The 109860-nt window shown below is 70.2% G+C and carries 113 protein-coding genes, 3 tRNA genes and 1 pseudogene (1 of these 117 running past the window's edge); 66 read left to right on the plus strand and 51 right to left on the minus strand.

The annotated features are described in order from the left end of the window. From QTI33_RS11165 to QTI33_RS11215, 11 genes are all read left to right on the plus strand, one after another. Positions 1 to 55 carry the 3' portion of a hydroxyquinol 1,2-dioxygenase gene (locus QTI33_RS11165; RefSeq protein WP_286505981.1) on the plus strand. The gene continues 953 nt to the left of window position 1, outside the view, so 55 of the gene's 1008 nt are visible here — the last part of the coding sequence; its start codon lies beyond the left edge, outside the window; it ends in the stop codon at positions 53 to 55. A 121-nt stretch (positions 56 to 176) separates the two neighbouring features. Continuing rightward, positions 177 to 638 carry a nuclear transport factor 2 family protein gene (locus QTI33_RS11170; RefSeq protein WP_286505982.1) on the plus strand — a complete coding sequence of 154 codons (462 nt, stop codon included), beginning with the start codon at positions 177 to 179 and terminating at the stop codon, positions 636 to 638. 53 nt (positions 639 to 691) lie between these two features. Continuing rightward, complete coding sequence (locus tag QTI33_RS11175; protein WP_286506328.1) at positions 692 to 2155, plus strand: aldehyde dehydrogenase family protein; 1464 nt, start codon at positions 692 to 694, stop codon at positions 2153 to 2155. Positions 2156 to 2229: 74 nt separating this feature from the next. After that, positions 2230 to 3489 carry an ABC transporter substrate-binding protein gene (locus QTI33_RS11180; RefSeq protein WP_286505983.1) on the plus strand — a complete coding sequence of 420 codons (1260 nt, stop codon included), beginning with the start codon at positions 2230 to 2232 and terminating at the stop codon, positions 3487 to 3489. Positions 3490 to 3494: 5 nt separating this feature from the next. After that, positions 3495 to 4214 (plus strand): ABC transporter ATP-binding protein, encoded by a 720-nt coding sequence (locus tag QTI33_RS11185; RefSeq protein ID WP_286505985.1) that lies wholly within the window; start codon positions 3495 to 3497, stop codon positions 4212 to 4214. After that, positions 4211 to 4942, plus strand: a complete 732-nt coding sequence (locus QTI33_RS11190) for an ABC transporter ATP-binding protein (protein ID WP_286505986.1) — start codon at positions 4211 to 4213, stop codon at positions 4940 to 4942. The genes QTI33_RS11185 and QTI33_RS11190 overlap by 4 nt, the downstream gene beginning before the upstream one ends. Continuing rightward, entirely contained in the window at positions 4939 to 5799 is an 861-nt protein-coding gene (locus QTI33_RS11195; RefSeq protein WP_286505988.1) for a branched-chain amino acid ABC transporter permease, read from the plus strand. The genes QTI33_RS11190 and QTI33_RS11195 overlap by 4 nt, the downstream gene beginning before the upstream one ends. A 23-nt stretch (positions 5800 to 5822) precedes the next feature. Beyond that, on the plus strand, positions 5823 to 6896 hold the full coding sequence (locus QTI33_RS11200; protein ID WP_286505989.1) for a branched-chain amino acid ABC transporter permease: 1074 nt from the start codon (positions 5823 to 5825) through the stop codon (positions 6894 to 6896). After that, a complete protein-coding gene (locus QTI33_RS11205; protein WP_286505991.1) occupies positions 6880 to 7752 on the plus strand; it encodes an intradiol ring-cleavage dioxygenase in 873 nt (290 codons plus the stop codon). Before QTI33_RS11200 ends, QTI33_RS11205 begins: the two co-directional genes overlap by 17 nt. Positions 7753 to 7769: 17 nt before the next feature. Continuing rightward, positions 7770 to 8537 carry a class I SAM-dependent methyltransferase gene (locus QTI33_RS11210; RefSeq protein ID WP_286505992.1) on the plus strand — a complete coding sequence of 256 codons (768 nt, stop codon included), beginning with the start codon at positions 7770 to 7772 and terminating at the stop codon, positions 8535 to 8537. A 173-nt stretch (positions 8538 to 8710) separates the two neighbouring features. Beyond that, positions 8711 to 11281 (plus strand): ATP-binding protein, encoded by a 2571-nt coding sequence (locus QTI33_RS11215; RefSeq protein ID WP_286505993.1) that lies wholly within the window; start codon positions 8711 to 8713, stop codon positions 11279 to 11281. Here QTI33_RS11215 and QTI33_RS11220 read toward each other — a convergent pair. Together QTI33_RS11220 and QTI33_RS11225 are read right to left on the minus strand one after the other, a co-directional pair. After that, positions 11262 to 14942, minus strand: a complete 3681-nt coding sequence (locus QTI33_RS11220; RefSeq protein WP_286505995.1) for an alpha/beta fold hydrolase — start codon at positions 14940 to 14942, stop codon at positions 11262 to 11264. The genes QTI33_RS11215 and QTI33_RS11220 overlap by 20 nt on opposite strands. After that, complete coding sequence (locus QTI33_RS11225; RefSeq protein ID WP_286505996.1) at positions 14939 to 16414, minus strand: metallophosphoesterase; 1476 nt, start codon at positions 16412 to 16414, stop codon at positions 14939 to 14941. Before QTI33_RS11225 ends, QTI33_RS11220 begins: the two co-directional genes overlap by 4 nt. 190 nt (positions 16415 to 16604) lie before the next feature. On the opposite strand from QTI33_RS11225, the gene QTI33_RS11230 reads away from it, so the two are divergent. Further along, positions 16605 to 17252 carry a GNAT family N-acetyltransferase gene (locus QTI33_RS11230; protein WP_286505997.1) on the plus strand — a complete coding sequence of 216 codons (648 nt, stop codon included), beginning with the start codon at positions 16605 to 16607 and terminating at the stop codon, positions 17250 to 17252. Between the two features lie 2 nt (positions 17253 to 17254). Here QTI33_RS11230 and QTI33_RS11235 read toward each other — a convergent pair whose 3' ends face one another. After that, positions 17255 to 18481 carry an ABC transporter substrate-binding protein gene (locus QTI33_RS11235; RefSeq protein WP_286505998.1) on the minus strand — a complete coding sequence of 409 codons (1227 nt, stop codon included), beginning with the start codon at positions 18479 to 18481 and terminating at the stop codon, positions 17255 to 17257. Positions 18482 to 18651: 170 nt separating this feature from the next. On the opposite strand from QTI33_RS11235, the gene QTI33_RS11240 reads away from it, so the two are divergent. Together QTI33_RS11240 and QTI33_RS11245 are read left to right on the plus strand one after the other, a co-directional pair. Beyond that, on the plus strand, positions 18652 to 20001 hold the full coding sequence (locus tag QTI33_RS11240; RefSeq protein ID WP_286505999.1) for a TAXI family TRAP transporter solute-binding subunit: 1350 nt from the start codon (positions 18652 to 18654) through the stop codon (positions 19999 to 20001). 130 nt (positions 20002 to 20131) lie between these two features. After that, entirely contained in the window at positions 20132 to 21016 is an 885-nt protein-coding gene (locus QTI33_RS11245; RefSeq protein WP_444814833.1) for a CsgG/HfaB family protein, read from the plus strand. Between the two features lie 9 nt (positions 21017 to 21025). On the opposite strand, the gene QTI33_RS11250 is transcribed toward QTI33_RS11245, so the two are convergent. After that, positions 21026 to 21811 carry an IclR family transcriptional regulator gene (locus tag QTI33_RS11250; RefSeq protein WP_286506002.1) on the minus strand — a complete coding sequence of 262 codons (786 nt, stop codon included), beginning with the start codon at positions 21809 to 21811 and terminating at the stop codon, positions 21026 to 21028. A gap of 119 nt (positions 21812 to 21930) precedes the next feature. Here QTI33_RS11250 and QTI33_RS11255 point away from each other — a divergent pair, with 119 nt between their 5' ends. The 5 genes from QTI33_RS11255 to QTI33_RS11275 are packed head-to-tail and all read left to right on the plus strand — an operon-like array spanning position 21931 to position 26342. Beyond that, positions 21931 to 22632, plus strand: coding sequence for a 3-oxoacid CoA-transferase subunit A (locus QTI33_RS11255; RefSeq protein ID WP_286506003.1), 702 nt, complete (start codon positions 21931 to 21933; stop codon positions 22630 to 22632). Beyond that, complete coding sequence (locus tag QTI33_RS11260) at positions 22629 to 23273, plus strand: 3-oxoacid CoA-transferase subunit B (protein WP_286506005.1); 645 nt, start codon at positions 22629 to 22631, stop codon at positions 23271 to 23273. The genes QTI33_RS11255 and QTI33_RS11260 overlap by 4 nt, the downstream gene beginning before the upstream one ends. Before the next feature lie 21 nt (positions 23274 to 23294). Next, a complete protein-coding gene (gene pcaF, locus QTI33_RS11265; RefSeq protein ID WP_286506006.1) occupies positions 23295 to 24500 on the plus strand; it encodes a 3-oxoadipyl-CoA thiolase in 1206 nt (401 codons plus the stop codon). A 58-nt stretch (positions 24501 to 24558) separates the two neighbouring features. Then, positions 24559 to 25287: an SDR family NAD(P)-dependent oxidoreductase gene (locus QTI33_RS11270; RefSeq protein WP_286506007.1), complete on the plus strand. Its 729-nt coding sequence runs from the start codon at positions 24559 to 24561 to the stop codon at positions 25285 to 25287. A gap of 44 nt (positions 25288 to 25331) precedes the next feature. Continuing rightward, the gene (locus QTI33_RS11275) at positions 25332 to 26342 is read left to right on the plus strand and encodes a tripartite tricarboxylate transporter substrate binding protein (RefSeq protein WP_286506009.1); all 1011 of its coding nucleotides are present in this window, start codon (positions 25332 to 25334) and stop codon (positions 26340 to 26342) included. A gap of 9 nt (positions 26343 to 26351) precedes the next feature. Here the strand turns inward: QTI33_RS11275 and lhpI are convergent, their stop codons facing one another. Then, on the minus strand, positions 26352 to 27287 hold the full coding sequence (gene lhpI, locus QTI33_RS11280) for a bifunctional Delta(1)-pyrroline-2-carboxylate/Delta(1)-piperideine-2-carboxylate reductase (RefSeq protein ID WP_286506010.1): 936 nt from the start codon (positions 27285 to 27287) through the stop codon (positions 26352 to 26354). Positions 27288 to 27351: 64 nt separating this feature from the next. Between lhpI and QTI33_RS11285 the strand changes: the two genes are divergently transcribed. Next, the gene (locus QTI33_RS11285) at positions 27352 to 28110 is read left to right on the plus strand and encodes a sulfite exporter TauE/SafE family protein (RefSeq protein WP_286506012.1); all 759 of its coding nucleotides are present in this window, start codon (positions 27352 to 27354) and stop codon (positions 28108 to 28110) included. A gap of 55 nt (positions 28111 to 28165) precedes the next feature. Continuing rightward, positions 28166 to 28384, plus strand: coding sequence for a hypothetical protein (locus tag QTI33_RS11290; RefSeq protein ID WP_286506013.1), 219 nt, complete (start codon positions 28166 to 28168; stop codon positions 28382 to 28384). Between the two features lie 24 nt (positions 28385 to 28408). Here QTI33_RS11290 and QTI33_RS11295 read toward each other — a convergent pair whose 3' ends face one another. From QTI33_RS11295 to QTI33_RS11340, 10 genes are read right to left on the minus strand one after another with little or no spacing between them, the layout of a single operon-like run. Further along, the gene (locus tag QTI33_RS11295; protein ID WP_286506014.1) at positions 28409 to 28891 is read right to left on the minus strand and encodes a MarR family winged helix-turn-helix transcriptional regulator; all 483 of its coding nucleotides are present in this window, start codon (positions 28889 to 28891) and stop codon (positions 28409 to 28411) included. 40 nt (positions 28892 to 28931) lie between these two features. After that, the gene (locus QTI33_RS11300; RefSeq protein WP_286506015.1) at positions 28932 to 30653 is read right to left on the minus strand and encodes an acyl-CoA dehydrogenase family protein; all 1722 of its coding nucleotides are present in this window, start codon (positions 30651 to 30653) and stop codon (positions 28932 to 28934) included. A gap of 10 nt (positions 30654 to 30663) precedes the next feature. Then, positions 30664 to 32391 carry a tannase/feruloyl esterase family alpha/beta hydrolase gene (locus QTI33_RS11305; RefSeq protein ID WP_286506016.1) on the minus strand — a complete coding sequence of 576 codons (1728 nt, stop codon included), beginning with the start codon at positions 32389 to 32391 and terminating at the stop codon, positions 30664 to 30666. A 25-nt stretch (positions 32392 to 32416) separates the two neighbouring features. Then, on the minus strand, positions 32417 to 33145 hold the full coding sequence (locus QTI33_RS11310; protein ID WP_286506017.1) for an ABC transporter ATP-binding protein: 729 nt from the start codon (positions 33143 to 33145) through the stop codon (positions 32417 to 32419). A 1-nt stretch (position 33146) separates the two neighbouring features. After that, on the minus strand, positions 33147 to 34958 hold the full coding sequence (locus QTI33_RS11315; RefSeq protein WP_286506018.1) for a branched-chain amino acid ABC transporter ATP-binding protein/permease: 1812 nt from the start codon (positions 34956 to 34958) through the stop codon (positions 33147 to 33149). Between the two features lies 1 nt (position 34959). Next, positions 34960 to 36000, minus strand: coding sequence for a branched-chain amino acid ABC transporter permease (locus QTI33_RS11320; protein WP_286506019.1), 1041 nt, complete (start codon positions 35998 to 36000; stop codon positions 34960 to 34962). A gap of 27 nt (positions 36001 to 36027) precedes the next feature. Next, on the minus strand, positions 36028 to 37170 hold the full coding sequence (locus tag QTI33_RS11325; protein ID WP_286506021.1) for an ABC transporter substrate-binding protein: 1143 nt from the start codon (positions 37168 to 37170) through the stop codon (positions 36028 to 36030). Between the two features lie 50 nt (positions 37171 to 37220). Then, on the minus strand, positions 37221 to 37985 hold the full coding sequence (locus QTI33_RS11330) for an SDR family NAD(P)-dependent oxidoreductase (RefSeq protein WP_286506022.1): 765 nt from the start codon (positions 37983 to 37985) through the stop codon (positions 37221 to 37223). Positions 37986 to 38011: 26 nt separating this feature from the next. Continuing rightward, on the minus strand, positions 38012 to 39922 hold the full coding sequence (locus tag QTI33_RS11335) for a feruloyl-CoA synthase (protein WP_286506023.1): 1911 nt from the start codon (positions 39920 to 39922) through the stop codon (positions 38012 to 38014). A 19-nt stretch (positions 39923 to 39941) separates the two neighbouring features. After that, positions 39942 to 40715, minus strand: a complete 774-nt coding sequence (locus QTI33_RS11340; protein WP_286506025.1) for a crotonase/enoyl-CoA hydratase family protein — start codon at positions 40713 to 40715, stop codon at positions 39942 to 39944. 105 nt (positions 40716 to 40820) lie between these two features. On the opposite strand from QTI33_RS11340, the gene QTI33_RS11345 reads away from it, so the two are divergent. Then, complete coding sequence (locus QTI33_RS11345) at positions 40821 to 41687, plus strand: amidohydrolase family protein (protein WP_286506026.1); 867 nt, start codon at positions 40821 to 40823, stop codon at positions 41685 to 41687. A 9-nt stretch (positions 41688 to 41696) separates the two neighbouring features. On the opposite strand, the gene kefC is transcribed toward QTI33_RS11345, so the two are convergent. Together kefC and kefF are read right to left on the minus strand one after the other, a co-directional pair. After that, complete coding sequence (gene kefC, locus QTI33_RS11350) at positions 41697 to 43550, minus strand: glutathione-regulated potassium-efflux system protein KefC (protein ID WP_286506027.1); 1854 nt, start codon at positions 43548 to 43550, stop codon at positions 41697 to 41699. A 2-nt stretch (positions 43551 to 43552) separates the two neighbouring features. Further along, a complete protein-coding gene (gene kefF / locus QTI33_RS11355) occupies positions 43553 to 44191 on the minus strand; it encodes a glutathione-regulated potassium-efflux system oxidoreductase KefF (RefSeq protein ID WP_286506028.1) in 639 nt (212 codons plus the stop codon). 78 nt (positions 44192 to 44269) lie between these two features. On the opposite strand from kefF, the gene QTI33_RS11360 reads away from it, so the two are divergent. Together QTI33_RS11360 and QTI33_RS11365 are read left to right on the plus strand one after the other, a co-directional pair. Next, on the plus strand, positions 44270 to 44911 hold the full coding sequence (locus tag QTI33_RS11360) for a ParA family protein (RefSeq protein WP_286506029.1): 642 nt from the start codon (positions 44270 to 44272) through the stop codon (positions 44909 to 44911). 73 nt (positions 44912 to 44984) lie between these two features. Beyond that, positions 44985 to 45443, plus strand: coding sequence for a MaoC family dehydratase (locus QTI33_RS11365; protein ID WP_286506030.1), 459 nt, complete (start codon positions 44985 to 44987; stop codon positions 45441 to 45443). Between the two features lies 1 nt (position 45444). On the opposite strand, the gene QTI33_RS11370 is transcribed toward QTI33_RS11365, so the two are convergent. Next, positions 45445 to 45906: a tRNA (cytidine(34)-2'-O)-methyltransferase gene (locus QTI33_RS11370; RefSeq protein ID WP_286506031.1), complete on the minus strand. Its 462-nt coding sequence runs from the start codon at positions 45904 to 45906 to the stop codon at positions 45445 to 45447. Between the two features lie 26 nt (positions 45907 to 45932). Continuing rightward, entirely contained in the window at positions 45933 to 46649 is a 717-nt protein-coding gene (locus QTI33_RS11375; protein ID WP_286506032.1) for a ComF family protein, read from the minus strand. A gap of 22 nt (positions 46650 to 46671) precedes the next feature. Here QTI33_RS11375 and QTI33_RS11380 point away from each other — a divergent pair, with 22 nt between their 5' ends. The 8 genes from QTI33_RS11380 (at position 46672) to QTI33_RS11415 (ending at position 53022) form a co-directional block, all read left to right on the plus strand. Continuing rightward, positions 46672 to 47586: a methyltransferase domain-containing protein gene (locus QTI33_RS11380; RefSeq protein WP_286506033.1), complete on the plus strand. Its 915-nt coding sequence runs from the start codon at positions 46672 to 46674 to the stop codon at positions 47584 to 47586. 123 nt (positions 47587 to 47709) lie between these two features. Next, positions 47710 to 48186, plus strand: coding sequence for a DUF2244 domain-containing protein (locus QTI33_RS11385; protein ID WP_286506034.1), 477 nt, complete (start codon positions 47710 to 47712; stop codon positions 48184 to 48186). Between the two features lie 67 nt (positions 48187 to 48253). Beyond that, positions 48254 to 49438, plus strand: a complete 1185-nt coding sequence (gene coxB, locus QTI33_RS11390) for a cytochrome c oxidase subunit II (protein ID WP_286506035.1) — start codon at positions 48254 to 48256, stop codon at positions 49436 to 49438. A gap of 36 nt (positions 49439 to 49474) precedes the next feature. After that, positions 49475 to 51112 carry a cytochrome c oxidase subunit I gene (gene ctaD, locus QTI33_RS11395; protein WP_286506036.1) on the plus strand — a complete coding sequence of 546 codons (1638 nt, stop codon included), beginning with the start codon at positions 49475 to 49477 and terminating at the stop codon, positions 51110 to 51112. Positions 51113 to 51125: 13 nt separating this feature from the next. Next, a complete protein-coding gene (locus tag QTI33_RS11400) occupies positions 51126 to 51236 on the plus strand; it encodes a cytochrome oxidase small assembly protein (protein WP_286506037.1) in 111 nt (36 codons plus the stop codon). A gap of 17 nt (positions 51237 to 51253) precedes the next feature. After that, positions 51254 to 51886: a cytochrome c oxidase assembly protein gene (locus QTI33_RS11405; protein ID WP_286506038.1), complete on the plus strand. Its 633-nt coding sequence runs from the start codon at positions 51254 to 51256 to the stop codon at positions 51884 to 51886. Next, positions 51883 to 52092, plus strand: coding sequence for a DUF2970 domain-containing protein (locus tag QTI33_RS11410; RefSeq protein ID WP_286506040.1), 210 nt, complete (start codon positions 51883 to 51885; stop codon positions 52090 to 52092). Before QTI33_RS11405 ends, QTI33_RS11410 begins: the two co-directional genes overlap by 4 nt. 48 nt (positions 52093 to 52140) lie before the next feature. Further along, on the plus strand, positions 52141 to 53022 hold the full coding sequence (locus tag QTI33_RS11415; protein ID WP_286506041.1) for a cytochrome c oxidase subunit 3: 882 nt from the start codon (positions 52141 to 52143) through the stop codon (positions 53020 to 53022). A 71-nt stretch (positions 53023 to 53093) separates the two neighbouring features. On the opposite strand, the gene QTI33_RS11420 is transcribed toward QTI33_RS11415, so the two are convergent. After that, positions 53094 to 53315, minus strand: a complete 222-nt coding sequence (locus tag QTI33_RS11420) for a twin transmembrane helix small protein (RefSeq protein ID WP_286506042.1) — start codon at positions 53313 to 53315, stop codon at positions 53094 to 53096. Positions 53316 to 53351: 36 nt separating this feature from the next. On the opposite strand from QTI33_RS11420, the gene QTI33_RS11425 reads away from it, so the two are divergent. From QTI33_RS11425 to QTI33_RS11450, 6 genes are read left to right on the plus strand one after another with little or no spacing between them, the layout of a single operon-like run. Beyond that, on the plus strand, positions 53352 to 54191 hold the full coding sequence (locus QTI33_RS11425) for an SURF1 family protein (protein WP_286506044.1): 840 nt from the start codon (positions 53352 to 53354) through the stop codon (positions 54189 to 54191). Further along, the gene (locus tag QTI33_RS11430) at positions 54133 to 54858 is read left to right on the plus strand and encodes a redox-active disulfide-containing membrane protein (RefSeq protein ID WP_286506045.1); all 726 of its coding nucleotides are present in this window, start codon (positions 54133 to 54135) and stop codon (positions 54856 to 54858) included. Before QTI33_RS11425 ends, QTI33_RS11430 begins: the two co-directional genes overlap by 59 nt. A 7-nt stretch (positions 54859 to 54865) precedes the next feature. Further along, the gene (locus tag QTI33_RS11435; RefSeq protein WP_286506047.1) at positions 54866 to 56047 is read left to right on the plus strand and encodes a COX15/CtaA family protein; all 1182 of its coding nucleotides are present in this window, start codon (positions 54866 to 54868) and stop codon (positions 56045 to 56047) included. Next, positions 56044 to 56949, plus strand: coding sequence for a heme o synthase (gene cyoE / locus QTI33_RS11440; RefSeq protein WP_286506048.1), 906 nt, complete (start codon positions 56044 to 56046; stop codon positions 56947 to 56949). Before QTI33_RS11435 ends, cyoE begins: the two co-directional genes overlap by 4 nt. 8 nt (positions 56950 to 56957) lie before the next feature. Then, positions 56958 to 57563 carry an SCO family protein gene (locus QTI33_RS11445; protein WP_286506049.1) on the plus strand — a complete coding sequence of 202 codons (606 nt, stop codon included), beginning with the start codon at positions 56958 to 56960 and terminating at the stop codon, positions 57561 to 57563. Positions 57564 to 57568: 5 nt separating this feature from the next. After that, a complete protein-coding gene (locus QTI33_RS11450; protein ID WP_286506050.1) occupies positions 57569 to 58402 on the plus strand; it encodes a DNA alkylation repair protein in 834 nt (277 codons plus the stop codon). A gap of 48 nt (positions 58403 to 58450) precedes the next feature. Here QTI33_RS11450 and rpoH read toward each other — a convergent pair whose 3' ends face one another. The 3 genes and pseudogenes from rpoH to ftsY form a co-directional block, all read right to left on the minus strand. Continuing rightward, positions 58451 to 59392 (minus strand): RNA polymerase sigma factor RpoH, encoded by a 942-nt coding sequence (gene rpoH, locus QTI33_RS11455; protein ID WP_286506051.1) that lies wholly within the window; start codon positions 59390 to 59392, stop codon positions 58451 to 58453. Positions 59393 to 59443: 51 nt separating this feature from the next. After that, a pseudogene (locus tag QTI33_RS11460) lies at positions 59444 to 59671 on the minus strand (Mpo1-like protein); the annotation flags it as partial. Between the two features lie 15 nt (positions 59672 to 59686). Beyond that, positions 59687 to 60907 (minus strand): signal recognition particle-docking protein FtsY, encoded by a 1221-nt coding sequence (gene ftsY / locus QTI33_RS11465; protein WP_286506052.1) that lies wholly within the window; start codon positions 60905 to 60907, stop codon positions 59687 to 59689. A 29-nt stretch (positions 60908 to 60936) separates the two neighbouring features. Here ftsY and QTI33_RS11470 point away from each other — a divergent pair, with 29 nt between their 5' ends. From QTI33_RS11470 to pcp, 8 genes are all read left to right on the plus strand, one after another. Continuing rightward, positions 60937 to 62400, plus strand: a complete 1464-nt coding sequence (locus QTI33_RS11470) for a M16 family metallopeptidase (RefSeq protein WP_286506053.1) — start codon at positions 60937 to 60939, stop codon at positions 62398 to 62400. Positions 62401 to 62417: 17 nt separating this feature from the next. After that, positions 62418 to 63761 (plus strand): M16 family metallopeptidase, encoded by a 1344-nt coding sequence (locus QTI33_RS11475; protein WP_286506054.1) that lies wholly within the window; start codon positions 62418 to 62420, stop codon positions 63759 to 63761. A gap of 24 nt (positions 63762 to 63785) precedes the next feature. After that, the gene (locus tag QTI33_RS11480) at positions 63786 to 64439 is read left to right on the plus strand and encodes an RsmD family RNA methyltransferase (protein ID WP_286506055.1); all 654 of its coding nucleotides are present in this window, start codon (positions 63786 to 63788) and stop codon (positions 64437 to 64439) included. Between the two features lie 45 nt (positions 64440 to 64484). Continuing rightward, positions 64485 to 64988, plus strand: coding sequence for a pantetheine-phosphate adenylyltransferase (coaD, locus tag QTI33_RS11485; protein WP_286506056.1), 504 nt, complete (start codon positions 64485 to 64487; stop codon positions 64986 to 64988). A 61-nt stretch (positions 64989 to 65049) separates the two neighbouring features. Beyond that, positions 65050 to 65709, plus strand: coding sequence for a 5-oxoprolinase subunit PxpB (pxpB, locus tag QTI33_RS11490; protein ID WP_286506057.1), 660 nt, complete (start codon positions 65050 to 65052; stop codon positions 65707 to 65709). Beyond that, positions 65709 to 66749 carry a 5-oxoprolinase subunit C family protein gene (locus QTI33_RS11495; RefSeq protein ID WP_286506059.1) on the plus strand — a complete coding sequence of 347 codons (1041 nt, stop codon included), beginning with the start codon at positions 65709 to 65711 and terminating at the stop codon, positions 66747 to 66749. The genes pxpB and QTI33_RS11495 overlap by 1 nt, the downstream gene beginning before the upstream one ends. Beyond that, the gene (gene pxpA / locus QTI33_RS11500; RefSeq protein ID WP_286506060.1) at positions 66739 to 67476 is read left to right on the plus strand and encodes a 5-oxoprolinase subunit PxpA; all 738 of its coding nucleotides are present in this window, start codon (positions 66739 to 66741) and stop codon (positions 67474 to 67476) included. Before QTI33_RS11495 ends, pxpA begins: the two co-directional genes overlap by 11 nt. Further along, positions 67473 to 68120 carry a pyroglutamyl-peptidase I gene (pcp, locus tag QTI33_RS11505; protein WP_286506061.1) on the plus strand — a complete coding sequence of 216 codons (648 nt, stop codon included), beginning with the start codon at positions 67473 to 67475 and terminating at the stop codon, positions 68118 to 68120. Before pxpA ends, pcp begins: the two co-directional genes overlap by 4 nt. Before the next feature lie 2 nt (positions 68121 to 68122). Here pcp and QTI33_RS11510 read toward each other — a convergent pair whose 3' ends face one another. Next, on the minus strand, positions 68123 to 68833 hold the full coding sequence (locus QTI33_RS11510) for an alpha/beta fold hydrolase (RefSeq protein WP_286506062.1): 711 nt from the start codon (positions 68831 to 68833) through the stop codon (positions 68123 to 68125). Between the two features lie 70 nt (positions 68834 to 68903). Between QTI33_RS11510 and QTI33_RS11515 the strand changes: the two genes are divergently transcribed. From QTI33_RS11515 to QTI33_RS11550, 8 genes are all read left to right on the plus strand, one after another. Continuing rightward, a complete protein-coding gene (locus QTI33_RS11515; RefSeq protein WP_286506063.1) occupies positions 68904 to 69578 on the plus strand; it encodes a histidine phosphatase family protein in 675 nt (224 codons plus the stop codon). A gap of 121 nt (positions 69579 to 69699) precedes the next feature. Continuing rightward, positions 69700 to 71082, plus strand: coding sequence for an amidase family protein (locus QTI33_RS11520; RefSeq protein ID WP_286506064.1), 1383 nt, complete (start codon positions 69700 to 69702; stop codon positions 71080 to 71082). Between the two features lie 35 nt (positions 71083 to 71117). Continuing rightward, positions 71118 to 71936, plus strand: coding sequence for a phytanoyl-CoA dioxygenase family protein (locus QTI33_RS11525; RefSeq protein ID WP_286506065.1), 819 nt, complete (start codon positions 71118 to 71120; stop codon positions 71934 to 71936). A 27-nt stretch (positions 71937 to 71963) separates the two neighbouring features. Next, the gene (locus QTI33_RS11530; protein WP_286506067.1) at positions 71964 to 72995 is read left to right on the plus strand and encodes a LacI family DNA-binding transcriptional regulator; all 1032 of its coding nucleotides are present in this window, start codon (positions 71964 to 71966) and stop codon (positions 72993 to 72995) included. A gap of 97 nt (positions 72996 to 73092) precedes the next feature. Continuing rightward, a complete protein-coding gene (locus tag QTI33_RS11535) occupies positions 73093 to 74052 on the plus strand; it encodes a Bug family tripartite tricarboxylate transporter substrate binding protein (protein WP_286506068.1) in 960 nt (319 codons plus the stop codon). 10 nt (positions 74053 to 74062) lie between these two features. Continuing rightward, complete coding sequence (gene gudD / locus QTI33_RS11540; RefSeq protein WP_286506069.1) at positions 74063 to 75394, plus strand: glucarate dehydratase; 1332 nt, start codon at positions 74063 to 74065, stop codon at positions 75392 to 75394. Between the two features lie 16 nt (positions 75395 to 75410). Continuing rightward, positions 75411 to 76199 carry an HpcH/HpaI aldolase family protein gene (locus QTI33_RS11545; protein ID WP_286506070.1) on the plus strand — a complete coding sequence of 263 codons (789 nt, stop codon included), beginning with the start codon at positions 75411 to 75413 and terminating at the stop codon, positions 76197 to 76199. Between the two features lie 13 nt (positions 76200 to 76212). After that, the gene (locus tag QTI33_RS11550; RefSeq protein WP_286506071.1) at positions 76213 to 77091 is read left to right on the plus strand and encodes a 2-hydroxy-3-oxopropionate reductase; all 879 of its coding nucleotides are present in this window, start codon (positions 76213 to 76215) and stop codon (positions 77089 to 77091) included. On the opposite strand, the gene QTI33_RS11555 is transcribed toward QTI33_RS11550, so the two are convergent. The 7 genes from QTI33_RS11555 to QTI33_RS11585 form a co-directional block, all read right to left on the minus strand. Continuing rightward, a complete protein-coding gene (locus QTI33_RS11555; RefSeq protein WP_286506072.1) occupies positions 77092 to 78426 on the minus strand; it encodes a tetratricopeptide repeat protein in 1335 nt (444 codons plus the stop codon). It abuts the gene before it with no gap. Between the two features lie 11 nt (positions 78427 to 78437). Then, positions 78438 to 79844, minus strand: a complete 1407-nt coding sequence (locus QTI33_RS11560) for an amidase (protein ID WP_286506074.1) — start codon at positions 79842 to 79844, stop codon at positions 78438 to 78440. Beyond that, entirely contained in the window at positions 79841 to 81334 is a 1494-nt protein-coding gene (locus QTI33_RS11565) for an ABC transporter substrate-binding protein (protein WP_286506075.1), read from the minus strand. Before QTI33_RS11565 ends, QTI33_RS11560 begins: the two co-directional genes overlap by 4 nt. A gap of 81 nt (positions 81335 to 81415) precedes the next feature. Continuing rightward, positions 81416 to 82249, minus strand: coding sequence for an ATP-binding cassette domain-containing protein (locus tag QTI33_RS11570; protein WP_286506076.1), 834 nt, complete (start codon positions 82247 to 82249; stop codon positions 81416 to 81418). Then, positions 82246 to 83235, minus strand: a complete 990-nt coding sequence (locus QTI33_RS11575; RefSeq protein ID WP_286506077.1) for an ABC transporter ATP-binding protein — start codon at positions 83233 to 83235, stop codon at positions 82246 to 82248. Before QTI33_RS11575 ends, QTI33_RS11570 begins: the two co-directional genes overlap by 4 nt. A gap of 8 nt (positions 83236 to 83243) precedes the next feature. Next, positions 83244 to 84125, minus strand: coding sequence for an ABC transporter permease (locus tag QTI33_RS11580; protein WP_286506078.1), 882 nt, complete (start codon positions 84123 to 84125; stop codon positions 83244 to 83246). Beyond that, positions 84122 to 85072: an ABC transporter permease gene (locus QTI33_RS11585; RefSeq protein ID WP_286506080.1), complete on the minus strand. Its 951-nt coding sequence runs from the start codon at positions 85070 to 85072 to the stop codon at positions 84122 to 84124. Before QTI33_RS11585 ends, QTI33_RS11580 begins: the two co-directional genes overlap by 4 nt. A gap of 64 nt (positions 85073 to 85136) precedes the next feature. On the opposite strand from QTI33_RS11585, the gene QTI33_RS11590 reads away from it, so the two are divergent. After that, the gene (locus QTI33_RS11590; RefSeq protein WP_286506081.1) at positions 85137 to 85430 is read left to right on the plus strand and encodes a YfhL family 4Fe-4S dicluster ferredoxin; all 294 of its coding nucleotides are present in this window, start codon (positions 85137 to 85139) and stop codon (positions 85428 to 85430) included. Here the strand turns inward: QTI33_RS11590 and QTI33_RS11595 are convergent. The 8 genes from QTI33_RS11595 to QTI33_RS11630 all read right to left on the minus strand — a co-directional run bounded on the left by QTI33_RS11595 (position 85427) and on the right by QTI33_RS11630 (position 91690). Next, on the minus strand, positions 85427 to 85864 hold the full coding sequence (locus QTI33_RS11595; protein WP_286506082.1) for a hypothetical protein: 438 nt from the start codon (positions 85862 to 85864) through the stop codon (positions 85427 to 85429). The genes QTI33_RS11590 and QTI33_RS11595 overlap by 4 nt on opposite strands. Before the next feature lie 33 nt (positions 85865 to 85897). Further along, positions 85898 to 86530, minus strand: a complete 633-nt coding sequence (gene pth / locus QTI33_RS11600) for an aminoacyl-tRNA hydrolase (RefSeq protein WP_286506083.1) — start codon at positions 86528 to 86530, stop codon at positions 85898 to 85900. Between the two features lie 81 nt (positions 86531 to 86611). Beyond that, the gene (locus QTI33_RS11605; protein WP_286506084.1) at positions 86612 to 87271 is read right to left on the minus strand and encodes a 50S ribosomal protein L25/general stress protein Ctc; all 660 of its coding nucleotides are present in this window, start codon (positions 87269 to 87271) and stop codon (positions 86612 to 86614) included. Between the two features lie 85 nt (positions 87272 to 87356). After that, complete coding sequence (locus QTI33_RS11610) at positions 87357 to 88331, minus strand: ribose-phosphate pyrophosphokinase (protein ID WP_286506086.1); 975 nt, start codon at positions 88329 to 88331, stop codon at positions 87357 to 87359. Between the two features lie 65 nt (positions 88332 to 88396). Next, a tRNA-Gln gene (locus tag QTI33_RS11615) sits at positions 88397 to 88473 on the minus strand. Positions 88474 to 88545: 72 nt separating this feature from the next. Then, the gene (gene ispE, locus QTI33_RS11620) at positions 88546 to 89412 is read right to left on the minus strand and encodes a 4-(cytidine 5'-diphospho)-2-C-methyl-D-erythritol kinase (protein ID WP_286506087.1); all 867 of its coding nucleotides are present in this window, start codon (positions 89410 to 89412) and stop codon (positions 88546 to 88548) included. After that, positions 89409 to 89903, minus strand: a complete 495-nt coding sequence (locus QTI33_RS11625; RefSeq protein ID WP_286506088.1) for a lipoprotein insertase outer membrane protein LolB — start codon at positions 89901 to 89903, stop codon at positions 89409 to 89411. The genes ispE and QTI33_RS11625 overlap by 4 nt, the downstream gene beginning before the upstream one ends. Beyond that, the gene (locus QTI33_RS11630) at positions 89900 to 91690 is read right to left on the minus strand and encodes a tetratricopeptide repeat protein (protein WP_286506089.1); all 1791 of its coding nucleotides are present in this window, start codon (positions 91688 to 91690) and stop codon (positions 89900 to 89902) included. Before QTI33_RS11630 ends, QTI33_RS11625 begins: the two co-directional genes overlap by 4 nt. 83 nt (positions 91691 to 91773) lie before the next feature. On the opposite strand from QTI33_RS11630, the gene mutM reads away from it, so the two are divergent. From mutM to mutY, 3 genes are all read left to right on the plus strand, one after another. Next, positions 91774 to 92589 (plus strand): bifunctional DNA-formamidopyrimidine glycosylase/DNA-(apurinic or apyrimidinic site) lyase, encoded by an 816-nt coding sequence (mutM, locus tag QTI33_RS11635; RefSeq protein ID WP_286506090.1) that lies wholly within the window; start codon positions 91774 to 91776, stop codon positions 92587 to 92589. Between the two features lie 72 nt (positions 92590 to 92661). Continuing rightward, on the plus strand, positions 92662 to 94620 hold the full coding sequence (locus QTI33_RS11640) for a dynamin family protein (RefSeq protein WP_286506091.1): 1959 nt from the start codon (positions 92662 to 92664) through the stop codon (positions 94618 to 94620). Beyond that, positions 94610 to 95665 carry an A/G-specific adenine glycosylase gene (gene mutY, locus QTI33_RS11645; protein ID WP_286506092.1) on the plus strand — a complete coding sequence of 352 codons (1056 nt, stop codon included), beginning with the start codon at positions 94610 to 94612 and terminating at the stop codon, positions 95663 to 95665. Before QTI33_RS11640 ends, mutY begins: the two co-directional genes overlap by 11 nt. A gap of 5 nt (positions 95666 to 95670) precedes the next feature. Here the strand turns inward: mutY and rapZ are convergent, their stop codons facing one another. Genes rapZ through QTI33_RS11660 form a run of 3 tightly spaced genes read right to left on the minus strand, consistent with a single transcriptional unit; the run spans position 95671 to position 99123 of the window. Then, positions 95671 to 96546, minus strand: coding sequence for an RNase adapter RapZ (rapZ, locus tag QTI33_RS11650; protein ID WP_286506094.1), 876 nt, complete (start codon positions 96544 to 96546; stop codon positions 95671 to 95673). Next, a complete protein-coding gene (gene recN / locus QTI33_RS11655; RefSeq protein ID WP_286506095.1) occupies positions 96543 to 98225 on the minus strand; it encodes a DNA repair protein RecN in 1683 nt (560 codons plus the stop codon). Before recN ends, rapZ begins: the two co-directional genes overlap by 4 nt. A 1-nt stretch (position 98226) precedes the next feature. Next, positions 98227 to 99123, minus strand: coding sequence for an NAD kinase (locus QTI33_RS11660; protein WP_286506096.1), 897 nt, complete (start codon positions 99121 to 99123; stop codon positions 98227 to 98229). Between the two features lie 28 nt (positions 99124 to 99151). On the opposite strand from QTI33_RS11660, the gene hrcA reads away from it, so the two are divergent. The 4 genes from hrcA (at position 99152) to QTI33_RS11680 (ending at position 100882) form a co-directional block, all read left to right on the plus strand. Then, a complete protein-coding gene (gene hrcA / locus QTI33_RS11665; protein WP_286506097.1) occupies positions 99152 to 100159 on the plus strand; it encodes a heat-inducible transcriptional repressor HrcA in 1008 nt (335 codons plus the stop codon). A 37-nt stretch (positions 100160 to 100196) separates the two neighbouring features. Then, positions 100197 to 100273: transfer RNA gene (locus QTI33_RS11670), tRNA-Ile, on the plus strand. A gap of 168 nt (positions 100274 to 100441) precedes the next feature. Further along, positions 100442 to 100518 (plus strand) — tRNA-Arg (locus QTI33_RS11675). 46 nt (positions 100519 to 100564) lie between these two features. Next, positions 100565 to 100882 carry a hypothetical protein gene (locus tag QTI33_RS11680; protein WP_286506098.1) on the plus strand — a complete coding sequence of 106 codons (318 nt, stop codon included), beginning with the start codon at positions 100565 to 100567 and terminating at the stop codon, positions 100880 to 100882. Between the two features lie 204 nt (positions 100883 to 101086). On the opposite strand, the gene QTI33_RS11685 is transcribed toward QTI33_RS11680, so the two are convergent. Further along, positions 101087 to 101785, minus strand: a complete 699-nt coding sequence (locus tag QTI33_RS11685; RefSeq protein WP_286506099.1) for a class I SAM-dependent methyltransferase — start codon at positions 101783 to 101785, stop codon at positions 101087 to 101089. Between the two features lie 128 nt (positions 101786 to 101913). Between QTI33_RS11685 and QTI33_RS11690 the strand changes: the two genes are divergently transcribed. From QTI33_RS11690 to QTI33_RS11705, 4 genes are all read left to right on the plus strand, one after another. Continuing rightward, positions 101914 to 102249, plus strand: coding sequence for a hypothetical protein (locus QTI33_RS11690; protein WP_286506100.1), 336 nt, complete (start codon positions 101914 to 101916; stop codon positions 102247 to 102249). A gap of 194 nt (positions 102250 to 102443) precedes the next feature. After that, positions 102444 to 102635 (plus strand): hypothetical protein, encoded by a 192-nt coding sequence (locus QTI33_RS11695; protein ID WP_286506101.1) that lies wholly within the window; start codon positions 102444 to 102446, stop codon positions 102633 to 102635. A gap of 85 nt (positions 102636 to 102720) precedes the next feature. Continuing rightward, positions 102721 to 103077 (plus strand): hypothetical protein, encoded by a 357-nt coding sequence (locus QTI33_RS11700; RefSeq protein WP_286506102.1) that lies wholly within the window; start codon positions 102721 to 102723, stop codon positions 103075 to 103077. Between the two features lie 54 nt (positions 103078 to 103131). Beyond that, entirely contained in the window at positions 103132 to 103545 is a 414-nt protein-coding gene (locus QTI33_RS11705) for a VOC family protein (protein ID WP_286506103.1), read from the plus strand. Between the two features lie 5 nt (positions 103546 to 103550). Here QTI33_RS11705 and QTI33_RS11710 read toward each other — a convergent pair whose 3' ends face one another. The 8 genes from QTI33_RS11710 to QTI33_RS11745 all read right to left on the minus strand — a co-directional run bounded on the left by QTI33_RS11710 (position 103551) and on the right by QTI33_RS11745 (position 109838). Beyond that, a complete protein-coding gene (locus tag QTI33_RS11710; RefSeq protein ID WP_286506104.1) occupies positions 103551 to 104012 on the minus strand; it encodes a DUF6790 family protein in 462 nt (153 codons plus the stop codon). Between the two features lie 7 nt (positions 104013 to 104019). Further along, positions 104020 to 104598 carry a transcription elongation factor GreB gene (greB, locus tag QTI33_RS11715; RefSeq protein WP_286506105.1) on the minus strand — a complete coding sequence of 193 codons (579 nt, stop codon included), beginning with the start codon at positions 104596 to 104598 and terminating at the stop codon, positions 104020 to 104022. Between the two features lie 138 nt (positions 104599 to 104736). Next, entirely contained in the window at positions 104737 to 104952 is a 216-nt protein-coding gene (locus QTI33_RS11720; protein ID WP_286506107.1) for a hypothetical protein, read from the minus strand. Positions 104953 to 105104: 152 nt separating this feature from the next. Then, complete coding sequence (locus QTI33_RS11725) at positions 105105 to 105686, minus strand: SRPBCC family protein (protein WP_286506108.1); 582 nt, start codon at positions 105684 to 105686, stop codon at positions 105105 to 105107. Continuing rightward, positions 105683 to 106399, minus strand: a complete 717-nt coding sequence (locus tag QTI33_RS11730) for a YceI family protein (RefSeq protein WP_286506109.1) — start codon at positions 106397 to 106399, stop codon at positions 105683 to 105685. Before QTI33_RS11730 ends, QTI33_RS11725 begins: the two co-directional genes overlap by 4 nt. Before the next feature lies 1 nt (position 106400). Then, positions 106401 to 106976: a YceI family protein gene (locus QTI33_RS11735; RefSeq protein ID WP_286506110.1), complete on the minus strand. Its 576-nt coding sequence runs from the start codon at positions 106974 to 106976 to the stop codon at positions 106401 to 106403. Beyond that, positions 106973 to 107533: a cytochrome b gene (locus tag QTI33_RS11740; protein WP_286506111.1), complete on the minus strand. Its 561-nt coding sequence runs from the start codon at positions 107531 to 107533 to the stop codon at positions 106973 to 106975. The genes QTI33_RS11735 and QTI33_RS11740 overlap by 4 nt, the downstream gene beginning before the upstream one ends. Positions 107534 to 107585: 52 nt before the next feature. Further along, entirely contained in the window at positions 107586 to 109838 is a 2253-nt protein-coding gene (locus QTI33_RS11745) for a RelA/SpoT family protein (protein WP_286506113.1), read from the minus strand. Between the last annotated feature and the right edge of the window lie 22 nt (positions 109839 to 109860).

The following is a 109860-nucleotide window of genomic DNA, read 5'->3' on the forward strand; positions in this document are numbered from 1 at the left end:
CCTGGTCTACGAGATCCAGAAGGGCGAGAGCCCGGAGATCCCGGTCCAGTTCTAGGACACACACCGAGCCCGCGCGGACGGTGCGCGGCGCTCGCCGCGAAGCGACTTCGATTCCGGCAGCCCCGGCCGGCTGGGCCGGTGCGCCGTCACGCCAGCAGCGAAGAAGGAGAGACACCATGGCACTCACACGTCAAACCATGACCGACGAGCAACGCAAGTCGGTTGCGCTCGAATACCTCAAGGCCTACGACAACGGCGGCGTCACCTCCGGCGGCGGCTCGATCCTGGACCTGTTCGCCGACGACGCCCAGGTCTACTTCCCCAAGTGGGGACTGGCGAACGGCAAGGAACAGATCGGCCAGCTGTTCGGCGAGGTCGGCAGCCGCGGCAAATCGATCCGCCACGACTACGCGGGCTTCAACTGGATCTTCTCGGGCGGCGACCTGTTCGCCTGCGAAGGCACCAGCTTCGGCGAGCACGCGGATGGCCCCTGGCGCGCCGGCGTGCCCGAATGGGGCGCGGGCCGCTGGTGCGATGTCTTCGAGGTCCGCGACTGGCTGATCCAGCGCTGCTTCATCTACCTCGACCCGGACTACGCGGGCAAGGACACGGCCCGCTACCCCTGGCTCAACAAGTGAACCACCCCATGACCCTCGCAGACATCCAGCAGGCCGCCGGCCTGAAGACGCCCATCCGCCACCAGCTCTTCATCGACGGGCGCTTCGTCGATGCCGCGTCGGGCGAGACGCTGGCGACCTTGAACCCGCACGACAACTCGACCATCGCCGAGGTCGCGCTGGCCGGCAAGGCCGACGTCGACCGCGCGGTGGCGGCGGCGAAGCGCGCCTTCCCGGCGTGGAGCCGCATGGCGGCGGCCGATCGCGGGCGCATCCTGCTCAGGCTGGCCGACCTGATCGAGGCCAACGGCGAAGAACTCGCGCGCCTCGAATCGCTCGACACCGGTCATCCGATCCGCGATTCGCGCAAGCTCGACGTGCCGCGCACCGCTGCCTGCTTCCGCTACTTCGGCGGCATGGCCGACAAGTTCCAGGGCGAGACGATTCCCGTCGAGTCCGGCTTCCTCAACTACACGCTGCGCGAGCCGGTCGGCGTGGTCGGCCAGATCGTGCCGTGGAACTTCCCGCTGATGTTCACCAGCTGGAAGATGGCGCCGGCGCTCGCGGCGGGCAACTGCGTCGTCATGAAGCCGGCCGAGATCACGCCGCTGAGCTCGCTCAAGATCGTCGAGCTGATGGCCGAGGCCGGCATGCCCGATGGCGTGGTCAACATGGTGCCGGGGCTGGGCCACGTGGTGGGGCAGTACATCGCCGAGCATCCCGAGATCGCGAAGATCGCCTTCACTGGCAGCACGGCGACGGGCCGGCGCGTGGTGCAGGCCAGCGCCGGCAACCTCAAGAAGGTGCAGCTGGAGCTCGGCGGCAAGGGACCGAACATCGTGTTCGAGGACGCCTTCCTGCCGGCTGCGGTCAACGGCAGCGCCTGGGCCGTCTTCCACAACCAGGGCCAGGCCTGCATCGCCGGCTCGCGGCTGATGCTGCACGAGAAGATCGCCGATGCCTTTCTCGACAAGTTCGTTCCGCTGGCGCAGTCGATCCGGCTCGGCAATCCGCTCGACGACGCGACCGAGATGGGGCCGCTCACCAGCGCGCAGCACCGGGAGCGCGTGCTGAGCTACGTCGAGGTCGCGAAGGGCGAGGGCGGCGAAGTGCTGGCCGGCGGCCGGTCGCCGGGCGGCGAGTTGCAGCGCGGCTGCTATGTGGAACCGACCATCGTGCGCGCGAAGTCGTTTCGCGACCGCATCGCGCAGGAAGAAGTCTTCGGCCCTTTCGTCACCGTGCTCACCTTCAAGGACGACGAGGAGGCGATGCAGATCGCCAACGGCACCGACTACGGCCTCGGCAGCGGCCTGTGGACCCGCGACCTGCAGCGCGCCCACCGCTTGGCGCGCGACCTGCACGCGGGGATGGTCTGGGTCAACAGCTACAAGCGCGTCAATCCGGGCTCGCCCTTCGGCGGCGTCGGCCAGAGCGGCTACGGCCGCGAGATGGGATTCGACGCGATGCGCGAGTACACCCAGGTCAAGAGCGTGTGGATCAATGTCGATGCCCAGATCCCGCCCCATTTCGTTCGTTAGGCCCTTGCGGGACAGACCAAGAAACTGCGCAGCAGTTTTTGCTCTGTCCTCAACTGATCAAGAAGGAGACTTCCATGACCCTCAATCGCAGACAGTTCACGCAGGCCGCGGCCGCCCTGGCGGCCGGCGGTGCGACGCCGCTGGTGTTCGCGGCCGACACGCTCAAGATCGGCTATGTGTCGCCGCAGACCGGGCCGCTGGCGCCCTTCGGCGAGGCCGACAAGTGGGTCATCGACCAGATGAAGACGGCCTTCAAGGACGGCATCGCCGTCGGCGGAAAGAAGGTCGCGGTGCAGATCGTGCTGAAGGACAGCCAGTCGAATCCGAACCGCGCCGGCGAGGTTGCCAACGACCTGATCCTGAAGGAGAAGGTGGCGCTGGTGCTGACCGCCGGCACCCCCGAGACCGCCAACCCGGTCAGCGACGCCTGCGAGCTCAACGAGCTGCCCTGCATCTCCAGCGTGGTGCCGTGGCAGCCCTGGTTCTTCGGCCGCAAGGGCGATCCGGCCAAGGGCTTCAACTGGACCTACCACCTGTTCTGGGGCCTGGAAGACGTCATCGCCAACTTCACCAGCGGCTGGAAGACCGTGCCGACCAACAAGAAGGTCGGCGGCCTGTTCCCCAACGACGGCGACGGCAATGCCTGGGGCGACAAGGAGCTGGGCTTTCCGAAGCCGCTGTCGCAGATGGGCTTCACGCTGGTCGATCCGGGCCGCTTCCAGAACGGCACGCAGGATTTCAGCGCCCAGATCGCGGCCTTCAAGAAGGACGGCGTGGAGATCGTCACCGGCGTCGTCATTCCGCCCGACGCCAAGACCTTCCTGACGCAGGCGCGCCAGCAGGGCCTGCGGCCGAAGATCATCACGCTGGGCAAGGCCCTGCTGTTCCCGGGGGCGATCGACGCGCTCGGCGATCTCGGCGACGGGCTGTCGACCGAGGTCTGGTGGAGCCCCTCGCACCCGTTCACCTCGAGCCTGACGAAGCAGAGCGCGAAGTCGCTGGCCGAGGCCTACGAGGCCGGCGCGAAGAAGCAGTGGACGCAGCCGATCGGCTTCGCGCATGCGCTGTTCGAAGTGGCGGCCGATGCCCTGTCGCGTGCCAAGTCGCAGCAGGCCGCCGACGTGCGCGACGCCGTGGCCGCGACCTCGCTGGCGACCGTGGTCGGGCCGGTGAAGTGGGGCGGGCAGGGTCCGTTCCGCAACGTGAGCAAGACGCCGCTGGTGCTGGGCCAATGGGGCAAGGGGAAGAAGTACAAGCACGAGCTGACCATCGTGAACAACGAGGCGGCGCCCAACATCCCGGTCGGCGGCGCGCTGCGGCCGATGCCTGCGTAGCCCCCATGACGCTGCTCGCGCTCCATGCCGTCAGCAAGTCCTACGGCGCGCTCAAGGTCACGGACGCCATCACGCTCGCGGTGGCCGAGGGCGAGACGCTGGGCATCCTCGGGCCGAACGGCGCCGGCAAGACCACGCTGTTCAACCTGATCTCGGGCGACGTGCGCGTGGATGCGGGCCGGGTCGAGTACGCGGGGCGCGACGTGACCGGGCTCAAGCCGCACCAGCGCTGCCACGCGGGCATCGGGCGCAGCTACCAGGTGCCGCAGCCCTTTGGCCACATGAGCGTGTTCGAGAACCTCGTGACCGCCGCGTGTTTCGGCGCGCAACAGCGCGAGCAGGAGGCCTGGCAGACCGCGCACGAGGTGCTGGCGCAGACCGGGTTGCTGGCGCGTGCCAACCAGCCGGCGGGCGGGCTCACGCTGCTCGACCGCAAGCGGCTCGAACTGGCGCGGGCACTCGCCACGCGGCCGAAGCTGTTGCTGCTCGACGAGATCGCCGGCGGCCTGACCGAGCCCGAGGCGAAGCAACTGGTCGAGGAGCTGCAGCAGATCAAGGCGCGCGGCGTGACCATGATCTGGATCGAGCACGTGGTGCATGCGCTGCTGTCGCTGGCCGACCGGCTGTTCGTCATCAACTTCGGGCAAAAGCTGGCCGAGGGCGCGCCGCGCGCCGTGATGGACGACCCCGAGGTGCGGCGGGTCTACATGGGGATGGAAGGATGACGGCCCTCCTTTCGACCGCGGGCCTGCAGGCTTTCTACGGTGACGCGCAGGCCTTGTTCGGCATCGACTTCGAGCTGCAGGCCGGCGAGCTGCTGGCGATCATCGGTGCCAACGGCGCCGGCAAGTCGACCTTCCTGAAATGCCTGACCGGCCTGGTGCGGACGCCGCGCGAGGCGGTGCGCTTCAAGGGCGAGGCCATCGGCGGCCTCGCGCCCGGGGAGATCGTGCGGCGCGGCCTGGCGATGGTGCCCGAGGGCCGGCGGCTGTTTGCCAGCCTCAGCGTCGAGGAGAACCTGCTGATGGGCGCCGCCAGCGGCCGCAGCGGCCCCTGGAACCTGGCGCGGCTGTACGGGATGTTCCCGATCCTGGCGCAGAAGCGCCGCGAGCCCGGCACCTCGCTGTCGGGCGGCCAGCAGCAGATGGTGGCGCTGGGCCGCGCATTGATGAGCAACCCCGAGCTGCTGCTGTGCGACGAGCTGTCGCTCGGCCTGGCGCCGATCGTGATCCGCGAGATCTACGCCGCCATGCCGCGCATCACGGCCGAGGGCATGACGGTGGTGATCGTCGAGCAGGACGTCGGCATGGCGCAGCAGGTCTCGCAGCGCGTCTACTGCCTGCAGGAAGGGCGGGTGTCGCTCAGCGGGCGTTCCAGCGAGCTCACGCGGGCGCAGATCTCGCAGGCTTATTTCGGCCTCGAGGCACGGGCCGAGGAAGTGGCGGCGCCATGATCGAGATCCTGCTCCAGGGCCTGCTGCTCGGCGGCCTCTACACCTTGTTCGCGCTCGGCCTGTCGCTGATGTTCGGCGTCATGCGGCTGACCAACGTCGCCCAGGGCGACTTCATCGTGCTGGCCGCGTTCGCGGCCATCGCCGGCGTGTCGCTGACCGGCAGCGCGCCCCTGTGGGTGGTGCTGGCGGTGCTGCCGATCGCCTTCTGCTTCGGCTACCTGCTGCAGCGCCACGTGCTCAACCGCACCTTGGGCAAGGACCCGCTGCCCTCGCTGGTCGTGACCTTCGGCCTTTCGATCGTGATCCAGAACCTGCTGCTGGAGCTGTTCTCTGCCGATCCTCGGTCGATCGAGATCGGCCCGCTGGCGACCCATTCGCTGCAGTTCGGCGATTCGCTGGCGCTCGGCGTCCTGCCGCTGGTCATCCTGGCGGTCGCGCTGGCGGCGACCGCGGCCATGCAGTGGATGTTCGCGCGCACGCCGCTGGGACGGACCTTCCGCGCCGTGTCCGACGACCGCGAGATCGCCGAGCTGATGGGGCTGAAGTCCCACCAGGTCTACGCGCTGGCCACCGGCATCGCCTTCGTGCTGATCGCGATCGCCGGTGCGCTGCAGGGCATGCGCACCACGGTCTCGCCCTCGGACGGGCCGCTGCTGCTGCTGTTCGCCTTCGAGGCCGTGATCATCGGCGGCATGGGCTCTTTCTGGGGCACGCTGGCCGGCGCCATGATCCTCGGCCTGGCGCAGCAGATCGGCTTCAGGCTCGACCCCGGCTGGGGCATCTGGTTCGGCCATCTGGTGTTCCTGGCGGTGCTGGTGCTGCGGCCGCAGGGACTGTTCCCGAAGACGCGCGGCTGAGGCCGCAGGAAATGGATCCGGTCATGAACCCTCCGACCTTCGACGTGGTGCGTGGCACGGCCGCCAGCCGCACGCTGCTGTGGCTCGCCGGCGCCCTGGTGGCCGGCGCCGCCACGCTGCCGTTCTGGGGCGAATCGAGCTGGATGCGCGAGTTCGTCGAGATCGCCTGCTACTTCATCTTCGCGATGATGTGGAACCTGCTGGCGGGCTACGGCGGCATGGTGAGCATCGGGCAGCAGGCCTTTTTCGGCTTCGGTGGCTACGTGATGCTGATGCTCGGCAACTTCGCGGGCGTCAACCCCTTCGTCGCGATCCCGCTCGGCGCGCTGGCGGCCGCGCTGATTGCGGTGCCGGTCTCCTTCGTCGCCTTCCGGCTGGCGGGCGGCTACTTCGCGATCGGCACCTGGGTGATCGCCGAAGTGTTCCGGCTCAGCTTCGCCAACATGTCGGCGGTGGGCGGCGGCTCGGGCACCTCGCTCACCGCGCTGCGCGGCATCGACAAGGCGGCCCGCGAGAGCACCACCTACTGGATGGCGCTGGCCTGCGTGGTGGCGGCGATCGCGCTGGTCTACCTGTTCCTGCGCAGCAAGCGCGGGCTGGCGCTGCTGGCGATTCGCGACAACGAGGTCGCCGCCGAGTCGCAGGGCATCCCGGTGGCGCGCATGAAGCTCGCGGTGTACGTGGTCGCGGCCTTCGGCGCGGGGCTGGCGGGCGCGCTCTATTTCGTCGGCAACCTGCGCATCAGCCCGGACGCCGCTTTCAGCGTCAACTGGACCGCGTTCGCGATCTTCATGGTGGTGATCGGCGGCATCGGCCGGATCGAGGGGCCGCTGGTGGGCGCCGTCATCTTCTGGGCGCTGAACAAGTTCCTGAGCGACTACGGCACCTGGTACCTGCTCGGGCTCGGCCTGCTGGCGATCGTCGTCACCATCTTCTTCAAGCAGGGCCTGTGGGGCCATGCCCAGCAGCGCTGGGGCTGGTCGCTGTTCCCGACCCAGCGGCGGCTGGCGGTGCATGATGCGCCGGCAGCGAAGCGTTCGATGCCCCTCAGACGTCCCACCGACCTGGAGCTCCATCCCCATGCGAAACATCAATGAACACACCATCACGGCCGCCGTGCTCGAGCGCATGGACGGCTGCGAGAACCCCCGGCTGAAGGAGATCATGTCGGCGCTGGTGCGCCACCTGCACGACTTCGCGCGCGAGGTGAAGCTCACCGAGGCCGAGTGGGCCGCCGGCATCGAGTTCCTGACCGCGACCGGGCAGAAGTGCGACGCCAAGCGGCAGGAGTTCATCCTGCTGTCGGACACGCTGGGCCTGTCGATGCTGACCGTGGCGATGAACCATGCCAAGAGCGCCCAGGCCACCGAGGCCACCGTGTTCGGCCCCTTCCACGTGCAGGGTGCGCCCCGGCTGCCGCTCGGCGGCGACATCTCGGGCGGCGCCGCGGGCGAGCCGCTGTTCGTGCAGGCCGTGGTGCGCGGGCGCGACGGCGAGCCGGTGGCCGATGCCGAGGTCGATGTCTGGGAGGCCGACGCCGAAGGCTTCTACGACGTCCAGCGGCCGGGCCTCGACCGGCCGCAGGGCCGCGCCGTCTTCCGCACCGACGCCGAGGGCCGGCTGTGGTTTCGCGGCGTGATGCCGGTGGCCTATCCGATCCCCACCGACGGCCCGGTCGGCGCGATGCTGCGGGCCACCAAGCGCCACCCGTGGCGGCCCGCGCACGTCCACTTCATGATCCAGGCGCCAGGCTACGAGACATTGATCACGCACGTGTTCCGGGACGGCGACCGGTATCTCGACAGTGACGCCGTGTTCGGCGTGCGCAGCTCGCTGATCGGCGACTTCGCCTCGCACCCGGCCGGCGCCGCGCCCGACGGCAGCGCGCAGGCCGGGCCCTTCCACACGCTGAATTTCGGCTTCGTGCTGGAGCCCGCGGCGGTGGCCGGATGAATGGCCATAATGGACCGATGCAAAGTCCTGCTCCGCCGCTCCCTTCGCCCGAGGCGCTCGCGCCGCACACGCCGCTGCCGGCCTACTACGGCGACGAGGCCGAACACCAGCAGTTCCTGCGCCGGATCTTCGACGACACCGCGCCCGACTACGACCGCATCGAACGGGTGCTCGCCTTCGGCTCGGGCCCCTGGTACCGGCGCTCGGCGCTGCAGCGCGGTGGCCTGGCGGCCGGCGCGCAGGTGCTCGACGTCGGCATCGGCACCGGGCTGGTCGCGCGCGAGGCGCTCAAGCTGATCGGCCCGCAGGGGCAGCTGGTCGGCGTCGACCCGAGCCCCGGGATGATGGGCCAGGTGGCGCTGCCGGGCGTGACGCTGGTGCGCGGCCGGGCCGAGGAACTGCCGCGGTCCGATGCCAGCAGCGACTTCATCAGCATGGGCTACGCGCTGCGCCACATCGCCGACGTCCATGCGGCCTTCGCGGAGTTCTTCCGGGTGCTGCGCCCGGGCGGCCGGCTGCTGGTGCTCGAGATCACCAAGCCCTCGGGCCGGGTCGGAACGGCCGTCCTCAAGGGCTACATGCGCGGCGTGGTGCCGCTGATCGCCAAGGTGGTGGCGCGCGGGCAGGACACGGCCGAGCTGTGGCGCTACTACTGGGACACGATCGAGGCCTGCATCGCGCCGGAATCGGTGCTGGCCGCATTGCGCGCCGCCGGCTTCCAGGATGTGAAGCGACACGTCGAACTCGGCATTTTTTCCGAGTACAGCGCATTCAAGCCGGTCTGAGCCGGTGCCGGCGGGCGCAGCTGCCCGGACAATGATGCGCAGGATCGGGCAATCAGTTACAAACCCACCCTGGCGGGCGGGGCAGGTGCGCCCTCAACCAGGAGCGGACATGGCAGTCGGAGTCGGGAGGGGCACGGTGCGCGGCACCGAAGGCGGGGCGACCGGGGTGGTGGATGCAGGCCACTGAGTCGGTCTATCGCTTCGACCAGGCCGAACTGAATCCCGCCAGCCGCGAGCTGCGGGTAGGCGGCGAGCCGGTCCAGCTCGGCGCCCGCGCCTTCGACGTGCTGCTGGCGCTGGTCACGCACCGCGAGCGCATGCTGACCAAGAACGAACTGCTCGACCTGGTCTGGCCCCAGCTCGTGGTCGAGGAAAACAACCTCCAGGTGCAGGTCAGCGCGCTGCGCAAGCTGCTCGGCGCCAAGGCCATCGTGACGGTGCCCGGCCGCGGCTACCGCTTCGCCGCCGCGCTGGACGAAGCGCCCCCCGCCGACCGGCCGGCGGCCCGGGCCGCGGCCGCGCCGCCGCCGGTGGCCCTGCCCTCCGAATTCGGCAACCTGCCGGTCGGGCTGCCGCCCCTGCTCGGGCGCGACCAGGACCTGGCGCAGCTGCGCGAGCTGGTGCGCGAGCATCGACTGGTCACCCTGCTGGGCGCGGGCGGCATCGGCAAGACCAGCCTGGCGCGGTCACTGGCCCGCGACCTGGCGCACCGCTTCCGCGATGGCGCCTGGATGGTCGAGCTGGCCCATGTCTCGGACCCCGGCGCCATGCCGGGCGCCGTGGCGCGCGCACTGCGCATCGGCCTGCCCGGCCACGCCGACCCGGCCGTGGAGCTGGCCGAGCGCCTGCGCGGGCGCGAACTGCTGCTGCTGGACAACTGCGAACACCTGGTCGAGCCGATCGCGGCGCTGGCCGGCCACCTGCTGGCGGCGCTGCCCGAACTGCACATCCTGGTCACCAGCCAGGAGCCGCTGCGGCTGGCGGCCGAGCGCTCGATGCGCCTGGGCACGCTGGCTGTGCCGGGCGACGCCGAGGTCGCCGACGCCGCGGCGCACGGCGCGGTGGCGCTGTTCGCCGCCCGCGTCGGCGCCTTGCAGCCGGGCTTCCGGCTCGACGCCTCGAACCTCGAGGCGGTGGTGGACATCTGCCGCGCGCTCGACGGCATGCCGCTGGCGCTGGAACTCGCGGCGGCGCGGGTGCCCCTGCTGGGCGTGCCGGGGGTGCGCCAGCACCTGGGCCAGCGCCTGCGCATCCTCAACAGCGGCGCCCGGGACGCACCGTCGCGCCATCGCACGCTGCGCGCCACGCTCGACTGGAGCCATGCGCTGCTGAGCCCGCTCGAGCGCACCGTGTTCCGCCGGCTCGGCGTCTTCGTCGGCGGCTTCGGCCTCGAGCTGGCGCAGCAGGTGGCGGCCGACGACGGCCTCGATGCCTGGGCCGTGGTCGACCTGCTCGGCAACCTGATCGACAAGTCGATGGTGGTGCTGGAAGCTGGCGCCACGCCGCGCTACCGCCTGCTGGAGAGCGCCCGCGCCTACGCCCGGGAGCAGCTCGAGACGGCCGGCGAATGGGAGCGCCTGCGGGGCTGGCACGCGCGCTGCATGCGGGCGGCGATCGACCGTCCGGAGCGCGCCGGCTGCATGGGTTTCGAAGCCATGGACGCCTGGGTGATGGCCTGCATCCCCGAGATCGACAACCTGCGCAGCGCGATCGAATGGTCCTGCGGCGAAAGCGGCGACCCGGCGCTGGCCCTCGAACTGGTGAACACCGCGGCGGTGCTCATGTACCAGGCCGGACGCTACGGCGAAGGCGTGCGCTGGATGCGGATGGCCGAACCCCTGGTCGATGAGCGCACCGCCCCATTCGTGGTGGCGGATTTCTGCGGCGGCCTGGCCATGATCGGCCTGCACGGCGGCGTCAACGCCCAGGAGCGGGAGCAGCTGCTAGAGCGCTCCCGCGCCATCTTCGAGCAGGAGCAGGCCCATGGCCGGCTGGTGATCGCCCTGTGCATGAGCGCCTACGTGTCGGCCGTGACCGCCGACTTCGAGAGCGCCGAGCGCCACCTGGCGCAGGCGCGTGAATTGATCGAAGTGCCGGCGATGCACGGCTTCCGCGGACTCTGGCTCTACAACTGCGGCATGGTGCGGCGCTACCAGGGCCGCACCGAGGAGGCGCTGGCCGCCTTTGCCCAGGCCCTGCCGCTGGTGCGCAACGGCGGCGATGCGCGCACCCGGTTCTACGTGCTCAACAACCTGGCCGCGCTGCACCAGGAGATCGGCCACATCGACGAGGCGGTGGACCAGTTCCGGGCCGTGATCGAGCACCTGCGCCGCTCGCCCTTGACCGATGCCCAGATGCTGGCCTTCGCCCACAACTGGTACGCCCATGCCCTCACCGTGCAGGGCTCGCTGGCCGAAGCGCAGGCCCAGGTCATGCTGAGCCTGCCGCAGTGCCGGCGCACGCTGGGCATCCGGCATTTCGCCGGCATGCTGGCGCTGCTGGCGGCGCGCCAGGGTCGGCTGCGTGACGCCGCGCTGCTGCTCGGCTGCGACGACGCCGCGCGTGCGCGGCGCGGCGAGGTGCGCAGCCGGTCCGACACCCGCATGCTCGAGGCCGCGCTGGCGCTGGTCGGCGCCGTCCATGCGCCGTCCGAGCTGGCGGCGTGGCGCCTCGAAGGCGCCGGCCTCGACGAGGACGCCGCCATCGCGCTGGCCTCGGCCGGCCTCAGCGCGCTGCCGGGCTGACACGCTCGAGCTGCGCGATCAGCGTCGGGAAGACGTCGCGCGCGGCGTTGCGGCCGACGAACAGGTCCATGTGGGCATAGCCTTCGAACACATGGCGGGTGTAGAGGGCCGGGTCGTTCAGGCGCGACAGCCAGGCCTGGGTCCGCAGGCTGCCCTCGGGAAAGAACAGCTGGTTGTCGGCGCCGGCCACGAAGCAGATCGGCAGCGCCAGCCGCGGTGCGTTCGATGGCGTCGCATACACGTCCCGCCCCTCGCTGTCGACCGCCTTGGCGCGCTGCATGATCAGGCTCAGGTGCTCGAAGGGATGCAGCGCCACGCTGCCGAACATCTCCGCCAGCGCGGTGTGGGTGGCGTGGTTGAGCTGCGCATGCGCATAGGAGGCGCCGAAGATCGAAAACACGCGATGGCACAGCGGGTTGTTGCACTGCTCGCCGGCCGGCACCGGCACCTTCCAGGCCAGGGTGTCGATCTCGCGGTCGAGATCGGTGCTGCCGGGCACGCTGTCGAAGCGGCCGCCGAGCGGGGCGTAGCTTTCGAGCACGCGGGCCAGGCCGATGTCGGCCTTGGCATCAGTGAGCCAGCCCGTGACCGGGTGCAGCGTGAGCTGCGAGGACACCAGCGAGCGCACGCCGCCCATGCCGTCCAGCAGCGCCATCAGCAGGCTCATCGAGCCGACGCAGTGGGCGATCGCCTGCAGGTCGGCGGCGCCGGTGGCCTGCAGGACGAAGCGCACCGCGGCCGGCCAGTCGGTGCGCGCGATGTCGTCGATCGTGTAGGGCGCGATCGGGCTGCCGGAGTCGGGGCTGGCGCGGTAGTCGAACAGCCAGACGTCGTAGCCGCGCGCGCACAGCGCCTCGACCAGGTTCTGGTCCACCGTGTCGGTCGCGAACGACGAGGCCCGCACCGCGAAGCCCGGCGCCAGCACCACCGGCCCGAGCGTGCCGCCGGCGTAGCGCGTGAGCCTGATCCTGAAGCCGTCGCCGACCTCGACGCTGTGCGCCACCGGCGCCGGCGCGCGCAGGGCCCGGCGCGGCAGCTGCGCCAGGTCGAGCGCCGGGAAGTTGTGCAGGTCGGCCAGCAGCCCGCCGTAGGCCCGGAACAGCGTCATGCCGAAGAAGGCGCCGAAGCGGGCGAGGTAGGCGCTGGCGATGGCGCGCTCGGCCGCCGGCACATGGGCTTCGATCAGGCCGGGGAGGCTGGCCGGCGGCTTGACCTCCAGCGTCGAGGCCTGCCACAGCAGGTCCTCGAGATCGAGCGTGAGGATGCCCTGGGCCACCATCCGGTCGCTCATGCCGTCGCCGTCGTAGACCCGCACGAACAGCGTCGTGGTGTCGGTCCAGGGCGATGCGCCGGGCCGCTGGTGCAGCACCTTGTGGCCCTTGAAGCGCAGCCGCGCGTCGCCGCGCCGCAGCACCATCTCGTAGCTCATGGTCCAGGTCTCGACCCGCTGCGCATCGGCCGGCAGCAGGTGGAAGACGCCGCTGGCCACCGGCATCGGCTCGCTCCACAGCGCCGGGCAGGTCACGCTGCCGGAAATGGTGGCCGGATGGGTCGGGTCCGACACCATCTGGTGGAGGTCGTCGCTGTGGATCGTGAGGTCGAAGCGCATTGCCTGGCCCCGCGCCTTGCCCCAGGCGCAGGCGACTTCGTAGTCGCTCGCCAGCCGCTGTGGCGGTCCTGTGCGCGGCAGCACCGCGTCGGTGCTGATCCAGCCGTGCATGGTCTCGGTGAACTGGAAGCTCGGGCTCAGCAGCGCCGGGTCCTTGCGGATCAGCGCGCCGATCGCGTCCTTGGCGAGATCGACGGCGCCGGCCTCGACCTCGTCGATGGCCCGCCGCAGCAGGCCCGATGGCGACGCGCTGGCGCCGGTCGACGCCGGCATCGGTTCGGCGGGCGCCATGCCGAGGTCCAGGGTCCAGCCGCGCCGGTGGCACAGCAGCTGGCAGGCCCGCTCGGCCAGCGCACTGATCGTCAACAGCGGATTGACGCCCGCCGCGCCCGGCAGCACCGCGCCGTCGCAGACCAGCAGCCCCTCGTGCACCGCCTGCCCGTCGGGCCCCGCGAACACCCGGCCCTGGTGGTCGACCACGCCCTCGGCCGCGCTGTCGCCCATGCCGCAGCCGCCCAAAGGATGCACGGTGATCAGCTTGTGGCCGAGCGCCTCGCTCCACAGCGGGTTGGCGATGAACTGGCCCTGGACCGCCTCGTTGGCGGCCCGCAGCCACTGGTGGTCCTTGGCGATCACCGGGCGGGTGCCGGCGCCCGGCCAGTCGATGCGCAGCCGGTCGTCCTGCAGGCGCAGCCGGCCGCCGGCATCGTCCACGCTCATCACCAGGTAGGTCTGGGTCCGCGCCACCGCGCCGCTGTAGGCCGCCTTGGCCAGCTGTTCCGGGTGCTGCACCGCCTCGCCCATGGCCTGCGCATCCTGCAGGCGCGACCTGGCCTGGGCCGCGCCGTAGGCGAATTCGCCACCGGTCATGGCGTCGGCGAAGAACAGGGCGGGCGTGAGCATCGACGCCAGGGCGCCGGGGATCACGCCTTCCTCGATCACCAGGCCGTCGCCGACCTCGGGCGCATCGCGCAGGTCGATCACGCCGGTGATGCAGGGCCCGGGCAGGTCGGCGGGGGCCAGCTTGTTGCGGCCGGTGCCGACGCCGTTGATGGGGCTGCGGACCGGGTTCCCGGCGGCGTCGGTGGTGGCCTGCCAGTCGTTGTCGTAACCCAGCGCCAGCACGTCGCCGTTGCCCGAGAAGCGCGTGCCCAGCCGGTCCGACAGCGCCAGCCCGCGTTCCCTGGAGCGCAGCAGGATCTCGGTCGAGCCCAGCGCGCCGGCGCCGAGCATCACGATGTCGGCCGTCACGCTGCGCGGCGCGTCCGCTGCCGGCGCGCTGGCGCCGCGCAGCGCCACCGGGTCGAAGACCACGCGCCAGCGCTCGCCATCGCGCTCGACGTGACTGACCCGGGCGCCGGTGAAGATCTCGGCGCCGTGGTTCGCCGCGTCCGGCAGGTAGTTCATCAAGGTCGTGTTCTTGGCGCCGACGTTGCAGCCGCTGGTGCAATCGCCGCACAGGGTGCAGCGCGGCTGCGGGACGCCGAAGGGGTTGCGCTGGTCGGTGAAGTTGACCGCGATCGGCGGCCGCTCGAACGGGCGCTTCATCGCCTTGGCCGACTTCTCCAGCGCCAGCAGCTTGTTCAGCGGCGGGTAGTCGGCGGGGTAGGGCGAAGGGTCCAGCATCCGGCGGGCGCGCGCGATGTAGGGGTCGAGCAGCGCCGGATCGTTGCGGAACGGCGCCGGCCAGGGCGTGGCCTCGAACAGCCGGGGGTCGATCTCGAGCGCGACGTTGGCGTTGATCAGCGAGGTGCCGCCCAGGCCGCATCCGACCATCGCCAGCATGTCGTCGTTGAGGTGCAGGTTGTAGAGCCCGTCGGCGGCGCCGAGCTTGCCGCGGGCACCGTCGACCTGCATGTCGGCCCGGGCCCCGGCCATGTCGTCCGGGTAGTCGCTGGGCAGGATCTCGCGGCCGCGTTCGAGCACGCAGACCGACTGGCCCGCGCGCGCCAGCCGGGAGGCGGCGACGCCGGCGCCATAGCCGGAGCCGACCACGACCACGGTGTAGTGGGAGGCCAGCTGGGACAGCGGCCGGGCAATGCGCTTCATCATGGGGCGGTCGCCGGGTCGCGGGCGGGAGCGTGAAAGAACTTGTCGAGCAGCCGGCGGGCGTGCGCTTCGGTGGCCGTCTGCGCCGCGCGCGAGAAGACTTGCCAGGCGGGTGCCGTGCGTTCGACGCCGGCCGCCAGGGCGGCCAGCATCGGGTTGTCGCGATCGCCGAAGCCGCCCACGCCCTGCGCCTGCACGGCGGCCATGCGGCCGTTGACCGGATCGTTGAAGAGCCGCAGCGAGGCCAGGTTCAGCGCCTCGTCGATGAACACCGCCGCGGCGCCCTGGGTCGAGGTCATGGTCGGCTGGTCCATGACCCAGCCGCCGGTGTTGAAGACCCGCACGGGTCGGTCGAAGCCCGCCACCGGCAGCTCGTCCTGGAACGGCTTGTGGGTGTGGCCGAAGACGAAGGCGAGATCGAGGCCGGACGGCTGCAGGCCGGCGCGCTCGAGTTCCAGCTTCACCGGGCCCGACAGGAACCAGCGCAGGTCGGCGACGTCGGCGGCGGTCATCAGGGCGAGGTAGCTGTCGCGCTGCGACTCGGCGCCTCGGCCCAGCGTCGCATCGAGCAGGCCGAGCAGCAACTGGTCGAGCGTGATGCCCTGCACCGTCGGCATGCTGCCGCTGAGGCCGAAGCGCGTGCCCAGCCGGTCCACCAGCAGGGCCGCCAGGCGCTGTGCGAAGTGCTGCGAGGCGCCGCCGTCGCGCATGACCTCGTACAGCGTCGTGGCCGCCGTGCCGGTGAGCCCGGCGCTGCCGAGGTCCGACCAGAGGAAATCGACCCAGGCGCCGTTGCGGGCCTCCAGCTGCGCCATCGAGGCCGGGCCGCGGCCTTGGAGGCCCGGCGTCTGGGCATCGAGCGCGGAGACCACGCGGTACATCGGGTCGACGTAGTGGCCGTGGTGCAGCACCACGCAGCGCCGGCGCCCGGCGTCGAGCAGGCCGAGGTTGGGATAGGCGATCTCGACTTCGGTCTCGCGCAGCGCCGGATGGCGGTGGATCAGGCCGGTCAGCATCGGCGACCGGATGCCGCTCGCAGCGGGATCCTGGAACAGCGCCGTGTGGGCGATCAGGTCGCGTTCGATGCGGCCTTCGCGCAGGCCGTCCTGGAAGTGCTGGTCCTGGGCGATGCGCCACAGGTGATGGTCGTGGTTGCCGGGCACGCACAGCACGCGCGGCGCGAACAGCGGCCGCTCGCCATCGAGCATCACGGCCTGGACGAAACAGTCGAAGGCGGCCGCGACGCTGCCCATCGGCGACAGGCCCATGTCGAGCACGTCGCCGAGCAGGACCAGGGTCGGCGGCGGCCCGTCGCCGAGCGCGCGCAGCAGCTGCCGCAGGGCCTGGCCCAGGGCCACCAGCGTGGCGCTGGGCCGGGCCGGGTCGGGCTGGCCCCGGTCGTCGGTCGCGGTGAGGGTGCTGTAGCCGGCGCCGAGATGGAGGTCGGAAAGGCAGACGTAGCGGGGGGTGCTCAAGGTGAGGGTTCCTGGTGACATGCGACTGTGGCGGCTGGCGGGCGCGGCGTCCTGAAGCCGTCCTGAAGCGTCCTGAATCTCCCGCACGCCGGGGGCATGCGTATTCAGCACGCTTCAGGACGGCTTAAGGACGGGCGGGCCGGCCGGCGCGAACCTTGGGCTTGTCCTCCCACCAGCCCGCCGAAACGCCATGCGCCAAGTGCCCACCTCCCCCGCCGTCGCCATCGCCGCGTCGCTGCGTGCCGTTGGCCATCCGCGCAGCGCGACCTTGCGCAACGGCGCGGCGGCGCGGATCCGGCCCCTGCGCATCGACGATGCCCAGCGCTTCGGCGCCTTCGTCGGCCAGCTCTCGGAGGGGTCGCGCGGCTGCCGCTTCCATGCCGGCATCGGCGACTGCGAGCCGGCCACGCTGCAGCAACTGGTCAGCGTGGACGGCGTGCGCCATGTGGCCCTGGTCGCCACGCTGGCGCTGGCCGATGGCGAGGCGCTCATCGGCGAGGCCCGCTACAGCGTCGGCGAGCTGCCCGGCAGCGCCGAACTGGCGATCGCCGTCGCCGATCCCTGGCAGGGCCAGGGCGTGGCCGAGCACCTGATCGACTGCCTGCTCGAAGCGGCCCGCGACGCCGGCCTGCGCCGGCTGTATGGCGACGTGCTGGCGTCCCACACCCAGCTGATCGGCTTCCTGCAGCGGACGGGCTTCCAGACCTGCGCCCAGGGATCCGGCGGCCGGCTGCTTCGACTCGAACGCGGCGTGGCCCCGCGACCCTCGCCGCCGCCGCGGCGTCCGGTCGGCGCCCTGCGCCGCTGGCTGGCCCGCCAGTTCGTGCCGCGGCCGTAGGGCTACAGCCCACCGGCGGCCTGCTTGCGCTGCACGATGCGGTTGCGGGTCGCGTCCTCGGCATGGGCGAAGGTGACCTGCCCGTTCTTCACCGTGCCGACCACCAGCATGTTGGCGCTCAGCGCTTCCTTGTCCTCGCTGCCGAAGGGCCTGTCGTAGGTGGTCACGACGCCGTAGTAGGGGCGCTTGGGGGCTTCGAGCGCGGCCTTGATGCCGGGCCCGTCGAGCCGGTTGCCGGGCAGGCTCAGCACCGCGTGGGCCAGCAGGTAGGTGGCGTCGTAGGCCTGTGCGGCGGCCATCGGCACCGGGATGCGCGGCCCTTCGAACTTGCGCGCATAGCGCGCCAGGAAGCTCGCGCGCCGCTCGTTGGTCGGCTCGGCGACGAAGCTCAGCGCCATCAGCGAGCCTTCGGCCGCTTCCTTGGCGCCGTCGATGAAGAGGGGGAACGACAAGGCCCAGGCGCCGACCTGCGGCACCTTCCAGCCCAGCGCGTGGCGGCCGTTGGCGATCACCGCGTTCTGCGGCGCGATCGTGTAGATGAAGATCACGTTGGCACCGGCCTTGCGCGCTTCCTTCAGCTGCTCGGTCACGTCGGTCACGCCAAGGTCGAAGCGCCCGACGTAGGCCGGCTCCAGCTTCTTCTTCGCCAGCGCCCGGCGCACGTCCTGCAGCCCGGCCTCGCCGTAGCCGGTGGTGTCGGCGAAGACCGCCACCCGGGTCCAGCCGCGGGCCACGATCTCGTCGACCATGAAGGGCGCCTGGATGCCGTCGGGCGGCGCGTTGCGGAAGATGTAGCTCTCGGCCGGCGGGAACCTGGTCGTCACCGGCGTGCCGGTGGTGCATGGAACGATCAGCGGCGTCCGGCTGGCCTGGAAGACGTCGATCGACTTCATCGCCACGCCGGTGTTGCAGAAGCCGATGGTGGCGATCACCTTGTCGCGGACCAGCTCCTGCGACAGCTTCAGCCCGAGCTCCGGGTTGGCCTGGTCGTCCTTGATCACCAGCTCGAGCGGCCGCCCCAGGTAGCCGCCGAAGGCGTTGATCTCGTCGATCGCGAGCTTCACGCCGTTCAGCATCGGCAGGCCGAAATCGGCCGAGGGGCCGCTCAGCGGACCGATCACGCCGATGCGGATGGCGCCGGCCGCACCCGGTGTGGCCTGCGCGCGGGCGGGGGCGGCGAGGGCCAGTGCGGCGAGGGTGAAGGCGAGTGCGAGGGTGGCGAATTTCATGTCTCTGTCCTTTGTTCTGTGGTGGATTCGGCCGGGCGCATCGTGACGGCCGGGTCGGCGCCGCAGGTCCGTGTTTGTCCGAGGTGCGATGGCGCGCCGGGCGCGATTCCGTGCGGTTTTGCACGGGATAGGCGGCAGAATCGGGCACCTTCACCCCCCAGCGCCCCGGCATGAAGTCCCCCGCCTTGCCCGTCCTGCCCACCGGCCGCCGCCTGCTTTACTGGCTCCTTGGCGTGGCCGTCCTGACCGCGCTGGGCTGGGCGATCGTGCGCGACCTCAGCCCCGCGCCGCCGCCTTCGCTGGCCATGACCACCGGCGTGCCCGACGGCGCCTACCACCGCTTCGGCGAGCGCTACCAGGAGATCCTGCGCGCCAACGGCATCCGGCTCGAACTGCGGCCCTCCAGCGGCGGCGTCGAGAACCTGCAGCGGCTCAACGAGGGCACGGTGTCGGTGGGCTTCGTGCAGGGCGGCACCGGCCTGCTGGCCCAGGACCCCGACGCAGCGCCCGAGGCGACGCCGCTGCGCTCGCTGGCCACCGTCGCCTTCGAGCCGGTCTGGATCTTCAGCACCGGCCTCGACCTGTCCCAGGGCCTCGGGGCGCTGGCCGGCAAGCGCATTGCGGTCGGCGTTCCCGGCAGCGGCAACTTCAAGGTCGCGACCGAACTGCTGGCGGTCTATGGCGTGACCGACGGCGGCCCGCCGGCGACCCGCTTCGTCAGCGAAGGCGGCATGGCGGCGGCCGACCTGCTGACCAGCGGCGGGGTCGATGCGGCCATCATGATCGCGGCGCCGGAGGCGCCCGCGGTGCAGCGGCTGCTCGCCAACGGCGCCGTGCGGCTGGCCTCGCTCGACCACGTGCAGGGCCTGGCACGGCGCTTTCCCTACTTCCAGCCCGTGAGCCTCAAGCGCGGTTCGGTCGACCCGAAGCGCGACCTGCCGCCGCAGGACATCCAGCTGCTCGCCACCACCGCCAACCTGGTGGTGCGCGACGAACTGCATCCGGCGCTCGCCTACCTGCTGCTCGAGGCGGCGCGGCAGGTGCACCGGCAACCCAGCATCATCAGCCGGCCCGGCGAATTCCCGAGCCCGACCGGGACCGATTTCCCGCTCTCGACCGAGGCCGAGCGCTACTTCAAGAACGGTCGCCCGTTCCTGCAGAACTACCTGCCGTTCTGGGCCGCGAACTATGCCCAGCGGCTGCTGCTGCTGCTGGTCCCGCTGGCGGCGATCCTGGTGCCGCTGGTCCGCCTGCTGCCGGAGCTGATCGGCTGGCGCCGCCGCAGCCGCCTGTACCGCCGCTATGGCGAGCTCAAGTTCCTCGAGCAGGACCTGGCCGCGCGCAAGCTCGACGACCAGGAGCGCCGCGAGGCCCGGGCGCAGCTCGACCGGATCGAGGAGGAGGTCGTCCAGACCAAGTTTCCGCTCGATTTCACCGACCGCGTCTACACGCTGCGCCAGCACGTGGACTATGTGCGGGCGCAGTTGCAGCGCCAGAGCGAGCCGCACGCGAAGAATTGATTCGGACCGATCCTGGAGAAGATCGGGACGTTTCTCGCAGACCCGGAGGGGCAGCCTTCATAGACTGCCGAGTGCATCCGGGGCTGGCCCTCGGGTTGCGCCTTTCGTGCATTTCGTCCCCTCCAGTTCCATGACCCTCCCTCGACTCCCGCTTGCCGCTGCCATGGCTGCGCTCTTCGCCCTGGCCGGCTGCCAGACCACCGACATGCAGATGGGCAGCCAGTCGGCCAAGACCATGGCCACCGGCAGCGCCGCGGGCGGCAGCAGCAGCGGCGCCAACAGCCAGCTCCAGCGCTGCGACTCGCCGCTGGGCACGGTCTCGCTGGTCGAGAACCAGTCGGCCGGCTGGTACACCATCCTGCGCGACGAGTACAAGCTGCCGCCCACGGCCAACCTGCTGCGCCTGCTGGTGCAGCAGTCGAACTGCTTCGTGGTGGTCGAGCGCGGCGGCGCCCGCATGGCGGCCATGGGCCGCGAACGGGCGCTGATGGAAGGCGGCGACATGCGCGCCGGCAGCAACTTCGGCAAGGGCCAGATGGTGGCCTCCGACTACGGCCTGTCGCCCGAGGTCATCTTCAAGAACGACGACGCGGGGGGTGCCGGCGCCGCGCTCGGCGGCCTGATCGGCGGCCGCTACGGCGGCGTGGTGGGCCGGCTCGGCGGCAGCCTCAAGACCAAGGAAGCCTCGACCTTGCTGACCCTGGTCGACAACCGCTCGGGCGTGCAGGTCGCCGCCTCCGAAGGCAGCGCATCGAAGACCGATTTCGGCGGCTTCGGTGCCCTCGGCGGCATGAGCGGTGCCGGCGGCCTCGGCGGCTACACCCGGACCGCCGAAGGCAAGGTGATCGCGGCCGCCTTCATGGACGCCTTCAACCAGATGGTCGTCTCGCTGCGCGACTACAAGGCCCAGAGCGTGCAGGGACAGGGCCTGGGCGGCGGCGGCCGGCTGGGCGTCGACGGCGCGGCCGCGCCTTCGCAGACCTCGGCACCGGGCGCCAGGCGCCGAAGCAGGTAGGCCCCCGTCTCAGAGCAGGCGCGAGATGTCGCGCGCCGCGGCCAGCAGGGCTGGCAGCATGCTGTCCTGCATCACCTTGGCGCTGGTCCGGTTGGCCTGGCCGCTGATGTTGAGCGCCGCCACGGTGCGGCCCGCCCGATCGACGATCGGCGCGGCGATCGACACCAGCCCTTCCTCGAGTTCCTGATTGACGAGGCACCAGCCCTGCCGGCGCGCCTGCGCCACCTTCGCGAGCAGGGCGTCGATGTCGGTCACGGTGTGCTTGGTGAAGGCCTCTAGCGTCGAGGCTTCGAGCCTCGCGTGCAACTCCTGCGCGTCGAGGTCGGCCAGCAGCAGCCGGCCCATCGAAGTGCAGAAGGCCGGCAGCCGCGAGCCGACGCCCAGGCTGATGCGCATGATCTTGTGGGTCGGCACCCGCATCACGTAGACGATGTCGGTGGCATCGAGCACCGCCGCCGAACACGACTCCTGCACCTGCTGCACCAGCGCCTCCATCACCGGCTCGGCGCGGTTCCAGATCGGCATCGACGACAGGTAGGCAAAACCGAGGTCGAGGATGCGCGGCGTCAGCGCGAACAGCTTGCCGTCGCTGGCCACGTAGCCGAGGGTCTGCAGCGTGAGCAGGATGCGGCGCGCGCCGGCCCGCGTGAGGCCGCTGGCGGCCGCCACTTCGCTGAGCGTCTGGCGCGGCGCGCTGGCGCTGAAGGAGCGGATCACCTGCAGGCCGCGCGCGAAGGACTGCACGTAGCTGTCGCCGGGTTCCGGCGAGGGGGGGTGCTGCTGCTGGGTTGCCATGAGGGATGGATTTCTCTAGAATTCATTATACGAACAGATGTTCGACATGCGAACAATTTGACGACCGAGTCCTTTCGATCGCCGTGTTCGGCTTCTCTTCCACCCCGGAGACAGATTTCATGATCGACAAGATCGCGCGTTCGGTCGCGGATGCCATGGCCGGCATCCGCGACGGCGCCACGGTGCTGATCGGCGGCTTCGGCACCGCAGGCATTCCCAACGAACTGATCGATGGCCTGATCGAGCAGGGCGCCACCGATCTCACGGTGGTCAACAACAACGCGGGCAATGGCGACACCGGCCTGGCCGCGCTGCTGAAGGCGGGCCGGGTGCGCAAGATCATCTGCAGCTTTCCGCGCCAGGCCGACAGCTACGTCTTCGACGAGCTCTATCGCACCGGCAAGCTCGAACTCGAACTGGTGCCGCAGGGCAACCTGGCCGAGCGCATCCGGGCCGCCGGCGCGGGCATCGGCGCCTTCTTCTGCCCGACCGGCTTCGGCACGCAGCTGGCCGGCGACCGCGAGACGCGCGAGATCGACGGCAAGCACTACGTGCTCGAGTACCCGATCCGCGGCGACGTCGCGCTGATCAAGGCCGAGCAGGGCGACCGCTGGGGCAACCTGGTCTACCGCAAGGCGGCGCGCAACTTCGGCCCGGTGATGGCGATGGCTGCCGAGCGCACCATCGCGACGGTGCACGAGATCGTCGAACTCGGTGCGATGGACCCCGAGACGATCGTGACGCCGGGCATCTTCGTCCACAAGATCGTCAAGATCGAGCGCGTCGCCACCGAGGCCGGCGGTTTCAGGAAGGCAGCATGAGCACGTATACGAGGCGCACCAAGGACCAGCTCGCGGCGCGGGTTGCCCAGGACATCTTCGACGGCGCCGTCGTCAACCTCGGCATCGGCCAGCCGACGCTGGTCGCCAACCACCTGCCGGCGGGGCGCGAGATCATCCTGCACAGCGAGAACGGCATCCTCGGCATGGGCCCGGCACCCGCGGCCGGCCATGAGGACTACGACCTGATCAACGCCGGCAAGCAGCCGGTCACGCTGCTGGCCGGCGGCGCCTTCTTCCACCATGCCGACAGCTTCGCGATGATGCGCGGCGGCCACCTGGACATCTGCGTGCTCGGCGCCTTCCAGGTCTCTGCCACGGGCGACCTGGCCAACTGGAGCACCGGCGAGGAGGGCGCCATTCCCGCGGTCGGCGGCGCCATGGACCTGGCCATCGGCGCCCGCCAGACCTGGGTCATGATGGACCTGCTCACCAAGAAGGGCGAGAGCAAGATCGTCGCGCAGTGCAGCTACCCGCTGACCGGCCTCGGCTGCGTGAAGCGGGTCTATTCCGATCTCGCTACGCTCGAATGCACGCCCGCCGGTCTGCGGCTGATCGACAAGGTCGACGGCCTCGGCCACGCGGAACTCGAAGAACTGGTCGGCCTGCCGATCGCCACCTGAACCCACTGGGGAGACATCACCATGAGCCAACAAGCCTTCATCTGCGACGCCATCCGCACCCCCTTCGGCCGCTACGGCGGCGCCCTGTCGAGCGTGCGCACCGACGACCTCGGCGCGGTACCGCTCAAGGCGCTGATGGAACGCAACAAGAACGTCGACTGGCAGGCGGTCGGCGACGTGCTCTACGGCTGCGCCAACCAGGCCGGCGAGGACAACCGCAACGTCGCGCGCATGGCCGCCCTGCTGGCCGGCCTGCCGATCGAGGTCGGCGGCGGCACCATCAACCGCCTGTGCGGCTCGGGCCTCGATGCCGTGGGCACGGCGGCGCGCGCCATCAAGGCCGGCGAATCGGGCCTGATGATCGCCGGCGGCGTCGAGAGCATGAGCCGCGCCCCCTTCGTGATGCCCAAGGCCGAAAGCGCGTTCAGCCGCAACAACGCGGTCTACGACACCACCATCGGCTGGCGCTTCGTCAACAAGCTCATGAAGGCGCAGTACGGCGTCGACTCGATGCCCGAGACGGCCGAGAACGTCGCCACCGACTACAAGATCGAGCGCGAGGCGCAAGACCGCATGGCGCTGGCCTCGCAGCAGCGCGCCGTGGCGGCCCAGCAGTCGGGCTTCTTCGACAGCGAGATCGTGCCGGTCAGCGTGGCGCAGAAGAAGGGCGACCCGCTCATCGTCAACAAGGACGAGCATCCGCGCGAGACCAGCCTCGAGGCGCTGGCCAAGCTCAAGGGCGTGGTGCGCCCCGACGGCACCGTCACCGCCGGCAATGCCAGCGGCGTCAACGACGGCGCGGTGGCGCTGCTGCTGGCCGACGAAGCCAGCGCCGCGAAACACGGCCTGACGCCGCGCGCCCGCGTGGTCGGCATGGCGACCGCCGGCGTGGCGCCGCGCATCATGGGCATCGGCCCGGCACCGGCGACCCAGAAGGTGCTGCAGCTCACCGGCCTGAAGCTCGAGCAGATCGACGTCATCGAACTCAACGAGGCCTTCGCGGCCCAGGGGCTGGCGGTGCTGCGCCTGCTCGGTTTGAAGGACGACGACGCGCGCGTCAACATCAACGGCGGCGCCATCGCGCTGGGCCATCCGCTGGGCGCCAGCGGTGCGCGCCTGGCCACCACCGCGATCAACCAGCTGCACAAGGGCGGCGGCCGCTATGCGCTGTGCACGATGTGCATCGGCGTCGGCCAGGGCATCGCGCTGATTCTCGAACGCGTCTGAGCGCGTTCGCCCCCGGGGCCGCGCTGGTGCGGCCCGCATTGAAAGTTCTGGAAGCAAGATGAGTCAACAAGAAGCCGCCCTGGTCACGGGCGGCAGTGCCGGCATTGGCCGGGCCACCTGCGAAGCCCTGCTCGCGCAAGGACGCACCGTCGTCAATCTCGACCACAAGAAGCCCGACTGGGGCCACGAGCGGCTCGTGTCCTTCCAGGCCGACCTGACGCAGGAAGCGCAGACGCAGGCGGTGGCGCGCGAGATCACCTCGGCCTATGCCGTGACGGCGCTGGTCAACAACGCGGGCGCGACGCGACCCGGCACGATCGACACGGCCTCCATGGCGGACCTCGACTACGTCGTCGGCCTGCACTTCAAGGCCAGCATGATCCTGATCCAGGCGGCGCTGCCCGCGTTGCGCGCATCAGGCCGGGGCCGGATCGTGAACGTGTCGTCTCGCGCCGCGCTGGGCAAGCCCGAGCGCATCGTCTACTCGGCCACCAAGGCCGGCATGATCGGCCTCACGCGCACGCTGGCGATGGAACTCGGCGGCGACGGCATCACCGTCAATGCGGTGGCGCCCGGCCCGATCGCGACCGAGCTGTTCCGCCAGAGCAACCCCGAAGGCGCACCGCAGACCCGCCGCATCATCGACAGCATCGTCGTCAAGCGCCTCGGCACGGCCGACGACGTGGCCCGCGCCACCCTGTTCTTCCTGTCGCCCGACAACGGATTCGTCACCGGCCAGGTGCTGTACGTGTGCGGCGGCACCACGCTGGGCGTCGCACCGGTCTGATCCGGGTGCCGTCCGTCTCGATTCACCCTTTTCCAGGTTTTCCCATGTCCCGTTTCCCTTCCGACGCCGCGCTGAAGCGCCGCACCTTCGCCATCGCCACCGCGGCGGCCACCGCCGCCCTGGCGCTGGCGCCGCTCGCCGCCGGCGCCCAGGCCGCCTTCCCCGCCAAGCCCATCACGATCATCGTGCCGTTCTCGGCCGGCGGCACCACCGACATCCTGGCCCGCGTGGTCGGCCAGTACATGGGGCGCGACCTCGGCCAGACGGTGGTGGTGGACAACCGCGCCGGAGCCGGCGGCAACATCGGCGGCCAGGCCGCGGCGCGCGCCCCGGCCGACGGCTACACGCTGTTCATGGGCACCGTGGGCACGCACGCGATCAACCAGAGCCTCTACAAGAAGATGCCCTTCGATCCGATCAAGGACTTCGCGCCGCTCTCGCGAGTGGCGATGGTGCCGAACCTGCTGGTGGCCAACCCGTCGCAGCCGTTCAAGAACGTGAAGGAAATGATCGCCTACGCCAAGGCCAACCCCGGCAAGATCAACTTCGGTTCGTCGGGCAATGGCAGCTCCATCCACCTGTCGGGCGAGCTCTTCAAGCAGATGGCCGGCGTCGACATGCAGCACGTGCCGTACCGCGGCAGCGCGCCCGCGGTGTCGGACCTGCTCGGCGGCCAGATCGCGGTCATGTTCGACAACATGCCGTCGGCCATTCCGCACGTGAAGGGCGGCAAGCTGCGCGCCCTGGCCGTCACCACGGCCAAGCGCTCGCCGGCGCTGCCCGACGTGCCGACCATCGCCGAAGCCGGCGTGCCGGGCTATGAAGCCACGTCGTGGTTCGGCCTGCTGGCCCCGGCGGGCACGCCGGCGCCGGTGCTCGCCAAGCTCAACGCGTCCATCCTCAAGGCGCTGGCCGATCCGGAAGTGAAGAAGAAGCTGGCCGAGCAGGGCGCCGAGCCGCATGGCGAGCAGCCGGCGCAGTTCGCCGCCTTCATCGAGAGCGAGACGCTCAAGTGGGGCAAGGTGGTCAAGGAGTCGGGCGCCAGCCTCGACTGAGGGCTCTGTTCACCGGCCCTGCCCCTGCCAGACCAGGGTCGCGGCCGCCAGGTCTTCGAGCGCGCTGCCGACGGCCTTGAAGACCGTGCGCTCGGCGGCCGAGCGGCGTCCCTGCCGCTCCCCCCGGCACAGCTGGGCCAGCGTGCCCTGGATCGTCGACAGCGACACTGCGCCGGCGGCGATGGCATCGAGCAGGTCGCCGGCCTTGGTCGGCGCCTCGTCGGTGTCGACGTAGACGCGGGCATCGGCAAAGCAGGCCGCATCGGCCTCTTTCATCGCTGGCGTGAAGCTGCCGATCAGGTCCAGGTGGCTGCCTGGCGCCAGCCATTCCCCGCGCACCAGCGGCGCGGTGGCGAGCGTCGCGCAGCTGACGATGTTGGCGGCTGCCACGGCCGCCGCGAGATCGTCGACGGGCTGCGCGTCCCAGCCCGCCTGACGCCATTCGGCGGCGAGGGCCTGCGCGCCTTCGGGCCGGTGGTTCCACACCCGGATTTCGCGGATCGGCCGCACGCTCGCATGGGCCGCGGGCAGCAGGCGCGCCACCCGGCCGGTGCCCAGCACCAGCAGCCGCGAAGCCTCCTCGCGGGCCAGAAAGGCCGCGCCCAGCGCCGAGGCGGCGGCGGTCCGGTGGGCGGTGATCTCGTTGCCGTCGAGCTGCGCCAGCGGCACGCCCGTGTGGGCGTCGTAGAGCACGTAGGTCGCGTGCAGCCCGGGCAGGCCGCGCGCGCCGTTGCCCGGAAAGATGTTGATCGTCTTGATGCCGAGGAAGCCGGCCTCGCTCCAGGCCGGCATGATCAGCACGGTGCCGCGGTCGCCGCCGGCGGCGACCGCATGGACGTGGCGCGGCGGCACCGTCGCCTCGCGCGCGAAGGCTTCGCGCAGCGCCGGCACCAGGCCTTCGAAGTCGAGGTGGCGGCGGGTCTGGTCGGCGTCGAGGATCTTCATGGCGGGCGTCGGGAGCTTGCGTGGACAATGTAGCGCTCACGCCCCCGACTTTTCCTCCCTCGTCTTGAATCTCCCGATCATCACCGACCCGCACTTCTATGCGGTCGCCGTTCCCGCCGTGCTGCTGCTCGGCGTCAGCAAGAGCGGCTTCGGCGCCGGCTTCGGATCCCTCGCCGTCCCCTTCATGGCGCTGGTGGTCACCGTCCCGCAGGCCGCCGCCATCCTGATGCCGGTGCTGCTGCTCATGGACCTGCTGGGGCTGGCCGCCTTCCGGCGCGACTTCGACCCGCGGCTGCTGCGCTTCCTCATTCCGTGCGGGCTGGTGGGCACCGTGATCGGGGCCCTGCTCTTCAAGGCGCTGCCGGCGCACACGGTGGCGGGCATCGTCGGCGTCTTCACGCTGCTGTTCCTGGCCCAGCGCCTGCTGTTCCCGCCGCGACCGGACGATCCCATGCCCTCGAAGCTGGGCGGCGCGCTGCTCGGCACCATCAGCGGCTTCACCAGCTTCATCGCCCATGCCGGCGGGCCGCCGGTCAACGCCTACGTGATTCCGCTGCGGCTCTCGCCGGTGGTCTACACGGCGACGATGGCCTACTTCTTCTTCGTCGTGAACCTGAGCAAATGGGTGCCCTATGCCTGGCTGGGGCTGCTCGACTGGCGCAACATGGCGACTTCGCTGGTGCTGCTGCCGATCGCGCCCCTGGGCGTGTGGGTGGGCATCCGCATCGCGCGCCGCATCGATGCGGTCTGGTTCTACCGCTTCGTCTACCTGGGCATGCTGCTGACCGGCCTCAAGCTCAGCTGGGATGGCTTCCTGGGCTGATGTAAGGCAAAGCTCTACGATTGCCGAGGCTGCGCGCGATGGGCAGAATTTCGGCATGTCCGAACCGTCGACCGCCCCCGGCACCCTGCAGGACGAGGAGCTCCAGAGCCTCGCGACCGAGTGGCGCGTGCGCGCGATGCAGGGCGACCAGCTGGCGCACCGCATGGCCCGGGCCCTGGAAGCCGAGCAGCGCCGCCGGATCGGCGATTCGGGCCTGCAGATCCTGGTGCCCGAGGCTTCGCGCGCCTCGGCGCCCTGGTGGAAATTCTGGTGACCCGCGGCGGATTTCCCAGCCGCCCTAGTGATAGATCTTCTGCAGCAGCCTGATCAGCGTCTCGCGCTCGCGCTGCGTGAGGCGGGCGCTGGTGTCGGCCTCGAGCTGCATCACGGTCTGCTCGGCCTCGCGCACCAGTTGTTCGCCGGCCGGCGTCAGGTGCAGGCCGATCGCACGGCCGTCGTGCGGATGGGGCCGGCGTTCGATCAGGCCGCGGCTGTCCATCGAGGCGATCAGGCTCACCAGGTTGGGTGGCAGGATGTCGAGCGTCGAGCACAACTGGCGCGAGGTGGCGCCCGGGTTGTGCGCCAGCAGCGACAGCACCGAAAAATCGACCTGCTTGAGCCCGTAGGGCGCCATGCGTTCCGCGAACACCTCGGTGACGATCAGCCAGGCGCGGCGCGCGTTGTAGCCGACGAAGGTCTCCAGCACGCGGGTGTCGAGGCGATCGGGGCGCGGCGCCGGGCCGTGCGTGGCGGAGGGGGATTTCTTGCGCGAAACTGCCATGCCGCAAGCGTAACCGGCTTGGCGGCCCGCGTCCTGCCGATCAGGCCGGCGCGCGCTGCGCGGTGACGGCCTCGCAGGCCCGCTTGACGATGCCCAGCCGCATCTCGAACTCCGGCAGCACCCAGCGGCGGAAGGCCGCCTCGGGCGCCGCCCAGCGGGCGTCCTGGGGCGCTTCGCGGCCGATGCGGGCCCAGGCCCAGGCCAGCAGCGCGATCATCACCACGCGCAGGTAGTCGTCGGCCACCTCGTAGGGCAGCGCCGGCTCGGCCGCCGCGGCCATCGCCAGCGTGGTCGTGAGGTAGCGCAGCTGCGCCAGGCGGCGCTGGACGTCGGCGTCGATGTCGCGCGCGGCGTCGAGTTCGTCGCGCACCTCGACCAGCAGCGCCGACATGCCGGCGCCGCCGTCGGGCAGCACCTTGCGCACCAGCAGGTCGATCGCCTGGATCTCGTTGGTGCCCTCGTAGATCATGGTCACGCGCGCATCGCGCACCACCTGCTCGATGCCCCATTCGCGCACGTAGCCATGGCCGCCGAAGACCTGCAGGCATTCGCTGGCCCCGTGGAAGGCCTGCTGCGTGCAGGCCGCCTTGAGCACCGGCGTGACCAGCGCGCACCAGCGCTGCGCGCGCTCGCGCACCTTGGGGTCGGCGTCGTGGCGCGCCACGTCGAGCTGGACCGCGGTGCGGTAGGCGATCAGCCGGCCACCGTCGACCCAGGCGCGCTGGGTGTCGAGGATGCGGCGGATCGCCGGATGCTCGGCCACCAGGTCGGCCGCCTCGCCGCCGGGTGCCGGGCCGGGCGCGCGCATCTGGCGCCGTTCGTGGGCATAGGCGTCGGCCTTCTGCCAGGCGGCGTCGAGCAGGCCCAGGCCCTGCAGCGCGACGTGCAGCCGGGCCGCGTTCATCATCACGAACATGGCCGCCAGTCCGCGGTTCGGCTCGCCGATCAGCCAGCCGGTGGCGTCGTCGAAGCGCATCACGCAGGTCGGGCTGCCGTGCAGGCCCATCTTTTCTTCGATGCGCTCGCAGAGCACGGCATTGCGCGTACCGTCGGGCAGCCGCTTGGGCACCAGCACCAGCGACAGCCCCTTGGGGCCGGCCGGTGCGTCGGGCAGGCGGCACAGCACCAGGTGGACGATGTTGTCCGTGAGGTCGTGCTCGCCGCCCGAGATGAAGATCTTGCCGCCGGCGACGCGAAAGCTGCCGTCGGCCTGGGCCGTGGCGCGCGTGCGCACCTGGCCCAGGTCGCTGCCGGCGTGGGCTTCGGTCAGGCACATGGTGGCCAGCCACTCGCCGGTGGCGATCTTCGACAGGTACTGCCGCTTGAGTTCGTCGCTGCCGTGGTGCCGGATGCATTCGTAGGCGCCATGCAGCAGCCCCGGCGCCATCGTGAGCCCGTGGTTGGCGGCGCTGAGCCATTCGTAGAGGACCGCCTCGAGCACCGCGGGCAGGCCCTGGCCGCCATCCTCGGGCGCCGCCGACAGGGCCGGCCAGCCGCCGTCGACGAAGGCCCGGTAAGCCGCGCGGAAGCCCGGCGGCGTGCGCACCTCGCCATCGACGAGGCGGCAGCCGATCTCGTCGCCGTCGCGGTTCGGTGGCGCGATCACCTCGGCCACGAACTTGCCGGCCTCGTCGAGCACCTGGGCCTGCAGCGCCTCGTCGACCTCCGCGAACGGCGCCAGGGCGCTCAGGCGCGCGGGCGCGTCGAGCACCGTGTTCAGCAGGACGCGGACGTCGTCGGGGCGGGGGCGGTAGGTCGTCATCGGGGCTGTCTCAAGGCACGCGGCAGGCGAAGCTGGCCGCGGATTCGGTGTCGCCGCCGGTGTAGACCGCGACCTGGGGGTAGGGGCACAGCGGCCGCGTGCGGCGCGCCGACCAGCTGGCCGGCACTTCGGGGTTGACGCTCGCCGTGCCGGGGCCGCGCGCACTCGCCACGACGGACTCGGGCGCCCGGCCCTGCTCGACCCAGTCGACCAGCGCGCTCAGCATGTCGAACTGGTCGGTGGCCGGGCCGCCGGCGCAATGGTTCATGCCCGGGACCGGGAAGTAGCGGGCGAAGGCCGCGGCATCGCCGCCATGGGTCGCCTGCAGCCGCTGGTACCAGGCGGCGGTGTCGTCGGACGAGAACACCGGGTCGCTGGTGCCGTGGTAGACGATCAGCTTGCCGCCGCGGTCGCGCAGGGCGGTCAGCTTCGCGGCGTCGGGCGGCGACATGAAGGCCATCGCGGATTCGCGGTAGACCGGGTCGGTGGCGTCGATCAGCGGCGCATCCCGGTCCATGTCGAAGCCGAGCGCGAAGGCCAGCCCGCCCGGCCGCATGGCCAGCGGCGGCGAGGTGAAGATGAAGCCCACGGCGCCCGGGTCCCGGGTCTGGGAGCTCGAGAATTTCCATTCGCGCCAGTTGCTGCCGCCGATCCCGGCGTCGAAGGGGAAGCTGCTGTAGATCGGCTTGCCCGCGCTGTTGCGCGCGCCCGTGAACACGTTGGCGAGCGCGCTCTTCTGCGCCGCCGTCAGGCACTGGCCGTCGCGCCCGCCGGTGCAGCTCGGCACGTCGCGCTGCAGGTCGAAGTTCGCCTGGCAGGCCTTGACGTCGGAAACGATGCCGTCGGCCAGGCCGTCGAGCGCATCGCAGCGCGCCAGCACGCGGTCGGACACCAGCTTCAGTTCGGCCGGCGTGAAGGCGCTTTGAAGGTCCGGCAGGCCGGCGGGCGTGGTCGCGGTCGCCACCTTGGCGTACTGCTGGGCGCCATAGAGCTGCGCCACCGCGGCGCGCGGCAGGTTGTAGCCGGGGTCGCCGGCGAGGATGCCGTCGTACTGGCTGGACGCGCGTGCGGCGGCCACCATCGCGTGCCGGCCGCCGTTGGAGCAGCCGCCGAAATAGGACCTGTCGGGGCCGCGGCCATAGGCCTGGACGATCAGGTTCCTGGCCATCGGCGTGAGCTGCGCGACCGCGTTGTAGCCGTAGTCGAGCCGCGCCTGCGGATCGAGGCCGAAGGCGGGGCCGAGCGCGCCGGGATGGCCGGCATCGGAGCTGATGACGGCGAAGCCCATCTGCAGCGCGTTGCTCACCGGCGCACCGCCGCCGATGCCGCCGACCGCCGGCACCACCACGCCGTCGAGGCCGCCGTTGGCCTGGTAGAAGAAGCGGCCGTTCCAGGCCACCGGCAGCCGCATCTCGAAGCCGATCGCGTAGCGCTTGCCGTCGACCGGGCCGATGCGCTCATTCATGCGGCCCTGGACCAGGCAGTGGGCCGGCACCGGCACGCTGGCGTTGCCCAGCGCGACCGTGCCGGCGGGCACCGCCACAGCCTGGGTGTACAGCGTGCCTGGCGGCGCCGCGCTGGCCGCGAGCGCGCTGCACGACAGCAGCGTGCCGGGCCGGGCTGCGGCCATCGGTGCGGTCGGCACCGCCCGGCCGCCACCGGCGCAGGCGGCGAGCAGGGCCGCGCCGGCCAGCGCCACGGCCCCGAGTTGGAGATGGCTGCGTGCGTTGGTCTTCATCGTGTCTCCTGCTTTGGCCGGTCGTTCAGGCCCGGGCCGCGCCCAGGTAGGTGTCGATCACGCGCGAATCGCCGGCCAGCTGGCGGGCCTCGCCCTCGGCACTGACGCTGCCCATCTCGAGCACGTAGCCGTGGTCGGCGACTTCGAGCGCCGCGCGCGCATTCTGCTCGACCAGCAGGATCGTCACGCCGGTGGCGCGCAGCGCGCTCACGGTGCGGAAGATTTCCTGCACCACCAGGGGCGCGAGCCCGAGGCTGGGCTCGTCGAGCATCAGCAGCGTGGGCCGCGACATCAGCGCCCGGCCGACCGCCAGCATCTGGCGCTCGCCGCCCGACAGCGTACCGGCCAGTTGCGCCCGGCGTTCCTTCAGGCGCGGGAAGAGCGTGTAGACCTGCTCGATCTGGTCGCGCCATTCGCGGTTGCGCAGCCGCACCTGCCGGAACGCGCCGAGCACCAGGTTGTCCTCGACCGGCATGGTGGCGAACAGCTCGCGCTTCTCGGGCACCAGCGCGATGCCGAGCATCACGCGCTCCTCGAGCGACAGGCCGCCGATCGGCTGGCCGCGGAACTCGATGCCGCCCTTGGCGGGCAGCACGCCCATCAACGCATTGAGCAGGGTCGACTTGCCGGCGCCGTTGGGGCCGATCACGGTCACGACGCTGCCTTCGCCCGCCTGCAGGTCGATGCCGTGCAGGACTTCGGCGCGGCCGTAGCCGGCGCGCAAGTCGTGGATTCGGAGGAGGGGGGTGCTCATGTCAGTGTTCCGTACCCAGGTAGGCGGCGCGCACCTTCGGGCTTTGCTGCACCTCGGCCGGCGTGCCCTCCATCAGGTGGGTGCCGAATTCCATCACCACGATGTGGTCGCAGATGTCCATCACCAGGTCCATGTCGTGTTCGACCAGCAGGATGCTCATGCCCGATGCGCGCAGGCTGCGCAGCACGTCGGCCAGCGCCTGCTTCTCCTTGTGGCGCAGGCCGGCGGCCGGCTCGTCGAGCAGCAGGAGGGCCGGGTCGGCGCACAGGGCGCGCGCGATCTCCAGCAGCCGCTGCTGGCCCATCGCCAGGTTGCCGGCCAGCTCGTGCATCCAGTCGCCCATGCCCACGCGCTGCAGCTGGCGCTCGGCCTCGCGCAGCAGCTCGCGCTCCTCGGCGCGGTCGGTGTGGAGCATGGCCGCGATCGCACCCTTGCGCCCGCGCAGGTGGGCGCCGAGCGCGACGTTCTCGAGCACCGTCATGTCGGGCACCATCTTCACGTGCTGGAAGGTGCGCGAGACGCCGCGCTCGGCGATGGCGCGCGAGGACAGCCCGCCGATCGCCTCGCCGCGAAAGCGCACGGCGCCGCCGCTCAGGCCCAGCACGCCGGTGACCAGGTTGAAGGTGGTCGACTTGCCGGCGCCGTTGGGCCCGATCAGGCCGACCACCTGGCCGGCCCGGGTCTGGAAGCTGATGTCGTTGACCGCCACCAGGCCGCCGAAGGTCTTGCGGATCGCCTGCACGTCGAGCACCACCTCGCCGGCGGCCGGCTTGGCGCGCGCCGGCAGCTCGGGCGCATCGCGCCAGTCGACCGGGCGTTGGGGGCGCGGCAGCCGGCGGTCGATGAAGTCCCAGAGGCCGTCGGGCAAGTACTTGAGCACCAGCACGATCAGGATGCCGAAGACGATCAGCTCGTAGCTGCCGCTGGTGCCGATCAGCTTGGGCAGCAGCACCTGCAGCTGGTCTTCGAGCAGCTTGACCACGCCGGCGCCGGCGATCGCGCCCCACACATGGGCCGCGCCCCCGAGCACCGCCATGAAGAGGTACTCGATGCCCATCTTGAGGCCGAAGGGCGAGGGGTTCACGGTGCGCTGGAAATGGGCGAACAGCCAGCCCGACAGCGACGCCAGCAGCGCCGCCAGCACGAAGATGCCGACCTTGAAGCGCAGCGTGTTCACGCCCATCGCCTCGGCCATCTGCGAGCCGCCCGCCAGCGACCGGATGGCCCGGCCGCTGCGCGAATCGAGCAGGCGGATCACCGCGAAGCAGGCGACCAGCGAGAAGGTCCAGACCACTGCGTAGAACATCCGCTGCTGGCCGACTTCGAGGCCGAACAGCGTAAGCCCCTTGACGCCCAGGATGCCGTCGTACTTGCCCAGCGCCTCGAGGTTGCCCATCAGGTAGTAGAGCGCCAGCGCCCAGGCGATGGTGGCGAGCGGCAGGTAGTGGCCCGACATGCGCAGCGTGATGCCGCCGATGACCGCGGCGCTGAGGCCGGTCAGCGCCAGGCCGACGAAGAGGGTGAGCCAGGGCGAGAGGCCGAAGTTCACGCTCAGGTAGGCGGTGGTGTAGGCGCCGATGCCCACGAAGGCCGCCTGGCCGAAGGAGGTGAGCCCGCCGACGCCGGTGAGCAGCACCAGCCCCAGCACCGGCAGCGTGTAGATGCCGATGTAGTTGAGCTGGATGATCCAGAAGTTGGGCAGCGGCAGCAGCGGCAGGGCGATGAGCACCGCCACCAGCGCCAGCGGGCCCCAGGTGCGCAGGCGGCTTTTCGCGGGCGGCTTGGCCGCCGGAGGATTCAAGGTGGCTTCCATGTCAGTGCTCCTCGTCCGAGTGGGCGCTGGTCAGCGAGCGCCACAGCAGCACCGGCAGGATGATGGTGAACACGATCACCTCCTTGAACGAGCTGGCCCAGAACGAGCCGAAGGACTCGATCACACCGACCGCCAGCGCGCCGAGCAGCGCGCCCGGATAGCTTGCGAGGCCGCCGATCACGCCGGCAACGAAGCCCTTGAGGCCGATCAGGAAGCCGGAGTCGTAGAAGATCGTGGTGGTCGGGCCGATCAAGAGGCCCGACAGGGCGCCGATCAGCGCCGCCATCGCGAAGGTGAGCTGCCCCGCCGACTGGGTGGAGATGCCCATCAGCCGCGCACCGAGCCGGTTCACGGCCGTCGCCCGCAGGGCCTTGCCGTAGAGGGTGCGCTCGAAGTACAGCCACAGCATCACGATCAGCGCCGCAGAGGCGAGGAAGATGATCACGGCCTGCCCGTTGACGTTCAGCGGGCCGACCGAGAACCGGTCGTCCCAGAACGACGGGTTGCGAAAACCCTCGGCGCCGAAGAACAGCAGGCCCAGCCCGGTCATCGCGAAATGCACGCCGACCGAGACGATCAGCAGCACCAGCGAACTGGCGCCGGCGAGCGACTGGTAGGCGACGCGGTAGACCAGCGGCCCGAAGGCCGTGACGATGCACAGCGTGAGGAAGGCCTGGACCGCCAGCGGCAGGTTGCGCGGTGCGGCCCACGCCGAGACGGCGCAGACCACGGCCGGCAGCACGAACTGGCGCGCGGCCGCCACCAGGGCCGGGGCGGCCCGGCCGCGGTGGCGCCAGGTGCTCACCAGTTCCATGAGTGCGGCGACGGCCGCGAGGATCAGCAGCAACCAGACCGTGCCGGGCACCTTGCCGGTCTGGAAGATGGCGAGCGTCAGCGCGCCATAGGCGACGAACTCGCCCTGCGGAATGAAGATGACGCGGGTGACCGTGAACACGAGCACGATACCCATGCCCAACAGCGCGTAGATCGCCCCGTTCGTGAGTCCGTCCAGCGTCAGGATGCTGGCGATTGAGAAATCCATGGCGGGGCTTCGGCGCTGGTTGCGCGATTACTGCGGCTGCTCGACCTTGAACTGTCCACCGACGACCTTCAGCATCACGCCGGTCTCGTTGGTGTAGCCCCAGTGGTTGTCGGGCGTCCAGTTGAGCACGCCGTGCGCGAGCACCGTGCGGCCCATGGTCTCCATCGCATCGCGCAGCGCCGCACGGAATTCCGGCGTGCCGGGCTTGCCCTTCTTCAGCGCGATCGGCACCGCCTTCTCGAGCACGGTGAGCGCATCGGCGCCATGGCCGGCGAACTGGTTGCGCGAGCCCGGGCCGTAGGCCTTCTCGTACTGCTGCACGAAGTCGACCGCCGCCTTCTTCGACGGGTGGGCGTCGGGCAGCTGCTCGGCCACGGTGGCCGGGCCCGAGACGACGAAGGTGCCTTCGGCATCCTTGCCGGCGGTGCGCATCAGGTCCTGCGTGGCGGCGGCATGCGTCTGGTAGACCTTGCCCTTGAAGCCGCGCTCCATCACCGCCTTCTGCGGCATGCCGGCGCCGCTGCCGGAGGCGACGATCAGGATCGCGTCGGGGTTGGCCGAGGTGAGCTTGAGCACCTGGGCGGTGACGCTGGTGTCGGCGCGGCCGAAGCGCTCGGTGGCGGCGATCTTCATGCCGTTCTTCTCGGCCTCGGCGCTTAGCGCCTTGAGCCAGAGTTCGCCGTAGGCGTCGGTGTAGCCGAGGAAGCCGATGGTCTTGACCTTCTGCGACTTCATGTGCTGGACCACGGCGTAGGCCATGACGTCGTTGGACTGCGGCAGCCGGAAGGTCCACTTGTCCTTGCCGGGCGGCAGCCCGGCCGGCGAGGCGGCCAGCTGCACCGTGCCCGATTCCGCGGCCACGTCGGCCATCGGGATCGCGACCGGCGTCGCGGCCGAGCCGATGATGACGTCGACCTTGTCCTCGGTCACCAGGCGCTGCGTGTCCTTGACGCCGGTGGTCGGGTCGGTGGCATCGTCGAGCACCACGACCTTGAGGTTCTCGCCGGCGATGCTCTTGGGCCACAGCGCGATCTGGTTCTTGACCGGGATGCCCAGGCCCGAGGCCGGGCCGGTCAGCGGCAGCACGACGCCGACCGTGAGGTCGGCATGGGCGGCGCCGAAGAGGCCGGCGGCCAGGGCGGCGGCGAGGATGCTTTTCTTGATGTTCATGGTGCGATGTCTCCAGGAAGGGCGAACGGAAAAACGGTGTGGCGGGTGGCTCAGCGCGGCGCCATGCGCAGAGCGCCGTCGAGGCGGATCACCTCGCCGTTGAGGTGGCCGTTGGTGACGATGTGGCAGGCCAGCGCGGCGAACTCCGCCGGATCGCCCAGGCGCGGCGGGAACGGGATCGAGGCGGCGAGCGACTGCTGGATCGGCTCCGGCAGGGTCTTCAGCAGCGGCGTCGCGAACAGCCCCGGCGCGATCGTGCAGACGCGGATGCCGTGCTGCGCCAGGTCGCGCGCCATCGGCAGCGTCATGCCCACCAGCCCGCCCTTCGAGGCGCTGTAGGCCTGCTGGCCGACCTGGCCGTCGAAGGCCGCGACCGAGGCGGTGAACAGCATCACGCCGCGCTCGCCGCCTTCGTTCGGATCCAGTTTGGCGCAGCGCGCCGCATAGAGGCGGCTGACGTTGTAGGCGCCGATCAGGTTGATGTTGACCACCCGCACGAAGTCCTCGAGCGGCGCGGCGCTGCCATCCTTGCCGACGATCCGCTTGGCGCTGCCGATGCCGGCCACGTTCATGAGGATGCGGGCCGCACCGTGCGCGGCCTCGGCCTTGTCGAGCGCGGCGTTGACGCTGTCGGTGTCGGTGATGTCGCAGACGCAGGCGACGCCGCCGATGTCGGCGGCGACCTTCTCCGCCAGGCCGGCGTTGACGTCGAGCACCGCGACCTTGGCGCCGAGGCGCGCGAGCTCGCGCGCCGTGGCTTCGCCGAGGCCGGATGCGCCGCCGGTCACGAGTGCGGCTTGTCCCTGGATGTTCATGGCTTGTCTCCTTGTGGTCTGACGGTTCAACGGGGCTTCAAAGTGAAAGGCAGGGTGCCGTCGTGCAGGGCCTCGGCCAGCGCCGCGCGGTGCTTGAGCACGGCGCGCTGGTTGATCGAGCCCTTGTCGGTCACTTCGCCCTTGTCGATCGAGGGCGGCTCGGACACGATGTGGGCGCGCGCGATGCGGTTGGCGCTGCCGGTGCTGGCGGCGGCCAGCGTGTCCAGCAGGTGCTGCAGCCAGGCTTGCACCGGCGCGCTCTCGACCACCTGCTGCAGGGGGGCGTCGGGCGCCAGGCCGGCCAGCGTCCGAATCGCCGGGGTCGGGAAGATCAGCGCGCCGACTTCCTTCAGGTTGATGCCGGTCAGCACCGCATCGTGCACGTAGGGGGCGCCGGCGGTGTTGATTTTCGCGCGCAGCGGGCCCACGCTCACGAAGGTCCCGGTGGCGAGCTTGAAGTCCTCGGCGATGCGGCCGTCGAAGCGCAGGCCGCGGTGGATGTCGGCGTCGTCGATGAATTGCACGGCGTCGCCGGTGCACAGGAAGCCTTCATCGTCGAAGGCCTCGCGCGTGGCTTCCGGCGAGCGCCAGTAGCCCGGCGTGACGTTGGGGCCGCGGTAGCGCACCTCGACCTTGCCGTCGACGTCGATCAGCTTGAGCGTCATGCCCGGCGTCGGCACGCCGACGTCGCCGGCGCGCACGTCCGGGCTGTTGATGAACATCGCCGAGGGGCCCGACTCGGTCATGCCGAGGCCGGTCGCCATCACGATGCGCTCGCCGATCTCGGCCTCCTGGATCTGGTGCAGCAGGTCCCAGATCGGCTGCGCCAGCGCGGCGCCGGAGTAGAAGAACATGCGCACGCGCGACAGCAGGGTCCGGCGCAGCTGCGCATCGGTCTGCATGGCCTGGGCGATGGCCTCGAAGCCGGTCGGCACGTTGAAGTAGACGGTCGGCGCGATCTCGCGCAGGTTGCGCAGCGTCTCCGCCATGCCCGCCGGCGTCGGCTTGCCGTCGTCGATGTAGAGGGTGCCGCCGTGGTAGATCGTGATGCCGACGTTGTGGTTGCTGCCGAAGGTGTGGTTCCAGGGCAGCCAGTCGACCAGCACCGGCGGCTCCTCCGCGAGGGCCGGCATCGACTGCGCGATCTGCACCTGGTTGGCGCACCACATGCGCTGGGTGTTGACCACCGCCTTGGGCATCTTGGTCGAGCCCGAGGTGAACAGGAACTTGGTGATCGTGTCCGGCCCGGTGGCCGCCATGGCGGCGTCGACCGCGTGGGTGGCGGGCGTGGCCAGCAGGCTGTCGAAGGGGGTGAGGGCGCGGCCGGCCAGCTCCGGCGCGGCCGTGCCCGGGTCGCCTGCGGCGCCGTGGCCGCGCTGCAGCACCACCTCGACATCGGCCGGGACCGCCGCGGCGATGGCGCGGCCGAAGCGCGCGGCGTCGCTCGCGAACACCAGCCCCGGGGTCAGCGTGTCGACGATGTGGCGCAGCTTTTCGTAGTCCTGGCTGACGGTCGAGTAGGCGGGCGAGGCCGGGCAGTACGGAACGCCGGCGTAGATGCATGCGAGCGCCAACTGGGCATGTTCGAGGCTGTTCTCGCTCAGGATCATGACCGGCCGCTCGGCGTCGAGCCCGCGGTCGAGCAGCGCCTGGCCGATGCGGCGTGCGTCCTGCAGCGCGCGGGCGTAGCTCAGGTGCTGCCACTCGCCGGTGCTGCCGTCGGGAAGTTGCTCTCGGCGGGCCATGAAGCTGCGGTCGGGCGCGGTCTCGGCCCAGTGCATGAAGCGGTCGGTGATGCGCTCGGCGTAGCTCCGCAGCGGTTCGGCCGCCTCGAGGTAGCGCACGCCCGCCGCGCCCTCGCGCACGTTGACGCGGCGCACGCCGAAGGTCACGGGCCGATAGCGTGGCGTCTGGGTCGTCGGACGGGGGGCTTGCATGGGGAATCCTCGGTGTGTCTCAGCTTTTCCGGACCTTGGCCGCCTTGCCGTCCAGGAAGGCGCGCACGCGCTCCTTGGCGTCGGGCGCGGCCTGAGCGATGCCGGCCATCAGCGCTTCGGTGAAGAAGCCGTGGTCGGCCGGCTGCTCGGCGATGCGCGGCAGCGCGTGCATCAGCGCGTAGTTGGTCAGCGGCGCGTTGGTCGCCACGCGCTTGGCCAGTTCCAGCGCCTTGTCGAAGGCCGTGCCTTCGGCCACCAGGTACTGGGCGAAGCCGGCGCGCTCGCCGTCCTCGGCGTTGTAGACCCGGCCGGTCATCATCATGTCGGTCATGCGGGCGGCGCCGATCAGCTTGGGGATCCGCACCGAGCCGCCGCCACCGACGAAGATGCCGCGCGAACCTTCGGGCAGCGCGTAGAAGGTGGTGCTGTCGGCCACGCGGATGTGGCAGGCGCTGGCCAGTTCGAGCCCGCCGCCGACCACCGCGCCGTGCAGCGCCGCCACCACCGGCACCGGGCCATGCTGCACGAGTTCGAGCGCCGCGTGCCACATGCGCGAATGCTGCAGCCCCTGGCCGGCGTCGCGTTCCTTGAGCTCCGACAGGTCGAGGCCGGCGCAGAAATGCGGGCCCTCGCCATCGATCACCGCGGCACGCACCGTGGAGGGCAGCTTTTCGAAGGCGTCGCGCAGTGCCAGGATCAGGCCGTCGGACAGCGCGTTGCGCTTGGCGCCCCGCGTGAGGCGGATGATGGCGATGTCGTCCTGGATGTCGAGGTGGAGGTCTTTGGAGGTCATGATTGCATTCCGGAGTACGATCGATTATGGTTATGAAAAATAATCAATTCAAGCCGCGAATCAGGGTGCGGCCTAAGGATTTACCCTAGCACTGGAGACACCGTCATGGACCATCGGAACCTCATCGCGATCGACACTCACACGCATGCCGAGGTGAGTTGCTGGAACCCCTTCGACAACTACGGCGAGGAATACGACCGCGCCGCCGACAAATACTTCAAGTCGGGCCGCCGCCCGACCATCCAGGAAAGCATCGACTACTACCGCGAGCGCAAGATCGGGCTGGTCATGTTCATGGTCGATGCCGAGTCGAACATGGGCCGGCGCCGGATCCCGAACGAGGAGATCGCCGAGGCCGCGCAAAAGAACTCCGACATCATGATCGCCTTCGCCAGCATCGACCCGCACAAGGGCAAGATGGGCGCGCGCGAGGCCCGCCGGCTGATCGAGGAATACGGCGTCAAGGGCTTCAAGTTCCACCCGACGGTGCAGGGCTATCACCCCTACGACAAGATGGCCTGGCCGATCTACGAGGTGATCGCCGAATACGCGCTGCCGGCCGTCTTCCACACCGGCCACAGCGGCATCGGCTCGGGCATGCGCTGCGGCGGCGGCCTCAGGCTGGAGTACAGCAACCCGATGCACCTGGACGACGTCGCGATCGACTTCCCCGACATGCAGATCGTGATGGCGCACCCGAGCTTCCCCTGGCAGGACGAGGCGCTCAGCGTCGCCACCCACAAGCCGAACGTCTGGATCGACCTTTCGGGCTGGAGCCCGAAGTACTTCCCGAAGCAGCTGGTGCAGTACGCCAACACGCTGTTGAAGGACCGCGTGCTGTTCGCCAGCGACTACCCGCTGATCACGCCCGACCGCTGGCTCAAGGACTTCGAGGACGCCGGTTTCAAGCCGGAGGTGATGCCGGGCATCCTGAAGGGCAACGCGGTGCGGCTGCTCAAGCTCGACCAGTAGCCGCCGGGTTCAGGGCAGGCGCTCTTCCTCGACCCGGTCGCGGTCCCAGTTGGCCCCGCTGCGCTGGCGCCGCTCCTCGCGCTCGCGCGCCATCTGCTCCTGGAACTGCTGCCGGCCCTTCTTCGCCACCGCGATCAACTGGGCGCGGTCGCCCTTGTAGTGCGGGTAGGTCTCGAGCATCAGCTCGATGTTGCGGCGCCGGAAGCGCATCGCGTCCTCGCGCGCCTCGTGCGCCGGCCAGCCGATGGCCTCGAGCACCGAGCGGGCGCTGCGCAGCGACGACTCGAAGAGCTCGCGCTCGATGAACGCCACCTTGCGGTCGAGCAGCTGGTAGTAGTGCGTGACATTGCGCGCCCGCACCACCAGCTTGGCCTGCGGGAAGTGCTTCTGCGCCAGGTCGACGATCTTGAGCGACTGCTCCATGTCGTCGACCGCGACCACCAGCACCCGGGCCGTGCCGGCACCCGCGGTGCGCAGCAGGTCGAGCCGCGTCGCGTCGCCGTAGAAGACCGGGATGCCGAATTCGCGCAGCGCCTCGATGGTGTCGGGGTCGTGGTCGAGCACCGTGATGCTCACGCTTTGCGCGGTCAGCAGCCGGCCGATGATCTGGCCGTAGCGCCCGAAGCCGCAGATCACCACCTTGGCGTCCTGCTGCTCGGAGATCTCCTCCAACCCCGTCGGCTTGTGGGCGCCATAGCGCGGCAGCACCCACTTGTCGATCGCCACCAGCAGCAGCGGCGAGACCAGCATCGAGAGCGCCACGGCGGCGATCAGGAACGAGGCCACGCCGGGCGGCAACACGTTCGGCCCGGCGGCCTGGAACACCACGAAGGCGAATTCGCCGCCCTGCGCCAGCAGCAGCGTGAACACCGGCCGCTGCTGGTAGGGCACCTCCATCGCCTTGGCCAGTGCGTAGATGACGACGAACTTGATTGCCAGGAAGGCGACCACCACCAGCCCCATCAGCGCCGGATGCGCCAGCAGCACGCCGAAGTCGATGCTCATGCCGACCGCGATGAAGAACAGGCCGAGCAGGAGGCCCTTGAAGGGCTCGATGTCGGTCTCCAGCTCGCGCCGGTATTCGCTCTCCGCCAGCAGCACGCCGGCCAGGAAGGCGCCGAGCGCCATCGACAGGCCGATGAACTGCATCAGCGCGGCGATCGCCACCACCAGCAGCAGCGAGGTGGCGGTGAAGATCTCGGGCGTGTTGCTGCGTGCGATCCAGCGCAGCAGGGGGCGCAAGGCCAGCCGGCCGCCGACCACGATGGCGGCGATCACGCCGACGATCTTCAGGCCCTCGAAGGTGCGCTCCCAGCCGGTCATGTCCGGCGCGGCGGCCGAGCCGACCGCCAGCAGCGGCAGCAGCGCCAGGATCGGGATCGCCGCCACGTCCTGGAACAGCAGGATCGAGAAGCCGGCCTGGCCGCTGGGCGCCAGCAGCAGGTTGCGCTCGGCGAAGACCTGCAGCGCGATCGCGGTCGACGACAGCGCCAGGCCGAGCGCCGCCACCAGCGACACGCGCCAGTCGGCGCCGGCGGCGCAGCCGACCAGGAACAGCACCGCGGCGCAGGCCAGCACCTGGGCCGAGCCCCAGCCGAAGATCGGCCGCCGCAGGCTCCACAGCCGCTTGGGCTCGAGCTCGAGACCGACCAGGAACAGCATCAGGACGACGCCGAACTCGGCGAAATGCAGGATGTCCTCGACGTTGGTGACCAGGCCCAGGCCCCAGGGCCCGATCGCGATGCCGGCCACGAGGTAGCCGATGATGGCGCCGAGCCCGAGGGCCTTCGACAGCGGCACCACCAGCACCGCGGCGCCGAGGTAGATCAGCGTATTGATGAGCCAGGCGGGTGCGTGCTCCATGCTCAGCTTTCCTCCTGGGCCGTCGGTCGGTCGATCTCGGGCACCGGGCAGCTGACGCAGACGTCCAGCCCCTCGAGCTCCGGCCAGTCCGGATAGCTCAGCAGCCGCTCCTTGAAGACCTCGACGTGGGCCGTGACCTCGGCCGCTGGCGCGCTGCGGGCGCCGTGGAACAGCAGCGGCGGCAGGAAGCGCATGCCGCACAGCGCCGCGGTCTGCTCGTAGGGCGGCAGGAAGGCGTCGAAGAAATAGCGGTTGTAGCTTTGCGGGTGGTAGCTGCCCTCGGGGCCGCCGGTGGTCGCGACCAGCCAGCAATCCTTGCCCTCCAGGGCCCGGCCGCCGGTGCCGTAGGCCCAGCCGTAGTCGAGCACGTCGTCGATCCAGAGCTTCTGCAGCGCCGGCATCGAATACCACTGGATCGGGTGCAGCAGCACCAGCAGGTCGGCCCGGGCCAGGCGGGCCTGCTCGGCCTTGACGTTGATCGCGTAGTCCGGGTAGGTGTCGTAGAGGTCGTTGACGTCGACGCCGGGCGTCGCCTGCGCGGCTTCCAGCAGGCGGCGGTTGACGCGCGATTCGCGCCAGTGCGGGTGGGCGGCTATCACGTAGATGCGCGCCGGACTGTTGTTGTGGGTGTTTGTCGACATGGCGCGAACATTAGCGCACTCCGGCGCGCCCCGCGCGCGGCTACCATGGCGCCTTTGTTCAGCCTGTCGGAGTCCAACATGCCGGTAGTCCTGGTCGCCAATCCCAAGGGCGGCGTCGGAAAGTCCACCCTCGCCACGAACATCGCGGGCTACATGGCCAGCCGCGGGCATGCGGTGATGCTGGGCGACATCGACCGCCAGCAGTCGTCGCGGCTGTGGCTCGGGCTGCGGCCGCCGCAGGCGCGGCCGATCCTCAGCTGGGAGGCGTCCGAGGACGGCAGCGTGGTGCGACCGCCGCGCGGCACCACCCATGCGGTCATCGACACCCCCGCCGGGCTGCACGGATCGCGCTTCAAGGAGGCGCTGGCGCTGGCCGACAAGGTGCTGGTGCCCCTGCAGCCGAGCATCTTCGACATCTACGCCACGCGCGATTTCCTCGACAAGCTGCTCGCCAACCGCCACGCGGGCAAGACCCAGATCGCCTTGGTGGGCATGCGGGTCGACGCCCGCACCTTGGCCGCCGACCGGCTGCGCGAGTTCGTCTCCGGCCTCGGCGTGCCGGTGCTGGGCGAGCTGCGCGACACCCAGAACTACGTCCAGCTGGCGGCCCGCGGGCTGACGCTGTTCGACATCGCGCCGGGGCGGGTGCAGCGCGACCTGGAGCAATGGCAGCCGGTCATCGACTGGCTGGACCTCCGGGAGCCCGCGCAGCCGGGCTGAGCCGGTGTTTACCCCGAGCCCCGATGTCCCGGCGTCGACAGGGGCCGGGCCGGCGCGCCGCTACAGTGAAGCGATGAAAAAGACCTTCCAGACCCTCCAGGACCTGGCCGCGTGCGTCGGCCAGGAAGTCGCCGTGAGCGACTGGATCACCATCACCCAGGCGCAGGTCGACCAGTTCGCCGAGGCGACCGGCGACCACCAGTGGATCCACGTCGACGTCGAGCGCGCCAAGGCCGGCCCCTTCGGCGGCCCGATCGCGCACGGCTTCCTGACCCTGTCGCTGCTGCCGCGTCTCTATGAAGCGGCGTTCGACGTCGCCGAGTCGCGCATGGGGGTCAACTACGGGCTGAACCGGGTCCGCTTCATGACGCCGGTGCCGGTCGGCGGCCGGGTGCGCGGCCGCATGAAGCTGCTGGCCTCCGAGGCTATTCCCAACGACGGGCTGCAGATGACCTGGGAAACCACGATCGAACTCGAGGGCTCGCCCAAGCCGGCCTGCGTCGCCGAGTCCGTCGTCCGGCGGTACAAGTAGTTCAGCCGAAGCCGTTCTGGCGCCAGGCCTCGAACACGGTCACGGCCACCGCGTTCGACAGGTTGAGGCTGCGCTGCCCCTCCCGCATCGGCAGCCGCAGCCGCTGCGGCGGGGCGAAACTCTCGCGCAGCTCGGGCGCCAGGCCCCGGGTCTCCGACCCGAACACCAGCCAGTCGCCGGGCCTGAAAGCGGTGTCGTGCACGCGCTGCGTGCCGCGCGTGGTGAGCGCGAACATCCGGTCCGGCGGCGGCTTCTGGCTGTCCAGCAGGGCTTGCCAGTCGGCGTGACGGAGCAAGGTCGCGTACTCGTGGTAGTCCAGCCCGGCGCGGCGCAGCAGGCGGTCATCCATCGAGAAGCCCAGCGGTTCGACCAGGTGCAGGGTGCAGCCGGTGTTGGCCGCCAGCCGGATCACGTTGCCGGTGTTCGGCGGAATCTCGGGTTCGACGAGAACGATATGGAACATGGGGCGATTGTCGGTCGCCGCCCGCGTCACGGCGGCGCGTCGGTGCGCGCCAGGACGATGGCGGTGATGCGGGCGGCGCCGGCAGCCCGCAGGACCTCGGCCGCCGCGTACAGCGAGGCGCCGCTGGTCATGACGTCGTCGACCAGCACCAGCCGCCGGCCATGCACCGCCCCGGCGCGCCGCGGATCGAGCGCGAAGGCGCCGCTCAGGTTGCGCAGCCGGTCCCGGCGCGCGAGGCCGCTCTGCGGCGCGGTGTCGCGGGTGCGCAGCAGCAGCCGGGGATCGCACTTGTCCGGCGCCAGCCGCCGCGCCAGTTCGTAGGCCTGGTTGAAGCCGCGCTCGCGCAACCGGGCCGGCGCCAGCGGCATCGGCAGCACGGTGTCCGCCTGTTCGAGCGCCGGCTCGACCCAGGGGGCGCTGCGCAGCAGCGTCGCCAGGGGGGCCGCGCGGCCGGCATCGCCGTGGAACTTGAAGGCCGAGATGGACTCGGGCCAGGGCCAGGCATAGGCGCAGGCCGCCAGGCAGGCGTCGAGCGGCGGCGGCCGCCGCCGGCAGTCGCGGCAGTGGGTGTCGCCCGGGCCCAGCGGCAGCGCGCAGGTCGGGCAGCGCGCCACCGGTGACGCGAAACGCGCCACGCAGGCCTCGCAGATCGGCGCCGCGGGCCAGGCGCGGCAGACCGCGCACTGGCCCGGCAGGCCGGCCAACAGGGCCGAGAAAGGCCGTGCGGCCCAGGGCTTGAACATCCGTCAATATACTCAGCGCCCCATGCCCACCGACTCCGCACAGCGCCCGCCGACCATCGACGCCACGGCGGCCGCTCGCTGGAGCCGGCTGGCGCCGGCCTCGCAATCCCCCTGGCTGCATGAGGAAATCGGCCGCCGGATGGAAGACCGGCTGCAATGGATCACGGCCAGGCCGCGCCACTGGGCCGACTGGTCGCCCCTGCGCGGCGGCCTGGAGGCCCACGGCCTGGTCGCGCGCCGCTACCGGGATGCCACGCCCTACGTGATCGAGCCCGAACCCGTGCTGGCCGCCGCCACCGCCCGCTCGCTGAGCGCGCCGTGGTGGACCGCGCGCCGCTGGCAGGGCGCCCGGCCCAGCTTCGATCCGCCGCCCGAGGACGGCGTCGACCTGCTGTGGGCCAACATGGCGCTCCACATGGCGGCCGACCCGCAGGCGCTGATCGCGCGCTGGCACCGGGGGGTCGCCACCGACGGCTTCCTGATGTTCTCGTGCTTCGGTCCCGACACCCTGATGGAACTGCGGGCCCTGCACCGGCAGCTCGGCTGGCCGCCGGCCAGCCACGAGTTCACCGACATGCACGACTGGGGCGACATGCTGGTCGGCGCCGGCTTCGCCGAGCCGGTGATGGACATGGAGCGCATCGTGCTGACCTGGACCAGCGCCGACGCCGCCCTGGCCGAACTGCGCAGCCTGGGGCGCAACCTGCATCCGGGCCGCTTCCCGGCCCTGCGCGGCAAGGCCTGGCGCGGCGCGCTCGGCGCCGCCCTGCCCGAGCTGGCGCCGGCCGAGGACGGCGGCGGGCGGATCGCGCTGACCTTCGAGATCATCTACGGGCATGCCTTCAAGCCGACCCCCCGTGTCGCGCTGTCGGCAGAAAGTGCAGTTTCCTTGCGGGAAATGCGTTCCATGCTGCAGCGAGGTCGTGTAGGCAACTGAGGCCCGCTCGGTTGACCCGCTACAATTCGGCGCTGCGTGAACTCCCGGGTATTGTCCCGTGATCGAGGCCTGTCCGATTCATTTTTGACAAGGCGTCGACGCACCGATTTGCTGAACTCGCCCGTGTCGAATTCCGTGTTTCGTTTTGCCACTGTTTCTGGCCAGAGCATCCACTGGTTCCTGAAGCGCAACTGCTCGGTCACGCCGAGCCAGCTCGGCTGGCTGTACGCGTCGCTGTGCGTGGTGTCGCTCGGCATCGGGACGGTCTTCTGGCTGAACGGCGCGCGGCTCGTGTTGCCGTTCGCCTGGCTCGAACTCGCCGCGGTCGGGTTCGCGTTCGTGCTCTATGCGCGGCACGCGACCGATGGCGAGAAGATCGCCTTGCAGGGCGGCAGACTGGTGGTCGAACTCGAGAACGGCGGGCACTACGAGCGCACGGAATTCTTGCCGCACCAGGTGCGGGTCGAGCCCCAGGACAGCGATCGTTCGCTGATCGAGGTCTCGGGTCAGGGTCGTTCGGTCAGGGTGGGGCGCTATGTGCGCCCGGAGTTGCGCGCGGCGCTGGCGCGCGAGATTCGCATGGCATTGCGGGCCGCCTGAGGGGGCGCGCGCAATGGCACACCGTGGGGACCGGTGGGGTTAACAGGAAAATGAAGAAGTGAACACGATGAAGAGCAATTGGCGGAACAAGATGTGGCCGGCGAATCTGCTGCTGGCGGCCGGCGCGGCGTTCAGCGGCGCGGCGCACGCAGTCAACGACCTGCCCGGCGGTCCGTCGGTTCGTCAGTTGAACCTGCCCATCGGCGTGACCAAGATCTCCCAGGAGCAGCACTTCCTGCACACGGTGATGATGGTGCTGTGCACGGTCATCTTCGTGGCCGTGTTCGCAGTCATGTTCTATTCGATCTGGAAGCACCGCAAGTCGGTCGGCCACAAGGCCGCCAACTTCCATGAATCGGTGGTGGTCGAGGTGATCTGGACCATCGTGCCCTTCCTCATCGTGATCCTGATGGCGCTGCCGGCGACCCGGGTGCTGGTGGCCCAGAAGGACACCACCAACTCCGACCTCACGATCAAGACCACCGGCTACCAGTGGAAGTGGGGCTACGACTACCTCAAGGGCGAGGGCGAGGGCCTGTCCTTCATCTCGACGCTCGACAGCTCGCAGCGCGCGATGTCCAACGCCGGCGCCCGCGGCGAGATGCCCGACGACTACCTGCTGAAGGTCGACAACCCGCTGGTGGTGCCGGTCAACGCCAAGATCCGCATCATCACCACCGCCAACGACGTGATCCACGCCTTCGCGGTGCCGCAGCTCGGCGTCAAGCAGGATGCGATCCCCGGCTTCGTGCGCGACACCTGGTTCCGGGCCGAGAAGGTCGGCGACTACTACGGCCAGTGCCAGGAGCTCTGCGGCAAGGAACACGCCTACATGCCGATCCACGTGAAGGTGCTGGCCGCGGCCGACTACACCGCCTGGGTCGACGCCAAGCGCAAGGAAGCCGCCGCCAAGCAGGACGACCCGACCAAGGTCTGGGCCCTGCCCGACATGCTGGCGCGCGGCGAGAAGGTCTACGCGGCCAACTGCGCGGCCTGCCACCAGGCCAACGGCCGCGGGGCCGGCCCGATCAAGGCGCTCGACGGTTCGCCGACCGTGCTCGACGCCGACCACCAGAAGCAGCTCCACGTGGTGCTCAACGGCCAGAACAACGGCGCCATGCCGGCCTGGAAGCAGCTGAGCGACACCGACATCGCGGCCGTGGTGAGCTTCACCAAGAACGCCTGGTCGAACAAGACCGGCCAGCTGGTGCAGCCGTCCGAAGTGCTGGCCGAGCGCGCCAAGGCCAAGTAAGCCGGCGCCCACGTAGAGTTTGCAAGGAAATCCAAGATGAGCGCAGTCCTCGACCCCCACGGCCACGCACCAGGTCACGACGACCATGCCCACGACGACCACCACGGCGCACCGGCCGGCTGGCGCCGCTGGGTGTTCGCGACCAACCACAAGGACATCGGCACGCTGTACCTGCTGTTCTCGTTCACCATGCTGATGGTCGGCGGCGTGCTCGCGCTGCTGATCCGCGCCGAGCTGTTCCAGCCCGGCCTGCAGCTGGTCAACCCCGAGCTGTTCAACCAGTTCACCACCATGCACGGCCTGATCATGGTGTTCGGCGCCATCATGCCGGCCTTCGTGGGCTTCGCGAACTGGATGATCCCGCTGCAGATCGGCGCCTCCGACATGGCCTTCGCGCGGATGAACAACTTCAGCTTCTGGCTGCTGATCCCGGCCGCGCTGATGCTGGTGGGTTCGTTCTTCATGCCCGGCGGCGCACCGGCCGCGGGCTGGACGCTCTACGCGCCGCTCACGCTGCAGATGGGCCCCTCGATGGACGCCGGCATCTTCGCGATGCACATCATGGGCGCCTCGTCGATCATGGGCTCGATCAACATCATCGTCACCATCCTCAACATGCGCGCCCCCGGCATGACGCTGATGAAGATGCCGATGTTCTGCTGGACCTGGCTCATTACTGCCTACCTGCTGATCGCCGTGATGCCGGTGCTCGCCGGCGCCATCACGATGACGCTGACCGACCGCCACTTCGGCACCAGCTTCTTCAACCCCGCCGGCGGCGGCGACCCGGTGATGTACCAGCACATCTTCTGGTTCTTCGGCCACCCCGAGGTCTACATCATGATCTTGCCGGCCTTCGGCATCGTCAGCCAGATCGTGCCGGCCTTCTCGCGCAAGAAGCTGTTCGGCTACGCCTCGATGGTGTACGCCACCTCGTCGATCGCGATCCTGTCGTTCATCGTCTGGGCGCACCACATGTTCACGACCGGCATGCCGCTCACCGGCCAGCTGTTCTTCATGTACGCGACCATGCTGATCGCCGTGCCCACGGCCGTGAAGATCTTCAACTGGGTCGCCACCATGTGGCAGGGCTCGATGACCTTCGAGACGCCGATGCTGTTCGCGGTCGGCTTCATCTTCGTGTTCACGATGGGCGGCTTCACCGGCCTGATCCTAGCGGTCGCGCCGATCGACACCCAGCTGCAGGACACCTACTACGTCGTCGCCCACTTCCACTACGTGCTGGTGGCCGGCTCGCTGTATGCGATGTTCGCGGGCTACTACTACTGGGCCCCCAAGTGGACCGGCGTGATGTACAACGAGACCCGCGGCAAGGTCCATTTCTGGTGGTCGCTGATCTCCTTCAACATCACCTTCTTCCCGATGCACTTCCTGGGCCTGGCGGGCATGCCGCGCCGCTATGCCGACTACCCGATGCAGTTCGCCGACTTCAATGCGGTGGCCAGCGTCGGCGCCTTCGCCTTCGGCCTGGCGCAGGTGTACTTCTTCTTCTTCATCGTGCTGCCGACCATGCTCGGCAAGGGCGAGAAGGCCCCGCAGAAACCTTGGGAAGCCGCTGAAGGCCTCGAGTGGGAAGTCCCCTCGCCGGCGCCGTTCCACACCTTCGAGACCCCGCCGCGGCTGGACCCCACCGCGACCAAGGTGATCGGCTGAAGCGCGCCGCGACATGACGCCCGAACAGAAAAGGAACAACCGCCGCATGGGGCTCACGCTGGCCTCGATCGCGCTGCTGTTCTTCATCGGATTCATCGTCCGCATGGTCTGGATCGGCCACTAGGCCGCAACGGGGACGGCATGGGCATCGGTCAACGCATCCGCCGCGAGAACGTCCGCATGGTCGGCAAGCTGGCCGTGGTCGCGGCCGGCATGTTCGGCTTCGGCTACGCGCTGGTGCCGATGTACCGCGCGATCTGCGAGATGACCGGCATCAACATCCTGGCCCTGTCCGAGCTCCAGGTGCCGGGCGGCGCCAGCGGCGGCGACAAGGTCCGCGTGCCCGACAACACCCAGGTCGACATGAGCCGCACCATCACGGTCGAGTTCGACGCCAACGTGCGCGGGCTCTGGGACTTCAAGCCGGCCCAGCGCTCGATGGAAGTCCATCCGGGCCAGCTCAACACCGTGATGTACGAGTTCCAGAACGTCCAGAACCGCCGGATGGCGGCGCAGGCGATCCCGAGCTACGCGCCGCAGCAGGCGGCGCCGTACTTCAACAAGCTCGAGTGCTTCTGCTTCAACCAGTACACGCTCGATCCGGGCGAGAAGAAAGAGTGGCCGGTCGCCTTCGTGATCGATCCGAAGATCTCCAAGGACGTCAAGACCATCACGCTGTCGTACACCTTCTTCGAGGTCGGCGGCAAGACCCCCGCGGCCCCGGTGGCCGCCAACGGCGCGGTGGCCGTGCCAGCCACGGAGCCGCGCTCGTGAGCGTCTCGCCGCTGGCCCGCAAGGCCTCGCTGTGGCAGACCGTGAGGGCGGTCTGCTGGTCGTTCTTCGGCATCCGCAAGAACAGCGGCTACCAGGACGACCTCGCGAAGCTGAATCCACTGCACATCATCGCGGTCGCCTTCGTCGCCGTGGCGCTGTTCGTGGCCGGGCTGATCCTGCTGGTGCGCTGGGTGGCCACCTCCTGACACAAGATTCCACAGAAATCGAAGCTAGAGAAGAAACCAGGACCTGATATGAGCTCAACCACCCACGGCACCACGCCTTACTACTTCGTGCCCGGGCCATCGGCCTTCCCGGTCATGGCCGCGACCGGCCTGCTCTTCGTCATCCTGGGCGCGGCCCAGTGGATCAACGGCCACCAGTGGGGCATGTGGTCGCTGCTGGCCGGCATGATCGTCTGGCTCGGCACGCTCTACGTCTGGTTCAGCGCCTCGATCCGGGAAAGCGAAGGCGGCCTGTACGGCCACAAGGTCGACCTCTCGTTCCGCTGGAGCATGAGCTGGTTCATCTTCTCGGAAGTGATGTTCTTCGGCGCCTTCTTCACCGCGCTGTGGTGGGCCCGCACCCACGCGCTGCCCTCGCTCGGCAGCCTCGACAACGCGCTGCTGTGGCCCGACTTCAAGGCCGTCTGGCCGACCGCGGCGGCCGGCGTGACGGGTTCGCCGGCCGGCATCGTCGAGCCCTTCCAGACCGTCGGTCCGTTCTGGCTGCCGACCATCAACACCGCGCTGCTGCTGAGCTCCGGCGTCACCCTGACCATCGCCCACCACGCGCTGCGTGCCGGCCATCGCGCGCAGAGCGTGCGCTTCATGTGGCTGACCGTGCTGCTGGGCTTCATCTTCCTGTGCGTCCAGGGCTACGAATACCACCACCTGTACACCGAACTGAACCTCAAGCTCAGCTCCGGCACCTACGGCTCGACCTTCTTCATGCTGACTGGCTTCCACGGCCTGCACGTGTTCATCGGCATGCTGATGCTGTTCTTCATCACCCTGCGCCTGCGCCGCGGCCACTTCACGCCCGAACGCCACTTCGGCTTCGAAGGCGCCGCCTGGTACTGGCACTTCGTCGACGTGGTGTGGCTGGGCCTCTACTTCCTGGTCTATTGGCTTTGAGCATCGGCGACGGCACAACGAAAAAGCGCCGCAAGGCGCTTTTTTCATGGTTCTCGTGGAACGAGCACCACCTACTTGCCGATGGGGAGGCCCCCCGGCTGGATGTAGCCGAGTTTCCACGCGACGAGCACGCAGAGGAACAAAAGCACCGACAAGCCGATCCGAACCGTGAGCGCGCGCACCATTCCGCCGCTCTTGGCGCGGCCGTTGCGCCCGTCCCTCAGCATGAAGAACAGCGCCACCGCGAGACTCGCCAGGATGCCCAGGAAGGCGAGGGCGACCAGATATTTCATGACCCCCATTATCGGCCGCCAGCGCCTCCTCCTGCCGTGAACGCGCAACCGCTCCAGACCCCTCGTCCCCGTCGTGCCGGCCGCTTCTGGTTCATCACGGCGGTCGCCTTGCTGGTGTTCGCCGCCACCGTCTCGCTCGGCCGCTGGCAGCTGTCGCGCGCGGCCCAGAAAGAGGCCCTGCAGGCCGAGATCGAGGCCCAGAAGAGCCAGCCGCCGCTCGACCCGCAGGCCTTCCTGGCGCTCGCCGACGCGGCCACCGTGATGCACCGGACAGTGCGCCTGCGCGGGCTCTGGCTGGCGCCGCACACGGTCTATCTCGACAACCGCCAGATGCATGGAGTGCCGGGCTTCTACGTGCTGACGCCCTTCGCCCTCGAAGGCACAGAGCAGACGGTGCTGATCCAGCGCGGCTGGATCCAGCGCAATTTCTCCGACCGCGCCAAGCTGGAGCCGATCGAGACGCCGAGCGGCCTGGTCGAGGTGACGGCCCGGATCGCGCCGCCGCCCGCCCATTTGCTGGAACTGGGCAAGGGCGATGGCGCCGCGGCGCCCGCGCCGGCCGCTTCGGCCCCGGTCGCCGCGACCACCGCGGCCACGCCCGACATCGTGGGGTCTTCGCGCATCCGGCAGAATCTGGCCCTGGAAGCGTTCCGCGCCGAAACCGGCCTGCCCCTGCGAACCGACGTTTCCCTGCAGCAGACCGGTCCGGCCTCCGAGGGCTTGCAGCGCGACTGGCCGGCCCCCGCGCTGGGGGTCGAAAAGCACTACGGCTACGCATTCCAGTGGTTCGGCCTCTCGGCCCTCGTGGTACTCCTTTATGTCTGGTTCCAACTCATCGCCCCCTTCCGCCGTGCACGCCTTGCCCGCCGCGGCTGACGAGCCGCTCGGCCTGACCGTGCACTCGATGCCGTCGCCGCGCCAGGCCCTGGCGGGCGCCGAGGGCCGGCGCACGGTCCAGGGCCGCTGGAAGATGGTCTTCGTGCTGCTGTGCTGCGCCGCCCCGGTGATCGCCTCCTACTTCACCTACTACGTGGTGCGCCCCGAAAGCCGCAGCGTCTACGGCGAGCTGATCGACCCGCAGCGCCCGCTGCCGAACATCGCGGCGACGCTGCCGGACGGCACGACCCAGCGCCTGCCGTCGCTCAAGGGCCAGTGGCTGCTGCTGACGGTGGCCGATGCCGGCTGCGATGCGCTCTGCGAACAGCAGCTCTACCTGCAGCGCCAGCTGCGCGAAAGCCTGGGACGCGAGAAAGACCGGCTCGACCGTGTCTGGCTGGTCAGCGACGACAAGCCGCTGCCCGAGCGGCTCGCCAACGGCCTGCGCGGCGCCACCGTGCTGCGCCTGCCGGCGGCCGAGATCGCCAAGTGGCTGCCCGCCGCCGCTGGCCATGCGCCGGCCGAGCACCTCTTCGTGGTCGACCCGCTGGGCAACCTGATGATGCGGTTCCCGGCCCGCATGGACGCGGCCGGCGCCAGCCGCGGCAAGCGCGACCTCGACCGGCTGCTGCGCGCCTCGTCCTCGTGGGACGACGCCGGCCGCTGACCCCGCCATGGACACGACCTCGCTCTACGACCTCAAGCCGATCGCCTGGCTGCTGGCGGTCGGCGTCCTGCTGGCCCTCGGTCCGCTGGTCTGGGTCTGGCGCCGCAACGCCGGCGCCGGTGCCGCGCGCCGGCTGCATGCGCTGACCGTGCTGACCCTGTTCCTGACCTTCGACCTGACCCTGTTCGGCGCCTTCACCCGCCTGAGCGATTCGGGCCTGGGCTGCCCCGACTGGCCCGGCTGCTACGGCAACGCCAGCCCGGTCGGTGCCCGGCACGACATCGCGATGGCGCAGGCCGCCCAGCCGACCGGGCCCGTGACCCACCGCAAGGCCTGGGTCGAGATGGTCCACCGCTACCTGGCCACCGGCGTCGGCTTCCTGATCCTGGTGCTGGCGATCGCGACCTGGGTCGCGCGCCGCCGCCAGCGCCGGCCCGACCACCGCGGCGAGCGCGCGCTGAGCGCCTGGTGGCCCGCGGCCACCTTGGCGTGGGTCTGCCTGCAGGGTGCCTTCGGTGCCCTGACCGTGACCTGGAAGCTGTTCCCGGCCATCGTGACGCTGCACCTGATGGGCGCCGTGGTGCTGCTGGCGCTGCTGTGCATCCAGGCCGTGCGCTACCAGCAGGCGGCGATGCAGCGCCTGCCGACGCCCCTGCCGTCGCCGCTGCGCAGCTGGCTGGTCGCCACCACCGCCTTGCTGGCGCTGCAGATCGCCCTGGGCGGCTGGGTCAGCACCAACTATGCGGTGCTGGCCTGCACCCAGTTCCCGACCTGCCAGGACAGCTGGTGGCCGCCGATGGACTTCGCCCAGGGCTTCCAGGTCTGGCGCCACCTGGGCGAGACCGCCGCTGGCGCGCCGATCGATTTCGCCGCGCTCACCGCCATCCACTACGCGCACCGGCTGATGGCCTACCTGGTGTTCGCCGCCATCGGGCTGCTGGCCTGGCGGCTGCGCGCGATCCGGCCCCTGCGCGCCCAGTCCCGCTGGTTGGCGGGCCTGGCGCTGCTGCAGCTCGCCAGCGGGCTCGGCAACGTGCTGCTCGGCTGGCCGCTGGCGGCGGCCCTGCTGCACACAGGCGGCGCCGCGGCGCTGGCGGTGGTGCTGACCTGGACCCTCTGCGAAAGCCGTCGCGAAGGCGCGCGCAGCGCGGCCGGCCAACGCGTTCCCAATCTGGAGGTGGCCCGATGAGCGCCCCCGTGTCTGTCCCCGCCCCGTCCACCGCCAGCGTGCTGCGCCAGTTCTATGCGCTGACCAAGCCGCGGGTGGTGCAACTGATCGTCTTCTGCGCCCTGATCGGCATGGTGCTCGCGGTGCCCGGCGTGCCGTCGCTGGCCGATCTGCAGCAGGGCGCGCTGGCCTGCCTCGGGATCTGGCTGGTCGCCGGCGCGGCGGCCGCCTTCAACTGCCTGGTCGAGAAGGGCATCGACGCCAAGATGAAGCGCACCGCCTGGCGGCCGACGGCGCGCGGGCAGCTGAGCGACCGGCAGGCGCTGATCTTCTCGGCCGCGCTCTGCGCCGCCGGCTCGGCGCTGCTGTGGTTCACCGTGAACCCGCTCACCATGTGGCTGACCTTCGCGACCTTCGTCGGCTACGCGGTGGTCTACACCGTGATCCTGAAGCCGTTGACGCCGCAGAACATCGTGATCGGCGGTGCCTCGGGCGCGATGCCGCCGGTGCTGGGCTGGGCCGCGATGACCGGCGACGTCGGCCCCGAGGCGCTGATCCTGTTCCTGATCATCTTCCTGTGGACGCCGCCGCACTTCTGGGCCCTGGCCCTGTACCGGGTCGAGGACTACCGCAAGGCCGGCCTGCCGATGCTGCCCGTGACCCACGGCAACGAGTTCACCCGGCTGCAGGTGCTGCTCTACACCTTCATCCTGTTCGCCGCCTGCCTGATGCCCTTCATCTACGGCATGAGCGGCTGGCTCTATCTGGCGGTCGCGATCGGCGTCAGCATCGGCTTCACCGGCTATGCCTTCGCACTGTGGCGCCATTATTCCGACGCCTTGGCGCGCAAGACTTTCCGCTTCTCACTGATCCACCTGAGCGTGCTGTTCGCGGCGCTGCTGGTCGACCACTACCTCCAATGACCGAATCCATGAACAAGCGCCAAGCCCTCCGGACCCTGGCCTGGGTCGGCGTCGCCGCGGCCGCGGGCCTCCAGATCGCGGGCTGCACCGAGGCCAAGCCCAGCTTCAATGCGGTCGACATCACGGGCGCCGACTACGCCCGCGATTTTTCGCTGACCGACGCCAACGGCAAGGTCCGCACCCTGGCCGATTTCAAAGGCAAGGCGGTGGTGCTGTTCTTCGGCTACGCGCAGTGCCCCGACGTCTGCCCGACCACCATGAGCGAGATGGCCCAGGTCAAGCAGCAGCTGGGCGCCGACGGCGACAAGTTGCAGGTGGTGTTCATCACGGTCGATCCGGCGCGTGACACGCCCGAGGTCATGAAGGCCTACATGGGCGCCTTCGACCCGTCGTTCGTGGCCCTGATCCCGACGCCGGAGCAGCTCACCGCGGTGGCCAAGGACTTCAAGGTCTACTTCAAGAAGGTCGACGGCAAGACGCCGACCAGCTATTCGATGGACCACTCGGCGGCCAGCTTCGTCTACGACCCGCAGGGCCGGCTGCGGCTCTACGCGCGCTATGGCGCCGGCGCGGCGCCGATGCTGGCGGACCTCGAGACCTTGCTCAAATCCTGAGCACCTTGGCGTCGGTCGACCACCTGAAGCAGCGCAAGGGTGCTTTCCGCATCGCGCTGATCCCGCCCGAGGTGCTGGACGCCCTCAACGACGGCCTGCTCGAGACCGTCAACCTCAACGAATTCATGGCGCTGGAGCTGCCCCGGCTGGCGCGCAGCGTGGCGGCGCAGATCGGGCTCGACCCGGCCAGCGAGCGGGTGGCCGACACCTGCGCCATGCTGCCCGCCTTCAAGCCGATGCAGCGCCACGGCCACATCGCGCGGGCGTTCTACGATCTGGCCGGCGACCACCCCGAACGCGACGCCGTGGCGCACCGCCTGGCCACCCATGCGAGCGACGTGGCGCGCTGCTGGGCGACGCAGTGGCTCCCGATGTCGGGGCTCACACTGCCCGAGCAGCTGGCGGCCGTGCGCCGCTTTGCCGCCGATGCGCATTTCGGCGTCCGCGAGATGGCCTGGATGGGCGTGCGCGAGGCGACCATCGGCGCGCTCGACCAGGCGCTGGCCCTGCTCCAGCCCTGGACCGCCGATCCTGACCCCAACATCCGCCGCTTCGCCAGCGAGCTGACCCGTCCGCGCGGCGTCTGGTGCCCCCAGATCGAGCGCCTCAAGGCCGAGCCCTGGCTGGCCTTGCCGCTGCTGGAACCGCTGCGCGCCGACCCCAGCCGCTATGTCCAGAACTCGGTCGCCAACTGGCTCAACGATGCCAGCCGGACCCAGCCGGACTGGGTCGAAGCCACCTGTGCGCGCTGGCTGGCCGAGAGCGATTCCGCCGAGACCCGCTACATCGCGCGCCGGGCCTTGCGCACGCTCGCCAAGCGGCCGCCCGAAGCGCCCTGACAACGAAAAAGCCCGGCGCGGGCCGGGCTTTTTCGGGAGCGGAGGCGATCAGGCGTATTCGGCCAGGGCCTTCTTCATCTTCTTCATCGCGGCGACCTCGATCTGTCGGATGCGCTCGGCGCTGACGCCATAGACCGCGGCCAGGTCATGCAGGGTCATGCCGCCCGAGCCGTCGTCGTTGACCTTGAGCCAGCGCTCCTCGACGATGCGGCGGCTGCGGTCGTCCAAGGCCTCGAGCGCCGTTGAAATGCCGTCGGTCGACAGGCGGTCGCGCTGGCGCGATTCGATCTGCGCCGTCGGCTCCTGCGTGGCGTCGGCCAGGTAGGCGATAGGGCCGAAGCCTTCGTCGCCGTCGTCGGACGGGCTCGGGTCGAGCAGCACGTCGCCGCCCGAGAGCCGGGTTTCCATCTCGAGCACTTCCTCGGGCTTGACGTTGAGCCGGGTCGCCATCTGCGACACCTCGTCGGGGCTCAGCGTCTCGCGGTGGGTGCCGGCATCGGCGGCGGCCGAATCGGCCTTGAAACCCTGCTTCATGGAGCGCAGGTTGAAGAACAGCTTGCGCTGGGCCTTGGTCGTCGCGACCTTGACCATGCGCCAGTTCTTCAGGATGTACTCGTGGATCTCGGCCTTGATCCAGTGCATGGCGTAGCTCACCAGCCGCACGCCCTGGTCGGGATCGAAGCGCTTCACGGCCTTCATGAGGCCGACATTGCCTTCCTGGATCAGGTCGCCGTGAGGCAACCCGTAGCCCAGGTATTGGCGGGAGATAGACACAACAAGGCGCAGATGCGACAAGATGAGCGCACCAGCGGCTTCGAGATCGTTGTTGTCGCGCAATTTGCGCGCAAAGCCCTGCTCTTCTTCGAGCGTGAGCAACGGCAGGCGGTTGGCTGCCGAGATGTAGGCGTCCAAGTTACCCAGCGGGGGCACCATCGACCACGGATTGGCGACGGCAAGCTGGTTGGCAGAGGCTCCAGACAGTGTTGTCATTCGGGGAACTCCTTCTTTCATGGCCATATTAGCACTCGGTTAGAGAGAGTGCTAAGGGCAGGGTTCCCACCTATTTTCTATGGGGCCGATAGCCTTTCCCCGCACCTGCCAGCAGATGCCGAGGCGAGTGAAAAGCAGCGACAACACGCACAAGGGGCCGACCCAGAGGCATTGGATGTCCTCGAAGAAGGAAGGTTTCCGCCCCTCGATCTTGTGGCCGATGAACTGGACGATCCAGTCCACCACGAAGATGGCGGCGGAAATCGGCAGCACAAGGCCGCTCAGCCCACAAACCTAACCCAGCAGGGCCTGCGCGAACTCGCGGGCGTCGAAGGTTTCCAGGTCCTCGAGCTTCTCGCCGACGCCGATGAAATAGACCGGGATCGGCCGTTCGCGCGCGATGGCGCACAGCACGCCGCCCTTGGCCGTGCCGTCGAGCTTGGTCACGACCAGCCCGGTCAGGCCCAGCGCCTCGTCGAAGGACTTGACCTGCGCCAGCGCGTTCTGGCCGGTGTTGCCGTCGATCACCAGCAGCACCTCGTGCGGCGCTGTCGGGTCGGCCCGGTTGACCACCCGCTTGATCTTCTTGAGTTCGTCCATCAGGTGGATCTGGGTCGGCAGCCGGCCGGCGGTGTCGACCAGCACCACGTCCTTGCCGCGCGCCTTGCCGGCATTGACCGCATCGAAACTCACGGCGGCCGGATCGCCCCCCTCCTGGCTCACGATCTCGACCGTGTTGCGGTCGGCCCAGACCAGCAGTTGCTCGCGCGCCGCGGCGCGGAAGGTGTCGGCCGCCGCCAGCAGCACCGAGGCCCCCTCGTTGGCCAGGTGCTTGGTGAGCTTGCCGATCGAGGTGGTCTTGCCGGCGCCGTTGACGCCGGCGACCATGATCACGGTCGGGGTGTGCTCGCCGATGACCAGCGATTTCTCCAGCGGCCGCAGCAGGTCGGCGATGGCGTCCGCCAGCAGCAGCTTGACCTGCGCCGCGTCGCTCGCCATGGTGCTCTTGACCCGCCGGCGCAGGTCCTCGAGCAGGTGCTCGGTGGCCTTGACGCCGGTGTCGGCCATCAGCAGCGCTTCCTCGAGTTCTTCGTAGAGTGCATCGTCGATCTGGGCATTGACGAAGGTGGCGGCGATGCTGTTGCCGGTCTTGCGCAAGCCGTTCTTGAGCTTGCCGAGCCAGCCGCTGCGCTCGGGTTCGGGTGCAGGCGGAGGGGGCGCCGGCGGTTCGGGCGCCGGCGGCGCCGCGGTGGGTGGGGTCGGCGCAGGCACGGACGGAGCGGGCACGGACGGAGCGGGCACCGGGGCCGGCACCGCGACGGGGGCCGGGGTCGGCACCGCCACGGGGGCCGGCACCGGCGGCTCCACCGCCGGCGCGGCCTTGCCGCCGAACCAGCTGGAGGGCGAAAAGACCGATTTGGGCGCGGGCGCGGGCGATTCGGCCGGTGGGGCCGCCGGCTCCGGAGCCGGCGCCGGGCTCTCGACCGCAGGTTTTTTCTTGAAGAAACTGAACATTGGGCGCTTTTTACAATCCGAGCCATTCTATGAAACACCCCTTGCCACGCCGCGCTGCGTCGGTCGCGGTGCTGGCTTCGGTGCTGTTGGCACTGACTGGCCTGCCTGTGCTGGCCCAGTCCGCCCCTTCGCCCGTCGCCGAGACGGCCGCGCCCACGGCGCCGGTTCCGGCCCAGCAGTTCACGCTCTCGAACGGCATGACCCTGATCGTCAAGCCCGACCGCCGGGCGCCGACCGCGGTCCAGATGCTCTGGGTCCGGGTCGGGTCGCTCGACGAGGTCGACGGCACCTCGGGCGTCGCCCACGTGCTCGAGCACATGATGTTCAAGGGCAGCAAGCAGCTCAAGCCGGGCGAGTTCTCGCGCCGCGTGGCCGCGCTCGGCGGGCGCGAGAACGCATTCACCACCCGCGACTACACCGGCTACTACCAGCAGATTCCGGCCGGCCAGCTGGAGCAGGTGATGAAGCTCGAATCCGACCGCTTCGCCAGCAACCAGTGGCCCGATGACGAATTCAAGCGCGAGATCGAGGTGGTCAAGGAGGAGCGCCGGATGCGCACCGACGACCAGCCGCGGGCGCTGCTCGGCGAGCAGCAGAACGCGGCGATCTTTACCGCCTCGCCCTACCACCGCCCGGTGGTCGGCTGGATGAGCGACCTCGAAGCGATGACGCCGGCCGATGCCCGCGCCTTCTTCCAGCGCTGGTACGTGCCGTCCAATGCGGCGATCGTGGTGGCCGGCGACGTCGACGTCGACAAGGTGCGGGCCCTGGCCGAGAAATACTACGGCTCGATCCCGACCCGGGCCGTGCCGGAGCGCAAGCCGCGCACCGAGCCGGCCCAGCGCGGCGTGCGCCGCGTCGAGTTCAAGGCGCCGGCCGAGCAGGCCTATGTGTCGCTGGCCTTCCGGGCCCCGCAGATCGCGACCGGCGACGGTTTCGGCGCCGCGGCCGACAGCGATGCCTACGCGCTGGTGGTGCTGGCAGCCCTGCTCGACGGCTATCCCGGTGCCCGGCTCGACCGCGCCCTGACGCAGGGGCCCGACCGGGTGGCCGATTCGGCCGGCGCCTACGCGGGTTTCATCGGCCGCGGGCCGCAGATCTTCGGGCTCGATGGCGTGCCGGCGGCCGGCAAGACGCCCGAGGCGGTGGAGGCCGCGCTGCGCGCCGAGGTCGCGAAGGTGGCGCGCGAGGGCGTCGGCGCGGCCGAACTGGCGCGCGTCAAGACCCAGTGGGTGGCCAGCGAGACCTACAAGCTCGACTCGGTGATGGCCCAGGCCCGCGAACTCGGCAGCAACTGGGTGCAGGGGCTGCCGCTGGACGCCAGCGAGCGGATCATCGCCAGGCTGCAGGCGGTCACGGCCGAGCAGGTGCAGGCGGTGGCGGCGAAGTACTTCGGCGACGACCAGATGACGGCCGCCATCCTGCGGCCGCTGCCGCCCGAAGCCAACCGCCGCCCGCGCGGTTTTGCAGCGCCCGCGGGCGATCTGCGTTGAAACGAGGCTGCATCCCCATGTTCGATACACGACAGTTCGCGCTGCGCGGCCTGCTGGCCGGCGCCGCGCTTTTCATCGGCGCCGCCGCCCAGGCCGCCATTCCGATCCAGCACTGGCGCCTCGCCAACGGTGCCAAGGTCTACCTGGCTGCCACCAACGCCCTGCCGATCGTCGATGTCCAGGTCGACTTCGACGCCGGCGGGCGGCGCGACCCGCCGGCCCAGGCCGGCCTGGCCTCGGTCACCGCCGAGATGGTCGAGAAGGGCATCCGGGCCAACGGCAGCGACCCGGCGCTGGACCAGAACGCCCTGGGCGAGGCCTGGGCCGATCTCGGCGCCAGTTTCGACGCCGGCGCCGGCTCCGACCGCACCAGCTTCACCCTGCGCTCGCTGTCCGACCCGGTGCTGCTCGACAAGGCCGTGCGCCTGGCCGCGCGCGAGATCGGCGAGCCGGCCTTTCCCGAAGACGTCTGGAAGCGCGAGCGCGAGCGCATCGGCGCCTCGATCCGGGAAGCCAACACCAAGCCCGCCACCCGGGTCGAGCGGGCCTTTGCGCAGGGCGTCTACGGCAGCCATCCCTACGGGCTGGAGACCACCGAGGCCACGCTGGCACAGATCGACGTCGCCGCGATGCGCGCGCGCTATGCACAGCTGATCGCGCCCTGCCGCGCCAAGATCAGCATCGTCGGCGCGGTCACGCGGGCGCAGGCCGACAGCATCGCCGCCACGCTGCTGTCGCGGCTGCCCGCCGGGGGCGCCTGCGCCGAGTTGCCGGCCGTGCCCGAGGTGCAGCCGCTGGCGGCGCCCAAGGACGAGCGCATCCCCTTCGATTCGGCCCAGGCCCACGTGTTGATCGGCCAGCCCGGCTACCGCCGCGTCGACCCCGACCACTTCGCGCTCACGCTCGGCAACTACGTGCTCGGCGGCGGCGGCTTCGTCTCGCGCCTGACCGAGCAGGTGCGCGAGAAGCGCGGGCTGGCCTACAGCGTCTACAGCACCTTCTCGCCGGGCCTGCATGCGGGCGCTTTCCGCATCGGCTTCCAGACCCGGCCCGACCAGGCCGCCGAGGCGGTCAAGGTCTCGCAGGACGTGCTGGCGAAGTTCGTGGCCGACGGCCCGACCGAGGCCGAGCTCAAGGCCGCGAAAGACAACCTGATCGGCGGCTTCCCGCTGCTGCTGGACAGCAACCGGAAGCTGCTCGGGAACGTCGCCAACATCGCCTGGAACGACTTGCCGCTCGACTACCTCGAGACCTGGACCGCGCGCGTGAATGCGATCAGCGTGGCCGACGTCAAGGCCGCCTTCGCGCGCAAGCTGCAGCCGGAGAAGATGGTGACGGTGGTGGTGGGTGGCAAACCCTGATGGCCTGCCGTTAAGCTCCCGGGTGTGAAACCAAAGTCCCGAACACCCGCCCCCGCGGCGCCGGCCAAGCCGGACAAGCTCGCCAAGGCACCGCATTTCGTCCGCATCATCGGCGGCCAGTGGAAGCGAACCCGCCTCGCGGTCGCCGACAAGCCCGGCCTGCGGCCGACGCCCGACCGGGTGCGCGAAACCCTCTTCAACTGGCTCGCCAGCCTGGCCGGCGTCGGCGGCGGCGAACTGCCCGGCTGGCAGTGCGTCGATGCCTTCGCCGGCACCGGCGCGATCGGCCTCGAAGCCGCCTCGCGTGGCGCCGCCTCGGTGCTGCTGTGCGAGCAGGACCCGGCCCTGGTCGCCCAGCTGCAGGCCCTGAAGACCAAGCTCGGCGCCGACGCCGTGCGCGTCGAGCGGGGCAACGGCGTCACGGCGCTCGAGCGGGTGCCGGCCGGCAGCCTGCATGCGGTGTTCCTGGATCCGCCGTTCGAGAACCCCGCCTTGTACGAGCCGGCCCTGCGCGCGGCCCTGCGGGCGCTGCGGCCCGGGGGCGTGGTCTACCTGGAGGCGGGCCGGCGCTGGAGCGACGACGAACTCGCCGCGCTCGGCCTCGCCGTGTTCCGGCACCTGAAGGCCGGCGCCGTGCACGCCCACCTCCTGCAGGCCGCGGCCAGCCCCGCTGCATAATCCGCCGAACCTGGCCGACGGCGGCCGAATCAGGAGGAAGCAAGCATGTCCAGCAACGTGATCGCCGTATATCCCGGCACCTTCGACCCCATGACGCTCGGTCACGAGGACGTGGTGCGGCGGGCGACCCAGCTGTTTTCGCGGGTCATCGTCGCGGTGGCCGCGGGACACCACAAGAAGGCCTTGTTCACGCTGCAGGAACGCATCGACATGGCGCGCGACGCCGTCAAGCCCTACAGCGACCAGGTCACGGTCGAGAGCTTTTCGGGCCTGCTGCGCGACTTCGTGGTCGCCCGCGGCGGCAAGGCGATGGTGCGCGGCCTGCGCGCCGTGACCGACTTCGACTACGAGTTCCAGCTGGCCGGCATGAACCGCTCGCTGATGCCCGAGGTCGAGACTGTGTTCCTGACGCCCAGCGACAAGTACCAGTTCATCTCCAGCACCTTCGTTCGCGAGATCGCGATGCTGGGCGGCGAAGTCGACAAGTTCGTCTCGCCGAACGTGCAGGACAGCCTGCTCGCCAAGGTCCGCAGCCTCGGGCGCGAATGAGCCTCCGCCCGGCCGCTCCGAAAGGGGCTCGCACCGCAGTGCGATGCGCGGAGGTTGCCTTGTGACCGCGGCGCCGCTTCGGCTGCATTCGCTGGGCGAGGCCGCCTTGCTGTGCGAGCTGCCAGCGCCGGCCACGCTGGCCCAGCAGCAGCGCATCTGGGCGCTGGCCGCGGAAGCGATGCAGTGGCGCGGCGTGCAGGAGGTGCTGCCGGGCATGAACAACCTGAGCCTGCTGTTCGATCCGGCGCAGATCGATGTGGTCGAACTCGAGATGCAGGTGCTGTCGGCCTGGCCGCAACTGGCCGCGGCCGGCATCCAGGGCCGGCAGGTCGAGATCCCGGTCGCCTATGGCGGCGAGTCCGGCCCCGACCTGGCCGAGGTCGCCCGCCACACCGGCCTGTCGCCGGCCGAGGTCGTGCGGCGCCACAGCGCGGGTCGCTACGTGGTGTACCTGCTCGGCTTCCTGCCGGGCTTCGCCTTCATGGGCGGGCTGGCGCCGGAGCTGGCGACGCCGCGGCGCCAGGAGCCGCGCCTGGCGGTGCCGGCGCGCTCGGTGGGGATCGGCGGCGAGCAGACCGGCATCTACCCGCTGGTCTCGCCCGGCGGCTGGCAGCTGATCGGCCGCACCTCGCTCGAGATGTTCGAGCCCGCCGCGGCCGAGCCGACCCGCCTGCGGCCGGGCGACCAGGTGCGCTTCGTGGTCGAGAGCATGGAGGCCTGATGTCGGCCGCTCCCGGGCTCACGGTCCTGCGGCCGGGCATGCTGGCCTCGGTGCAGGACCTCGGGCGCCCAGGCCATCGCCAGCTCGGCATCTGCCCCGGCGGCGCGCTCGACACGCTGGCCTTGACGCTGGCCAACCGGCTGGCCGGCAACCCCGACGGCGCCGCCGGCCTCGAACTCACGATGGGCGGCTGCGAGATCCGCTTCGAGGTCCCGACCCGCATCGCGCTCGCCGGCGACGACTTCGGCGCCACCCTCGACGGTGTGCCGCTGTGGCCGTGCTGGAGCCTGCCGGTGGCCGCGGGGCAGGTGCTCAGGCTGGCCGGCGCCAACCGCTCGGCGCAGAAGGCCGGGATGCGCAGCTGGCTGGCGGTGGCCGGCGGCATCGAGGTACCGCTGATCCTCGGCTCGCGCAGCACCGACCTCAAGGCCGGTTTCGGCGGCCACCTCGGGCGGGCGCTGAAGAAGGGCGACAAGCTGGCGCTCGGCGCCACGACCCTGGACGCGCAGCAGATGGCGCGGCGGCCCTTCGGCGTGCGCGGCCCCGATCCGGGGCGGGGCGCTGACGGCGCGACCGTGCTGCGGGCGATGCCCGGGCCCGAGTTCGAGCAATTCACGATCGCCGCGCGCGAGGCGCTGTGGGGCGGCTCCTGGCGCCTCACGCCGCAGAGCAACCGCATGGGGAGCCGGCTCGAGGGCTCAGAGCTCAGGCGCCGGCGCGCCGTCGACATGCTGTCCTCGGCCGTGATCCCGGGCACGATCCAGGTGCCGCCCTCGGGCCAGCCGATCATCCTGATGGGCGACGCCCAGACCACCGGTGGCTACCCGCGCATCGGCGTGGTGATCCGCGCCGACCTCTGGAAGCTGGCGCAGGTGCCGCTCAATGGCCGGCTGCGGCTGCAGCAGGTCGATTCGGCCGAGGCGCTGGCCGCCTGGGACGAGCGCCGGCGCTACCTCTCGCAGGTGGCGCAAGGCCTGGCGTCCGCGGGGTGGATCGTGCCGGCGCAGAATCCTCCCCAAGGAGAAAGCGATGCAGATTGACCTCAACGCCGACCTCGGCGAGGGATGCGACAACGACGAGGCCCTGCTCGGGCTGGTGAGCTCGGCCAACATCGCCTGCGGCTGGCATGCCGGCGACGCCCGCACCATGCAGCAGTGCGTGCGCTGGGCGATCGCCAACGGCGTCGCGATCGGCGCCCACCCGAGCTTCCCGGACCGCGAGAACTTCGGCCGCAGCACCATGCACCTGCCGCCCGAGGAGATCGTCGCCGGCGTGCTCTACCAGATCGGCGCGCTGGCCGCGATCGTCAAGGCCGAAGGCGGCCGGCTGGCCCACGTCAAGCCGCATGGCGCGCTGTACAACCAGGCGGTCAAGGAGCCGGCGCTGGCCGAGGCGATCTGCGAGGCGGTGCGCCGCTTTGATCCCTCGCTGCGCTATTTCGGGCTGGCCGGCAGCGGCATGATCGGTGCGGCCGAGCGCGCCGGCCTGCGGCCGGTCGAGGAGGTCTTCGCCGACCGCGGCTACATGCCCGACGGCAGCCTGGTGCCGCGCAGCCAGCCGGGCGCCCTGATCGACGACGAAGAAGCCTCGCTGGCCCAGACCCTGTCGCTGGTGCGCGACCGCCAGGTGCGCGCCATCGACGGCAGCCTGGTGGCGGTGAATGCGCAGACCGTCTGCCTGCACGGCGACGGCCCGCATGCGCTGGCCTTCGCGCGCCGCATCCGCGAGCGGCTGGCGGCCGAAGGCATCGCGGTCGCGGCGACGTGAACGTCCTGCTGACCGGCTTCGAGCCCTTCGACCGGGAGACGGTCAACCCTTCGTGGGAGGCGGTGCGGGCGCTCGACGGCTGGCGCGTGGGCGCTGCCGTGGTGCACGCCCGGCGCATCCCCTGCGTCTTCGGCGTCGCCCTGCGCGCGCTCGACGCGGCGATCGACGAACTGCAGCCGCAGCTGGTGCTGGCCGTCGGCCAGGCCGGCGGCCGCAGCGAGCTGATGCCCGAACGGGTGGCGATCAACCTCGACGACGGCCGCATCGGCGACAACGCCGGCCACCAGCCGATCGACCAGCCGGTGGTGGCGGGCGCGCCCGCGGCCTACTTCTCGACCCTGCCCATCAAGGCCATGGTGCGCGACCTGCGGGCCGCGGGCATCCCGGCCGCGGTGTCGAACAGCGCGGGCACCTTCGTCTGCAACCACCTGTTCTTCGGGCTGATGCACCGGGCCGCGACCCGGCAGGTGCCCGGCATGCGGGCCGGCTTCCTCCACGTCCCGTACCTGCCCGAGCAGGCGGCGCGCCTGCCGGGGCAGGCGAGCATGGCGCTGGCCACCATGGTCGCCGGGCTGCGCGTCGCGCTCGCCACGGCGCTCGCCGTCCGTGAAGACATTCGCGAGACCGGCGGCCGGCTGCACTGAATTCAGGGCGCGAGCAGCAGGCGCTCCAGCCAGGGCCCGAGCGTGGCGTTGACCAGCTCCGGCCGCTCCATCGTGAGCATGTGGCCGCACTGCGGGACCCAGACCAGCTCGGCCTGCGGCACCAGGCCGGCGATCTCGCTCGAGCAGTCGGGCGGCGTCAGGCGATCGCCGTCGCCGCACATCACCAGCACCGGACAGCGCAGCGAGGACAGGTGGGGGCGGGCGTCCGGGCGCGCCATCAGGGCCCGGTTCTGCCGCACCAACTGTGCCACGCCGGCATCGAGCACCAGCTCGACGTAGCGCCGCAACAGCGGGGCGTCGCCGCCGCGCGAGGCGTGGAAGGCAAAGCCGGCGTTCAGCTCGATCACGTCGCGGGCCTCGCCGTTCTCGAACAGCTCGATCGCCGAACGCCGCAGCTCGAACATCTCGGGCGTTTCGGCGCGGGCGTTGGTGCCGAGCAGGGCCAGGCCGGCGATGCGTGCGGGCGCCTGCCGCGCGGCCTCCATCGCGACCATGCCGCCCATCGAGGCCCCGCAGAGGATCAACGGTCCTGGGTTGTCGGCCAGCACGGCAGCGGCCATGGTCTCGATGCGGTCGCAGCGCATGTGGGCGTCGCTCACGCGGACATCGAGCGCCGGGGGCAGGGCCGGCCGCTGGGCCTCCCAGAGGCGTTCGTCGCAGGCGAGTCCGGGCAGCAACACGAGGCTTGGCATGCACGGATTCTCGGTGAAGTGCGCACGGTCGCGTGCCTGACACCGGCTGCGGGGAGAATAGACCCCGCCTATGTCCACTCCCACCGAACTCATCCTGATCCGCCACGGCGAGACCGACTGGAACCGCGAGCTGCGCTTCCAGGGCCACATCGACGTGCCCCTCAACGACATGGGCCACGAGCAGGCGCGCCGCCTCGGGCTGCGCCTGGCCGGCGAACCGGTGCAGCAGCTGATCAGCAGCGACCTGATGCGGGCGCAGCAGACCGCGGCGCCGGCCGCGCGCCAGCTCGGGCTCGAGATCCTCACCACCGTCTCGCTGCGCGAGCAGAACTTCGGCATCGTCGAGGGGATGCGCGCCGACGAGATCCAGGCCCGGCACCCGCGCGCCTGGGAGGACTGGCTGCAGTTCCGCGAGGACCATGCGATGCCCGAGGGCGAATCGGCGCGCCAGTTCCACGCCCGCATCATCGAGGCGCTGGGCCGCATCGCGACGGCGAACGCGGGGCAGCGGCTGCTGGTGGTGACCCACGGCGGCGTGCTCGACATGGTCTGGCGCACCGCGCGCGGGCTGGGGCTCAACGGGCCGCGCCAGAGCGACATCCCCAATGCCGGCTTCAACCGCATCCGCATCGCCGAGGCGGCCAAGCCGGACCAGATCGAGATCGTCGACTGGGCCGATACCCGGCATCTGGCGGACCTGCCGGCGCAGCCGACGTACGACCAGCGGCGGCATCTCAAGACCTGAGGCCTTGCGGCACAGGCCGACGAGTCCGCAAGATTCGTCAAGCGCGCAGCAAGCCGCATCAAGCATCCACCGCCAGGCGCGGCCATCATCGGGGCGTGTGAAACCCACCGAGCCCACGCCCATGGACTACGCGACCACCCGCGAACTCGTCGCCGCCCTGCAAGCCGGCAAGACCTCGGCCGCCGCGCTGCTGGCGCGTTCCGTCGAGCGCATCGAGAAGTTCGACTCGGCGCTCAATGCCGTCGTGGTGCGCGATTTCGAGCGCGCCCGCACCGCTGCCCTGGCCGCCGACGCCGCCCTGGCGCGCGGCGATCGCCGCCCGCTGCTGGGCGTGCCGGTCACGGTCAAGGAGGCCTTCAACGTCGAGGGCCTGCCGACCACCTGGGGCATCCCCGGCACCGGCCTGCCGCCGGCGGCCGAGGATGCGGTGCTGGTGCGCCGGCTCAAGGCGGCCGGCGCCATCGTCATCGGCAAGACCAACGTGGCGCTGCAGCTGGCGGACTGGCAATCGAGCAACCCGGTCTACGGCACCACGAAGAATCCCTGGGACCTGGCACGCACGCCCGGCGGCTCGTCGGGCGGCGGGGCGGCGGCGCTGGCGGCGGGCTTCGTGTCGCTCGAATTCGGCTCCGACCTGGTCGGCTCGCTGCGGGTGCCGGCCCATTTCTGCGGCGTCTTCGCGCACAAGCCCACGCACGGCCTGGTGCCGATGCGCGGCAGCGCGCCGCCGGGCACGCCGGCCCTGTCGGCCGACCCCTGGGTCGATCTCGCGGTGGTCGGCCCGATGGCGCGCGGCGCCGCCGACCTGGGGCTGGCGCTCGATGTCGTCGCCGGCCCGGACGATGCGCAGGCGATCGCGTACCGGCTGGCGCTGCCGCCGGCGCGCCACACCGCGCTGGCGGGTTTCCGCGTGCTGGTGCTCGACACCCATCCGCTGGTGCCGACCTCGGCGGCGGTCCGCTCGGCCCTGCAGCGCCTGGCCGACAAGCTGGCGCGCGCCGGCTGCCAGGTCGAGCGCGGCAGCCCGCTGCTGCCCGACCTGGCGCGGCTGGCGTCGCTCTGGGGCCAGCTGCTGTGGGCCCAGCTAGGGGCCGACATGCCGGGGGCCGAGGCCGGGATCAGCCATCGCGACTGGATCCACGCCGACCGCCTGCGGGCCGCCACGGCGCACCGCTGGCGCACCTTGTTCGGCCAATGGGACGTGGTGCTGTGTCCGGTGGCGCCGACGCCCGCCTTCCTGCACGATGCGGGCGAGATGGAGGCGCGGCGGCTGCAGGTCGACGACCAGGAGATCGCCTACAAGGACCAGTCGCCCTGGTCGAGCCTGGCGACGCTGACCGGCCTGCCCGCCACCGCGATGCCGATCGGCCTGAGCGAGGAGGGGCTGCCGGTCGGCATGCAGGTCATCGGCCCGTACCTGGAGGACCGCACGACCATCGCCTTCGCCGAGGCCGTGGAGCGCGCGTTCGGCGGCTTCGTCCCGCCGCCTGGCTACGGCGGCTGAACTGCCCATAATGGGTGCCTCCACGAGGTGCACACATGGCGCAACTGTCCGCACGAGAGATCGCGCAGTACCAGTCCGAAGGCTGGGTGATCCCGCAGTTCCGGCTGCCGGAGGCGCGGGTCGCGACCATGCGCGAGGCGCTCGACGAACTGATCCGCAACAACCCCGGCGTGCGTCCCGAGAAGCTGGTCTCGGCCCATGTCGAAGGCGACAACGGTGAGGGCGTGCGCGGCAGCCGGCGCTTTCTCGAACTGGCGATGGACCCGGAGATCGTCGAGCTGGTGTCAGGCGTGATCGGCGACGACGTGATCCTGTGGGGCTGCCACGTGTTCTGCAAGCCGGCGGCCGAAGGCTACGAGACCCCCTGGCACCAGGACGGCCACTACTGGCCGATCCGGCCGCTGGCCAACTGCACGGTCTGGGTGGCGCTGGAAGCGTCGACGGTCGAGAACGGCTGCCTGCGCGTCATTCCGCGCTCGCACCGCGGCCAGGTGCTGCACGAGCACCTGCATGAAGACCGCACCGACCTGACCCTCAACCAGCGCCTGGCGGCGGGCAGCTTCGACGAGGCCTCGGCGGTCGACCTCGAACTGCAGCCGGGCCAGATGTCGCTGCACGATGTCTACATGGTCCATGGCGCCCAGGCCAACACCTCCGCGAAACGCCGCACCGGCGTCGCCCTGCGCTACATGCCTGCGACCTCGGTGTTCGAGCGCCATCTGCGGCCGGTCGACGGCAAGAGCGGCGTGGCGGTCGATTTCGCCCGCCGGCCGCTCTGGCTGCTGCGCGGCACCGACCGCAGCGGCCGCAACGATTTCGACATCGGGCACCGGGCCGCGAAACGGGATCGGTAGCGCTACCGGAGGCCTAGAATCCGGGCCATGAGCAATCAGGAGCCTCCGGTCCGACGGGCCCGCCGCGGCAGCGGCGCGGTCACCTTGCACGATGTCGCCAAGCTGGCCGGCGTGGCGCCGATCACGGCCTCGCGCGCGCTGAGCAGCCCCCGGCAGGTGTCGGCCGAGGTGCTGCAGAAGGTCACCGCGGCCGTCGAGCGCACCGGCTACGTGCGCAACGTGCTGGCCGGCGGGCTGGCGTCCACCCGCAGCCGGCTGGTGGCGGCGGTGGTGCCGACCATCGCCGGCCCGGTGTTCCTGCAGACGGTGCAGGCGCTGACCCAGGAGCTGGCCGAGCGCGGCTACCAGTTGATGCTGGGGCAGAGCGGCTATGTCGACTCGCGCGAGGACGCGCTGCTCGAGGCCATCATCGGCCGCCGCCCCGACGGCATCGTGCTGACCGGCATCATGCATTCGACCGAGGGCCGCAAGCGGCTGCTGGCGGCCGGCATCCCGGTGGTCGAGACCTGGGACCTGACGCCGACGCCGCTCGACATGCTGGTCGGCTTCTCGCATCCGGCGGTCGGCCGCGCGGTGGTCGAATTCCTTCATGCCCGCGGCCGGCGCCGGCTGGCCGTGATCGCCGGCGACGACGAGCGCGCCTTCCGCCGGCTGCAGGCCTTCCAGGACACGGCGCGGGCCATCGGCCTGCCCGAGGTGGCCGTGGTGCGGGTGCCGGCCCCGACCACCCTCAAGAGCGGCCGCGCGGCGCTGGCCGAACTGCTGCGCGATGCGCCGGCCATCGACGCCGTGTTCTGCAGCTCGGACCTGCTCGCGCTCGGCGTCATGACCGAGGCGCAGGCGCGCGGCATCGCGGTGCCCGGCCAGCTGGCGGTGGTCGGCTTCGGCGACCTCGAGTTCGCCGCCGACCTCCACCCGGCCCTGACCACGGTGCGTATCGACGGCACCGCGATCGGCCGCCAGGCGGCGCAGTTCATCGTCGACCGGGCCGAAGGCGGCCAGCGCGGCCCGCGGGTGGTCGACATCGGCTTCGCGATCATCGAGCGCCAGAGCGCCTGATCGGTACAAACCCCAGGTACTTGTTTTTGCAAGGTAGCGCTATCATCTGGTCATTGAAGGTAGCGCTACCATTTCAATTCACTCGCAGGAGACAGACATGAAGAAATTGCTCGGCACCCTGGCGCTCGGCCTCGCGGCTCTCGGTGCCCAGGCCCAGGACTGGCCCCAGAAACCCGTGACGCTGGTGGTCCCGTTTCCGCCCGGCGGCTCGACCGACATGGTGGCCCGTGCCATCGCGCCCCGGCTGGGCGAGAAGCTGGGCCAGTCCTTCCTGGTCGACAACAAGGCCGGGGCCACCGGCACCATCGGCGCCACCTTCGTGAAGCGGGCCGCACCCGACGGTGCCACCTTCCTCGTGACCTCGCTCGGCCCGCTGGTGATCGCACCGCACCTGATCAAGGGCATGCAGTACGACGCGCTGAAGGACTTCGACCTGATCACGGTGGCGGTGCAGGCGCCCAACGTGCTGGTGGTGCCGGCCAAGTCGCCGCACAAGTCCGTGGCCGACGTCATCGCGAACCTCAAGGCCCAACCCGGCAAGATGACCTTCGCCTCCTCGGGCAACGGCTCGAGCGACCACCTCACGGCCGAACTCTTCTGGCAGCAGACCGGCACCAGCGGCCTGCACGTGCCCTACAAGGGCGGTGCGCCGGCCATCACCGACCTGCTCGGCGGCCAGGTCGATGCCTCGTTCCAGAACGTCAACGCGGTGGTGCAGAACATCAACGCCGGCAAGCTGCGGGCGCTGGCGGTCACCGGCGACAAGCGTTCGCCGGTGCTGCCCGACGTGCCGACCACCGCCGAGGCCGGCGTCAAGAACCTCGAGGTGTATTCGTGGCAGGCGATCGTCGCGCCCAAGGGCCTGCCGCCGGCGCTGCGCAGCAAGGCGCATGATGCGATGACTGCGGCGCTCAACGACCCCGCCGTGAAGCAGCAGTTCACCGCCATCGGCCTGGAAGTGGTCGCCAACACGCCCGAGCAGTTCGCCAAGTTCCAGCAGCAGGAGTTCGCCCGCTGGAAGAAAGTGATCGAGACAGGCAAGATCAGCATCGATTGAGAGACCCGCCATGTCCCCCTCCACTCCCATCGTCACCGACCTGCGCGTGATCCCGGTCGCCGGCCGCGACAGCATGCTGCTCAACCTGAGCGGCGCCCACGGCCCTTTCTTCACCCGCAACATCCTGATCCTCAGCGACAACGCCGGCCGCACCGGCGTCGGTGAAGTCCCCGGCGGCGAGAAGATCCGCCGGACCCTCGAGGACGCCCGCGACCTGGTGGTCGGCCAGTCGATCGGCAACGCCCAGCGCGTGATGCAGCAGGTGCAAAAGCAGTTCGCCGACCGCGATGCCGGCGGCCGCGGCCTGCAGACCTTCGACCTGCGCACCACCATCCACGCCGTGACCGCCATCGAGTCGGCGCTGCTCGACCTGCTGGGCCAGCACCTGGGCGTGCCGGTCGCCGCCCTGCTCGGCGAAGGCCAGCAGCGCGACGCCGTCGAGATGCTGGGCTACCTGTTCTACGTCGGCGACCGCGACCAGAGCGATCTGCCCTACGCCCGCGAGCCCGAGGCCGACAACGACTGGTTCCGGCTGCGCCACGAGAAGGCGATGACGCCCGAGGCGATCGTCCGGCTGGCCGAGGCGGCGCGCGACAAGTACGGCTTCAACGACTTCAAGCTCAAGGGCGGCGTGCTGCGCGGCGACGAGGAAGTCGATGCCATCGTCGCGCTGCACGAGCGCTTCCCCGAAGCGCGCGTGACGCTCGACCCGAACGGCGGGTGGCTGCTCAAGGATGCGATCCGCCTGGGCCAGCGGATGCGCGGCGTGGTCGCCTACGCCGAGGACCCCTGCGGTGCCGAGGAAGGCTTCTCGGGCCGCGAGGTGATGGCCGAGTTCCGCCGCGCCACCGGCCTGCCGACCGCCACCAACATGATCGCCACCGACTGGCGCCAGATGAGCCATGCGCTGGCGCTGCAGTCGGTCGACATCCCGCTGGCCGACCCGCATTTCTGGACCATGGCCGGCTCGGTGCGCGTGGCCCAGACCTGCCGCGACTGGGGCCTGACCTGGGGCTCGCATTCGAACAACCACTTCGACGTCTCGCTGGCGATGTTCACCCAGGTCGGCGCCGCCGCGCCGGGCCGCGTGACCGCGATCGACACCCACTGGATCTGGCAGGACGGCCAGCGCCTCACGAAAGAGCCGCTGCAGATCGTCGGCGGCCACGTGCAGGTGCCGAAGAAGCCGGGCCTGGGCGTCGAGCTCGACATGGTCGAGGTCGAGAAGGCCCACCAGCTCTACAAGCAGCACGGCCTGGGCTCGCGCGATGATGCGGCTGCGATGCAGAGCCTGATTCCCGGCTGGAAATTCGATCCCAAGCGGCCGGCCTTCGACCGCTGACCCCCAAGGAGTCCCTATGAGAGAAAACCGCCTGCGCACGCTGTGGAAGTCGGGAGGCGCCGCCATCAACGGCTGGCTCGCGATCCCGAACGGGTTCTCGGCCGAGACCATGGCCCACCAGGGCTGGGACTCGCTGACCATCGACCTGCAGCATGGCGTGGTCGACTACCAGGCGATGATCCCGATGCTGCAGGCGATCTCCACCACCGGCACGGTGCCGGTGGTGCGCGTGCCCTGGCTCGACCCGAGCGCGCTCATGAAGACGCTCGATGCCGGCGCCTACGGCGTCATCTGCCCGATGATCAGCACCGCCGACGAGGCCGCCAAGTTGGTCGCCTACACCCACTACGCCCCGCGCGGCACGCGCAGCTTCGGCCCGGTGCGCGCGCTGCTCTACAGCGGCGCCGACTACGCCCAGCATGCCAACGACACCATCGTCACCTTCGCCATGATCGAGACCGCGCAGGCGCTGGAGAACCTCGACGCCATCATGTCGGTCGAGGGGCTGGACGCGGTCTACATCGGGCCGTCCGACCTCTCGCTGGCGCTCGGCTGCCGGCCGGTGTTCGACGACGTCGACCCGCCGGCGGCCCAGGCGATCGACCACATCCTCGAGCGCGCCAAGGCGCACGGCCTGGTGGCCGGCATCCACAACGGCACGCCCGAGGGGGCGCTGGCGCGCATCGCCAAGGGCTTCCAGTTCGTCACCGTGAGCTCGGACGCGCGCCTGATCGCCGCCGGCTCGCAGCAAGTGCTTTCCAAGATGCGCGCCGCCCCGGCCGCATCCGGCTCCACCTCCTACTGAAAGGGAACATCACATGAAGATCGGATTCATCGGCCTCGGCATCATGGGCGCGCCGATGGCGCAGAACCTCATGAAGGCCGGCCACGAGATGGTCGTTCGCACACGCAGCAAGGTGCCCGACGCCCTGCAGGGCGCCACCGTCTGCAAGACCAACGCCGAGGTCGCGCGGGCGGCCGAGGTCGTGATCCTGATGCTGCCGGACACGCCCGACGTCGAGCAGGTGCTGTTCGGCGAGGACGGCGTCGCCGCGGGCCTCTCCAAGGGCAAGACCGTGATCGACATGAGCTCGATCGCGCCGATGGAGACCAAGCGCTTCGCCAAGAAGATCAACGAACTCGGCTGCGATTACCTCGACGCACCGGTGTCGGGCGGCGAAGTCGGCGCCAAGGCGGCCAGCCTGACGATCATGGTGGGCGGCGACGAAGCCGTGTTCGAGCGCGCCCGGCCGCTGCTCGAGGCCATGGGCAAGAACATCACGCTGGTGGGCGGCAACGGCGATGGCCAGACCACCAAGGTCGCGAACCAGATCATCGTGGCGCTGAACATCGCCGCGGTCGGCGAGGCGCTGCTGTTCGCGAGCAAGGCCGGCGCCGATCCGGCCAAGGTGCGGCAGGCGCTGATGGGGGGCTTCGCGGCCAGCCGCATCCTGGAGGTGCACGGCGAACGGATGATCAAGCGCACCTTCAATCCGGGCTTCCGCATCGCGCTGCACCAGAAGGACCTGAGCCTGGCGCTCGCGGGTGCGAAGGAGATGGACGTGTCGCTGCCGCAGACCGCCTCGGCGGCGCAGCTGATGCAGTCCTGCGCCGCCCACGGCTGGGACCAGCTCGATCATTCGGCGCTGGTCAAGGCGCTGGAGCAGATGGCCGCCCACCAGGTGGCGGCGGGCTGATCAGGCGAACGCGGGCAGGCCGAGCCGGCTGCAGACCGCGGCCGCCTGCCGGCGCAGCCGCAGCGACTCCGGCTGGCGGTTGACCTGCTGCTGCAGGATGCCCTGCGCGCCGGCCAGCGAAGCCTCGGTGCCGAGGCGCACCAGCGCATCCACGTACACCTGCTCGAACAGGTCGCGCTGGGCATGGCTGCCGCCGATCCGGGCCAGCCGCGGCAGCGCCAGTCCCAGCCCGTCGATCGCCGCCGCGAAGTCGCCGCGGGCATGGGCGCGCAGCCCGTGCGCCGCGGGCACGCAGACCTGCTGCCAGGCCTCGCGGCTCGAAGGCGGCGCGTTCGGCGCGAAGCTCTCGATGTGGCGCAGCAGGACGTCGGCCTCGTCCCGGCCGGCGCGTGCCAGGCCATAGAGGTATTGCAGGTCCAGGAAGGGCAGCACGTGGTCGTCGAGGCGCTGCGCGAGGTGGTTGGCCAGGTCCTGCCAGCGATCGCCGACCGCGATGCCCGCGAGCTCGAAACGGGCCAGCAGCGACACGGCGCCGATCTGGTCCTGCGAATAGTCCTTGACCACGCCCCAGACCTCGCGGTCGTAGACCTCGAGCGCCTCGGCGTCGCGGCCGAGGTCGATCAGGAACAGGGCCACGTGCCACCAGTTGTGCGTGACCATGAAGGAGTTGAGTCCGACCCAGGTGTCGCTGAGCGCGCGCATCACGGCCAGCCCTTCGTCCAGGCGCCCCTCGGTCAGCATCACGTGGCCGAGCGCATGGTGCGCCCATGGCTCCTTGCGCCGCATCATGATCGCGCGCCGGGCGCTGGCCTCGGCCTCGCGCATCAGGTGGCATTGCTCGTAGCCGAAGGCGGCCATGCCGTGCAGGTACGCGACGTCGCCGGACGCCGGCAGCGCGGCCAGCGCGAGCCGCAGCATGCCGGGGCAGTCGCCGCTGTTGAAGCAGTGGTACTGGCCGAGCTTGAGCGAGGCCAGGTCGCGCGGATGCTCCAGGGCCTGCTCCTGGTGCAGCGCCACCGCGCGCGCGATGTCGCCCGCGGCCCAGGCCGCGACGGCCTCGATGTAGCGCTGCTCGCGCGGGGTGGCGCGCGAGGCGCCGGCCTGCGCACGTTCGAGGAAGGGGCGCGCGTTGGCGGCCGCGTCCTTCGATTCGGCGAACAGGTGCAGGGTGGCGCAGTAGGCCTGCACCAGCGGGCTCGGGTCATGGGCGGCGGCCAGGGTGTCGACCGCCCGCGCCTCGCAGGCGATGAAGCCTTCGACGAAGGCATTGACCGCCGGCAGGCTCGCCGCGTCGTCGAGCGTGACCGGATTGCCGAGACTGTCGGTGCTGCGCATGGCGTCGCCGCTCAGTCGCGCGGCGGTTCGGGCCAGGGCCGCTGCGCCTCGCGGATCTGCTCGAAGGCGCGCGAGACCTTCAGCACGCCCAGGTCGTCGAACCGCTTTCCGGCGATCTGCAACCCGATCGGCAATCCGCCGCTGCTGTAGCCGCAGTTGATCGAGGCCGCCGGCTGCTCCGACATGTTGAACGGCACCGTGAAGCCGATGTGCTCCAGCGGCCGCAGCGGGTCGTTGGTGGGCGACGGCGCCTCGGCGGCGGCCGGCAGGTTCGGTGCGGTCGGCGAGATCACGTAGTCGTAGCCGGCGCAGGCCGCCACCGCGGCGACCCGGGTCGCGTGGAACTGGCTGAAGGCGCGGAACACATGCTCGCCGCTGAAGCCCTCCGCGCTGTCGGCCCACTGCCGGATGTAGGGCAGCACCTTGGCGCGCTGGTCGGGGCGCAGCGCGTTGATGTCGACCCGCGAGCGCATGCGCCACAGGTGGTCCATGCCGTCGAGCATCGCCTGCGTCATGAAGGGCTGCAGGGTCTCGACGATCGCGCCCGCGCGTTCGAACAGCCGCGCCGCATGCGCGACCGCGGCGCGGATCTCGGGCTCCACCGCCAGGCCGCAGCCGGCGTCGAGCAGCAGGCCGATGCGCAGGCCGCGCAGGTGCTCGACACCGACGTCGAAGCCGGACCAGTCGATCGCCTCCGGCGGCAGGCTCATGCTGTCGCGCGCGTCGGCCAGCGACAGCGGCGCCATCATCAGCGCCGCGTCGGCCACCGTGCGCGTCATGGGGCCGGCGGCGCGTCCCATGTAGGGCGGGTCGATCGGGATCCGGCCCAGGCTGGGCTTGAGCGTGAAGATGCCGCACCAGGCGGCCGGCAGGCGCAGCGAGCCGCCGATGTCGGTGCCGATGTGCAGCGGGCCGTAGCCGGCGGCCGCCGCGGCGCCGGCGCCGGCGCTCGAGCCGCCCGGCGTGCGCGACAGGTCCCAGGGATTGCGCGCCAGCGCATGGAAGCTCGACAGGCCGGAGGACAGCATGCCGTAGTCCGGCATGGTGGTTTTCGCCAGGATCACCGCGCCGGCTTCCTTGAGCCGGGCCGCGGGCGGCGCGTCGACCGCCGCCGGCCGCAGGTCGGTGGCCGCGGTGCCGGCCGGCATCGGGTCGCCGCGGGTCGCGATGTTTTCCTTGATCGTGGTCGGGACACCGTCGAGCGGGCCCAGCGGCTCGCCGCGGGCCCAGCGCGCCTCGGCCGCGCGGGCCTGATCCAGCGCCGCCTCGGGGCGCAGCAGCCAGGTGGCCTGCAGCCGCGGCTCCCAGCGCCCGACGTGGTCCAGCACCGACTGCGTCACCTCGACCGGCGACAGGCGCTTGGCGCGGTAGCCGGCGATCAGCTCGCGCGCCGACAGGTCATGCAGTGCGCCGGTCACGACCAGGACAGCGCCGACAGGTCGTTGACGAAGATCGGCATGTCCTTCCACAGCCCCCGCACGCTCTTCTTCGCCACGGTCGGCCACTGGGGCTGGAACAGGAAGCCGTTGGCCGCATCGCTGGCCAGCAGGCGCTGGGCGTCGCCGAGCAGCTTGTTGCGCTCGGCCGCATTGCCGGTGGTCTTGATCTTGTCGAACAGCGCGTTGAAGTCCTTCGACTGGTAGCCCCAGTAGTAGTCGGCCTTGGCATAGTTGCCGAGGTCGAAGGGCTCGACGTGCGAGACGATGCTGAGGTCGAAGTCGTGGCCGCCGCCGTAGGTGCCGCTGAGCCACTGGGCCCATTCGACGTTCTGGACCTTCACGTTGATGCCGATCTTGGCCAGCTGGGCCACGATCATCTCGCCGCCCTGGCGCGCGTAGGGCGGCGGCGGCAGCGTCATCGTGAGTTCCATCGGCGTCTTCACGCCGGCCTCGGCCAGCAGCGCCTTGGCCTTCTCGATGTTGAACGGGTTCACGCCGGTGGTGTCCACATAGCCTGCGGCGCCCGGCACGTAGTGGCTGCCGATCGGCACACCGAAGCCGTCGACCGCGCCCTCGATCAAGGCCTTGCGGTCGATCGCCATCAGGATCGCGCGCCGCACGCGCACATCGTCCAGCGGCTTGCGCTTGTTGTTGATCGCCAGGATGGTCTTGGCCCGCGAGCCGCTCAGGATGACCTGGAACTGGGGGTTGTTCTTGAACTGCGGCACGACGCGCGTGCCGATGCGCGGGAAGGCGTCGACGTCGCCGGCCAGCAGCGAGGCGGCCTGGGCCGCCGGGTCGGAGATGAAGCGGAAGCTGACCTTGTTGAGCTTGGCGGCGCCCGGGTTGCGGAAGCCGTCCCATTTGCCGAGCACCAGCGAACTGCCCTTGTTCCAGCTGTCGAGCTTGTAGGGGCCGGTGCCGACCGGCTTGGTCGCGTTGCTGTCGGCGCTCTTGGGCTCGACGATGACGGAGGTCGCCTGGCCCAGCACGAAGGGCAGGTCGGGGTCGATCTCCTTGTTGATGATCACGACCGTGGCGTCGTCGACCACCTGGGTGCTGATGTTGGCGAAGGTGCGCTTGTCCTTGTTGGTGCTCTTCTCGCCGCCGGCACGGTCGAACGAGAACTTGACCGCCTGCGCATTGAAGGGCTCGCCATTCTGGAACTTGACGCCGCGGCGCAGCTTGAAGGTGTAGGTGCGCAGGTCGGGCGAGACCTCCCAGCTCTCGGCCAGCAGCGGCGTGACGCTGCCGTCGGAATTGATCTTGGTCAGCGTCTCGAGGACGTTGTAGAGGACGATCTCGCCGATCGCCGAGGCGGCGCCGGCGGTCGGGTCCAGACCCGGCGGCTCGAGCGCCATGCCGATCACCATGGCGTCCTTTCGGCCCTGTGCCAGTGCGGCCTGCGGCAGCGCGAGCGGCACGGTGGCGAGTGCGGCGGTGGTCAGGAGGGTGCGGCGATTCAGCATGGTTCAGGGCTCCAGGGAAAGGCGGATGGGAAATACAGTGTTACATCATCGCGAAGCAGCGCCCGCGGGGCAAGCATTTGCTCATGCAGACGCCAGCGGTTCGGCGCGCGGCACGGCGTCCAGCAGCGCGCGGGTGTAGGGATGCTGCGCATGTGCGAAGAGCTGCTGCGGCGTCCCGCGCTCGACCACGATGCCACGGTGCAGCACGCAGACCTCGTCGCACAGGTGGTTGACCACCGCCAGGTCGTGGCTGATCAGCAGGTAGCTGATGCCGAACTGCTGCTGCAGGTCCTGCATCAGGTTGAGCACCTGGGCCTGCACCGAGACGTCGAGCGCGCTCACCGGCTCGTCGGCCACGATCAGCTTCGGCCGCGTGATCAGGGCCCGCGCGATGGCGATGCGCTGGCGCTGGCCGCCCGAGAATTCATGCGGATACTTGTGCAGGTCGGTGCTGCGCAGGCCGACGGCGGCCAGCGATTCGCCGGCCCGCTCGCGCTGCTCGGCCCGGCTGGTCTCGGCCAGCGCCTCGAGCGGCTCGGCGACGATCCGCGCGACCGTCTGGCGCGGATCGAGCGAGCCGTAGGGGTCCTGGAACACCATCTGCAGATCGCGCCGCGCGGCGCGCAGTTGATCCTTGGGCAGGGCGTGCAGGTCGCGTCCGAGCAGCTTCACGCTGCCCGAGCTCGGCCGGTCGAGCGCCATCACGAGCCGCGCGATGGTCGACTTGCCCGAGCCGGATTCACCGACGATGCCCAGGCTCTGGCCGGGCCGGACGCTGAAGCTCACGCCGTTGAGCGCCTGGACGCTGGGCGCCGGGCCGAACAGCCGCTCGCGCGGCAGGGTGTAGTGGCGCACGAGGTCCGTGACTTCGAGCAGCGCCGCCGAATCCGGATCGGGGTCGAAGCGGGCGGTCACGCGGCCAACCCTTCTTGCGTGGCGATCTCGTCGAGCCGGATGCAGCGCACCCGGTGGTCGTGCGGCAGCGGGACCGCCGGCGGGCGCGTCGCCTCGCAGGCGTCGACCGTGTAGCGGCAGCGGCCCGCGAACGGACAGCCCGGCGGCAGGTCGACCAGTTCCGGCACGCTGCCGCGGATGGTCGCGAGCCGGAGGCCGCGCGGCGCGCCGAGCGCCGGGCGGGCCGCGAACAGGCCTTGGGTGTAGGGATGCGCGCGCTCGGCGAAGACGGCGGCGGTCGGCCCGCTCTCGACCACGCTGCCGCCGTACATCACGAGCATCTTCGAGACGCTCTCGGCGATCACGCCGAGGTCGTGCGAGATCAGGATCAGGGCCATCCCGCGTTCCGCGACCAGGCCGCGGATCAGCTCGAGGATCTGCTTCTGGATCGTGACGTCGAGCGCGGTGGTCGGCTCGTCGGCGATCAGCAGGTCGGGCCCGCAGGCCAGCGCCATCGCGATGCCGATGCGCTGGCGCTGGCCGCCCGAGAACTGGTGCGGATAGGCGTCGAGGCGCGAGGCCGCATCGGGAATGCCGACCCGCTCGAGCAGCGCCAGCGCCTCCTTGCGCGCCTCGGCGGACGACAGCCCGCGGTGCAGCCGCAGCGGCTCGCCGACCTGGCGGGCGATCGTGTGGACGGGGTTCAGCGCCGTCATGGGCTCCTGGAAGATCATGCCGATGCGGTCGCCGCGCAGCTTGCACATCTCGCGCTCGGGCAGGCCGACCAGTTCGGTGCCGTCGAAGCGGATGCTGCCGCTGACCTTGGCGCTGGCCGGCAGCAGGCCCATGAGCGATTGCACCGTGATCGACTTGCCGCAGCCGGATTCGCCGACGATGCCCAGCGTCTCGCCGCGCTCCAGCGTGAAGCCGATGCCGCGCACGGCTTCGGCCGGGCCGCGCTGCGTCTGCAGTTGCACATGAAGGTCGTTGACTTCGAGAAGAGGCATGGGGAGCTTCAGCGGGCGCGGGCCAGGCGGGGGTCGAGCAGGTCCCGCAGGCCGTCGCCCAGCAGGTTGAGGCCCAGCACCGCCAGCGCGATCGCCATGCCGGGGAAGACAGCCAGCAGGGGGGCTTGGAACATCATGGTCTGGGCTTCGCTCAGCATGCGGCCCCACGACGGCTGCGGTGGCTGCGTGCCCAGGCCGAGATAGGACAGCGCCGCCTCGGCCAGGATCGCGACCGCGAAGCGGATCGTGATCTGCACGATCAGCACCGCCGAGATGTTGGGCAGCACGTGCTGCATCGTGATGGCGAACGCGCCCTTGCCGCAGGCGCGCGCGGCCGCCACGTACTCGCGCGACCAGATCGCGTTGGCCGAGGCCCGCGTGATGCGGGCGAAGGTCGGGATGTTGTAGATGCCGATGGCGACGATCGCGTTGACGATGCCGGCGCCGAACACCGCCGTCATCATGATCGCCGACAGGATCGCCGGGAAGGCCATCGTGAAGTCGGTCAGGCGCATGATCGCTTCCTCGACCCAGCCGCGGCGGGCGGCCGCGAGCAGGCCGAGCGCGGTGCCCACCGTGAGGCCGATGCCGACCGCGATCACGCCGACCAGGATCGAGGCGCGCGCGCCCACCAGCAGCAGCGAGGCGACGTCGCGGCCGAAGGTGTCGGTGCCGAGCCAGTGCGCCCAACTCGGCTTCTGCAGCTTGCTCGCGAGGTCCAACTCGTAGGGCGACCAGGGGGTCCAGACCAGCGACACGGCGGCCGCTGCGACCAGCAGCAGGCTCAGGACGGCGCCGATCGTGAAGCTGCGGTGCCGCAGCGCCCGGCCCCAGAAGCCGGGCACCTTGAAGGCGGCCGCGCTGGGCACCGCCGTGGGTACTGCGCTCATATGTCGGAAGCCTTGATGCGCGGGTCGATCACGGCATACAGCACGTCGACCACGAAGTTGACGATGACCACCATCGCGGCCAGCAGCATCACGCAGTTGCGCACCACGATCAGGTCGCGGTTGCTGATGGCCTGGAAGATCAGCCGGCCGAGCCCCGGCAGGTAGAACACGTTCTCGACCACGATGGTGCCGGCCAGCAGTTCCGAGAACTGCATGCCCATCACCGTGACCACCGGGATCATCGCGTTGCGCAGCACGTGGCTCCACAGCACCGCGCGCTGCGACACGCCCTTGGCGCGCGCGGTGCGCACGAAGTCCTCGCGCATCACCTCGAGCACCGCCGAGCGCGTGATGCGCGCCAGGATCGCGGCCTGCACCACGGCCAGCGACAGCGCCGGCAGCAGCAGCGCCTTGAGCCCCGGCAGGATGCCTTCGCCCCAGCCCTCGAAGCCGCCGGCCGAGAACCACTGCAACTGCACCGAGAAGACCAGGATCAGCAGGATCGCGAACCAGAAGTTGGGGATCGCGATGCCGACCTGCGTGAGGCCCATGAGGCCGACGTCGCCGAGCTTGTTGTGGCGCGCCGCTGCCGTCACGCCGACCGCCAGCGCCAGCACGGTCGTGAAGGCCATCGCCAGCAGCGCCAGCGGCACGGTCAGCGCGAGCCGTTCGAGGATCAGGTCGAGGACCGGCGAGCTGTAGGCATAGCTGTCGCCGAGCTCGCCGGTGAGGAGGCCGCCGATCCAGTGCCAGTAGCGCGTCCAGGCCGGTTGGTCGAGCTCGAGCTTGGCGGCCAGTGCGGCCACCGCCTCGGGCGCGGCGTCCGGGCCCATGAGCATCTGGGCGGCGTTGCCGGGCAGGATCTCGAGCACCAGGAAGACGATGACCGAGGCGCCGATCAAGGTGGCGATCAGGGTCAGGAAACGCTTGAACAGGAACAGACTCATAGGGCGGGGCGCAGCATAACCCGACACGCAACGTCCGTGCCCGGGAGCATCGATAATCGAGCCCATGGCCTTGATGATCACCGACGAATGCATCAACTGCGACGTCTGCGAGCCGGAGTGCCCCAACGACGCGATCTACATGGGCGAGGAGATCTACGAGATCGACCCGCACAAGTGCACCGAATGCGTGGGCCACTTCGACGAACCGCAGTGCGTGCAGGTGTGCCCGGTCGCCTGCATCCCGACGAATCCCGCGCATGTCGAGACGCGCGAGACGCTGTGGCAGAAGTTCGAGCGGCTGGCGGCCGAGAAGGCGGCCAAGGCTGCGGCGCAGCCCGGGCCGGTCCCGGTGCCCTAGTCGTTCGCGACGCGCTTCTTCTTCGGCGCTGCCGAAGGGTCGCGCGGACTCAGGTACTGCGGGTCTTTCCTCGGCTTGCCCTTCTTCATCGAGCTCTCGCGGTGTTCCGGCGCGGCCGCCCGGGCCCGGGGCGCGTTGTCGATCAGGGTCGCCTGCCCGGGGCCCTGCGCGGCTTCGAGCCGCAGGCGCTCGCGCTCCATGCGCTGCGCCTCGGCACGGGCTTGGCGCGTCGCCTGGTCGGCCTCGCGTTGGCGGTCCGCGCCCGGCGCCTCGTCGAGCGGCAGGGTCTGGCCGTCATGGCAGGGCCGGTCGGTATAGGTGTTGCCGCAGCGCCAGATGCCGCTGGCGCTCTGTGCCGTGGCGGCCCAGTGCAGACAGGCGCCGGCCAGCAGCAGGCTGCTGCGGTTGGCGATTCGTGCATGTGACAGTCTCATTTTTCTTCACTCCCTTCTTCTCGCTTCCTTCCGCTAGCCCGCGGCGGGTGCACCCCCGTCGCCGGGCTCGCGCCGCGGTGGTTTGGGGCGCGGCGGCTTGCTCGTGTGGATGAGCAGGGTCGCCTTGTCCATCTCGCCGGCCACCAGGGCCGGGAAGGCGTGCAGCGAGCGCACGATCGCGTCATCGATCGCCTCGCGCTGTTCCTTGAGCGGCTTCTTGAGCACCCAGCTCACGACCTCGGACTTGACGCCCGGATGGCCGATGCCGAGCCGCAGGCGCCAGTAGTCGCCGGTGCCGAGCTGCGCATGGATGTCGCGCAGCCCGTTGTGGCCGGCGTGGCTGCCTCCGAACTTGAGCTTGGCCTGTCCCGGCACCACGTCGAGTTCGTCGTGCGCGACCAGGATCTCGTTCGGCTCGATCTTGAAGAAGCGCGCCAGCGCGGCCGTCGACTTGCCCGAGAGGTTCATGAAGGTCTGCGGCTCGAGCAGCCAGAGCGGCTTGCCGCCGACCTGGGTGCGCGCCACCAACCCGTGGTAGCTGCGCTCGGGCGCGAGCGTGAGCTTCAGGTCGCGGGCCAGCGCATCGATCCACCAGAAGCCCGCGTTGTGGCGCGTGGCCTCGTATTCAGGGCCCGGATTTCCGAGGCCTACAAACAGCTTGATCATGGGAAGGGATTGTGACGTGGGCCCGCCAAATGCAAACGGCCCGCACTGGGCGGGCCGTCGAGTCGCGATGGCGGAAAAGAATTACTTCTTCTTCGCGGGTGCCTTGGCATCGGCCTTGGCGGCCGGTGCAGCAGCGCCTTCGGCGGCAGCGCCTTCGGTGCCGGCAGCCGGCTCTTCGGCGACCAGCGGCGGCACGGCCGAGACCACGACCGGGTTGACCTTGCCGTGGCTCACGAACTTCACGCCCTTGGGCAGCTTGATGTCGTTGACGTGCACGGTGGCGTTCTTGGTCAGGCCCGACAGGTCGACTTCGATGAACTCGGGCAGGTCGGCCGGCAGGCAGCTGACTTCGAGTTCGGTCATCACGTGGTTCACGAGGTTGTGGTCGAGCTTGACGGCCACGGACTCTTCCTCACCCTTGAAGTGCAGCGGCACCTTGACCGTCATGCGGGTGCGGGCGTCGACGCGCTGGAAGTCGACGTGCTGCACGAGCTGGCGGAAGGGGTGGTATTGCACGTCGCGCAGCAGCACCTTGGTGGCGGCGCCGGCGATTTCCATCTCGAGGATCGACGAGTGGAAGGCTTCCTTCTTGAGGGCGTGCCACAGCGCGTTGTGATCGATCTCGATCAGTTGGGGCTGGGCCTCGCCACCGTAGACGATACCGGGGGTCTTGCCCGTGATGCGGAGACGGCGGCTCGCACCCGTGCCCTGCTTGGCGCGCTCAAAAGCGACGAATTTCATGGATAACTCCTGTGGAAGCCGACCGCGACCAGTGCGGCTCCGGTTTTCAAAATGGGCTTCCGCTGCGGGAAGCCCGGCTCAAGTCTCAGAACAGGTTTTCCTGGTCCGAGAACAAACTCATTACCGACTCGCCCTTGGCGATGCGCTGGATCGTCTCGGCGATCAGCGGCGCCACGGACAGTTGGCGGATCTTGGTGCAGCCGACGGCGGCGTCGGACAGCGGGATCGTGTTGGTCACGACCACTTCGTCGAGCGCCGAGCCCTGGGCGATGCGCTCGATGGCGGGGCCCGAGAAGATCGGGTGCGTGCAATACGCATAGACCTTCTTGGCGCCGCGTTCCTTCAGGACTTCGGCCGCCTTCACCAGCGTGCCGGCGGTGTCGATCATGTCGTCCATGATCACGCAGTTGCGGCCGTCGATCTCGCCGATCACGTGCATGACTTCGCTCACGTTGGCGCGCGGGCGGCGCTTGTCGATGATCGCGAGGTCGCAGTTGAGCTGCTTGGCCAGCGCCCGGGCGCGCACCACGCCGCCGACGTCGGGCGAGACCACGATCAGGTCTTCGTAGTTCTTCTGGCGCAGGTCGCCCAGCAACACCGGCGAGGCATAGATGTTGTCGACCGGGATGTCGAAGAAACCCTGGATCTGGTCGGCGTGCAGGTCCATGGTGAGCACGCGGGCCACGCCCACGGTCTCGAGCAGGTTGGCCACCACCTTGGCCGAGATCGGCACCCGGCTGGAACGCGGACGGCGATCCTGGCGCGCATAGCCGAAGTAGGGGATCACGGCACTGATGCGCTCGGCCGATGCGCGCTTGAGCGCGTCGACCATGATGAGCAGTTCCATCAGGTTTTCGTTGGTCGGGGCACAGGTCGACTGGACCACGAACACGTCGCGGGCACGCACGTTCTGGTTGATCTCGACGGTAACTTCACCGTCGGAGAAGCGGCCGACGCGCGCGGCACCCAGCGAAGTGCCCAGGTTGTGCGAGATCTCGGCGGCAAGGCCCGGATTGGCGTTGCCGGTGAAAACCATGAAATCAGGGTGTTGAGCCTGCATGAGTGCGTCCCGGCAATGCGAAATGGCTCTTTCGAGAGAGCCGCCAAAATTCTCGTGAGTGAATTTGGCAGGGGAGAAAGGATTCGAACCTTTGCATGCTGGAATCAAAATCCAGTGCCTTAACCAGCTTGGCGACTCCCCTACACGGGTCGACGACCAATGTCGTCAACCGATATATGTCGCATCAGATCACGTGAGCGACCTGATTATCTTCTCAGACCGCCCAACCCACGAGGGGATGAACGGCCAGATTGCTGCATTTGCGAACCTGCCAGCCCTCGGGGGCCTCGGCGAGTTCCGCGTCCTGCGGCATTGCTGCAAACACCGAGCTTCCCGAACCGGTCATCCGGGCCTCGAGTCCTTGGTGGCCGAGCCATTCGATGGCGTCGGTGACCGCGGGACAAAGCCGCTGGGCAACTGGCTGCAGGTCGTTCCTGCCAAAGCCCCATCGTTTTTCGATTTGACCCTGACGCGATTCGCTATGTGCAGCAAAGCCCGAGATTATAGCAGTAGGAGTTGCGCGTTGCAGATCTTCAGCTGAAAAAATCTCTCGGGTATCGAGTCCCTCGGGTGGTTTCACGACCGCGAAGCAGCCCGGCGCGAGCTCGACGGGCGTGATTATCTCCCCGATTCCCTCGACCCAGGCGTTGCGTCCGCGCAGGAAGAAAGGAACGTCGGCGCCCAGCGCGAGGCCGAGCCGTTCGAGCGTCGCGAGCGGCAGGTTCAGCCCCCAGAGGCGATTCAGGGCCAGCAGGCAGGTGGCCGCATCGGAGGAGCCGCCGCCCATGCCAGCCTGCGCCGGCACCTGCTTGGCGACCCCGATATGGGCCCCCAGCGGCGTCCGCGCCTCGGCTTGCAAGGCCCTGGCCGCGCGCACGACCAGGTCGTCGGCCGGCAGCGGCGTGGTCAGGTCTTCGCGGCTGATCGCGCCATCGGCGCGGCGCTCGACATGCAGCGTGTCGCACCAGTCGATCAGCATGAAGACCGACTGCAGCAGGTGGTAGCCGTCGGCGCGCCGGCCCGTGATGTGCAGAAAAAGGTTGAGCTTGGCCGGCGCCGGCAGGTCGTAGAGCGCCTTCATGCGCGTTCGAAGACGATCCGCAGGTCGGCCCGGGGCGCCGGCGATTCGCGCGTGGCCTGCAGCCGGCCCGCCGCCACTTGCGACAGGTCGGGCCGCCAGCCGGGCACCGCCTCGTCGCGGCCGGCCAGCCAGGCGAACAGGGCGCCGACCGGGATCGCGGCGCCGGTGGCGGCCTCGATCAGCGCATCGACCGAGTCGTAGCGACGGGTCTCGCTGCCGTTCCTGAGCACGGCCTCGCCGGGCGCCCAGTGGAGCTGGGCCAGCGTGCTCCCGATCGGGCTGGTGAGGATCAGGTCGCCGGCCCGCGGCGCGCCGCGCAGTTCGAACAGGGCCGCGAAGCTCTGGCTGGCGTCGCCCTCGAGGCGCAGCGACAGGCGCCCGCTCCAGGCCTCGGTGGGGGCGCCGGGTCCGAGTGCGCCGCCCGGACTCGCGCAGCCCGTCAGCACCAGCAGGGCAGCGCCGCCGGCCAGCAGCCAGCCGCGCCGGTTCAAAGCTTCACGTGCAGGCGCTTGAGCGTTTCCTGCAGCGTCTCGTTGTCGGCATCCGCGAGCGACGCTTCCTTCCAGATGCTCACCGCGCGGTCGCGCTGGCCGGCGGCCCACAGCACCTCGCCCAGGTGGGCGCCGATCTCCGGGTCGGGCCGGCGCTTGTAGGCGTCTTCGAGGATGCGCAGCGCCTCCGTCGTGTTGCCGAGCCGGTATTCGACCCAGCCCAGGCTGTCGGCGATGAACGGGTCTTCGGGTGCCAGCTGCACGGCCTTCTGGATCAGCGTGCGCGCCTCCTCGAGCCGCACCTTGCGATCGGCCAGCGAATAGCCGAGCGCGTTGTAGGCGTTCTGGTTGTCCGGCTTGAGCTCGATCACGCGGCGCAGCAGGCGCTCCATGTCGTCGAGGCGGTTGAGCTTCTCGGCCACCATGGCCTGGTCGTAGATCAGGTCGACGTCGGTGGGTGCCGCGGCGCTGGCCTGGGCCAGCATGTCGAAGGCGGCCTGGTACTGCTTGGCGTCGCGCAGCAGCTGCACTTCGGTGAGGAACTTCTGCTTCTTTTCGTCGGCGGTGCGCTCGGGCAGGCTGCGCACCAGCTCGCGGGCCTGCGGCAGCTTGCCCTGGCGGGCCAGCAGCGCGGCGCGGCGCGCCTGGGCCCCGACCAGGTCGTCGGTGCTGTCGATGCGGGCCAGCCAGCCGTCGGCCGCGGCGAAATCCTTGCGTCGCTCCGCCAGCTGCGCCATCAGCAGGTAGGCCTGGGTCAGGCCGCGCTCGCGCCCCTCGGGGTCGCGAATGCCGGGCGCGAGCGAGATGAAGCGGTTGAGCGAGGTTTCGGCCGCCTTGTCCTGGCGCCCCTGGGTCTGCAGGCTGCCGAGCAGCAGCCAGGGTTCGGGCAGCTCCGGGCGGGCGGCGGTGAGGGCGGCGAGTTCGGCCGAGGCCTCGGCGTAGCGGCGGCCCTCGACCAGTGCGCGGGCATAGCCCACGCGCATTTCGGGCAGGACCTTGGGGCCGGCGAGGTAGCGCTTGACGATCGGCTCGGCCAGCGGCTGGCCCGGATCCATGATCTCGAGCGCCAGCATGGCCGGGCCTTCGGAGGAGGGGTCCAACTGCTGGCCCTTGATGGCGGCATCGAGCGCGCCGGAGCTGTCGCCGGCGGCCAGCCGCAGCCGGCCGACGGTGGCCCAGGCGGCGCCCGCGGTCGCGGGGTTGGCCAGTTCGTCGACCAGGGCCTGTTCGACCACCGAGGCGGCGAGCTTCTTGTCGGTGGCGCGCGCGTAGTTGCGCGCGATCACGGCCATCAGGAACGGGCGCTCGATCTGCGGCGTGGCGGCGATCTCGGCGCGCAGCGGCTCGACCGTCTCGGCGATGCGGTTCAGGGCGATCAGGATCTGCAGCTCGAAGCGGCGCGCCTCGCGCGATTCGGGCATGCTGTCCTTCCAGGCGCGGGCGGCTTCGAGGGCCGAGTCGCCGGAACGCGACTGCAGCGCGATCTCGACCGCGCGCTGGAACAGCTTGCCGTCGCGGGCGCGGCGGGCGGCGTCGAGCACCAGGCCGTAGGCGGCGCCGGGGTCGGAGCGGGCGCTGAGCTCGCCCAGCAGCACTTCGTAGAACAGGTCGGCGGTCATCGCCGAGGGCTGGGCCGGCCCGCCGGCCTTGGTGGATTCCGGCGTGGCCGCAGGCTGTGCCGGATCGACGAGGGGGGCGGGGGGCTGGGGCTGGCCTTGCGCCGCAAGCGCGATCAGGGCCAGGAAAGCGGCCGCCGCAAGGCGGGATCGGCGGAGCGAGAAGGTCATCGCAGTCATAATAATCCAAGGCTTTTGCGCCATGGCACGTGGGGTCTCAACGCCGGCGTGTTTTCGTGTCAGCCTGCTCATCCATGCCAGAACTCCCCGAAGTCGAAGTCACCCGCCGCGGATTCGCGGATCGCATCCTGGGCGCCCGCGTCGAGGCGGTGCGCATCGGCAAGCCGCTGCGCTGGGCGTTGGCGGTCGAGCCCGGCGACCTGGTGGGGCGCAGCGTGCTCGGCGTGCGCCGGCGCGGCAAGTACCTCCTGGTCGACCTCGATGCCGGCCTGCTGCTGATGCACCTGGGCATGTCGGGCAGCCTGCGCTTCGACACCGCCTTGCCGGCGCCCGGCACGCACGACCACTTCGACCTCGTCACCAGCCGCGGCACGCTGCGGCTCAACGACCCGCGCCGCTTCGGCGCCGTGGTCTACGTCGAGGGCGAGGCATCGCCGCTGGCGCGCAAGCTGCTCGGCGGGCTGGGCATGGAGCCGCTCGGCGACGGCTTCGACTTCGAGGCCTTCCATGCCGGCCTGCGGCGCCGCCGCGCGCCGATCAAGCAGGTGCTGCTGGCCGGCGACGTGGTGGTGGGCGTGGGCAACATCTACGCCTCGGAAGCCCTCTTCCTGGCCGGCATCCGGCCGACATTGTCGGCCGCGCGCATCAGCCGGCCGAGGGCGCTGCGCCTGCATGCGGCGGTGCGCGACATCCTGGCGCGGGCGGTCGAGCGCGGCGGCAGCACGCTGCGCGATTTCTCCAACGTCGACGGCCAGAGCGGCTATTTCCAGCTCGAGGCCACGGTTTACGGCCGCAAGGGCGAGCCCTGTCGGGTCTGCGCGACACCGGTGCGGATGATGCGGCAGGGCCAGCGGGCCACGTATTTCTGCCCGGTGTGCCAAAAGCACTGAATCCCAACGGCGAATGACGCAGTACGCAGCCTCCGATGCTATATTTTGTAAGTCCCCCTTACAAATCCTGCTTTGACCGATTCCTTCAATCAGCAATTCGACAAGCACGGCGCTTGGCGGCGCAATTTCGCGCACCGCCTCAAGTGGTTGTCCCGCTGGCTGAGTGAAAACGACCTGCTCAACCAGAGCGTTGCCGAGCGGCTGCGCGACCTGGAGTCGCAGTTGCGCACCAGCAAGGTCATGGTGGCTTTCGTGGCCGAGTTCTCGCGCGGCAAGTCCGAGCTGATCAACGCCATCTTCTTCGCCGGCTACGGGCGCCGGATCATGCCGGCCAGCGCCGGCCGCACGACCATGTGCCCGACCGAGCTGGGCTATGACCCGGCGCTGCAGCCGAGCCTGCGCCTGCTGCCGATCGAGACCCGGCTCGAAGCCCATTCGCTCGCCCACTGGCGCGACGAGCCCGAGCGCTGGACCGAGATCGCGATCGACGTCGAGAACGCCGAACAGCTGTCGCAGGCGATGGGCAAGGTCGCCGAGGTGCGCTGGGTGCCGCTGGAGGAAGCGCGCGCGCTCGGCTTCTGGAGCGACGACGTCCCCGACGACAACCCGGTGCCCGATGCCGATGGCCGGGTCGAGATCCCGCGCTGGCGCCATGCGGTGCTGAACATGCCGCACCCGCTGCTGGAGCAGGGGCTGGTGATCCTCGACACGCCCGGCCTGAACGCGATCGGCGCCGAGCCGGAGCTGACGGTGAGCCTGATTCCGCAGGCCCATGCGGTGGTCTTCATCCTCGGTGCCGACACCGGCGTGACCCGCTCCGACCTGGCCATCTGGCGCCAGCACCTGGTCACCGAGGGCGACCTGAGCGAGACCCGCATCGTGGTGCTGAACAAGATCGACACGATGTGGGACATCCTGAGCACGCCGGCCCAGATCGATGCCCAGATCCAGCGCCAGCGCAAGGGCGCGGCCGAGCTGCTGGGCGTGCCGCTGCCGCAGGTGCTGCCGGTGTCGGCGCAGAAGGGGCTGCAGGCCAAGATCCGCCGCGACGTGCCGCTGCTGCAGGCGAGCCGGCTGCCGGCGCTGGAGGCGGTGCTCGGCGAAGGCCTGCTCGGCAAGCGCGAGACCATGCTGCGGCTGGCCGTCGACGCCGGCATCGTCGCGCTCAGGACCGAGGCGGCGCGCATCCTCAACGTGCGCCAGCGCGACCTGTCCGAGCAGGCGCTGGAGTTGCAGGGCCTGCGCGGCAAGAACGGCTCGGTGATCCGCCACATGCGCACCCGCATCGAGGCCGAGCAGACCGAGTTCGAAGGCAGCAACGCCCGCATCCTCGCGCTGCGCTCGGTGCAGGGCAAGCTGCTGCGCGAGGTCTACGCGGTGCTCGGCAGCACCGCGCTCAAGGCCGACATGGGCCGCCTGTCGGCGGCGCTGAAGCGGCGCGGCATCAAGTTCAGCGTGCGCAAGGTCTATGGCGAGACTTTCGAATCGCTGCGCAACAACCTGCGCGAGGTGCAGGCGACCAGCGCCGAGATCCAGTCGATGCTGCACGCCACCTTCCGCCAGCTCAACGCCGAACACGGCTTCACGCTGCAGGCGCCGCCCGAGCCCGACCTGTCGGGCTTCGAGCAGCAGCTCGACCAGATCGAGCGCAGCCACATTCACTACCTGGGCGTGGGCAACATGCTCAAGCTGGCGCAGCCCGATTTCTGCGACAAGCTGGTGCGCGCGCTGGCAAGCCGGCTGCGGGTGGTCAACGAGGCGGCCATGACCGAGGTCGAGCGCTGGAGCAAGGGCGCCGGCGCCCAGCTCGACGCCCAGCTCAAGGAACGGCGGCGCAATTTCACCAAGCGCATCGAGGCCGTGGAGCGCATCCAGGGCGCCGCGGGCAACCTCGACGAGCGCCTGGCCGAGCTGTCGGCGCAGGAAGCCAACCTGGGCGAGCTGCACCGTCGGCTGGCCGAACTCACCACCTTGCTCGCGAGCAACGAAGCGCCGCACGCCCCCGCGGCGCGGACCGAACTTGTCGCCTGAAAGTCCGGGCGGACGCGTCGCGGGCTTTGCCGAGCGGATCGTCGCCTGGCAGGCCAGCCACGGCCGCAGCGAGCTGCCGTGGCAGAACACCCAGGATCCCTATCGCGTCTGGCTGTCCGAGGTGATGCTGCAGCAGACCCAGGTGAGCACCGTGCTCGGCTACTTCGCGCGCTTTCTCGAGCGCTTTCCGAACGTGGCGGCGCTCGCCGCGGGCACCGAGGACGAGGTGTTCGGGCTCTGGAGCGGACTCGGCTACTACAGCCGCGCGCGCAACATGCACCGCTGCGCGCAGGAGGTGGTGGCGCGCTTCGGCGGCGAATTCCCGCGCAGCGCGGCCGAGTTGCAGAGCCTGCCCGGCATCGGCCGCTCGACCGCGGCGGCGGTCGCGGCCTTCTGCTTCGGCGAGCGGGTGGCGATCCTGGACGGCAACGTCAAGCGGGTGCTCACGCGGCTGCTGGCCTTCGACGGCGACCTGTCGTCCGCCGCCCAGGAGCGGCTGTTGTGGAACGAGGCTACCGGGCTGCTGCCGCCGGCCGAGGATCCGCAGGCCATCGCCCGCTACACCCAGGGCCTGATGGACCTGGGCGCCACCGTCTGCCTGCCGCGCAAGCCCAGCTGCATGATTTGCCCGGTCGGCGACCTGTGCGCGGCGCGCAAGCAGGGTGCGCCCGAGAGTTACCCGGTCAAGACCCGCAAGCTGCGGCGCAGCGCGCAGTCGCTCTGGATGCTGCTGGCGCGCGACGCGCAAGGGCGGGTGTGGCTGGAAAAGCGGCCCGCGCGCGGGATCTGGGCCGGCCTCTACAGCCTGCCGGTGTTCGACAGCCGCGAGGCGCTGCTGCAGACCCTGGGCACCCGGGACCGTGCCGGCGCCCGCGACGAGCCCGCGTTCGTGCACGTGCTGACGCACAAGGACCTGCATCTGCATCCGGTCGCGGTCGAGAGCCGCGGCGCGCGGCCACTGGCCGAGACGGGCGACTGGTTCGCGGGCGCCGAGTGGCACGGCCTGGGACTGCCGGCGCCGGTGCGCAAGCTGCTGGGCGGCTGAGGCCCTCAGGCCCCGTCGAGCTCGCGGTGGCGCTTGAGCGCCGCCCAGCGTTCGCCGAAGCCGCGCGCCAGCTGCTCGACCAGGAACACCGACCGGTGCTGGCCCCCGGTGCAGCCGATCGCCACCGTCACGTAGCTGCGATGGTCGCGCGCCAGTGCGTCGAGCCAGCGCTGCAGGAACTGCTCGATGTCGCCGTACATGCGCGCCACGTCCTCGTGCTCGCGCAGCCACTCGATCACGGGCGCATCGCGGCCGGTCAGGGCGCGCAGGGCCGGCACGTAGTGCGGATTGGGCAGCATGCGGACGTCGAACACGTAGTCGGCATCGAGCGGCACGCCGCGCTTGAAGGCGAAGGATTCGAACACCAGCGTCAAGCTGCTGTCGGGCGCCGAAATCAGCGCCTTGACGTAGCTCTGGAGCTGCGGCGGCCGGATGATGCTGGTGTCGATCACGTCGGCGCCGTCGCGCAGGTCGGCGAGCAGCTCCCGTTCGAGCTCGATCGCCTGCATCAGCACCCGCTGCTGCTCGGGCATGTCGGTGCGGCCTTCCTGGCGCGACAGCGGATGGCGGCGCCGCGTTTCGGAATAGCGGCGCACCAGCGCATCGGTGGTGGCGTCGAGGAACAGCGAGCGCAGCGAAACGCCCTGCTGGCGCAGCGCCTCCAACTGCTGCGGCACCAGCGGCAGCGAGATCCCGCTGCGCACGTCCATCGCGATCGCCACCTTGGTAGCCTGCTGCTCCTGCTGCAGCGCGATGAAGGGCGACAGCAGCTCGGGCGGCAGGTTGTCGACGCAGTAGTAGCCGGCGTCCTCGAGCGCGTGCAGCGCGACGGACTTGCCGGAGCCGGACATGCCGGTGATCAGGACCAGTTCGAGGTTCACGATGCCGCGGCCTCCGTCTTCTGGCCCAGCATCTCGCGCGCATGCGCGAGCGAGGTGCGCGAGACGCGTTCGCCACCCAGCATCCGCGCGACCTCCTGGGCCCGGCCCTCGGCGTCGAGCACCGCGACGCTGCTTTCGGTGCGCGCGGCGACCTGGCCCTTGGCCGGGGTCTGCCGCTTGGCGACCACGAGATGGTGGTCGGCGCAGGCCGCCACCTGCGGCAGGTGGGTCACGGCCAGCACCTGGCGGTCGCGGCCGAGCTGCTTCATGAGCCGGCCGACGGTCTCGGCCACCGCGCCGCCGACGCCGGCGTCGACCTCGTCGAAGATCAGGGTCTGGGCGGCGCCGAGTTCGCTGGTCGTGACCGCGATCGCCAGCGCGATGCGCGACAGCTCCCCGCCGGAGGCCACCTTGCCGATCGAGCGCGGCGTGCTGCCGGCATGGCCGCTGACCAGGAAGGCGATCTCTTCGAGGCCGGCACGGCCGGGTTGCGCCAAAGGCTGCAGCGCGACCTCGAAGCGGCCGCCCTTCATGCCGAGGTCCTGCATGGCCTGCGTGACCGCCTGCGAAAGTTTGGGCGCCGCCTGCTTGCGGGCCTTGGCCAGCGCCTTGGCCTCTTTCAGGTAGGCCTGCTGCGCGGCCTGCTCGGTGCGCTCCAGCGCGTCGAGGTCGCTTTGGGCATCGAGGGCCTTCAGTTCGGCCTGCCAGCCCGCCAGCAGGGCCGGCAGCTCGGCCGGCGGGCGCCGGTAGCGGCGCGCCAGCGACATCCAGCTGCCCATGCGCTCGTCGAGTTCCGCCAGCCGCTCGGGATCGGTGTCGGCCTGGCGCAGGTAGCTGTGCAGCGAATGCGCGGCATCCGAGGCCTGCGCCACGCTCGAGGCGAGCACCTCGCCCAGCGCCTTGAATTCGGGCTCGATGTGCTCGCAGTTCTGCAGCAGCGCGACGGCGCGGCTCAGGGCCGCCAGGGCGCCGCTGTCGTCGTCCTCGAGGGCGCTGGCGGCGCCTTCGGCGGCGTCGGTCAGGGCCTGGGCATTGGAGATCCGGCCGTGGCTGGCCGACAGCTCTTCCCATTCGTCGTCGCCCGGCGCCAGCTTGGCGACTTCGGCGACCTGCCACTGGAGGCGCTCGCGTTCGCGCTGCAGCGAATCCTGGGCCGAGCGGGCGGTGTCGAGTGCGCCGATCGCCTGCCGCCAGGCCTGCCAGGCGCTGTCGAGCGCGCCGGTGCCGACGCCGGCATAGGCATCCAGCAGGCCGCGCACGGCCTCGGGGCGGGTCAGGCTCTGCCAGGCGTGCTGGCCATGGATGTCCAGCAGCCGGTCGCCGAGTTCCCGCAGCTGGGTGGCGGTCGCCGGGCTGCCGTTGATCCAGCCGCGGCTGCGGCCCTGCAGGTCGACCGTGCGGCGCAGCAGCAGGGCGTCTCCGGCCTCGAAGCCGCCTTCGTCCAGCCAGCCGGCCAGGCCCGGGTCGGCGTCGAATTCGGCGCTGACGTCGAGCCGTTCGGCACCCTCGCGCACCGCGCCGGCATCGGCCCGGTTGCCGAGCGCCAGCTGCAGCGCGTCGATGAGGATCGACTTGCCGGCACCGGTCTCGCCGGTGAGCACCGTGAACCCGGCCGAGAAATCGAGCTCGAGGGCCCGCACGATCACGAAGTCCCGCAGCGCAATGCGCCTCAACGCCATCTCAAGATCCCCCTTCGTTCCAATGCAGCTTCTTGCGCAAGGTGTCGAAATAGCTCCAGCCCTTGGGATGCAGGAAGCGCACCCGATAGTCCGAGCGGCGCACCATCACCTGGTCGCCGATGGCCAGCGAGGCCAGCGACTGCATGTCGAAATTGGCGCTCGCATCGCGACCGCCCACCAGTTCCATCGTGACCTCGTCGGCGTCGGGCAGCAGCAGCGGCCGGTTCGACAGCGTGTGCGGCGCGATCGGCACCAGCACCCAGCCGCGCACCGCCGGATGCAGCAGTGGCCCGCCGGCCGACAGGGCATAGGCGGTCGAACCGGTGGGCGTCGAGATGATCATGCCGTCGGCGCGCTGGTTGGCCACGAAGTGGCGGCCGACCGTGACCCGCAGCTCGACCATGCCCGAGGTCGCGCCGCGGTTGACCACCACGTCGTTCATGGCCAGGGTGTCGAACACCGACTGGCCGTCGCGGATCACCTTGGCCTTCATCAGGGTGCGCAGGTCTTCCTCGTATTCGCCGGCCAGCATCGGGATCAGCGTCGCCTGGTAGTTGTCGAGCGAGATGTCGGTGATGAAGCCGAGGCGGCCGCGGTTGATGCCGATCAGCGGCACATCGTGCGGCGCCAGCTGGCGGCCGATGCCGAGCATGGTGCCGTCGCCGCCGACCACCAGGCCCAGGTCGCACTGCTGGCCGATCTCCTCGACCGTCAGCGCCGGGTAGGGGCCGGTTTCGACCGGGTCGGTCTGCGATTTCTCGACGAACACCTTGCAGCCCTGCGATTCGAGGAAGGTGCCGATGCCTTCCATCACGTTGTCGTGCGCGCCGCACTGCGCCCGGGCGCCGGAGGCCTGGTATTTACCGATCAGTGCGACATGCCGAAAGCGGGAGCTCATTCACAAATTACAACATTAAAATCATTCGATGCTGGACGACCGTGCCAAGTTGCTGCTGAAGACTCTCGTCGAGCGCTACATCGCCGACGGGCAGCCGGTCGGCTCGCGCACGCTGTCCCGTGCGCCGGGGCTGGATCTGTCGCCGGCGACGATCCGCAACGTGATGTCCGACCTCGAGGTGCTGGGGCTGATCGCAAGCCCCCACACCTCGGCGGGTCGGATTCCGACCGCGCGCGGCTACCGCCTCTTCGTCGACACCATGCTGACCGCCGAGCGCGAGCAGTTCGCCTCGGCGCCGAGCCTGGCCGCCGACCAGCCGCAGAAGGTGATCGCCAACGCGGCCCACCTGCTGTCGAACCTGTCGCAGTTCGTGGGCGTCGTGATGGCGCCGCGGCGGGCCTCGGTGTTCCGGCAGATCGAGTTCCTGCGGCTGTCGGACCGCCGCCTGCTGGTGATCATCGTGGCGCCCGACGGCGACGTCCAGAACCGGGTCATCTTCCCCGAGGTCGACTACACGCAGTCGCAGCTGGTCGAGGCCGCGAACTACATCAACGCCCATTTCGCCGGGCTGTCGATCGAGCAGGTGCGCGACCGGCTGCAATCCGAGGTCGAGCAGCTGCGCGGCGAGATCGCGGCGCTGATGCAGGCGGCCGTGCAGGTCAGCTCCGAGGTGATGATCGAGGCCCAGGAAGAGGTCGTCATCTCGGGTGAACGCAACCTGCTCGCGGTGACCGACTTCTCGAGCGACATGGGGCATCTCCGGCGCGCCTTCGAGTTGTTCGAGCACAAGACGCAGCTGATGCGCCTGCTCGATGTCTCGAGCCAGGCCGAGGGCGTGCGGATCTTCATCGGCGGCGAAAGCCAGGTGGTGCCCTTCGACGACCTCTCGATCGTCAGCGCGAACTACGAGGTCGATGGCCAGGTGGTCGGCACGCTGGGGGTGATCGGCCCGACCCGGATGCCGTACGAACGGATGATCCAGATCGTCGACATCACGTCGAAGCTGGTCACCAACGCGCTGAGCCACCGCAAGTAGGGCGGGGCGGCGCGGCCCACTAGAATCCGTGGCGCGTGGGCCGTTAGCTCAGTTGGTTAGAGCAGCGGACTCATAATCCGTTGGTCCCTGGTTCAAGCCCAGGACGGCCTACCACCGACCTCTCGTGAGCCATGGGTTAGACTCCATGTGCGATCGAGAGTCTTCGCAGACTCGGATTCCTCTCCGGTGACAGTCCGGGACGAATCGTCCGCATGTCGTTGAGCTTCGTTCCGGCCATTGGCTGGAAAGGTAGCTGAAATGCATGCTATAATCGCAAGCTGTGCGGCTGTAGCTCAGTTGGATAGAGTACTTGGCTACGAACCAAGGGGTCGTGGGTTCAATTCCTGCCAGCCGCACCACTCTCTGTAAGGGTCAGGACGTTAGCGTCCTGACCCTTTTTCTTTTTTGCGCGACGCTTCGCGTGAATTTCAGGTCCGGCCGCTCGCCTCTACCCGTTCACGACTGTCAGAGGCGCATCCGGACGCGGGTCGTATTCGGGACGGTGCCGTCAACGGTCTCAGCCACGATGCGAGCGAGCTTGATCTCCTGTCCCGCCTGCTGAGCCTGTCGGGCTTGGTTCTCGTTGGTTTGGTCGGCAGTGCTGACGCGGCCAAGCTGAGGTTGATCCAACCCCGCGTCGTGCCCACGCCATTCGAGATTGGTGGTCTCCAATTCCAGAATCTGGGCCTCGTTGAATTGCCGATCTCTTTCTGCCTGCGTTGAGAGTTCAAGTTCGGCAGGCGGGGGACGCGGGGCGACAGGAGGGGCGCCAGCTTGGCGTTGTCACGCAAGACTCCCTGGTTGATCGAAACCGTGCTGCACAGGCGGCTCGAACAGGCGCTGTGCCGAAGAGAGATGGATCGTGGGTTCAATTCCTGCCAGCCGCGCCACTCTTTGGAAGCCCGCACCACAGTTGCGGGCCTTCCTTCAGGCCTCCCGTTCGACAGCCCGGTACGCGCCGAAAGCGATGGCTGCCGGATAGCCGACCGCGTACATGTTGACGCGGTCGAAGCCGGCCTCCATCACATGGGTCCATGCGTCAGCGCCGAACTCCGTCTGGACGACCAGGTCGTCCGTCGCCGTGCTCGGGTCGCCGTGGTAGCTCTTCGGCAAGCCGGCGCGATCGCGTGTCATTCGGCCCACGATGATCGGCACCGTGAAGCAGAGCGCGCCCCCTGGCTTCAGCACCCTGCGGCATTCCGTCAGGGCATGCACCGGGTTTGGCACGTGTTCGAGCGTATCGGAATGGATCACGACGTCGAAAGTCGCGTCGGGATACGGGATCGCGTGCATGTCGACCTCCGGGTAGGCCCCGAACACGTAGCCGCCGAATTGGCGAAGCACCGGCGTCAGGGTCCCCGCCTCGTTGATTTCCAGTATCGACAGGCTTCGGCCAGCCGCCGTGTTCACCGCTTCGCGCAGCGGCAGGGTAGTGCCGAGGAATGATCTGACCGCGTCGCCCAGTGCCACGGAGCGCAGGTTCGTCCCGCAGGCGTTGCAGGTCTCGCCCTGCTGGCGGTCGACGTAATCCGCCTCGGCCCGCGAGAGTTGCCATTCGGAGATCAGGCCGTCCCACAGGACGGCCCGGCTGGTAAAGGCGGTGCCACCGCAAACGCTGCATTTCATGAAACCGATTATCGAGGCCGAGACGCTCCACCCCCTCGAACCCTTTGCCATCCGCCTGCCGTGCGACGACACTGCGCAGCACGTCTCTCGTGCGCGACAGCCATGATGAATTCGAGGAGAGCATCCGAATGCGCATCGTCAACGACAGCGAGCACTGCCGCCGCTGGTGGGTTGGCTCCCGGGCCGGCGACGCCGTCCAGCAGGCGCTCGACGCCAACGCCGACGGCACCATCACGATCGCCGATCTCGTCACCTGGGCCGGCTATCTCTTCCATCTCCCCGCCTACACGGGAATGATCATCGTCGACAGCTTTCCGCTGGTGGCGCAGTTCTTCGCCGTCGACTGCAGGACCGGGTTCGGCTGGGGCGGCACGCTTTTCAGCGTCGTCGCCTGGGCCCTGCTGGTCACCAGCGTCGCGACGCCGTCGAAGTCCGCCCCCGCCAAGACCCGGAACCAGCCCTGAAGGGTGCTGCTTTTGGAGGCATCGTGTCGCAGGCCCCGCCAGGCAACGATCTCGACCGAAGTCCCCGCGGTTGTCCCCAGCATTGTCCCCAGGAATAAGGGAAAACCCGGGACTGGCCGATGCGCCATCGCGGCCCGGCCGGACGGCTTATTGGCGGTGCAGGGGCCTGGAGACAGAATCCATGGATGGAGTCGATGAGCGATGAAGAACTCGCCGCCGCCGCGTATGTGCAGCGAAAGCGGGCGGAGCTTGGCGATCCGGATGCCTTGAAGGAGGCGTATCGCCTGGAAGCCGAGTTGCGAACACGGCTCGGGTCGACGCCGTCGGGCCTCGGGCCGCTCGAGCCGGAACTCCGGCCGGCTCGGCCCTGGTGGCGTGTCTGGTAGGCGGCTTGCACTCTTCGTGTGCCTTGGCAATTCGCCCGGCTGGCGGCAGACTGGGCTTCCCTCTATTCCATCCAGGAGTGGCACGATGAACCCAGTCCTTCGTTCAACCGTGGGTGCGTTGCTGGCTGGCGGCGCGATGCTTGGCGCGCTGTCCGCGCAGGCCCAGTCCAACGCGCCCAACTGCGAGGACCCCCGCGTCGACCGGACCGCCTGCTACCGCGAGAAGGCGGCGGCCCAGGAAGCGAAGCGCCAAGGCCAGCTGAACAGCCCTGGCGGCTACGATCAGAACGCGCTCGCACGCTGCAAGCGGCAGCCCGCCAGCGCCCGCGAGGCTTGCGAGAAGCGCGTGCTCGGCACCGGCAACACCACGGTCAGCGGCAGCGTGCAGGGCGGCGGCAAGCTTCGCCGCACCGAAGTGCCGGTGCCGGCGCCGAAGAACTGAGCTTTCCGTGCGTGGTTCGCGGACCGTCGGGGTCATGCTTGTACCGGAGCCGCGATGTTCTCGCATGTCTTCGTGAGCGTGAGCGACTTCGAGCGCGCGCTGGCCTTCTACCGGCCGCTCATGGAGAGCCTCGGTGTCGCGCTGCGCTTCTGCGAGCGCGACCGGCCCTGGGCCGGCTGGCACGCCGCCGGTGGCGTGCGACCCTTCTTCGTGATCTGCAAGCCGCATGACGGCCGAGCGCATGCGCCCGGCAATGGCCAGATGGTGGGCTTCGCCGCCGCCGACCGGGCGATGGTGCGCGCCGCCCACGCCGTCGCCCTCGCGCATGGCGGCCGTTGCGAAGGCCTGCCCGGCTTGCGGCCCGAGTACCACCCCCATTACTACGGCGCCTACTTCCGCGATCCCGACGGCAACAAGTTCTGCGTCGCCTGCCACGACCCCGAGCCCGGGGCCCCCGGCAGCGCCTGATCGCCTCAGTGCAGCGTCGACCAGCCGAAGAAGCCGAGCAGCACCACGGCGGCGAAGAGGTCGGAGACCATCGCGAGGTTTTCCTTGGGATTGCGGTGCCGCTGCAGGGCGTGGTTGACGCCGGCCAGGCCATAGAAGAGGCCGCCCACCAGCGCCGCCGGAACGACCCAGCCGGCGAAGAACAGGCTCAGCGTGCCGACCACGCCGATCGCGAGGTTGCCGAAGCCCAGTTCGCGCACCAGCAGCAGCGCGTCGTCGCCCTTGATGCCGAGGATGGTCTCGGCCGTGTAGCGCGGCTGCAGGATCTGGCGGATGCCGGCCAGCAGCAGCCGCAGTCCGACGGCCCAGAACACGTACCACTTGCCGATCAGCATCAGGCCGAAGGGCGCGTGTCCGGCGCTGGCCTCGATCGCGATCGAGAGCAGCGGAAACACCAGCATCAGGCCCGCGACGACGAAGAAGTACATGGGCGCCTCAGAGCGAATCCGCGTCGGCTGCAGGCGCCGGATAGCGCACGGCCAGCACCTCGACCTCGTGCACTCCGCCGGGGGTCGCGAGCTTGACCACGTCGCCTTCCCGGGCCTTGAGCAGCGCCCGCGCGATCGGCGAGATCCAGCTGACCTGGGCCTCGGCGCTGTTCGCTTCGTCGATGCCCAGGATGGTCACCTCGCGCTCGTCGCCGCTTTCGTCGGCGTAGCGCACGGTGGCGCCGAAGAACACCTGGTCGCGGCCATGGTGCACCGAGGGATCGGTGACTTCGGCCGCTTCGAGCCGCTTGGTGAGAAAGCGGATCCGGCGATCGATCTCGCGCAACCGCTTCTTGCCGTAGAGGTAGTCGCCGTTCTCCGAGCGGTCGCCGTTCTTGGCCGCCCAGTGCACGGCCTCGACCACCTTCGGCCGCTCGTTGTCCATGAGGTCGAGCAGTTCGGTGCGCAGGCGCGCATAGCCGGCCGGCGTCATGTAGTTCTTGCCGCCCGCGGGCAACGGCGGCAGTGCGGCGCCGCCGTCATCCTCGTCGTCGGTGTCGCTCTCCTTCGTGAATGCCTTGCTCATGGGCCGAAGGTTGTATCACAGCCAAAAATGCAACTCGCGCACCGATGCGCTCCCGCAGCGTCGAGCGCGGGCGCAGCGTCAGGATGCCAATGGATACAAAAGATACCGGCGTCCGAGCCCATGGCGGGGTCGGGCAGCTCAACCGGTCTGGATCTGCGCTTCGGGCGGCGTGTCGAAGCTTTGCTGCTGGACTTGAACAGGGCCCGTCGCGAGGGCGGACGCCCGTTTGCCGAAGGCGCCGGGCACGATGCCCCGGACGAGGTGCCTCGGCAGGCGGTGCGTCTTCTGCAGCAACGCCAGGGCCTCGCTGCGCGCGGGCTCGGATGCCGGCAGGAACATTTGCAATGAGCTCATCGTGATCGCCTCATCGAGCGCCAGGATTCGGATCCGGCCCCTGGCTTGGCCGAGGGCGGATTATGGGCGCCTCGGGCGCGGCCGTCACAGGGCGTCCACCCCGGCGGTAGTGTTGATGGATGCCGGCCGTTACAGATGGGGCGGCGGGCCCGCTACCGGGGTGCCGGCAGTGCGCCCGCGGCGGCGTCGCGGCGCACGATCTCTTTCACCAGGGCGTTGAACTGCCGCGCCATCACCCGGCGCAGAACCGCCTTCCCGACCACCGGCGGCAGCGGGAAGTCGGGCTCCACCCGGCCGGCGTAGGAGAGCCGCACCTCGCCGGTGGCGAGCACTTCCAGCGCGTAACGGCCTTCCATCTGCCGCAGATTGCCGCTCACCGCGCGGGCGACGATGTGCTGCTGCCGCGGCGACTCGACGACCTCAAGCCGGACGGTGACCGGCTGCTGGAAGAACAGGAACCCGAAGTGGCCGGCCTGGTCGACCAGCAGCCGGTCGCCGTCGCGCCGCACCACCCGCGAACTCTGCATGTCCGGGATGAACTCGGCGAGGTGGTCGTAGTCGGAGATCACGCTCCAGGCCGTGCGCGGGTCGACCTGCATGTCGGCGAAGGCGGTGACCACGACCCCCTCGCCTTGGCTGGTGGTGTCGATGCTCACCTGCTGCGCCGCGGCCGCGATCCAGGTGCACTGCGCACAGCCGAGCGCGAGGAGGGCGACGGCGGCACGCCGGTTCATGGTGAGGGCGCGGTCGCCCGGACGCTGAAGCGCAGGCTCAGCCGATCCTGCACCTGGATGGCGCCGCCCAGGATCGAGAAGGGCGCGATGCCGAAATCGGACTGGTTGAATTCCAGCGTGCCGGCGACGCTCGTCTCGCCGGGGCGGCTGGCGAGCGGGGCCGGCACGGTGAAGCCGCGGCGCACCCCGTGCAGCGTGATCGCGACGGCCAGCGGCGCGTCCGGCGCGGGCTGGTCGACGCGGATGATCGCGAACGGGAAGCGCTGCACCTCGAGCACCTTGTCGAGCATGTTGGCGCGGGTGCCGGCGATGTCGGACGCGCTGGGCTGGGTGTCCAGGCCCGCCTCGGCCCGCAGCGCCGGCTCGTCGACCGTGAGTTCGGCCAGGGGGATGAAGAGGTCGGCACGGCCCTCGCGCGGCGCGACGTAGCCCTGCACGGCGCGGCTGGCGACGATGTGGTCGTGGCCCAGGTGGGCCAGCGATCCGCCGCGGCGCACGGTGATGGCGACCAGCGACCGCGCGCTGTCGATGCGCAGGACCCCCTCGGTGCGTGCGTAGGGGTCGCCCGGAAAGCCTTCGGGCACGGCGGCCTTCGCGGCCGCGGACGGCGGCGCGGTTTCGCGCACCAGCGGCGCACAGGCCGCGACGGCCAGCGCAGTCGCCACCGCCACCGCGGCCAGCCGTGCGATGCCCGCGGTGCCCAGCGCGGCCACTTCAGCGGGCCTCGCGCAGCTGGACGTGGAACTTCACGCTCACGTCGGCACCGATGACGCTGGTGGCCGCCCATTCGCCGGTGCCGATGCCGAACAGGCTGCGCTTGACACTGAACTCGCCGTCCAGCGTGGCGCCGCCGGCCGCCGCGGTCCACGCCAGCGGCACCTCGAGCGGCTGCGTCACGCCCTTGAGCGCGAGCGTGCCGCGGGCGATGAAGCGCCCGGGCGGCGAGCCAGCCGGCCCGCGGCGGATCTCGGTGGCATGGAACTCGGCCAGCGGATAGCGGGCGACGTCGAACCACTCGTCGCCGGCGATCGCCTTGTTGATGTCCGCGCTCGCCATGTCGGCGCTGGCGACCCGGATCGTGACGTCGAGCCGCCCGCCCGCCGGGCTGTCGCCGTCGAGCCCGAGCCGGACGTCGAAATCCTTGAAGACGCCTGGCGCCGGCGTGTTCTCGAACCGGGCGGCGAATTCGAGCCGGCTGCCGGCGGGCGCCATCTTCCAGTCGGCCGCCCGGGCGGGCTGGAGCGTGGCGAAGGCCAGCGCCAGGACGATCGGGCCGGCGAAAGGGTTCATGTGCGCGGGGTCCTGGCGGGCAGCATCCGGCTCAGCACGTCGTCGTGCTTCGCGAAGTGGTGGCGCAGCGCAGCGCCGACGTGCAGCACCAGCAGCGCGACGAGGGCGATGCCGAGCCCGAAATGCACCGCGGCGGCGAGATCGGCGGTCTGCCGGTCGGGCGCGACGATGGCCGGCAGCGGCAGCCGCCAGAAGATGCGGAACGGCACGCCGGCGGCGGCACTGACGATCCAGCCGCTCAGCGGCAGCGCCAGCATCAGGCCGTAGAGCAGCGCATGACTGGCATGCGCGGCCGTGCGTTCCCAGGCCGGCATGCCGGGCGGCAGCACCGGGGCGCGCGTCGCCAGGCGATTCAGCAGGCGCAGGACGACCAGCGCCAGGATCAGCATGCCGATCGATTTGTGCCAGACGAAGAGATCGAGCTTGGTGGGCGACAGCCGCCAGCTGGCCGCCAGCCAGCCGAGCACGAACTGCAGCAGGATCAGCGCGGCGACGCCCCAATGGAAGAACTTGGCCGCAGCGCTCCAGGCCAGGACGGGGGAGCTTGGTCGCGCCATGCGTGCAACCCGTTGGCGGCGCTGGTCTGGCGGGGCGTCGGTGGCGCCGGCCTCAGGGCGCGGGCACCGTGCGGGCCGCCGCGAGCACCGACGGGGTGCGCCGCGCCGCCCGCAGCACGGCGTCGAGATGGGTGCGGTCGCGCACCGCGATCACGAAGCGCAGGTCGGTCGAATCCTGCGGCGTCTCGTCGGCCATCTCGACGTGCGTGATGTCGGCCTCGGCGTCGGCCAGGGTCGCTGCCACGCGCGCCAGCACGCCCTTGTCGTTGCGCACCGTGACCACCACGCCGGTCTCGAAGGTTCGCACCGGCTCGTCGGCCCATTCGACCGCGAAGAAGCGCTCGCTGTCCTTGTAGCGCAGCCGCTGGCCGACGCCGCATTCCTCGGTGTGGACCACCAGGCCTTCGCCGTGGCCCAGGTAGCCGACGATCGCATCGCCCGGGATCGGCCGGCAACAGAGCGCAAAACGCACCGAGGAGTTCTCGCTGCCGTCGAGCGTGACGGCGCCCTGCGACACACCCTCGTGCGCCGTGAAGCGCTCGCGGCTCAGCATCAGGGCATCGGGCTTCTCGCCGCGCTCGGCCAGGAGCGCCATCAGCCGCTTGGCGACGATGCTCGCGATGCGCTTGCCCAGGCCGATGTCGGTCAGCAGCTCGGAGCGGGTGCGGTTGCCGGTGAAGCGCAGCAGCTTCTCCCACAGCGCCTGGTGCTCGGTGTCGTCGTCCGGCAGCTTGCCCAGACCCTCGGCGCGCAGCGCCTGGGCCAGCAGCTTCTCGCCCAGGCCCTCGGATTCGGCATGTGCCAGCGTCTTCAGGTAGTGGCGGATCTTGGAGCGGGCGCGGCCGGTGCGCACGAAGCCCAGCCACGCCGGATTGGGGGTGGACACCGGCGCCGTGATGATCTCCACCACGTCGCCGTTCTTGAGCTCGGTGCGCAGCGGCACCTGGTCGCCGTTGATGCGGGCGGCCGAGGTGTGGTCGCCGATGTTGCTGTGGATCGCGTAGGCGAAGTCGACCACCGTGGCGCCGCGCGGCAGCGCCATGATCTGGCTCTTGGGCGTGAAGACGTAGACCGCGTCGGGGAACAGGTCGACCTTGACGTGGTCCCAGAACTCGGCGGCGTCGCGGGTCTCGTCCTGGATGTCGAGCAGCGACTGCAGCCACTTGGCGCCGAGCCGCTCACTGGTGGCCGTCGCCGGCTCCGCCGCCTTGTAGAGCCAGTGGGCGGCGACGCCCGACTCGGCCACCACGTGCATCGCCTCGGTGCGCAGCTGGAACTCGACGTTGACGCCCGAAGGCCCCACCAGCGTGGTGTGCAGCGACTGGTAGCCGTTGAGCTTGGCGATCGCGATGTGGTCCTTGAACTTGCCCGGCAGCGGCTTGTACATCTGGTGCAGGATGCCCAGGCCGGTGTAGCAGGCGATCACGGTCGGCACGATCAGCCGGAAGCCGTAGATGTCGGTCACCTGGGCGAAGCTCAGGTGCTTTTCGTCCATCTTGCGGTAGATGGAATAGAGCGTCTTCTCGCGCCCGGCGATGCGCACGTTCATGCCGGCGGCCGCGAACGAGGTCTCGACCTCCTGCTGCACCTTCTGGATCAGGTCGCGGCGCCGCCCGCGGGCCTTCGCCACCGCCTTGGACAGGACGGCATAGCGCCAGGGCCGCAGGTGGCGGAACGACAGGTCCTGCAGCTCGCGGTAGGTCTGGTTCAAGCCCAGCCGGTGGGCGATCGGAGCGTAGATCTCGAGCGTCTCGCGCGAGATGCGAGCCCATTTCTCGCGCGGCGCGTCGTCCAGCGTGCGCATGTTGTGGGTGCGGTCGGCCAGCTTCACCAGGATCACGCGGACGTCGCGCGCCATGGCGAGCAGCATCTTGCGGAAGGACTCGGCCTGGTTCTCCTCGCGGGTATTGAAGCGCAGCTTGTCCAGCTTGGTCAGGCCGTCGACCAGTTCGGCCACCGGGGCGCCGAAGCGCTCGATCAGCTCGGACTTGGTGACGCCGCAGTCTTCGATCGCGTCGTGCAGCAGGGCCGCCATCAGCGCCTGGGCGTCCAGCTTCCATTCGGCGCATTGCGCCGCCACGGCGATCGGGTGGGTGATGTAGGGCTCGCCGCTGTTGCGCAGCTGCCCCAGGTGGGCCTCGTCGGCGAAGCGGTAGGCGCGGCGGACCAGGTCGATGTCCTCGGCGCCGAGATAGTCGAGGCGGTCGGTCAGGGCGGCGAAACTGGCGGCGGCCGCATTCAGCGCCGCGGGACTCGGCCGCAGGACAGGAGGTGCCCCGGTCAGGGGCTTGACGACCGCGCTCATGGGTACCACTTTAGCGTGGCCG

Origin of the sequence: Variovorax davisae (assembly GCF_030316845.1) — a bacterium.
Taxonomy (GTDB): domain Bacteria; phylum Pseudomonadota; class Gammaproteobacteria; order Burkholderiales; family Burkholderiaceae_C; genus Variovorax; species Variovorax davisae.

Bases quoted from the DNA above. Each gene is read 5' to 3' on its own strand.
- coxB (WP_286506035.1), top strand. From the start codon at position 48,254: ATGAAGAGCAATTGGCGGAACAAGATGTGGCCGGCGAATCTGCTGCTG.
- QTI33_RS11435 (WP_286506047.1), top strand. From the start codon at position 54,866: ATGGACACGACCTCGCTCTACGACCTCAAGCCGATCGCCTGGCTGCTG.
- QTI33_RS11580 (WP_286506078.1), bottom strand. From the start codon at position 84,125: ATGAGCGCAGTACCCACGGCGGTGCCCAGCGCGGCCGCCTTCAAGGTG.
- QTI33_RS11725 (WP_286506108.1), bottom strand. From the start codon at position 105,686: ATGAACCGGCGTGCCGCCGTCGCCCTCCTCGCGCTCGGCTGTGCGCAG.
- QTI33_RS11230 (WP_286505997.1), top strand. From the start codon at position 16,605: ATGCGCCAAGTGCCCACCTCCCCCGCCGTCGCCATCGCCGCGTCGCTG.
- rpoH (WP_286506051.1), bottom strand. From the start codon at position 59,392: ATGACAACACTGTCTGGAGCCTCTGCCAACCAGCTTGCCGTCGCCAAT.
- kefC (WP_286506027.1), bottom strand. From the start codon at position 43,550: ATGGAGCACGCACCCGCCTGGCTCATCAATACGCTGATCTACCTCGGC.
- QTI33_RS11345 (WP_286506026.1), top strand. From the start codon at position 40,821: ATGGACCATCGGAACCTCATCGCGATCGACACTCACACGCATGCCGAG.
- QTI33_RS11295 (WP_286506014.1), bottom strand. From the start codon at position 28,891: ATGGCAGTTTCGCGCAAGAAATCCCCCTCCGCCACGCACGGCCCGGCG.
- QTI33_RS11195 (WP_286505988.1), top strand. From the start codon at position 4,939: ATGATCGAGATCCTGCTCCAGGGCCTGCTGCTCGGCGGCCTCTACACC.
- QTI33_RS11335 (WP_286506023.1), bottom strand. From the start codon at position 39,922: ATGCAAGCCCCCCGTCCGACGACCCAGACGCCACGCTATCGGCCCGTG.
- QTI33_RS11555 (WP_286506072.1), bottom strand. From the start codon at position 78,426: ATGCGCAGCACCGACAGTCTCGGCAATCCGGTCACGCTCGACGACGCG.
- QTI33_RS11595 (WP_286506082.1), bottom strand. From the start codon at position 85,864: ATGAGACTGTCACATGCACGAATCGCCAACCGCAGCAGCCTGCTGCTG.
- QTI33_RS11630 (WP_286506089.1), bottom strand. From the start codon at position 91,690: ATGACCTTCTCGCTCCGCCGATCCCGCCTTGCGGCGGCCGCTTTCCTG.
- QTI33_RS11605 (WP_286506084.1), bottom strand. From the start codon at position 87,271: ATGAAATTCGTCGCTTTTGAGCGCGCCAAGCAGGGCACGGGTGCGAGC.
- QTI33_RS11535 (WP_286506068.1), top strand. From the start codon at position 73,093: ATGAAGAAATTGCTCGGCACCCTGGCGCTCGGCCTCGCGGCTCTCGGT.
- QTI33_RS11420 (WP_286506042.1), bottom strand. From the start codon at position 53,315: ATGAAATATCTGGTCGCCCTCGCCTTCCTGGGCATCCTGGCGAGTCTC.
- QTI33_RS11210 (WP_286505992.1), top strand. From the start codon at position 7,770: ATGCAAAGTCCTGCTCCGCCGCTCCCTTCGCCCGAGGCGCTCGCGCCG.
- QTI33_RS11470 (WP_286506053.1), top strand. From the start codon at position 60,937: ATGAAACACCCCTTGCCACGCCGCGCTGCGTCGGTCGCGGTGCTGGCT.
- QTI33_RS11215 (WP_286505993.1), top strand. From the start codon at position 8,711: ATGCAGGCCACTGAGTCGGTCTATCGCTTCGACCAGGCCGAACTGAAT.
- QTI33_RS11340 (WP_286506025.1), bottom strand. From the start codon at position 40,715: ATGACCTCCAAAGACCTCCACCTCGACATCCAGGACGACATCGCCATC.
- QTI33_RS11240 (WP_286505999.1), top strand. From the start codon at position 18,652: ATGAAGTCCCCCGCCTTGCCCGTCCTGCCCACCGGCCGCCGCCTGCTT.
- QTI33_RS11660 (WP_286506096.1), bottom strand. From the start codon at position 99,123: ATGAGCTCCCGCTTTCGGCATGTCGCACTGATCGGTAAATACCAGGCC.
- recN (WP_286506095.1), bottom strand. From the start codon at position 98,225: ATGGCGTTGAGGCGCATTGCGCTGCGGGACTTCGTGATCGTGCGGGCC.
- QTI33_RS11720 (WP_286506107.1), bottom strand. From the start codon at position 104,952: ATGAGCTCATTGCAAATGTTCCTGCCGGCATCCGAGCCCGCGCGCAGC.
- coaD (WP_286506056.1), top strand. From the start codon at position 64,485: ATGTCCAGCAACGTGATCGCCGTATATCCCGGCACCTTCGACCCCATG.
- QTI33_RS11695 (WP_286506101.1), top strand. From the start codon at position 102,444: ATGAGCGATGAAGAACTCGCCGCCGCCGCGTATGTGCAGCGAAAGCGG.
- QTI33_RS11360 (WP_286506029.1), top strand. From the start codon at position 44,270: ATGCCGGTAGTCCTGGTCGCCAATCCCAAGGGCGGCGTCGGAAAGTCC.
- QTI33_RS11255 (WP_286506003.1), top strand. From the start codon at position 21,931: ATGATCGACAAGATCGCGCGTTCGGTCGCGGATGCCATGGCCGGCATC.
- QTI33_RS11170 (WP_286505982.1), top strand. From the start codon at position 177: ATGGCACTCACACGTCAAACCATGACCGACGAGCAACGCAAGTCGGTT.
- QTI33_RS11250 (WP_286506002.1), bottom strand. From the start codon at position 21,811: ATGGCAACCCAGCAGCAGCACCCCCCCTCGCCGGAACCCGGCGACAGC.
- QTI33_RS11190 (WP_286505986.1), top strand. From the start codon at position 4,211: ATGACGGCCCTCCTTTCGACCGCGGGCCTGCAGGCTTTCTACGGTGAC.
- pcaF (WP_286506006.1), top strand. From the start codon at position 23,295: ATGAGCCAACAAGCCTTCATCTGCGACGCCATCCGCACCCCCTTCGGC.
- QTI33_RS11565 (WP_286506075.1), bottom strand. From the start codon at position 81,334: ATGCTGAATCGCCGCACCCTCCTGACCACCGCCGCACTCGCCACCGTG.
- QTI33_RS11510 (WP_286506062.1), bottom strand. From the start codon at position 68,833: ATGCCAAGCCTCGTGTTGCTGCCCGGACTCGCCTGCGACGAACGCCTC.
- greB (WP_286506105.1), bottom strand. From the start codon at position 104,598: ATGAGCAAGGCATTCACGAAGGAGAGCGACACCGACGACGAGGATGAC.
- QTI33_RS11690 (WP_286506100.1), top strand. From the start codon at position 101,914: ATGCGCATCGTCAACGACAGCGAGCACTGCCGCCGCTGGTGGGTTGGC.
- QTI33_RS11705 (WP_286506103.1), top strand. From the start codon at position 103,132: ATGTTCTCGCATGTCTTCGTGAGCGTGAGCGACTTCGAGCGCGCGCTG.
- QTI33_RS11515 (WP_286506063.1), top strand. From the start codon at position 68,904: ATGTCCACTCCCACCGAACTCATCCTGATCCGCCACGGCGAGACCGAC.
- QTI33_RS11310 (WP_286506017.1), bottom strand. From the start codon at position 33,145: ATGAGCACCCCCCTCCTCCGAATCCACGACTTGCGCGCCGGCTACGGC.
- QTI33_RS11495 (WP_286506059.1), top strand. From the start codon at position 65,709: ATGTCGGCCGCTCCCGGGCTCACGGTCCTGCGGCCGGGCATGCTGGCC.
- QTI33_RS11380 (WP_286506033.1), top strand. From the start codon at position 46,672: ATGCCCACCGACTCCGCACAGCGCCCGCCGACCATCGACGCCACGGCG.
- QTI33_RS11745 (WP_286506113.1), bottom strand. From the start codon at position 109,838: ATGAGCGCGGTCGTCAAGCCCCTGACCGGGGCACCTCCTGTCCTGCGG.
- QTI33_RS11545 (WP_286506070.1), top strand. From the start codon at position 75,411: ATGAGAGAAAACCGCCTGCGCACGCTGTGGAAGTCGGGAGGCGCCGCC.
- QTI33_RS11275 (WP_286506009.1), top strand. From the start codon at position 25,332: ATGTCCCGTTTCCCTTCCGACGCCGCGCTGAAGCGCCGCACCTTCGCC.
- QTI33_RS11200 (WP_286505989.1), top strand. From the start codon at position 5,823: ATGAACCCTCCGACCTTCGACGTGGTGCGTGGCACGGCCGCCAGCCGC.
- QTI33_RS11205 (WP_286505991.1), top strand. From the start codon at position 6,880: ATGCGAAACATCAATGAACACACCATCACGGCCGCCGTGCTCGAGCGC.
- pxpA (WP_286506060.1), top strand. From the start codon at position 66,739: ATGCAGATTGACCTCAACGCCGACCTCGGCGAGGGATGCGACAACGAC.
- QTI33_RS11685 (WP_286506099.1), bottom strand. From the start codon at position 101,785: ATGAAATGCAGCGTTTGCGGTGGCACCGCCTTTACCAGCCGGGCCGTC.
- QTI33_RS11710 (WP_286506104.1), bottom strand. From the start codon at position 104,012: ATGTACTTCTTCGTCGTCGCGGGCCTGATGCTGGTGTTTCCGCTGCTC.
- QTI33_RS11550 (WP_286506071.1), top strand. From the start codon at position 76,213: ATGAAGATCGGATTCATCGGCCTCGGCATCATGGGCGCGCCGATGGCG.
- QTI33_RS11300 (WP_286506015.1), bottom strand. From the start codon at position 30,653: ATGACGACCTACCGCCCCCGCCCCGACGACGTCCGCGTCCTGCTGAAC.
- QTI33_RS11405 (WP_286506038.1), top strand. From the start codon at position 51,254: ATGGGCATCGGTCAACGCATCCGCCGCGAGAACGTCCGCATGGTCGGC.
- QTI33_RS11365 (WP_286506030.1), top strand. From the start codon at position 44,985: ATGAAAAAGACCTTCCAGACCCTCCAGGACCTGGCCGCGTGCGTCGGC.
- pth (WP_286506083.1), bottom strand. From the start codon at position 86,530: ATGATCAAGCTGTTTGTAGGCCTCGGAAATCCGGGCCCTGAATACGAG.
- QTI33_RS11400 (WP_286506037.1), top strand. From the start codon at position 51,126: ATGACGCCCGAACAGAAAAGGAACAACCGCCGCATGGGGCTCACGCTG.
- hrcA (WP_286506097.1), top strand. From the start codon at position 99,152: ATGCTGGACGACCGTGCCAAGTTGCTGCTGAAGACTCTCGTCGAGCGC.
- QTI33_RS11740 (WP_286506111.1), bottom strand. From the start codon at position 107,533: ATGGCGCGACCAAGCTCCCCCGTCCTGGCCTGGAGCGCTGCGGCCAAG.
- QTI33_RS11575 (WP_286506077.1), bottom strand. From the start codon at position 83,235: ATGCCTCTTCTCGAAGTCAACGACCTTCATGTGCAACTGCAGACGCAG.
- QTI33_RS11700 (WP_286506102.1), top strand. From the start codon at position 102,721: ATGAACCCAGTCCTTCGTTCAACCGTGGGTGCGTTGCTGGCTGGCGGC.
- QTI33_RS11315 (WP_286506018.1), bottom strand. From the start codon at position 34,958: ATGGAAGCCACCTTGAATCCTCCGGCGGCCAAGCCGCCCGCGAAAAGC.
- QTI33_RS11330 (WP_286506022.1), bottom strand. From the start codon at position 37,985: ATGAACATCCAGGGACAAGCCGCACTCGTGACCGGCGGCGCATCCGGC.
- QTI33_RS11220 (WP_286505995.1), bottom strand. From the start codon at position 14,942: ATGATGAAGCGCATTGCCCGGCCGCTGTCCCAGCTGGCCTCCCACTAC.
- QTI33_RS11610 (WP_286506086.1), bottom strand. From the start codon at position 88,331: ATGCAGGCTCAACACCCTGATTTCATGGTTTTCACCGGCAACGCCAAT.
- ispE (WP_286506087.1), bottom strand. From the start codon at position 89,412: ATGAAGGCGCTCTACGACCTGCCGGCGCCGGCCAAGCTCAACCTTTTT.
- QTI33_RS11305 (WP_286506016.1), bottom strand. From the start codon at position 32,391: ATGAAGACCAACGCACGCAGCCATCTCCAACTCGGGGCCGTGGCGCTG.
- QTI33_RS11530 (WP_286506067.1), top strand. From the start codon at position 71,964: ATGAGCAATCAGGAGCCTCCGGTCCGACGGGCCCGCCGCGGCAGCGGC.
- QTI33_RS11180 (WP_286505983.1), top strand. From the start codon at position 2,230: ATGACCCTCAATCGCAGACAGTTCACGCAGGCCGCGGCCGCCCTGGCG.
- ftsY (WP_286506052.1), bottom strand. From the start codon at position 60,907: ATGTTCAGTTTCTTCAAGAAAAAACCTGCGGTCGAGAGCCCGGCGCCG.
- gudD (WP_286506069.1), top strand. From the start codon at position 74,063: ATGTCCCCCTCCACTCCCATCGTCACCGACCTGCGCGTGATCCCGGTC.
- QTI33_RS11185 (WP_286505985.1), top strand. From the start codon at position 3,495: ATGACGCTGCTCGCGCTCCATGCCGTCAGCAAGTCCTACGGCGCGCTC.
- QTI33_RS11260 (WP_286506005.1), top strand. From the start codon at position 22,629: ATGAGCACGTATACGAGGCGCACCAAGGACCAGCTCGCGGCGCGGGTT.
- QTI33_RS11585 (WP_286506080.1), bottom strand. From the start codon at position 85,072: ATGAGTCTGTTCCTGTTCAAGCGTTTCCTGACCCTGATCGCCACCTTG.
- QTI33_RS11445 (WP_286506049.1), top strand. From the start codon at position 56,958: ATGAACAAGCGCCAAGCCCTCCGGACCCTGGCCTGGGTCGGCGTCGCC.
- QTI33_RS11735 (WP_286506110.1), bottom strand. From the start codon at position 106,976: ATGAACCCTTTCGCCGGCCCGATCGTCCTGGCGCTGGCCTTCGCCACG.
- lhpI (WP_286506010.1), bottom strand. From the start codon at position 27,287: ATGAAGATCCTCGACGCCGACCAGACCCGCCGCCACCTCGACTTCGAA.
- cyoE (WP_286506048.1), top strand. From the start codon at position 56,044: ATGAGCGCCCCCGTGTCTGTCCCCGCCCCGTCCACCGCCAGCGTGCTG.
- QTI33_RS11325 (WP_286506021.1), bottom strand. From the start codon at position 37,170: ATGAACATCAAGAAAAGCATCCTCGCCGCCGCCCTGGCCGCCGGCCTC.
- QTI33_RS11270 (WP_286506007.1), top strand. From the start codon at position 24,559: ATGAGTCAACAAGAAGCCGCCCTGGTCACGGGCGGCAGTGCCGGCATT.
- QTI33_RS11520 (WP_286506064.1), top strand. From the start codon at position 69,700: ATGGACTACGCGACCACCCGCGAACTCGTCGCCGCCCTGCAAGCCGGC.
- QTI33_RS11590 (WP_286506081.1), top strand. From the start codon at position 85,137: ATGGCCTTGATGATCACCGACGAATGCATCAACTGCGACGTCTGCGAG.
- QTI33_RS11415 (WP_286506041.1), top strand. From the start codon at position 52,141: ATGAGCTCAACCACCCACGGCACCACGCCTTACTACTTCGTGCCCGGG.
- kefF (WP_286506028.1), bottom strand. From the start codon at position 44,191: ATGTCGACAAACACCCACAACAACAGTCCGGCGCGCATCTACGTGATA.
- QTI33_RS11430 (WP_286506045.1), top strand. From the start codon at position 54,133: ATGTCTGGTTCCAACTCATCGCCCCCTTCCGCCGTGCACGCCTTGCCC.
- QTI33_RS11320 (WP_286506019.1), bottom strand. From the start codon at position 36,000: ATGGATTTCTCAATCGCCAGCATCCTGACGCTGGACGGACTCACGAAC.
- QTI33_RS11290 (WP_286506013.1), top strand. From the start codon at position 28,166: ATGTCCGAACCGTCGACCGCCCCCGGCACCCTGCAGGACGAGGAGCTC.
- ctaD (WP_286506036.1), top strand. From the start codon at position 49,475: ATGAGCGCAGTCCTCGACCCCCACGGCCACGCACCAGGTCACGACGAC.
- QTI33_RS11235 (WP_286505998.1), bottom strand. From the start codon at position 18,481: ATGAAATTCGCCACCCTCGCACTCGCCTTCACCCTCGCCGCACTGGCC.
- mutM (WP_286506090.1), top strand. From the start codon at position 91,774: ATGCCAGAACTCCCCGAAGTCGAAGTCACCCGCCGCGGATTCGCGGAT.
- QTI33_RS11525 (WP_286506065.1), top strand. From the start codon at position 71,118: ATGGCGCAACTGTCCGCACGAGAGATCGCGCAGTACCAGTCCGAAGGC.
- QTI33_RS11475 (WP_286506054.1), top strand. From the start codon at position 62,418: ATGTTCGATACACGACAGTTCGCGCTGCGCGGCCTGCTGGCCGGCGCC.
- QTI33_RS11245 (WP_444814833.1), top strand. From the start codon at position 20,132: ATGACCCTCCCTCGACTCCCGCTTGCCGCTGCCATGGCTGCGCTCTTC.
- QTI33_RS11370 (WP_286506031.1), bottom strand. From the start codon at position 45,906: ATGTTCCATATCGTTCTCGTCGAACCCGAGATTCCGCCGAACACCGGC.
- QTI33_RS11375 (WP_286506032.1), bottom strand. From the start codon at position 46,649: ATGTTCAAGCCCTGGGCCGCACGGCCTTTCTCGGCCCTGTTGGCCGGC.